The organism is Mesorhizobium sp. BR1-1-2, from assembly GCF_020165435.1.
Taxonomy (GTDB): Bacteria; Pseudomonadota; Alphaproteobacteria; order Rhizobiales; family Rhizobiaceae; genus Mesorhizobium.
Map to the genome: position 1 here is coordinate 1 of NZ_JAIUID010000017.1, position 113,527 is coordinate 113,527.

Consider the following 113,527-nt stretch of genomic DNA (forward strand, 5'->3'; position numbering starts at 1 on the left):
CGCGGACCGTCAAGGTCGACCTCCATGATCTCAAGCGGCTTTCCGGCAGCAACGGCCACGGCGGCGCGGGTTTTCATTTCTCTCTCCCAAAACTTACTTGCCGGGACGATCGCCCGGCCTTGCGATTGAAAATCATGCGGCCTTGGCCGGCCCTGCCGGGAACACGCCCGACATCACGGTAAAGCCTTTGATGCGCTTGACGCGATCGCACCAGCGCCGGATCGCCGGATAGTCCTGGCGCCCAATGCCGCCTTCCTCCGACAGCATGACATAAGGAAAACAGGCAATATCGGCGATGGTCGGATGATCGGCCGAGCAGATCCAGCCGCAGCCCTGCTGCTCGCCGAACCACAGATGCTCGTCGAGGATACGGAACAGCCGGTGCGCGCCGGCGCGCGCGGCATCGATGTCGAAATCGTAGAACAGCGCGTCGTGCAGGCGGGCGGCCGACGCCGTCGAAGTGATGCCGTCGGCGAAGGCCAGCCACTGGCTGATCTCGCCGAGCAAGGCCGGGTTGTCCCGGGGGTACCATGTGCCCGACGGATCGTATTTCGACGCGAGATAGACCAGGATCGCCTGGGCGTCGCGCAGGATCAGCCCGTCATCATCGATGACCGGCAGTTGGCCGAGTGGATTGAGCTTCAGGAACCATTCCGACTTGTGCTCGCGGCCGGGGTAGAAGTCGACCGGCACGGTCTTGTGGTCAATGCCGAGAAAACTCATCAGCAGCCGCAGCTTGTAGCAATTGCCCGACAGCTCGTAGTCGTAAAGCGTGATCATCGGCTGCTCCTAGATGTCCAGCACGAGGCGTGCCGATTTGGCGCGCGAGACACAGGTCATGATCTTGGTTCCGGCCTTGCGCTCGGCATCGTTGAGGTAGACGTCCTGATGGTCAGGCTCGCCTTCGATCACGGTGGCGACGCAGGTGCCGCATGCGCCCTGCTCGCAGGATGAAGCAACGTCGATGCCGTTCTCGCGCATGACCTGCATAATGGACTTGCCGGCCGGCACCTGAAGCGTGACGCAGGACCGCGCCAGCGCCACCTCGAAACTCGAACTGTCGTCGATCTTGTTGGTGTTCTTGAAATATTCGAAATGGATGGCGGTATCCGGCCAGCCCTGCTCGGCGGCGATCTTGCGCGCGGCTTCCAGCATCGGGCCGGGGCCGCAGATGTAGAGGTGCATGCCGTCCCGGTAACCGGCGAGAATCCCCCGAAGCTCGGCGCCGGTCGCGTCCGGCGAACGCCCGAGATGAGGCTTCAGCGCATCGCCGAGATGCTTCAGCCGATCAGCGAAAGCGAGGTGCTCTTCGCCTTGCGCGAAATAGTGAAGCTCGTGCGCCAGCTCCTGGTTCTTCAGCGCCTGCGCCATTGCGAGAAGCGGCGTGATGCCGATGCCGCCGGCGACGAACAGCGTCTTGATCGCATCACGGCGCAGCGGGAAATTGTTGCGCGGCTCGGAAATCGCCAGCACGTCACCCTCGCGCACGGTCTCGTGCATGCATTTCGAACCGCCCTTGGAATCGCGCTCCAGCTTGACGCCGATGACAAAGCTGTCGGTCTCGCCGGGGCCGTTGGTGATCGAATACTGCCTGATCTCGCCATTGGGCATGTGGACGTCGATATGGGCGCCAGGCTGGAAGGTGGGCAGCAGTCCCTTGACCGGGCGAAGCTCGAATGCGGCAACGCCGTCGGCCGCCTGCCATTTCCTCGCCACGCTGACGCGCAGCGCCGCCTTGCGGCCATGCGCGGTCACCGCGGGCATTTCGGAGAGTTCGGCCGACACCCTTTCGTAGACCGGTTCGATCGGCGCCGGCGAAGGTGCATTTGCCGCCTCCCGCTCGGCCTCATCGCGCAGCTTGGAAAGCCGCTCATTGTGGTGGCGCAGGATGGCGATGCGCGCGGCTGCTTCGACCTCCTGATCGAGCACGCCACGGATCACCGAACGGTTTGAATCAACCGGCTGCACGAAGAACACGCCGCGCGTCTCGGCACTACCATCGCGCGAGCGCAGCGCCACGGCAAAATCCCGCGCGGCCTCGATGGTGGTTTCCGCGCCCTCGCCTTCGATCTCTGCGTTGGGCTGAAAGCGATAGGCTTTCAGCCTTTCCACGACCTTGTCGGCCGGCGCGTTGACCGGAATTCCGCGCAAGACGAGCAGCTTGCCTTCGGTCAGCGCGGCAACCGGCACCTCGCCGCGAGGCTCCTCGGACGACCAGACAAGACCGTAGCGTTCGACCGCCGGGAAGGTGCGGTTGGTGATGGTGCGGGCCGGCGCGTCGGCAGGATGCGCGGGAATGTAGGTGCAGCCGGCGGTGCGGTTCGAATAACGCCAGCCGTGATACTGGCACTTCAGCTCGCGCCCGTCATTGATGCCGATCGACAGCCTCACGCCGCGATGCAGGCAGCGGTTTTCCCAGATGTTGACGTAGCCGTCATCGGCACGCCAGACGGCGAATTCCCGGCCGAGCAATTGACCATGAAAAACGTGGCGGTACGGCAAATCATGGGAAGCGGCGATCGGATGCCACTGGCTTCTGGCTTCTTCCAACATCAATCGTCTCCAAGAATCTCGTCAGGCCGCAACCGGAATGACACCGTAGGTCACGCCCTTCTGGCTGAGCCAGCGCCGGTAGGCGATGGCCGACTTGTCGGCCCGGATGGGCGTTTCGGCGCGCGGATCGAGCGGCAGGCGTTTGGGCACCTGGTTTTCCAGGATCGGCTTGTCCTGGCCGAAGATCGTCTGCTGAAAGCGCTTGATCACCTTGTCTTCATTATCCTCGTCGAGCACACAAAGCAGCATGTGAGCGCGCACGTGCTCCTGGTCGACCGGCTGCAGGAAGATGGCGATGACGTCGCGCCGTGCCTCGTCGACCGGGCTCGATTTATAGAGCACGGAGCAATAGGGGTGCGGCACGCGATAGACATAGTCCACGTCGGCGCCGCCACCGGAAGCCGTCGAAGCCATCGGCTGGAAAAAGCGGCAGCGCGTGGCCAGGATCTCGTCACGATCTACCGAGATCTCGACGTCGTATTCCTTGACCTCGGTGTGCGGCTCGACACCCAATATATCGGTATGGACATAGGGGAAGTGACCCATGTCGAGAAAGTTCTCGATGGCGCGCGGTGCCGAGACGTTGACGCCAAACGTGGCCGCGTTGAGCTTGCGGCGGTCCGGCTCTTCATATTCCGGGATCGGAAACAGCTCGGCCGGTGGCGAGCCGAGCGAAGTCCAGACATAGCCGTAGGCGCTTCTTGCCGGCAGCCTGTCGGCGCCTGGAATGCGATCCACCCCTTCTACATCGGGACGTGAGCGCCAGACGACGGGCTCACCATCCATATCGACCGCAAAACTGAGGCGCTCCTCGAGCAGAACGGTGTCCTGGACACCGCCGGGAACGGTCTCGGCGATCGCCCCTACGGGATGCCAGAGATTGAGGATCACGGGATCCGAGCATTTTGTCATCGTTTTATCCTCTGGATGCCCTCAGACGTCATCAGGCTTGTGCCGGTATCGCGCCATAGGTGACGGCCCGATCACGCAACCAGCGTCGGTAGGAAACCGACACGGCATCGGCACGGATCGGGGTCTCGGCACGCGGATCGAGCGGCAGGCGCTTGGGTACCTGGTTCTCCAGGATCGGTTTGTCCTGGGCGAAGATCAATTGCATGAAGCTGCGCACCGTTGCCGCCTCCATGCCTTCCTTAAGATAGCAGAGGTAAGGATGCGCGATGCAGTTTTCCTCGTCCACCGGCTGCACGAACAGGGTAATGACGTCGAGCCGGTCCTTCTGGATCGGGTTGCTCTTGTAGAGAGCCACCGTGTAGGGCCGGATCACCTTGTAGATGTAATCGACGACAAAGCCTTGCTTGGCGGTCGGCGAAGCCACCGGCTGATAGAATTTGCACTCGGTCGCCAGCACTTCGTCCTGCGCTGTGATCTCAACCTTGTAGGGCGCGACCTCGGTATGCGGCTCCTCGCCGAGCCAGCCGGTATGAATGAAGGGAAAATGCCCCATGTCGAGAAAATTCTCGACCGCGCGGAGGCCCGACACCTTGACCGCGATCGAACCGCCGCTGACAAGATGCCGGTCTGCCTCATTGGCCTCGGGGATATAGATGATGTCGCGCGAGGGCTTGTCCAGACAGGTCCAGATGAAGCCATAACGCTGGGCGCTTTTCAGCGTGGCGCCCGTGTCGCCGCGAACGACTTCGATCTTGTTTGAACATTTGTGGACGGAGAGATCGACTCCAAGCAGGCATGTGGCAAACGGCGTATCCTGGCTTAGCGATTCCTGATCCGCGACGATGTGCCAATCGTTCAGAAGCTCGCGGTCAACGCAACGGGTTGCCATCGGCTTCCCTCCCAACTCGGCTAGCCCTTCACCATGAACCTAGCCCGACGTTTCGAGATGACGAAACCACAAGATTGGATACCAATCAACATTTTTTTGTCGTCCAAAATCCCTTTTTGTGTTGACAGATTATGATGATTGAATTCCGATATGGGAAAGCTGAACTTGGGATATGTCGTGTCCTGACGGGGCATGTCGCCATCACGAAAGCCTGCTGATCATGTCGTCGAAATGGCGGAGAACCATGCCTTGAGCAGCCGTTCCCAGACCATCGCGGATACGCTGACCCGCGCCATCATCGACCATCGCCTCGTGCCCGGCTGCAAGCTCGGCGAACGCGAACTCTCCGAAATATTCAACGTGAGCCGCATTGTGGTGCGCCAAGCCCTGATCCGGCTCGCCGATGACGGGCTGGCCCAGATCGAACGCAACCGCGGTGCCTTCGTCGCCAAGCCGAGCATGCAGGAGGCGATGGAGATCTACGACGCGTTGACGCTCGTCGAACAGGGCGTCGCAGCACAGCTCAGCGATCGCCTCGGGCCGGCCGGCTGGGCCGAGCTGCGCCAGCATGTCGAGCGCCAGCGCCAGGCTGTTGCCGCCGGCAACGATGCGCTGGCCGACGTGCTTGGCCAAGAGTTCCACACCGTGTTCGTACGCCTCAGCCGCAACAAGGTCATGCAGGAGATCCACGCGCAGCTGGTGCGCCGCACGACGCTGCTGCGCTCCCTCATTTCAGCCGATTTCGACTATTGCAATCTGCTGGACGACCACTCGCGGGTCGTCGACCTGCTGGAGAAGGGCCGGCTGAAACCGGCCATGGACTTGATCGACACCCACCACCGCGCGGTGGTGCGCGGCTACATCATGGATCGCGCAGTGTTTCCAGAGATGACGCCTGCCGAAGCGCTGGCGCCCTATCTCGACGGCAAGGCCGACGGCGCGACTGTGCCGCTGCGAAGGTTGTCGAATGCGTCCGGCGACGGCGACGCGGCAACGCATCTCCACCTCCATCTCCCCAGAACAGACCGGGCACCGACAAGCCGGGCATCAACAAAAAAGACCAACAGAGGGCTACCATCATGAACAAATTGACGAGACGCGAATTCCTGAAATACAGCAGCGCGGCCGGCGCGGCTCTTGGCGCGGGAGCGCTAAGCACCATCGCACAGGCGCAGGAGGTGCTAAAGATCGGCGCGGTCTACGTCTCGCCGGTCGCCGAGATCGGCTGGACCAAGCAGCACAGCCTCGGCGTCGAGGCCATCAAGGCCGAATTCGGCGACAAGGTCGAGCTCACCGTCATCGACAACATCTTCATGCCGCAGGACGCCGAGCGTGTCTTCCGCGAACTGGCCAGCGCTGGTAACAGGCTTATCTTCGGCACAAGCTTTTCGCATGGAACGCCGATGCAGAAGGTGGCGCCGCGCTTTCCCAAGGTGGCGTTCGAACACTGCTCGGGCATCGTCCACCTCGCCAATCTGGGAACCTTCGAAGCGAAATATTACGAAGGTACCTTCGTCGCCGGCGCGGCGGGCGGCTACATGTCCAAATCGGGCAAGATCGGTTTCATCGGCGGCTTTCCGATCCCCGACATCGTCGGTCCGGCAAATGCGCTGCTGCTTGGCGCGCAGAGCGTCAATCCAAACGCGACCTGCAACACCATCTTCCTGAATTCCTGGTTCGACCCGGGCAAGGAGAAGGAGGCGGCCAAGACGCTGATCTCGCAGGGCTGCGACGTGGTCTGCTCGATGACGGACACTGCGACCGGCGTACAGGTCGCCGGCGAAGGCGGCGCCTGGTCGATCGGCTATGCCAGCGACATGTCGAAATTCGCCTCGGGCAAGCAGCTGACCTCTTTCGTTCTCGATTGGACCAGCGACTATGTCGGCGCAGCCAAGGCCGTGGCCGCCGGGACCTGGAAGCCGGAAGTACGCTGGGACGGATTGGCGGCCGGCGTGGTGAAAATGGCCCCCTACAATGAGGGTATCCCCGCCGATGCGCGCGCCAAGCTCAAGCAACTCGAGGCCGACATCGGCAGCGGCAAGCTTCATCCCTACGCGGGGGAGCTGAAGGATCAGGACGGCAACGTCAAGGTTGCCGCCGGTTCGGTTCTGGCCGATGACGACATTCGCGGCATGAACTGGTTCGTGAAGGGGATGATCGGCAGACTGAGCTGATCGCCGTAAAAGTGCCGGGAGACGCCCAAGTCTATATCTTCGGCGTCTCCTTGCCTGGTTCCCGTCCAACCTCTCTTCACGCCACGGCAGGACCCGCCATGCATCCGCGACTAGAACTGCGCAACATCTGCAAGCGTTACCCCGGCGTCGTCGCAAATGACGATGTGTCGCTCTCGATTCAACCCGGCGAGATCCATGCCGTGCTGGGCGAAAACGGCGCCGGCAAATCCACTCTGATGAAAATCATCTATGGGGCGACGCAAGCCGATTCCGGCGAGATCTTTTGCGATGGCAATCCGATCGCCACGCACACCCCGGCGATGTCGCGCGCGCTCGGCATCGAAATGGTCTACCAGCATTTCGCGCTGTTCGAATCCGTTTCGGTGGTCGAGAACATAGCGCTCTCGGCCAGCAGTGCGTACGACCTGCCCTTGCTCGCAGACAAGATCCGCGATCTGTCACGCCGCTACGGCATGCCCATCGACCCGCATCGCCAGGTGCACGACCTGTCGGTCGGCGAGCGCCAGCGCGTCGAGATCGTGCGCTGCCTGCTACAGTCGCCGAAACTGCTGATCCTCGACGAGCCGACCTCGGTGCTGACGCCCCAGGCGGTGGTGAAGCTGTTCGAGACGCTGCGCCAACTTGCCGCCGAGGGCTGCAGCATCGTCTATATCAGCCACAAGCTCGACGAGGTCCAGGAGCTATGTGATACCGCCACCGTGCTGCGCAACGGCAAGGTCACCGGCACCGCGCGCCCGAAGGAGACGACATCGCTGGAGCTTGCCCGCATGATGGTGGGTTCGAAGCTGCCTGAAATGCATGTCGGCCCGCCGACGCCAAGCGACAGACCGGTGCTCGAGGTCAACAGGCTTACGGTAAAGGCCCGGGATCATTTCGGCGTCGACCTGAAGGACGTTTCCTTCAAGGTGCATGGCGGCGAGATCGTCGGCCTGGCCGGGGTTTCCGGCAATGGCCAGGCCGAGCTGATCGCCTTGCTCAGCGGCGAGCGCACGCATGAGCGCAGCGACGCGATCCGGATTTGCGGAACCGGCGCAGCCCGCCTTCGCCCGCACGAGCGCCGCAAGCTCGGCGTTGCCTTCGTTCCCGAAGAGCGGCTCGGGCGCGGCGCCGTGCCCTCGCACACATTGTGGGAGAATGCGGTGCTGACCGCGCACCGCTTCGGCACGGTGCGCAACGGGCTGGTCGACCGGCGCCGGGCCAAGGCGTTCGCCGCCGGCATAATCGACAGGTTCAAGGTCAAGGCCAACGGGGCGCAGGCGATCGCGCAAAGCCTGTCCGGCGGCAATCTGCAGAAATTCATCGTGGGGCGTGAAATCGCGCTCCAGCCGAAGCTCCTCCTGGTGTCTCAGCCGACCTGGGGGGTCGATGTCGGCGCGAGCGCCTTCATCCGGCAGACCATCGTCGATCTCAGCCGCGCCGGCGCGGCGGTGCTCGTCGTCTCCGAGGAACTCGACGAATTGTTCGAGATCTGCGACCGGCTGCTGGTCATTTGCCAAGGGAAGGTTTCCCCGCCGCTGGAGCGCAAGACGACCGATCGCGAGGAGATCGGACTTCTGATGACGGGCCGCGGCATGGGCAACGGCGCATTGGCGAACGGAGGTGGCAACAATGCGCTTCAGGATTGAACAAAGGCCGGAGCCCTCCTCGCTGATGCGCGTCGCCGCGCCGGCACTGGCGACCCTGTTGACCGTCGTCGTCGGATCGATTTTCTTCGCCTCCCTCGGACATGATCCGCTGGCTACTCTCCATGCCTTCTTCATCGAGCCGCTCTCTTCCCTGAACGGCGTGTCCGAATGGCTGCTCAAGGCCTCGCCGCTGATCCTCATCGCTTGCGGGCTGGCGGTCGGCTTCCGCGCCAATGTCTGGAATATCGGCGCCGAGGGCCAGTTCACCATGGGGGCAATCGCGGCCAGCGGCGTGGGGCTTTTCTGGCCGAACCCCGAAAGCGTGCTGCTGTTGCCGCTGATGTTCATCGCCGGCATGGGCGCAGGCATGGCCTGGGCGGCAATCCCCGCCTTTCTGCGCGCCCGCATGAACACCAACGAGATCCTGGTCACGCTGATGATGACCTATATCGCGACGCTGTTCCTGTCCTATCTCGTGCACGGACCGTGGCGAGATCCGGCCGGCTTCAACTATCCGCAGACCGCACTTCTGCCGACGGCGGCCCTGTTCGAATCTTTTGACCCCGCCTATCGGCTCAACCCGTCGATCTTCATCACGGTCGTCGCCGTGCTCCTGATGTGGCTGTTCACCGACCGCAGCTTCCTCGGCTACAAGATGTCGGTGAGCGGGGCTGCACCGCTTGCCGCCCGCTATGCCGGCTTTCGCGAATCGGCTGCGGTCTGGATCGGACTGCTGGCGGGAGGTGCCGCGGCCGGCATCGCCGGCATGGCGGAAGCCGCCGGGCCGCTCGGGCAGCTCTCGCCTCAGATTTCGCCAGGCTACGGCTTCGCGGCCATCATCGTTGCCTTCGTCGGACGGCTGAACGCCTTCGGCATCGTGCTTGGCGGGCTGTTGATGTCGCTGCTTTTCCTCGGCGGTGAAGGTGTGCAGATGACACTCGGCCTACCTTCGGCCCTGACGCGGATCTTCCAGGGCATCCTGCTGTTCTTCCTGCTCGCCGCCGATTTCTTCATCTTCTATCGCGTTCGGCTGGTGCGACCCGTCCTGCACACGCATGCGCTGGAGACGGCACGATGAGCGGATTTCGGATCGTGCGGGAGATAGCCTGATGGACCTGTTCATCGCCATCTTCACCGGCACCGTCATTGCCGCCACACCGCTGATCTTCGCGGCGCTCGGCGAACTCGTGGTGGAGAAGTCGGGTGTCCTCAATCTCGGCATCGAAGGCATGATGCTGATGGGCGCCGCATTGGCATTCTGGGCCGTCACCGCAGGCTATTCCATGCCTGTCGCGATCCTGGCCGGCGCGTTGGCGGGTGCCGCCGCCTCGCTACTGTTCGGCGTTCTGGCGCTGACCTTCCTGACCAACCAGTATGCAGCCGGCCTGGCGCTGGCGATCTTCGGTTCGGGCGTCTCGGCCTTCCTCGGGCGCGGCTTCGGCAGCGAGCCTATCGAGGCACTGCGCCGCCTCGACATCCCCGTTCTGTCCGATCTGCCACTGATCGGTCCGCTACTGTTCCGCTTCGATCCAATGGTCTATCTGGCCCTGCTGATGTTCGTCGCCATCAGTTGGTTTCTCTACCGGACCAAGGCTGGCCTGGTGCTGCGCACGATCGGCGAGTCGCCGCAGACATCGCATGCGATCGGCTACCCCGTGATCAGGATCCGCTACATGGCCGTGGTGTTCGGCGGGCTGATGGCAGGCCTGGCAGGCGCCTATTTGTCGGTCGCCTACACGCCGCTTTGGGTCGAGAACATGACTGCCGGCAAGGGCTGGATCGCGCTTGCGCTGGTGGTCTTCGCCACCTGGCGGCCGCTGCGCATCCTGCTTGGCGCGTGGCTGTTCGGGGGGATGACGATCCTTCAGCTGCAAGGTCAGGCGCTGGGGCTGGACATGCCGTCCGAACTGTTGTCGGCGCTGCCGTATCTCGCGACCATCATCGTGCTGGTGCTGATCTCACGAAACCACCAGATGCTGGCCCTGCACTTCCCGGCCTCGCTGGCAAAACCCTTCCGCCCGACCAGTTGACCTTCTGCGAAATGCTACTTCTCTTGCTGGAGAACGCTCAAGTCGATTTCGGTAATATGCCAGCGACCCAGATTGGCGGTATAGAGTTTGTCGCCCTTGAAGGCGATGTTGGTGGGGTGCGCCAACGTGGTTGCGGCGGGATCCTCGATCAGCACTTCGAGACCTCTGTTCTTTTGCCAGCGATAAATCCGGCTGGGCTCGTAACATGAGATGAACAAGGAGCCGTCGGGCGCAAAGGCAACTCCGTCCGGAACATTGTGCACGCCTTCGACGACGATCTCACGAGCCCCCGCCGTCCCGTCAGAGAGGACCGGTACATAGCTGACGCGCGGCGCGTCGCTTTCCACCACGTAGAGACCACAACCGTCCGGCGCCATCGCCATGCCATTGGCGAACGACATGGGCTCGCTGCACCAAAGACCGCCCTCGCCCGTCTTGAGGTCGTAGCGAAAGATGCCGGAGCGATTGTCCTGGCCAACGCTGTCCGAAACGAAGAGCCAGCCCCTTGCCTCGTCGACGATCGGATAGTTCGGCACGCGAATGCCGGCCGACGCGAAGCGCTCCATGCGCGCTGTCGCGACGTCCCAGCGGAAAATCGCGGCATGCCTGAGATCGCAGGCAAAGCAGTTTCCCGCGCTGTCGAAAGCAATGCCGAGCAGAAAACCGTCGGTGCCGCCCATGCGCTCGACCGAGCCGCCATCGGCGGCCAGCCGCAGCAGGTCTCCGGTTTCGGTGCCGCACCAGATCGAGCCATCGAGGTGGACGGCGACGCCCTCCGGATGCGCGACGCGCGGGCTGGTGAAGATGCCATCGAAGAAAACGCGCGCGGCCGATATGTCGAGCAATGGTTTTGCCATGGGGTCTCAGCTTTCGACAAATGCTCTCTGCGCGGCGATGCAGCGTTCAACCATGGCGCGGTCGGCTTCAAGAATCTCGGCGATAAGCGCGCCGCGGTCCTTGGCGCTGACGAACTCCAGACGGCGCAGGCCGAGCGGGTCGATGCGGTTTCGCAAGGCGGCGAGCGTGCCGTCGGAAGGCAGCGAGACCTCGCGGCAGTCGGGATCGAACGACACCGCAAATCCGGTGGCGTCACGGATCCGCTGCTGCGTGACGCCAGGCATGGTTTCGACAACGATCAATTCCCTCGAAGTCTGATCGAGCCGGAAGACACAGAGATCAGTGAAGACCAGCGACCTGCCGGTGCGATAGCCCATCGGCGCGCGCTCGGCCGGAGTCAGCAGCCCGCGAGCCGCGCTGACGATTTCGACCTCATTTACCAGCGACTGGATCGAATGGCGGGGGATGTAGAGCAGGTAATCGCGGTGCATGTTGGCAACATCGGCCATGCCGCCTTGCCCCGGCAACCGGATGAGGCCGCCGCTTGGTTTGCGCAGTGCGATCGTGTTGACGCGGCCGCGCCGATCGACCTGTGCCGCGCCGACGATCTCGTGCGTCACCGCGCCGGCCTGGTAGTAGGTCGAGTAGGTGTCGTCGCCGCCGGCATGCGCCACCGCCGTTTCGCAATCAAGGCTCTCGATCAGCGACAGGACCATCGGGCTCGGCGCGATGTCGAGATGGCCGCAACTCATCGTCGCGATGATCATGTCCGGCGCGTGCGTCGCCTTGGCCAGGCGGTATGCGACATTGGCCAGCGGCGAGACCGCACCCGCGCTGGCGAAGCTCTCATTGTCGAATTCGGCAGCGATGCGGACGGCTATGGTCTCGTCGATCGATGCTTTCTTTTCGGCGTGCGCGAGCGCGGGCATGGCGAGCACTGTCTCAGCGCGTACCTTCGCGGCTCTTTGCAACGGCTTCGGCACGCCCTCGGAAGGCGGTCGCAGATTGTCCGCCAAGGGCGTTCCCCGGGCCGCGAACGCCTCCGACAATCGCTGATAATCCGTGACGTAAAACGGCAGGCAGGAGGCCGGATAAGCGCCGCCCGGCGCCAAGGCAATGGCCGAAACCTGATTGCGGGTCAGCACGCTTTGGCGGCCGTCCCGGCGCAGCGTCCCGACCGGAACGATTTCCTCGACGGTGACCAGCACCTGGCGCGCCGCACCCGCCATGGCGAAGTCCAGCGCGCGGGGCCCGATGATCTGCACATTGCCGCTTTCATCCGCGCGCTGGGCATGGACGACGAATGTGTCGAGCCGCAGCGGCGGGACGAATCCGTTTTCGGTACCGGCAATCGGATCAGGTCTGGCGCTCGCTCCCGGCACGCGCGCCAGCATGTCCGATCCCAGCGGAAGCTGGAACGACATCGAGGGCAGGTTCTGCTGCGCCGCCCGCAGCGCCTGGATCATGGCCAGTGCCGTCCAATCGCGAACCGGTATCGCGCCGCTCTCGGCGGCTGCGCGGAATTTTGGCGGCAAGCCGAAAATGTCGAGGCTGGAGAAACAGAGATCGATCTCAGCCACGGCATGCGCTTCGAGCAGCAGTTCGAGGGGCAAGCCGCCGGCCCAGCAGATGTAATGCAGATCCTTGACGTCCGACCGGGCTATCGCACGCAGCAATGCGATCGGCAGCCGGGCGAAATGGTGACCGCCGACGCCGAGCAAGTCGCCATGGCCGACCATCGCTGCCAGTCCCTCGACATCCGTGAAGCGCGGCCGGTTCGGCTTGACCAGGGACATTGCGGCACGGTTCGTCACAGCGCGGATGCCTCGATGCGATAGCGGGTGACGAACGACTTTTCCGGCGAGAATTCGAGCGCGGTCGCAATGCCGGATTGTGCGATCGGATTGTCGGCCAACGCCGTCGCCGGGCCGAGCCCGAACGGCGAGCAGATCGGCTCGATGCCGATGGCGAGATGGCGCTCGCTCCAGGGTGCCGCCTTGCGGCCGCGATTGGAGTACCAGAGCAGAAGGCTTGGGAAATGCTCCTTCTGCCAGGAGAGGTCCACCCGGTACCCCTCCTCGTGGTTGACAAGCGCCGCCGCACCGTCGGTGCCCTCGATCTGCAGCAACTCCTCCGTAGCGGCAGCCAAAGGCAGCCGCGAGGCATCGACCGCTTTGCCGTTGCGCGACGGCACGGCTGTCAGTTCAAAGAACGTCTTGTTCCGGGCAAACAGCGCAGCACCTGGTTCGACATCGTGCGGATAGGTGCGGCCCTCGTCGAAGCCACCGAATTGCAACGTGGCCGCGCCCGTCTCGAACGGCAGCCGGAACACCGGATGCAGGCCGATCGGCAGGCGGCAGGCACGGCGAACGACGATCTTCAACACGATGTCGATGGCGGGCGCCAACGGGTCGGGCCGCACGGTCCGTTCAACATGCTCGACCGGACTTCCCTCGGGATAGGTAAGCGTCAGCGACAATGATCCGCGACTACTGGGACGCCATGTCCACTCATGATTGGAGCTATGGCCATGGATTTCTTCGCCTGATTCCGGCGGACCCATCGCCCGCGCCCAGTCCTCGGGCCATCCATCGGCCGGCACCGAATAGCCGAAGGGCACGCAGGGCCATTCGCCGCGAAGCTTGCGCAGGATGCCTGGCAGTGCTTGCGCCTGCGGTTCGTTCGACCACGGCGCAATGTGCATCGGCGAGATCTGCCGACCGTCCTCCAGAATGAACGTAACCGGCGCCAGCATCGCGCCAAGCCGCTGGACAGTCAGCGCGCCATGCGCCCAGGCCAATCCGCGATAGTCGTCGCCCGCGTTCACGGCCCGCCCTTCTTTGCCTTTGTCGTGCTCCGCTCGGCGAACTCCCTGACGCGCTGCTGGCCGATCTCGCTGCGGTAGAGCTCACCCAATATGTTGCGCTCCATGGCGAGACCCTCGGCCAGATCGCCGGACACGGCATGCGCCGCCAGGACCTTCAGCCCTTCGATCGCGGCAGCGGGCTCGGCGGCGATCATTTCGGCCAGTTCCAGCGCGCGCGGCATCAGCCTGTCGACATCGACAATTTCGTTAACCAGACCCGCATTGACGAATTCGGAAGCCGGCACGATGGCGCCGGTCATCAGCAGGAAATTGGCGCGGTTGCGGCCGAGCTTGGTCACGCTGCGTTGCGTGCCGCCGCCGCCCGGGATCAGCCCGAGCTTGATCTCCGGCAGGCCGAGCTTGGCGAACTGATTGGCGATCACGAGGTCGCAACACAGCACCAGCTCCATGCCACCGCCCAGCGCGAAGCCGTTGACCGCCGCGATCACCGGTTTGCGGTTGTTCTCGATGGCCGCGTACATGCGTGTGCCGGCAGCCTGGAAAATGTCGAACTCCGGTCCGGTCTGTGCGGCATATTCCTTGATGTCGGCGCCGGCCATGAAGCCACGTCCCTCGCCGGTCACCACGATCGCGCCGACGCCTGCATCGCTGGACAGCGCCTCGAAAACCTCGGTGATCTCGCCCTGCATCAGCCGGTTCATGGCGTTGAGCTGATCGGCGCGGCGGAAGGTGACGACGGCGACGCGGCCCGCGGTTTCGACCGAGAGTGTCTGGTAGGCTCGCATGGTCAGGCGGCGTCCACGGTCATGTCGCCGGACGCCTCCAGGGCGGCGATCTCGTCGTTCGAGAGGCCGAACTCCGCCAGGATCTCGCGACCGTGCTGACCGACCAGCGGCGCCGGCCGTTCGATGGTCGCTGGCGTCTCGCTCATCTTGACCGCGGGTGCGACCACGCGCACCTTGCCGCCGCGCGGATGGTCGTAGCTGGTGATCATGCCCATGTGCTTGACCTGCGGGTCCTCCGCGGCGCGGCGAATATCCTTCACCTCGGCGCACCAGATGTCGGCCGCCAGCAACCGCGCCAGAAGATCCTGGGTCGCAAATTTCCTGGTCTCGGCATTCACCTTCTCGAAGACCTCATCGCGCTTGTCGAACAAAGTCTTGAGATCGTCGTAGACGGCAAGCTGCGGCGCCTCCAGCACTCCATAGAGCGTCTTGAACGGGCTCATGGCGATCGACACGTAGCCGCCGTCGCTGGTCTCGTAGATGCCGAACGGCGCCTGCATGCCGGGATGGCCGATGCCGGAATTCGGCCGCACAAAATCCTGACCGAGGTTGAGCACGGCGACATATTCCTGGTTGAGATGCGCCAAGAGGCCGGCCAGCAGGTTGACCTCGATCTTTTGGCCCTTTCCCGTCTTCTCGCGATAATAGAGCGCCGACAGGATGCCGTAGACCATGTTCATGGCGCCGATCTGGTCGGCGAGGCCGGCGCCGGCGGGAACCGGGGCCTGGTCGCCGCGGCCGGTGTTGGCGATCAGCCCTGCGAGCCCCTGGATCAACATGTCCTGGCCGGGGCGCTCGACATAAGGCCCTTCCTCGCCATAGCCCGAGCCCGAGCAATAGATGATGCGCGGATTGACGGCCTTGAAATCCTCATAGCCATAGCCGAGCTTGGCCAGCACGCCTGGGCGGAAATTCTGCACAACCACGTCAGCGCTTTTCGCTATCTCCATGATGATGGCATGCACCTTGCGGCTCTTCAGGTTGAGTGCGATCGAACGCTTGTTGCGGTTCCAGGCGAGGAAGTTCGGGCTCTCCGAACCGCCGACCCATTTGGCGAAAAAGGTCATGCCACGGAACATGTCGCCGGCGCCGGCGCGCTCGATCTTGATAACATCGGCGCCCATGTCGCCGAGCAGCTGGGTAGCGAACGGCCCCTGCAGCAGATGGCTGAAATCGAGGATGCGGACGCCTTCGAGGGCCTTGTTCATGTCATGTCTCGTTTCAAAATTTTCAAAGCAGTTCGGGAACGTAGCGCGGTGCCGCCGTAAGCCCGCCGTCGACGCGCAGGTCGGTGCCGGTGGTGAAACCGGCGGCATCGGAGGCAAGATAGACGGCGGCCTCGGCCACTTCCGAAGGCTCGCCGATACGGCCGAGCGGATGCATCTTGACCCAGGCCTTGGCGAGACTGCCGCCGATCTCCTTGATGAGTTTATCGTTCATCGGCGTGTTGATGGTGCCCGGCGAGATCGAATTGACGCGGATGTTCAGCGGCCCGAATTCGACCGCCATCTGGCGCGTCATCGCCATCACTGCGCCCTTGGCGCCGGCATAGGCGGTCCAGCCATCAAGCCCGATATGGCCCTGGGCGGAGGCCATGTTGATGATCGAGCCCGATTTCTGCGCGATCATGTGCGGCAGCGCGTATTTGCAGCCGCGAAACACGCTCGTTAAGTTGACTGATATCAGCCGGTGCCACTGCTCGTCGGTCATCTCGTGCACCGGCATGCCGCCAATGGCGATGGCGGCATTGTTGACCAGTATGTCGAGGCGTCCCGTCTTTTTGACGGCGCTGTCGATGAGGCCTGAAATGTCGGCCTCCTGCGAGACGTCGCAATGCAGATAGTCGGCGCGGTGGCCGGCAGCGCGAAGCGCGGCCGCGAAATCCTCGCCAGCGCTGTCGGCGATGTCGCCCAGGAAGACATGTGCCCCTTCGCGCGCCATCGCCTGCGCGATCGCGTGGCCGATGCCGTCAGCCGCACCAGTGATGACGGCGATTTTTGCTTCAAGACGAGCCATCTTCAGCCTCCATTCGCACGCCGGCGTTTCGCTTCATCGAGGGCGACCGCGGCAATGATGATCATGCCGGTGATGACCAGCTGCCATTCGGTCGGCAGGCCAAGCCCGCGCAGGCCGTTGGACAGGAATTGCAAGATCAGCACGCCCAGCGCCATGCCGGTCAGGCTGCCGATGCCGCCGGCAAGGCTGACCCCGCCGAGCACGGTGGCGGCAACCACCTGGAATTCGAAATTCAACCCCGCCGTATGCTGCGCCGAGCCGACGCGCGCGGCCAGGATGATGCCGGCGACCGTGGCCAGCAGCGCGCTGATGATGAAGCAGATGAACTTGACCCGCCGCACGTCGTAGCCTGCAAGGCGGGCCACCTCCTGATTGCCGCCGACGGCATAGATCTGCCGTCCGAACGGCCGGTGCTGCATCATGTAGGCGAAGGCGGCGAGCAGGACGATGGCGATGACAGCTGAATAGGGGATGACGTTGAAGAGCCGGCCATCCGACAGGGCAATGAAGCTGTCGAGGCTGGCATCGTCAGGGATCGCGCGCTGACCAGTGTAGAGATAGACGCCGCCGCGCATGATGAACATCGTGCCCAGCGTCACGATCAGCGAGTTGATGCCGGCATAGGCGGTGAGATAGCCGTTCACGACACCGATGATCAGCCCGAACAGCAGCGCGCCGCCGACGCCGAGCAGCAGCGAATTGGTGTCGTTCATGATGATGATCAGCGGCAGCGCAATGGTCGCCAGCAGCGATCCGATCGAAATATCGACCTCGCCGGAAATGAAGACGATGGCGCAGCCAATGCCGGCGGTGAGCGCGAGCGAGGCCTGGCCAAGCACATTGGTCATGTTGCGCACGGAGAAGAAATTCTCGACAGTGACGGAGAAGAAAGCCAGCACCAGCACGAGACATATCAGCAGCGCCAGTTCCTGCCGGGCAAAGAACCGCGCCAGCATGGACGGCTGGGCTTTCGCGGAGACTGTATTTGCAAGGCTCATGGTTTATCCGATCGCCGCATTGAGTATCTTCTCCTGCGTGGCTTCGTCGCGCGGCATGATCGCGGTCAGGCGGCCTTCGCACATCACCGCGACCCGGTCGGCAAGACCGAGCAGCTCCGGCATTTCCGACGTCATCATGACGACAGCCAGACCTTCGCCGGCGAGCCGGTCGATCAGGGCGAATATCTCCGACTTGGCGCCGACATCGATGCCGCGGGTCGGCTCGTCGACGACGATGACCCTGAGGCCGCGCATCAGCCAGCGCGAGATCAGCACCTTCTGCTGGTTTCCGCCCGACAGGTTCTTCACCTCTTGGAACAGGCTGGGCGTCTTGATGCGGAAGCGGTCGACATAATCCTGCACCGCTTTGTGTTCCCTGGCCTTGTCGACGAAACCCATGCGGGCGAAGGCGCCGAGCGAGGCGAGGCTGGCATTCTGGTAGACAGGCAACTCGCCCATCAGCCCTTCGCTCTTACGGTCCTCGGTGAGCAGGCCGATGCCTAGCCTGACGCCGGTGCGCGTATCGTGCGGCGAGAGGCGCTGACCGTCGACGGTGATCGTGCCCGAAGTGATCGGATCGTAACCGACGATCGCCTTGGCGAGTTCGGTGCGGCCGGCGCCCATCAGCCCGAAGAAGCCGAGCACCTCGCCGGCGCGCGCCTCGAACGACACATCGTTGAGCTTCTTCGCCGTGCTGAGCTTGTCCACGGACAGGGCTATCTTGCTAGCTGGCGCGCCGCGCTTGCGGGGAAACAGATTTTCGATGCGCCGGCCGATCATGTCCTGGATCAGCGTGTCGTTGGTGTGTTCGCCGATCGGCTTGGTCGAGATGTGGCGCCCGTCGCGCAGCACCGTCACCGTGTCGGCGATCTCGAACACTTCGTCGAGCTTGTGGCTGACATAGACCACCGCGATGCCGAGGCTGGCCAGCCGGCGGATGACTGTGAACAGCAGCGAAACTTCGTTCGGCGTCAGCGAGGATGTCGGCTCGTCCATCACCACCACGCGGGCCTCATGGGCGAGCGCGCGGGCGATCTCGACCATCTGCTGCTGGCTGACCGGCAGCGAGCCGGTGCGCGCCGCCGGATCGACATTGAAGCCGATGCGGTCGAAGAGCGCGGCTGAATCGGCGCGGATCTTCTTCCAGTCGATGGAGCCCGTCCTGCCGGTCGGATAGCCTTCCAGGAAGATGTTCTCGGCAACGGTGAATTCGGAGATCAGCGCGATCTCCTGGAACACGACCTTGATACCTTGCTTCAAGCTGTCGCGCGGCGACTTGATGTCTACCTCGCGTCCGCGCATGCGGATGGAGCCGGCATCCTTGCCGTAGACGCCGGCCATGATCTTGATCAGCGTCGACTTGCCGGCGCCGTTCTCGCCCATCAGCGCATGGATCTTGCCGGGCTCCAGGGTGAAGTCGACATTGTCGAGCGCCACGACGCCGGGAAAGCGCTTGCCGATGCCGCGCAGTTCCAGCGCCGGTACATCGGTGTCGATGGCCGCGCCTTCGCCGGGATGCAGGAAATCAACGGACATTGGCTCTGTTCCGGATGATGTCGAGATAGGTTGCCAGGATGATGACGATGCCCGGCACCACCATTTGCAAATCCTGGTTCCAGCCGAGGATGATGATGCCGTTGTCGATCACCTTCAGCACCAGAACGCCAAGCAAGGTACCGAACAGCGAACCGCGGCCGCCAAGCAGGCTGGTGCCGCCGAGTATGACGGCGGCAATCACCGTCAGCTCGAAGCCACGGCCGGCGGTCGGCTGGCCGGCGTTCATCAGCGACGACAGGATCATGCCGGCAACACCGACGCACAGGCCGGTAACGACGAAGGCCAACAGCTTGAGTCGTTCCGAGCGAATGCCTGACAGGCGCACCGCCTTTTCATTGGCGCCGACCGCGTAGAGATAGCGGCCGAGCGTGGTGAAGCGCAGCGTCACATAGGCAACCACGAAGATCAGGGCCGCCAGGATGACGGGGACCGGCACGGGGCCGACATAACCGGCGCCGAGATCGGTGAAGCTTGCCAATTGATTGTGGTTCTGCACCGCCTCGCGCGTGAACAGATAGACGCCGCCCTGCAGCATCATCATCGTGCCGATGGTGGCGATCAGCGAATTCACCCTGAGCCTGGTGACGACCAGCCCATTGAACAGGCCGACCCCGCCGGCAAAGGCGAGTGCCGCCAGTATGCCGAGCGTAAGACTATGGGTCGAATTGAGCACCGCCATGCCGATGCAGCCGACGAAGGCGAGCGACGCACCGACCGACAGGTCGACCTCGGCGGTGATGATGAGCATGGTCATGCCCGAGGCGACGATCAGCACCAGCGCGCATTGGCGCAGGATGGCGATGATGTTGGCCTCCGAATAGAATTGCGGCGCCGCGATCGAGATGGCGATGCACAGCACGGCCAGGATTGCGCCCAGCACGAGCTGGCTGCTGCCCAGAAGGTTGCCGCCGATGAAACGCTTCGACGCGGAGGCGTGTGTAAGCTCGCTCATTTCAGTCCATTCCCGGCCGTTTGCCTGGTCCCTCTGGAACCTGTCGTGTCGAACCCGGCATTTGTCTTGGCCACCGAAAGGTCCTGGCCGCCTGCCCTTCCCGCAACACGGGAAGGGCGATGTCGGCCGGCCTTATTTCTTCAGGTCGGCGGAGGTCTTCATGCACTTTGCCGGCGGCTGCAGCGCGTTGACGGCATCCCATTTGATGGTGCGGGTGGTGCCGTCATAGTCATAGAACTTCTTCCAGTCGTCGCCGTTCATCGGCGCGGTCGGGCTGACGATGTGCTCCGGCACTTCCTCATTGTTGAAAAGCTTCACCGCGGCATCAATGGCGGTAAAGCCTTCCTTCTCGGGGAACATCGCGGCTTCGATGCGGTAGGAAGGCTCGTTCTGCATCGCGTTGATGAAGGCAAGTCCCTCGCCGCCCGTGCCGACCGTCAACAGGCCATCCTGCGACTTGCCCGCCGCTTTCCAGGCCTGCAGGCCACCCAACGAAGACGAATCGTTGATGCCGTAGATGATGTTGATATCGGCGTTCTTAGCCAGTGCCGCGGAGGACACTTCGAGAGCGCGGTCCGGATTGCCGCCGCCGTCGAGATCGTGGACCATGACTGCATCGGGGATGATGGTCTTCAGCCCGTCCATGAAGCCGTGCGAGCGCAGCACGGTGGCGGAAAGCAGCGGCAGGCCGACATTCATCACCTTGGCAACCCCGCCAAGCTTTTCCTTGGCGTATTTGCCGGCCTCGACGCCGGAGAAATAGCCGGTGTCGTAGTCGCAGATGGCGACCATGGTCGTCATGCCCTTGACCGGATTGCCTTCCAGCACGACCGGGACATTGGCGGCCTTGGCCTGGCGCAGAAGCGGCACCACGCCCTCTTCATTCACCGGGGTGATGATCAGCACGTCGACGCCCTTGGCGATGAAGTCTTCGGCCGCGGCGACCTGCTTGGCTATGTCGAGGTTGGCATCCTGCACCTCGACCTCGATGCCGAGTTCCTTGCCGTGAGCCTTCATGCCCTTGATGACGTTCTGATACCACTCATGGGTGGCGTAGTTGGTGACGTAGCCTATGCGCTTGGGCATGTTCTCGGCATGCGCGGCGGCGGCGCCGAGCGCCAGCACGGCGGCGGACGCGAACAGGATTGACTTGGACCAGAGCATTTTCTTCTCCCAGATTTATCGCTTTTGTTAGTCGCTGAACGGATAGTCCCGCCGTTCCGGGTCGGCACGTAAGGAGTTGGTGGCTTCGCCCCAGCCGAGTGCCGCCGAGATCTTCTCGGCGGCGGCGCGGGTGCGTTCGAAGACGGTTTCGCTGTCGAACCGCGCCGCCTTCTGCGGCAGCAGCGGCACGGTTAGCGCGGCGATGACCGCACCGGTGTGATCGCGCACAGGCATGGAGATATTGGTGCAGGCAGCAACGGCCAAGGAAGCGCGCATCTCATAACCGAGCCTGGCGACCTCGTTCAGCCGAGCCTCGATTTCGGCCCGCGTGCCCTGGCCCTCGCCGGCGGCCACGATGCGCTCGACGATGCGGTCGCGCTCTGCGCGGTTCGAATGGGCGAGCAGCACGGCACCCGAACTCGTTTCGAGGATGGGGAAATGCGACCCAAGTGCTACCGAGTAGCGCATCGGCAGCGGCGAATCGATCTGCAAAACCACCAGTGCGTTCTGGCCTTCGCGGACCACGAGATGGCAGCTCTGGTCGGCATTAGCGGTCAATTCGCGCATCACCGGCAGAGCGCATTCCACCAGCCGGTTTACCGGCGGATGCATGTGCGCCAGTTCGAACAGCTTCAGCGAGAGCCGGAAGCGGTCCGATTGCGTGCGGAAGATATAGCCCCGCTTCTCCAGCAGAAGCAGGATGCGGTAGATCTCGTGTATTGAGCGGCCGAGGCCGGTCGCGATCTCCGTCTGGGTCAGCGTTTCAGCGCTGGAGGCCATGAACTCCAGAACGTCGAGCGCCTTTTCCACCGCCGGCACGCGATAGCCGTTGCGGCCGCTTTCGCCCTCGTCGAGCGTCTGGGCAACGCTGGCGGCCATCAGGCGACGCTCCGTTCCGGCTGGGCTTGCCTGGTTTCGCGGTAGAGGCTGTTGACGTGGCCTGCGAGTTCGGTCGCCGACATATCACCGGCTATGGCGGCGGCGGCATGCGGCGCGCATTCGCGGAAGAAGGCGATGAAGCCCGGATGGGTCGGACGCAGATAGGACGAGGCGATCGTCCGCAGCGTCGAGCCGAAGAAATCGCCGGCAAGACGATTGACCCCAGCATCCTTCCAGGCCGCCAGAGAACCCGGTTGTCCGCCCGATTTCACATAGTCGCCGCGCTGGTATTCGGGCGAGCACAGGAACAATGCGTAGTCGATCGCAGCCTGCTTGTGCTTCGATTGGGCGCTGACGCCGATGCCGGCACCGCCGAGCAAGGCGCCGGCGGCTTGCGGGGTGGGCACGTCGGCGAAGCGCAGATGGGGCCTGTCGGGTTTCGAGGCGTAATTCACATAACCGAAGGCGAACGGCACGTAGACCACGTCGTCATGCGCGATCATATGGTCGTAGCAGCGGATCGGATTCCACTTCGACGAGTCCGGGTGCGAAAGCGCCGCAAGCTCGCGCAATTGCGCAATCGCCTGCTCGACCATTTCCTTCGCCATGAATTGCTCGCCATCTTCGTCGGGACGGCCGAGCGTCAGAAGCAGGCACATGGCGTCGGTCGGCACAAAGGGCAGGCCGAGCCACTTGCCGTCGCTGCGCGCGCGCCGACCAAACTCCAGCACGTCTTCGTGCGTGCCGGGCACCGGACCGTAGCGCTCCAGCAAATCCGGCCGATAGGAGGCTACCTGGCAGGCGGCATCGATCGGCAGCGCCCACTGGCGGCCGTTCTTCTGGTAGGAGCGCCAGGACGCACCGACTGAATCACGCTCGAAGAAATGGATCTGTTCGGCCGACAGATAAGCGTCGAACGGGACCATCAGTTCATCCTGCGCGATGTCACCGATGAAGGGATGGTCGAACACGACCAGATCGTATGTGCCGAGCACCGGGCCGAGGGCGCCCTCACCGAATTCATAGAGGCTGCGGCGATCCCATTGGATTTCCAGGCCGGGATGCGCGGCGCAATAGGACTCGATGCTGCCGTCCAGCGGACCCCAGCATCGTCTATGATCCCACGCCAGTCCGCGCAGCTTCGTCACGCCACTAAAATCCTCCCGGCGCCAGCAACGGCCGGCTCGCCATCGACACTAGCACTATTTTTCATATGCGCAACTTGTTTTCATTTGCGCAAAAAGCGCATACATCCTCCCGGCTGGCCGGTGCATGCTTCAGGCCAGATCGAAACGCTCCACGGCGCGCATGATGCCGCGCAGTTCAGCCAAACCTTTGAGCCGTCCGATAAGCGAATAGCCGGGGTTGATCTTTTTCTTGCCGATGTCGTCGGCAAGCAGATGCCCATGGTCCGGCCGCATCGGGATTTGCCAGTCGGCCCGGCCTTGCTCGCGACGGCGCTTTTCTTCCTGCATCAGAGCTAGGATAACGTGCGCCATGTCAGTGCCGCCTTCGAGATGCTCGGCTTCATAGAACGAGCCGTCCTCCTCGATGGTGATGTTGCGCAGGTGGACGAAGTGGATGCGGTCAGCGAATTCCTTGACCATGGCGACGATGTCGTTGTCGGCACGCGTGCCATAGGAGCCGGTACAGAAGGTCAGTCCATTGGCGGGACTGTCGACGGCGTTGAGGATAAAACGCGCATCCTGTGCCGTCGAAACCACGCGCGGCAGGCCGTAGAGCGAGAATGGCGGGTCGTCGGGATGGATGCACATGCGCACCCCCTCCTCTTCGGCCGCCGGAACGATTTCGCGCAGGAACCAGGCAAGGTTGTCGCGCAGTTCGTTGGGCCCGATCGAATCGTATTCCGCCAGGGCTTCGCGAAAACTGTCCCTGTTATAGCTGCGTTCGGTCGCCGGCAGGCCGGCGATGAGATTGCGCTCGATCCGGTCGATCTGCTCCGGCGTCAGCGTCTTCAGCCGCTTCTCGGCCTCGGCGATACGCGCCGGCGTGTAGCTAGCGGCACCATTCTTGCGCTGCAGCACGAAAAGATCGTAGGCCGCGAAATCGATAGCATCGAAGCGCAACGCATAGCCGGTTGTCGGCAGGCGATACATCAGGTCGGTGCGGGTCCAGTCCACCACCGGCATGAAATTATAACAGATCGTCTCGATGCCCGCCTTGGCGAGCACCCGGATGCTGTCGCGGTAGTAGCCGGCATAGCGCTCACGCTCGGGCGCGCCGATCTTGAAGGAATTGTGCACCGGAATGCTTTCGACGACCGACCATTTCAGGCCGGCCGCTTCGATGATCCGCTTGCGCTCGAGCACATCGGCCTCGGGCCAGGCGCGGCCGTCATAGATCTGATGCAGTGCTGAAACCACGCCGGTGGCGCCGGCCTGCCTGACATGATCAAGCGTCACCGGATCATCGGGACCATACCAGCGCCAGCACTGTTCCATGAAGCCTCCTCAAGGTTTGGCGGTGACCATATTGTCGGACCACATAGCTGTCAACGGAGCCTTTCCACAGCCTTGCAGTTGATTTCCTGCCGATCGAGCCCTAGTCTGGTCCAACAAATAGCAAGGAGTTCTGCTGTGGAGCAGGCAAGCCACGATTTGATGGAGGCGGCGGACGAAGCCGGGATCAGCAGTTCCGCCGTCGACCATACCGTTCGGCAGATTCTCGACCTCATTCGCAATCGCGCCCTATCCATCGGCGACGTGCTGCCCACCGAACGGGAACTTGGCGAACTGTTCGGCGCCAGCCGCAACACGATACGCGAGGCGCTGCGCACCATCCGCACCTACGGGCTGATCGATCCCAAGCCACGCGTCGGCGCGGTGCTCGCCGATCGCCAGAACGTCGCGATCCAGAATTTTTTCGCCGCGCAGATGGACATATCGAAAACGTCCTTTCACGACATACAAGGATTTCGCCGCATCATCGAAGTGAGCGTCGGCGATCACATCATCCTCAATGCCAGTGCCGCCGAACTTGAAGCCTTGGACGAGGTCAATGGCCTGATCGAGACCAGCAAGGATGTCCAGGAAGCCGCGCAACGCGATTTCGATTTCCATCTGGCGCTGATGAAGCTCGCCGGCAACCGCATGCTGGTGCAGACCTATCAGTTCCTGTCGCCTGTCATCCTGCACATCATGACCGTCGGCAAATCCATCCGGCCGGTGCTGAGCGAAACACGCCACGCGCATGGCGAGATCATCGCGGCGCTGCGCGCGCGCGACCGCATTGCCTATTGCTATCTGATGAGCCGGCATCTCGATTTCGGCTTGCGCTTCGTTCCCGACGACCTCGAAAACGCCCGCATCTCGGCGACAAACCCGGTGCAGCCGGCGATATCTTCCAAGGATCTGCATCATGTCTGACTTTGAGAACAAGGTGGCGCTAATCACCGGCACGACCGGCATCGCGCTCGCCACGGCGCGCCGCCTGGCGCAAGGCGGCGCTGCGATCATCGCCTGCGGCATCGACTGGGCGGCCAATGCCGCCATGCAGGAAAGCCTCGCCAAGGCTGGAGCGAATGCGCTGGTGCAAACGGTGGACGTCTCTGTTTCCGACCAGGTGCGCGACGCGGTCGCGGCGGGCGTCGCGAGGTTCGGCGGCATCGACATCATCGTCAATTCGGCGGCGGTCCACCCCTACGGCACGGCGACCACGACCGACTGGGAAACCTGGAACCGGACGATGACGGTCAATGTCGGGTCGATCTACCTGACCGCGCATTTCGGCATTCCCGAAATGATCCGCCGAGGCGGCGGTGCCATCGTCAATGTCGCCTCGGTGCAGGGGTTCGCCTGCCAGCAGAACGTTGCCGCCTATGCCACGACCAAGGGCGCCATCCACACGCTGACGCGCTCGCTGGCGCTCGACTACGCCGCGGCCGGTATCCGGGTTAATTCGGTCAGCCCGGGCTCGATCCGCACGCCAATCCTCGAGAAGGCGGCGCGTGGCGACAATGGCAGCGACGCCAATGTCGAAGAAGCCTACAGGCGCTTCGGCGCCGCCCATCCACTCGGCCGTATCGGCGAGCCGGAGGAAGTGGCGGAACTCATTGCTTTCCTGTGTTCATCGAAAGCCGGCTTCTGCACCGGCGCTGACTACAAGATCGATGGCGGCCTCACCGCCGGCATCGGCGTCAAGTAGGATGAAGATCGGACTTGGCCTCTATCGTGACTCGCTGACGCGGAAGAACTTCCGCTTTGCCCGGCAGGCCGGCGCGACGCATGTCGTTGCGCATCTGACCAACTATTTTCGCGGCCGCGATCCCTCGCTGTCGGCCGGCACCGAAACGGATGGCTGGGGCGATTGTTCGACGGATCGATTGTGGAGCTACGAGGATTTCACCGGGCTTGTGAAGACCGTACGCGACAATGGCCTGGAGATCGCCGGCATTGAAAACCTGTCGCCGCGCTTCTGGTCCGACGTACTGCTCGGCGGCCCCGACAGGCCGAAGCAGCTCGAAGGCCTCAAGCGCCTGGTGCGTGACGCGGGCCGGGCCGGCATTCCCTGCATCGGCTACAACTTCTCGATCGCGGGCGTGTGGGGCTGGCAGCGCGGGCCATTCGCGCGCGGCGACGCCATGTCCGTGGGGCTCGATTTGTCCAACATCGATCCCGACCTGCCGCTGCCCGACGGCGTGGTCTGGAATATGCGCTACCGGCCGGGCCGGGCCGGCGCCGCGCCCGTCAGGGTCTCGCAAGAAGAACTGTGGGAACGGCTTGGCGTCTTCCTGCGCGAAATCGTACCGGTGGCCGAAGAGGCCGGCGTCGTGATGGCTGCGCATCCGGACGATCCACCCGCCGAGGCGCTGCGCGGCACGGCGCGCCTCGTCAACCGGCCGCAGAAATATGATCGGCTGATGGATATCGTCGACTCGCCCGCCAACGGGCTGGAGCTCTGCCTCGGCTCGCTGCAGGAGATGCCGCAGATCGAGGAGATCTACAGCCATGTGCGCCGTTTCGCGCGGCGTGGCCGCATCGGCTATATCCATTTCCGCAATGTGCGGGGCAAAGTGCCGAAATATCACGAGACCTTCGTCGACGACGGAGACATCGACATGGCCGAGATCGTGCGCATTCTGCGCGACGAGAACTATCAAGGCGTCATGATACCCGACCACACGCCTGAGATGGCCTGCGACGCTCCATGGCACGCCGGCAAGGCCTTCGCATTGGGCTACATGCGCGCACTGGTGCAGAACGCCGACGCGCTAGGTCCGGTACGAAGCCGGGCACCCGACATGGCAGCGGAGTGAGTAGGGGACGCACGACTGACATTTTCGCGCCCGAAGGCGCCGCAAAAGCCCGCTTTCGATCGAGAGCGGGCTTTTGTTAGTCGGCTTCAGCTCCTAGCTCAGGATAGCGACGATCTCATATGAGTTCGGATCGACAATAACAATCCTGCCATCGGCCAGGAGGAAATATTCATAGCTCTCATAGGCAGGAACGATTTCGACGATCCGGTGCGGAAGTCGATGCAGCCGCACCTTCTGCTTCGGCACTTTCACGCCGACCGAAATGTCCACGTCGAGGTTCGAGACCGGTTCCACCTTCGTCTCCCGGATGACGTTGGTGATTTCGGTCTTCTGCTCGACGGATATATTGTTGATTGAAGCGGTTGAACTCTGGTCGGTCGTCGTACCGGCCTTGCCTTGCGCCTGCTGGTCGGTCGTCGCGCCAGCCTTGCCCTGCGCTTGCTGATCAGTAGTCGTACCGGCCTTGCCTTGGGCTTGCTGATCGGTAGTCGCGCCGGTTTTGCCCTGCGCCTGCTCGTCGGTCTTCATACCGGGCTTGCCTTGCGCCTGCTCATCGGTCTTCACACCCGCCTTGCCCTGGGCTTGCTGATCGGTCTTCACGCCCGCCTTGCCTTGCGCCTGCTCATCGGTCTTCGCTCCGGCTTTGCCTTGCGCCTGCTCGTCGGTCTTCATGCCGGCCTTGCCTTGCGCCTGCTGATCGGTCTTCACACCCGCCTTGCCTTGCGCCTGCTCATCGGTCTTCACTCCGGCTTTGCCTTGTGCCTGCTCGTCGGTCTTCATGCCGGCCTTGCCTTGCGTCTGCTGCTCGGTGCTGCCGCCCTTCTGGCAATCGGCCGAGCCGGCTGCGCAAGTGTCTGCCCCACGCGATTGGGTCGCTTCGCCCGACTGCTGCTGGGTCTGCGCGATTGCCGCCCCACATCCGAGGGTAAGCGCTAACATGCTGGTGATCAAAGTGGTTCTCATGGGAGGTCTCCTAGGATGGCAGTCCCTTCGCGGCAAAACTTTGCCACCCCGCGATTGTTCCACCGAAGGCTAATATATTCCGGAGCGGATGGAACTGCCGGCATTTTGCGAAGTTCGGCGCATGGGGCGTACCTGCCGAAATGCCGGTGGCGTCGTCGGCTCGGCGCCTTGCGCAACATCTGATGGAGACAGAAGTGGAAAAATATCTACTGGGAACGGCAGTGGGCATCCTGTTTCTTGCGGGGGCCGGAGTGGCCGCGGCGCAAGATGTGGTTATCCAGCCGGAGCAAGAAACCGTTATCAAGGAATATGTGAAGAAGCAGCCGCTGGCCTCGGTCAAGCTGCCCGGCGTGGAGCTCAATATCGGATCCACCGTGCCCGACACGGTCGAACTTCATGAGGTTCCGGATGTGAAATACCGCTACGTCGTGGTCGACAATCGAACAGTTCTGGTCGACCCGGAAACCCGGAAAATCGTTCAGGTCCTTCAATGACCGCATCTTCCAAAGCGCCCGCCCCGGCATGCGTCGAGGCGGGCGACGTGCGTCAGGATTCTGTTTTCATGCTCTGTTTTTCATGCATGTCTTTGTTCCAAAACCAAGGCGTTTTGGACGACATGTATGGGCATGGCTACGACAGCAGGTCAAATGCGATGTTGCGGTGCTTTTGAATTGCTGAGCTGGCAACAATGTCCGCCAGTTCTTTGTCGGAGAGAGTGCATTCTGGCAGTTCGTAACGGATGGCTGACACCGCCTGCGCCGTGGAAATCGGCCATTCGAGATTTCTGCGGGAATTGATGTAGTGATCGACAGCCCGGATCAGTTCCTTCGAGGTCATATCGATCACAGGCATCGGTTCCTCCTCCTCGTTTTTTCCCCGGTTTTCTCACTGTGTTAACGGATGCCGAAGGCCGCCATCACAATTGTTAAGATGGCGGGCGAAAAGCTGTCGACTCCGAAAAAATAGTGACGGCAGGCGGTGGCCCGGAGTTCGCCTCCGGTTGCATCGGTGGAAATAGAACTGGGAGTGCAGCGGGTTGCGGTGTAGTGTCCCAAGTGACGGCCGCTGCAAAGGGAGAGTGCTTGCACCATGGACGGGGAAGCGGCGAAATCAGCCTTTCTGGGCGGGATTCGCGTTTTGATCGTGGAAGACGAATATTTTCTCGCCGATGACCTGCGTAACGCTCTCGTCACACAAGGGGCGATAGTGCTCGGCCCGGTCGCCACGACCGAGCCCGCAATCGAATTGCTGAACAGCGGTCAATGCGACTTTGCGATTCTCGATATCAACTTGCGCGGCGAGCAGACATTCGAGATTGCCCGAGAATCGTTGGCGAAAGGCGTTCCGATCGCCTTCGCCACCGGCTATGATCAGACGGCCATTCCAGCAGAGCTCGGCGGTATCAGGCGATTTGAAAAGCCCCTCGAATTCGGTAGCATTGTCGAGTTCGTTGCCGCGACGGCACACGATACGCGATGAACGAGAGAAGCGAGCCGGCGGTTGGCCTGAAAGCGAAGACCTTACGGCACCCGCTTATCCGCAAACTGTCCAATTTCACGGTCCTGTCCCTAAAAGAATGCGACGCCATAGAAAGCGCGACGACAAAGATCGCTGAATTCGCCGCCGGCGATGACGTCATCCAAAGGGGTGACAGGACAGGCGGGGTCAACCTGCTGCTCGAAGGATTTGCCTGCCGCTACAAGATTCTCGAGGACGGTCGACGACAGATCCTTGCCTATTTGGTGCCGGGCGACCTTTGCGATCTTCACGTGTTCCTGCTGCGGCGCATGGACCACTCGATCGGTGCTCTCAGCCGCTCCAAGGTTGCGGCGATCCCGCAGAGCGCCATCCTCGGCTTCACCAACAGCTATCCCAATCTTACGCGTGCGCTCTGGTGGACCACGCTGCTCGACGAGGCGATCACCCGCGAATGGGTCGTCAACATCGGCCAGCGGACTGCTTATGAGCGGATGGCTCACCTTTTTTGCGAGCTGTTCCACAGGCTTCACGCAATTGGTGAAACGGCCGGCAAGAGCTATCCCCTACCGGTGACCCAGGCGACCTTGGGCGATACGCTCGGTCTTTCGAACGTGCACATCAACCGCACGCTTCAGGATCTCAGGCGCGACGGCCTCATTTCGTTCAACAACGGCACCGTAACGATCAAGAACCTGGCGAAACTGGAGGCGGCGGCTTTTTTCAGTCCCGATTACCTTCATCTGTTGGACGTCAGGGAGCCTTTTGCATGACCAGGCACGGGCTCATCGAGTGGAGCGCAAAAATGAAGCATCCTAGGGAACCTGGCCGGCTTCTGCCGGTTCGGCGTGACCGGAAGCGGTAGCGAGCGATGGCCAAGCGCGATTTGATCGGCGGTTCGGTAGGTACGATCGATCCGCTGGGGGCGATCCTCGATGACATCGCTGGGGAGTTGGCCGCTGCGACCGTCATCCATATTTCCGCCGACGCGGCGATGTTAATGCTGCTACCGGCTCGATGGTATCATTCCCGCCGGCTGAAAACCGCGCGCGACGGCACGAAAGCCAATCCTGGGCTAGTGAGCGCGAGCCAAAGGCCGATGACGATGCGCTTGGCACCGTGCATCATCGAGGAACGGTTGAAAGACTGACAGGTGGCTGGAAAAAGATCTCGCAAGAAAGACGTCACGGGTAAATTCTCCCGGCCGCACGGCCTGTCGGCCGAAGAACGCGATGCTTCCGCGTCGATGCGGTTCAGCCATGTCGATGAACAGATGGACGAACGTGACGATCATATCGCCCGGCTCGAAGCCGAACTCCAGATCGCCCGCGACGACCTCCAGAAGACGAAGGCATTAGCCGCCGAATTGCAGCACCGCGTTCGCAACACGTTGAGCATCGTCCGTTCGATCGCCCGCCGGTCGGTTGAAAACAGCGACGATGTCGAGGACTATGCTTTTCACCTCGAGGGCCGCATCAATGCGCTTGCACGCACGCACAATGTGCTGATGCGATCGGCCTCGGCCACCGTGCAGCTTGACATGCTCGTCCTTGACGAGCTTGCGTCCCAAGGCGGCCGGACGGAAGATCAGTTCACCATAGATGGCCCGGATATTTCCTTGTCCGGAAAGGCGGCGGAGACCTTGAGCCTGGCGTTCCACGAACTCGCTACCAACTCGATGAAATATGGCGCGCTGTCGGCAGCCGACAAATCAATCAGCGTAAGCTGGAAAGTGGATGGCACGCCCGCCAGACAGGAGTTGAAGATCCGCTGGATCGAGGACCTGCATGGTCCGGCAGCAATACCTGCGCGACGCGGCTTCGGATCCGAGCTGATCGAAAAGGTGGTGCCCTACGAGATCGGCGGAGCTGGCTCGCTGCGCTTCACCGATGCCGAGGTGATCTGCACGATGGATATCCCCCTCTCGAACGAAATTCACCCCAGCAGGAGCCTGGAGGAGCCGCCAGACGATTTCCAGCATTGAACACCGGCACTCCTGCGCCGGAAGGCGGCCGGGGCCAGGAGCGCGGAGTTGGAAGGGCTGACCCAACACCGACCGAGGTGACGCAACGGCCCCGGGTTGCCGAGCTGCCGCCGCATCGGGCTTCAAATTCTCAAAATGATGGAACTTCAGCGACAACAAAGAGTTCGGAGCGCGGCGACGGCGAGCGCGCTGTCGTGATCTCGCGACTCACCTTGAAGCGGGAGGAACCTGGATCAACAGGAGCTGACCATGAAGTCCCATACACTCGAACAACTACACGCAATCGCGGAAGTTGATACGGTGTGCCCGACAATGACGCGGAACCAACGCCTGGAGCGCTGGGCAAGTCTTCTCGAGCGTCATCCTGAACGGCGCCTCGGAGCGCTTCCGGGCACCGAATATATGAGCCCCGACATGCGCGAAAACGCCTACTGCGTGCAATCCCCCATCAGCGTCGCGTTCGAAGATCCGATACTGCGGGCGCAGGGGCTGGAAGGCGACACCTATGGCGAGGCAAAGCGCTTTTTCGAACTGTCCAACTGGCAGTTGCACAACATCGTCTGTGATTGCCATGTCGGTGCGACCATGAAAGCCGGGTGGGTCGCCGTTCGCGTGCGCGCCGCCATGGGCGAAGGTTTCAATATATTCGCCAGGCTCAGGGCGCTGCTCGGACGTTGACCGAGACGCTATCTTGAATGCGTCGACGGAATGAACAGTCGGTCGACGCATTTTTTCTCCTTGGCGGCAATTGACGTCGCTTCAGGAGCTTCGAGGCTCCGACCCGCTGCCGATGGTCGGATCGGGCACTACCGGACCGCGCTCGGCTTCCGATCCTTCCGCCTCTATTTCCTGCACGGCCTGATCCCAATGCTCCTGCTCTCGGCCCTGCGGGCGACCTTCGCGCTCCCAGATCTCGTAGGCTCGTCGCTTTATGAGTTCTTCCTTGTCCATGGAAACTCCTCCTGCGTGCCCCAATCTCCGGCAGACCGCTTTGTTCCCTCCGGGAACAAGGCAATGCCTTGGAGCGATCCGGACCAGCCGCCCCGGAGCCACACGGAACCCTTGGGGGATTAGGTCGTTTCCGAGCATCGGCGCGGTGGTGGATGACTTGGAAATGCCCGCCGCCGAACTCTTGGCGACGAACACGCCAATGATGTGCCTGCGCCACGCATTGCCGCCCTGTGTGGCCTCGGCCAATCAAAGCCGTGCAGCGGGACCCCAAAAGGCGGAAGCGGCGCAAATATGGGCTTGAGATCATGACTATTGTCTTTGCGGATCGTCGCGAGGCCGGACGCGTTCTTGCTGGTAAGCTCGGCCACTTCGCAGCGCGCGATGATGTCACCGTGCTGGCGCTGCCACGCGGCGGCGTGCCTGTCGCCTACGAAGTCGCACAGGCATTGAAGGCACCCCTCGACGTTTTCGTCGTGCGCAAGCTCGGCGTTCCCGGTTACGAAGAGTTGGCCATGGGCGCAATCGCGACCTCTGGTGTACGCGTCCTGAACGACGAGATCGTGGAAGGCCTCGCTGTCCCGGCCCACGTCATCGACGCGGTCACTGCCAGCGAGGAGAGGGAGCTTTTACGCCGTGAGCACCTCTATCGCGGCGAGCGGGTACCGCTCCTTGTCGAGGATCGAATCGCCATTCTCGTGGACGATGGGCTCGCCACTGGGTCGACCATGCGCGCGGCGGTCAGGGCGCTGCGGGAAAAGCGGCCTGCCCGTATCGTTGCGGCCGTTCCGGTCGGCAGTCCCGACACCTGCGAGGCGATGGAGAGCGAGGCCGACGAGGTCGTCTGTGCGACGACGCCGCAGCCGCTCATCGGCGTCGGGCGCTGGTATGAAGACTTCTCCCAAACGAGCGACGACGAGGTCCGCGCTCTTCTCGCCAAGGCGGGGCGACCAACCGCATCGTCCGGACGCGATGCGCCGCAGGATACGGCCAGCCGATTGCACAAGCACGTCGTTCGGCTCTCTGGAGACGCGGGAGACTACGACGAGCTTTTGGCGGCGATCGGCGAGGCGCGCTTTGTGTTGCTCGGTGAAGCTTCGCATGGCACGCACGAATTCTACGAGGAGCGCGCGCGGATCACCCGGCGGCTGATCGAGGAGAAGGGTTTTGCTGCCGTTGCTGTCGAAGCCGACTGGCCCGATACATACCGGGTCAACCGCTATGTTCAAGGAACAGGCGAGGATATCGACGCCGGAGAGGCGCTCGCAGATTTCCGGCGCTTCCCGACCTGGATGTGGCGGAACAGGGTCGTCGTCGATTTTGTCGAATGGCTGCGCCGGCACAATGAAGCGCCCGGCAAGGGCAATCCGAAAGCCGGGTTCTACGGGCTCGACCTCTATGCCCTGCACGGTGCGATGAAGGCGGTGCTGCGCTATCTCGAAAAGGCCGACCCGGCCGCGGCGGAGATCGCGCGTCGCCGCTATGCCTGTTTCGACCATTTCGGCCCTGACCCGCAGGCTTATGGCTTCATAGCCGGCAATGACGTCGACGAATCTTGCCAGGAGGCTGTGGTCGCACAGTTGGTCGAGATGCTGAAGCAGCGCCCGGCGAAAGCCGAGCCGCGCGAAGGCGCCATCGCGGACGAACTCTTCGCGGCGCAGCAAAACGCCCGCCTGGTGAAGAATGCGGAGGCCTATTATCGCGCCATGTTCCTGGCGCCCGAATCGACCTGGAACCTGCGCGACCGGCACATGGCCGAGACGTTCGAAGCCCTCACCGCTCATCTCGGTCGGCTCGGGCGATCGCCAAAGATCGTGGTTTGGGCGCATAACTCCCATCTCGGCGACGCCAGGGCAACGGACAGGAGCCTGCATGGCGAAATCAACCTAGGACAGCTCATTCGCGAAAAGCATCAGCGCGAGGCCTTCCTCGTCGGCTTCACCACGTATCAAGGAACAGTGACGGCGGCATCGAACTGGGACGGCCCGGCGGAGCGCAAGGCTGTCCGGCCTGCCTTGGCGCGCAGCTATGAGGCGCTGCTGCATGCGGTCCTGGCTGATCGCTTCCAGCTCGATCTGCGCGGCGACGGCGAAGCCCTGCCGCGACGGCTCCTGGAGCGCGCGATCGGCGTCATCTACCGGCCTGAGACCGAACGGGCCAGCCACTACTTCCATGCCGACCTTGCCGCGCAATTCGACATGCTGCTGCATTTCGACGAGACGCGGGCGGTCGAGCCGCTGGAGCGCAGCTCCCAATGGGACGCCGGCGAGCTCGCGGAGACCTATCCGTTCGGGGTTTAGGGACCGATCCAATTGAGTTGGAGATCGCCATGGTCTCAGTCCTGAAGACAAACGAGAAGGCCGTGCAGGTCCCCGCCGGCGGCGCAATGCTCGCAGGCAACCTGTCGCTGCCGCGGGAAGCCCGTGGGCTCGTCCTCTTCGCTCATGGCAGCGGCAGCAGCCGGCACAGCCCGCGCAACCGCTATGTGGCCGGACGGTTGAACGAGGCGGAACTCGCCACGTTGCTCGTCGACCTGTTGACGACCGAAGAGGAGCGTATCGACCAGATTACCGCCGAGTTGCGGTTCGACATCCGCTTGCTCGCCGATCGACTGGTTCAGGTTACCGACTGGCTGCACATGTCCGACGAAATGTCGGCGCTACGCGTCGGTTATTTCGGCGCGAGCACAGGGGCTGCCGCGGCCCTGATGGCCGCAGCAGAGCGCCCGGATCGAGCGGCCGCCGTCGTCTCGCGCGGCGGGCGTCCGGATCTTGCGGCACCTGCCCTGCCCCGCGTCCGGGCACCAACGCTGCTCGTGGTCGGTGGCGCAGACACGCAGGTGATCGCGCTCAACCGTTCCGCGTTCGCGGCGCTGCGGTGTGAAAAGGAGCTGGCCATCGTTCCGGCTGCGACGCATCTGTTCGAGGAGCCCGGCGCGCTGGAAGAAGTCGCGGACCTCGCGATCCAATGGTTCCTGCGCCAACTGCCCGCGTGACGCCGGCGCCAACGCCATCGCCTCATCAGAGAGCCAGATCGATTGGGGCGTCGGCGCGTTAAAAAATCATTCCGCGGAGAAGGTTCCATGACAGTCAGGGTTTTGCAATTTCTCGCCATTGTCATTTCGGCCCTCGCTCTCATCCCGGCAGGGGCTCATCTTGCAGCCCTTCCCAACAAGATCTCTCTACCGCAGCAGGAATATTTCACCGTGCAGGGCATCTATTACGGATGGGCGATCCTCGGGTTGCTCTGGCCTTCCGCGCTGATCGTGAACGCATTGCTGGCGATCTCCGTGCGCTCACAGGCTTGGCCGTTTTGGCTCGCGCTGCTTGCGGCGCTCTGTTTCGCGATCATGCTTGCGATCTTCGTTGTCTGGACGCTCCCTGCCAACCAGGCGACGCGGAACTGGACGACAGTTCCTGCAAACTGGGAAGCGCTCAGGCGGCAATGGGAATATTCTCATGCGGCAAACACCGCGATTGTATTCGCAGCGCTCTGTCTCACGACGATGTCGGCGCTCTCGTGGCGTCCGGCCGGTCCGTAGATCTTCGCCGAAGCAAGTCTCTTTTCCTCCGGATCATTTGCGCTCTCGAGACAGGCCAAACAGGCGGCGTCGCGCCGGACGGCGGAGGAGCGCTCAGTCGCAGCCAACAAGGCCTCGGAGACGAAGGGCGCTGCCGGCCGGTCCGCCGCCGCACGCAAAGCGGTCCGCACCAAGGGTGCTGCCGGAAGAAGGAAAGCAGCGCAGAAGGCCGCCAGCACGCGTGCCGGCCGAAACTAGAAGGTCGAAGACCCGCCACGCACTCTCTCCAGCCGGCTGGTGACAGGTAGCTGGACCGCAGCCAGCCTCAAGCGATGCGCACTATGGCGGCTGGCACAATGCGATCGTGTGAGATACGGCTGTCCTGTCTTTGTCTCCATCCGGCGGGAACAACGGCCCGTGTTCAAGGTTATGGAAAAGCTGCACCGGTGGTGGAGCTTTCACGACAACCTTAGGGAGACGAAAACATGGCGACTGCGAAGAAGGCGGCGACGAAAGGGCTGGAAGCCCTGTTCCTCGACGGGCTGAAGGACATCTATTACGCCGAAAAGAAAATACTCAAGGCGCTGCCCAAAATGGCCAAGGGCGCCGAGTCCGAGGAGGTCGCGGCGGCTTTCGAGAAACATCGCGTGGAAACCGAAGGCCAGGTCGACCGCCTCGAACAGGTGTTCGAGCTGATGGACAAGCCGGCCCGCGGCAAGACCTGTCCGGCGATCGACGGCATTCTCGAAGAGGGGTCGGAGATTCTCGACGACTATAAGGGCGACCCAGCATTGGATGCAGGACTGGTCGGAGCGGCACAGGCGGTCGAGCACTATGAAATCGCGCGCTACGGCACGTTGATCGCGTGGGCTGAACAGCTTGGCAAGAGCGATGCGGTCAAGCTCCTCAACGAGACGCTCAAAGAGGAAATGGCAACCGATGAAGCGCTTACAGGCTTGGGCGAAGGCGGGGTCAATGAGCGCGCCCTTGAGAAAGCCGCTTAACCGCGGGGCTGCCCGGCGCTAGGCGCCTGGCAGCCTTCCTGTCCAGAGCGGGATGCGTTCGAGTTGAATTGCGTGTCTCGCTCTGGATTTGGCTGCCGGGTACCCGCCTCGACAAGACACGTTGCTAAATCGTCGAACTTTACAGGAGGATCCGCGCAATGCCGGAAGACCTGTCTCGCGAGAAAGAGCCAACGCGGTACCGGAAAGCTCATCACCTGGGGCGTCGCGACGCGGCCGTGATACGATCGATGCTTCGCCCGAAGGAGTGCGAACCATGCCCCTGACGCTCAGCAGTCCCGCCTTTGCCGAAGGCGGAGAGATCCCCGAAAGCTACACTCGTGGCGGCAAGAACGTATCTCCGCCGCTAAAGTGGTCCGGGGTACCGGACGGCACAAAGAGCCTCGTCCTTGTCGTCCAGGATCCCGATGCGCCGAACGGAACGTTCAGCCATTGGGCGGTGTTCAACATTTCGCCGGAGGTTCAGGAGTTGCCCGAGGCGGAAAGCGGCAGACCGGGTCCACAGGCCCTCAGGCAAGCGCGGAACGATTTCGGCAACGCCTATTACGACGGCCCTGACCCGCCTGTCGGACACGGTATCCATCACTACCACTTCCGGCTGGCCGCGCTCGACACGCCGAACCTTGCCATCCCCGCGAGCACGGGCGTGGAGCGTATCTGGCAGGAGGCGCAGAAACACTTGATCGAGCAGGCAGAGATCGTCGGAACCTACGAACGCGCCCGGTGATTGAAGGCAGACCGGTCCAGGTAGTCGACAAGCGGAACGGTTCTTCTCTCCACCGGTTTGTGAGGGGAAAGGAGACGTCCCATGTTTGAGAGTGTCATGTGGCTGATCGTCGTCGCCGGCGGGCCATTGTTATTGGTCGCATTGCTAGCGTATGTCGTCGTCACTCGCCGTCGCCGTGGCCCCGCAGAACGCAGAGAAAGCGACCGCGCCACCGATCGGCTTTATCGTCAGGACAAGGACTGACCGCGGCTACCATGGCCCGAAGCAAAACTCGACCAGCAGACCGAATACCCTTGCACATGTCACGGAGATTTCGGGCAAGCCACCCGAAGCCAGATAGGACGGCAAGTGCCCCGCTGCCCTGGCGGGTTTGTCCTTCAGGGCCGGTTTATTGCCCTGCCGCCATCGCGTTCAGGGACGTATTCACCCGCGGTGACGTCAAAACCGGTCCAGCCATCTGCCTCATAGGCTCTGCGGCGTTCCATCAGGTCGACGGCGCTTGACTGACCCAGAATGTCCTCGGCTTCCGGAACAAGCTCATCATCCACCTTGGCCGTCACCAGCGTACCGCCGCGACGTACGCCCTCTGCATAGACATTTGCATCGTTTTCGGAAACGCCCGAGTCCGTCAGACCGCCAATTATGCCGCCGGCCGCGCCACCAGCTACTGCGCCGGCAACCGCCCCGGCGGCGGTAGCGGCAAGCCATCCGGCCGCGACCACTGGTCCAACGCCCGGAACGGCCATGACGCCCAACCCTGTCAGCAAACCGCCGGCGCCGCCGACCACGGCTCCTATACCTGCGCCGCTCGCGGCGTCTTCAGCGGCTTCGGAAGGATTTTGCTCGTACCAGCCATCCGAGTTGTTGGCCATGATGCTGATATTGGAACGTGGCACTCCCGTCGCTTCCAGTTCGCCGACCGCGTCGGCTGCGTCATCATAGTTGTCGAACAGTGCAGTTACGGTTTTCATTTTGATATCTCCTGATCGTGCTCACTTGCTGTCGGCGACGACGTTGCCCTGGTAGTCGAGCCCGACGGCGACACTTTGGCCCGACTTGGTCGCCTGGCCGCGCCAGATGCCTTGGTCGTCCTTGGCAAGCTTCGACACATTGGAATAGCCGGCATCCTCGATGCGGCTCTTTGCCTGGGTCTCGGTGAAACTGTTTGCGCCGGGCACGAGGCCGGCGGCATTGGGTGCATTGGTGGTTTTCACCGCGGGTGTGGTCGCCCCCGTGATGGAGTCCTGGGCGGCGGCGATCTTCTCGATCATCTGCTGATGCATCTTCAAGGTACCGACCGTTTGCTGGGCGAAGGTCTTGAGGGCCGCGTTGTCGCCGTCGCGCGCGTAGCTTTCAAACAGCTTCACGGCATCGGCGTGCGCTTTGCGCTGCATGTCCACATAGGCCGGGTCGATTGGCGGCTGTGCGTTCTGGAGCTTGTCCAGGTCACCTTGATGCGGCGCATCGAGCGCCGTCGGCACTTTCAACTTCTGGTCGCCGGCAATGGTTTCCAGCTTGGCGTTGGCCGCGCCGTGGTCCCGGATCATTGTCTGCGCGAAGTTCTTGATGCTTTGGTCCTGGGCCTTGTCCTGGGCGATCTTGCTCGAATCGACTTCGAACTTGCCGCCAACAGCGGCCTTGTCGACGAAATCCTGGGCGCTGTCGGCAGCCAAAGCAGGCATTGCGATAAGCATGGAAGCAGCGGCGAGCGAGGCAAGAAGGTGTCGCGGTTTCATAGGCTTTGTCCTTGTCGATGCGCGATATTACGATGCGTCCTAACAAGCCAAGATGTGCTTTGTTCCGGCGCCGGGCGATGCGCTGCCACCCCGAGCGAAGGCCCCCACAGGCACCCGGACCAACAAAACTTTCAACATCAGCACCCGCGGCGCGGAACAACAGCGAGCCTGCCGGATTTGATTTCGAGGAGAGAGATCATGGCCAAGATTTCAAATTCCACGCCTGCCGCAGCCAGGGGTGAAGTTCAGGCCGGAGCCACGCGGGACAAAACGCCCGGATTCGATCCAGCCATTGCCCCATTCGAGACCGACGCCGAGGCGGCGGACACGCAGAACCCGGTCACTGAGGCAGGTCCGCAACGTTCTTCCCGGCCAAAATTCGAAAACGATGCCAGCTTCGCCAACGCGATGCGGCCGGTGGAGAACGAGCCCGAGTTGCAGCCCCGCAGCAACTGGCCGCTGATGGTGATTGCGGCCGTCGTGCTGATAGCGGCCGCGGTGTTCCTGGCAGCCAGCCTGCTGCGGTAAGGCGCATCACCCTGAGTGCAGACAGCGTCGGACAACCCTTGGCTGAGATCGAGCACTTTTCGCGTGGCCCTCGGCCGGGACATCATCGATCCTGCTTTCCGCGCCGATGAGGTTCGGGTGCGCCCCTCATGCCGGAAAGCTCGGTTGTCGAACATAGCAGCCGCGGCCGTGCGGGATCGGAGATGTCGAGCTTGTCCCAAGGAATACGGTACAAGCCGTCGCGACGGCGCAGCCGGAAGAGGTCCAGCACTGCCGCACCGATGGTCGAGGCCGAGAGACGCTCGAAAGCGGCGTAGATACCGACATGGAATTCGGTAACGATGAAGTCTTCGCCGGCCGGTTCGGCACGTATCTCCTCGATATAGCCGATACTTTTGCCCTGCTGCGAGAGAACGCGTCGGCCGGCCAGATGTTCGAGGTTGACGGTGGACATCATCAAGCTCCCGGAATGCGTCCGACGATATGGTCGCGCAGCCAGTCCTGCCAGGCGAAGATCGAGGTCTCGCGCACATCGATATCGAACTGGATGTCGACGCCTATGTCCTGAACCTTGGTCCAAGCGATCCGGTGCGGCTTGCCATGGCGTTTACCGCACCACGCTGCCGCAAGCCGCGTCATCCAACGCCCGGGCCGCACGCCGAGGCGACGCGCAAGGGTGATGGAGCCGAGCTCGACCGCGACGATCCTCGGCGGCTTGCCCCGCCGCAACTCGGCCACCAGCCCGTCGATCTTGCCGATCTTGACCTGCTCGCGGTCGACGATCTGCTTGTCCAGGATGTCGCGCAGCAAATCCATCACGTGCCTCCGAATATCTGCAGGGGAATGGTCACCACGGCGAGCACGAAACCGAGCGCGATGATAAAGATCACCGCGGCATTCGAGACGATACCGTTGCGGTGCTCGCCGACATAGCGTTTGTCGTTCAGCAGAAAAAGGAAAGGAACGACGGTCAACGGCAGGCTGGCCGCGGTCAGCGCCATGGAAAAAATAGTGAGCTTCAGCGGATCGAGGCCAAGCATGATAGGGATGGCGGCCAGAAACAGTGACACCGTGTAGACGGCGCTGAAGCCGGGATCGTCGCGTGGCTTAAGGTCTTCACCCCAATTCCATCCGAAACCTTGCGCCACCAGATAAGCCTGTTGCAGCCCAACCTCGAGAGCGGCACCGAAGCAGGCAATGGCGAGTGAGGCAACGAACAGGACGAACCCCCAGAAGCCGAATATCGGAATCAACATCAACGGCAATTGATGATAGTCGTCGACCTGATCGATGCCGTGCGTTGCAAGCACGAGCGCGGCCACTATCAACACGCCGATCGAAATGGTGCCGCCGAAGGTCATGCCCAGTCCAGCGATGGCCCGATTGGTTCCGAGATAGCTTCTGTCCCACTGGTCCTCGATCGCCCCCGAGGAATAGAACATGAACAGGTAAGGCGATATCGAAGCGCCGAGAATGCTCACCGCCATGAACCAGTAGTTCGCCGCGTCGTGGGCCGGCAGCGTGGGCACCGCACCGGACGCGACAGCTGTCCAATCGGGCTTCAGCATCACCGCTGCGACCACGAAGCACAGCGTCACAAGGCCGAGTATCGACACGCCTTTCTCGATCAGTCCGAACGTGCCTTTCCACAGCAACAACCATGCCATCAAAGCCACCGGTAAAGCCCACCATTGAAAGCCGATTCCGGTGGCGAGCTCGAGCGCGATGGCAACACCACCGATCTCGGCGGACAGCACCATGAAATTGACCAACAGGGCGGCAAGCAAAGGCCAGAGCGAAACGTTGAAGCCAAATCTTTCCCGGATCCCGTCGGAGATCGTGTGATGGCTCACGGCGGCAAACCGGCCGGCCATCTCGACCAGAAAGATGATGCAGATGGTGCCGAGAACGACCGCCCAGATCAGCTGAAACCCGAAGGCCGCACCTGCCTGGGCCGCCGTCGCCATTGATCCGACTTCCAGGAAGCCGCCAACACTGGTGACGATGCCCAGCGACATTTCCAAGAGCTTCTTCATGGCTTCGGCGCGAAATATCGGGCGTACGCGTCGGCCAGAACCCGCGTGGCCGTCCGAATATCCTCTTGAGCCTCCTGCACCTGCGGGCGGCGATCCGCTTGCAGTCCCGCACGGGCGCGGTCAACCGCGATCGACAAATCCTTGACCGCCGCCGCCAACGCAGCTTGCTCGGCAGGCTCAGCCGTTGTGGTCGATCGGATCTTCGCGTCGATGTCGGCCAGCGTGGTGCCGGCCGATTGCAGCGTGCCAGAAGCGTATGCGGTGGGGGCCGCTCCCGCAGACCAGGCATCAAGCGTCATCGATACGGTCCGCGCCGTGGAGGCGGCAGTTCGGGATTGCTGCTCGATCTGGTCGGACGACGAGCATGCGGTCGACATGGCCATGAGCAACAGCAGGCACGCGCTGTCGCGGCCAAGGCGATAGCCGCTAAGGATTAGAGCCGGCGTTGGATCCGCCACACGAATGACCTCCCCCACCGACGAAACCATGTTCGGCGCAGTTTGATCTAGCGCGCCCAACCGGCCCGTCAACCGAGGCCACCGATTGAGCAACGGAGTGCAAGCCATGTCGGCCCTGACAGGTGCCAAGCGGCCGCGGCAGGAACCGGCTCGAGCGGAACAAAGCCTCGATAGCCGGATTAACGAGGAGGCGGCTGGGCGGTTCGACTTCCGCCCTGATCGTTCGTGCCGCGAGAATGGTCAACTGGCAGGGAAAGGACCCCTCAATGCCCCGTCTCATTGCCTGGATAGCCATCGTGGTGATTGTGCTTGTCGCGGCTTGGATATGGTTCGGGCGCGATACATCGGCCAGCGGGGGCGGCAGCCAACCCGCGCCTCACGCGATAGACCAGAACGGGTAGTTCAGTCTGGATGATCCTGCTCGGCCCCGCTCCGCTTGACTTTGTACTCGTGAATCAGGCCCAGGATCTGAGCCTTGACCGTCTCGCGCGCCTCAGGTTGGACGAAAGGCATCAGCCGTTCGACAAGTTCGCCGACCGTCTGCGGGAGATCCGCGGCGGAATCGGTAAGCTGGCTGCCATGTTCGTAGACATTGTCCGTCAATTTCTTGTCGAGGTCGGATAGAAATCCCATCGTCGCACTCCCCATAGCTGCTGCCCGCTTCCTCATGCTCAATGGCCGGCCCGGCAGAAATGTTCCGCACAGGGCGCTGGCGTTACGGACCGGCCGGATATCCGATGCCGGCGGGAAGGGGGTTGCCGGCGATCGCGTCAACGCAATGTCGTCTGTCCCGGATCCCCCCGCCTGGCTTTGGACGGGATCAGCCTGCCGGCATTGGCCCGCAATCCCCTGACGAATTCCTCCAGATAGGGAAGCAATTCGAAAAGCAGGATCACGGCCATCACGCAGACAATGTAGGTCACCGGCAGTTGCTGCGATTTCCAGACAAGTTCGAAGCGCGCGGTTTCCGTTCCCGCCCCGAACAGAGCAAGGAACTGTTCCCAGTGGAGGGAAATGACGCTGACCACCCCCATCAGCGGGATCATCTCCAGGAAGCTGTGAACGTGCTGCTCGATCGGCGTGACGGTACGGGCGGTGGTGGCGTAGCTGACGTCCCACATCGCCGTCGCCTCGTGGACGAAGAAGGTGATGATCATGATGAGGATGATCAGGGCATTAACGTCAAGAAACATGGCGGCCAGCAAAGGTATTCCGACCTCGGCGAACATCAGAAGGTGGATCAAGGATTCCTTGGCGCCGGTCGTCGATTCGATGTGAGAGGCGCGATGGCAGAGCCAATCGGCAAATCCGGCGGCCAACCATACCGGCAGCAGGAAATACATCAAAATCAGCACGGTGGGGTCTGACAGCATGACATCCTTTCGCGAGTGGCCCCGTGGCTATTGCTGCCCCGGCATTTCGGTGTTTTCCTGGGGATTTTTCCGGACGCCCGCGGCTGGGGAAGTATCCGTCGGCGCGTTACCGCCCTGGTTCTGTTCAGGCGCCCGCTTCAGCGGCGAAGTATTCCAGCCCATATCGGCGTAGAGAAAGCCTATGAGAAAGCCGATAATGATGATGGCGGCTATCACGAGCGAAAGCACTGCATTGCGTCGCACCATTGCCAGGCTCCCTTCCCAAGCCGAACAGCCGATCACGAAAATAGTTCCCAAAACCAGCCGCGATCGCACCTCGGTCGCTTCGGCTTCGACACGCAAGATTCGACGCCAACCCTGCACGGAGCCGCGGGAACAATCGGTGACGGGCGAGGTTCGGTATTGGTTCTTCAAGGACGATCTCGATGAAGCCTGCCGTAACCGACCGTATCGAAACAAAAAAATACAATCATCCCACGGGCGGATGGGGATCCCTGAGGTCATTGGTCCGCAAGGCATACGGCGAAGGCCTGCTGATGTCGGGCATATGGAGCACGCTACTCAAGCAGAACAAGGCCGATGGCTACATGTGCGTTTCCTGTTCATGGGCCAAGCCGGCCGATCCGCGGCCCTTCGAGTTCTGCGAAAATGGCGCCAAGGCGACCATGTGGGATCAGACGAAGCTGCGTTGCGGGCCGGATTTCTTCGCACGACATTCGGTCACCGAACTGCTCGACTGGCCGGATCGTGACCTCGAAAAACAGGGCAGGCTTACGGATCCGCTGCGCTACAATGCCGTCACCGACCGCTACGAACCGGTTTCCTGGGATGACGTATTCCTCGAGATCGGCATGGAGCTTCGGCGGCTCGATCCGAAATCGGTCGTGTTCTACACATCCGGCCGAGCCTCGCTGGAGGCTTCGTTCATGTACCAGCTCTTTGCGCGTATCTATGGCTCATCGAACCTGCCCGATTCTTCCAACATGTGTCACGAATCGACCTCGGTCGGGCTGCCCGAATCGATCGGCTCGCCGGTTGGAACCGTGCAGCTCGAGGACTTCTCCCAGTGCGACATGATGTTCTTCTTCGGCCACAACACCGGGGTGACGGCGCCGCGGCTGTTGCATCCGCTGCAAGAGGCTCGCCAACGCGGGGTGCCCGTGTTCACCTTCAATCCCTTGCCGGAAAGGGGGCTGAAGCGCTTCAAGAATCCGCAAGATCCCCTTGAAATGCTGTCGCCAGGCCCCGGCACGAAGATGTCCAGCGACTTCTTCCAGGTCCGCAGCGGTGGCGATATCGCCGCCATGACCGGCATCGCCAAGGCGGTGCTGGCGCTCGACGACGCGGCACGGGAACACGGCGATCCGCGTGTCCTCGACGTCGATTTCATTGCCGGGCACACGAATGGTTTTGCCGACTTCGAGGCTTACTTGCGGGCAGCCAGGTGGGACGAAGTCGTCAGGCGCTCGGGAATAGCGCAGGCGGATCTCGAACATGTTGCCGAAGTCTACAGCCGCTCCAACGCGGTGATAGGCAATTACGGCATGGGTTTGACACAGCACCGGCACGGTACCGAGAACGTCCAGATGCTATGCAATCTGCTGCTCATGCGCGGCAATATGGGAAAACCCGGCGCAGGCATTTCGCCGCTGCGCGGCCATTCCAATGTCCAGGGCCAGCGCACGGTCGGCATATCCGAAAAGCCCGAGCTCGTTCCGCTCGACGAGTTCGCCCGGTTCTATGATTTCGAGCCGCCACGCGAGAAAGGTCTCGACACCGTCGAGACCTGCGAAGGCGTCATCACCGGCTCTGTGAAAGGCTTCATCGGACTAGGCGGCAATTTCGTTCGGGCCGTTCCCGAAACCGGCCTGATCGAGAAAGCGTGGCGTCGGCTTGGCCTCCATGTCGAGATCGCGACCAAGTTGAACCGCAGTCATCTCCTGCCAGGGGCGGTCACCTATCTGCTGCCCTGCCTGTCGCGGCTGGAAAGAGACCATCAGGCGAGCGGCGACCAGACCGTTTCGATGGAGGACTCCACCGCCTGCATCCACGGCTCCTTCGGTTCGCGCCCGCCGGCCTCACCGCATCTGCTTTCCGAACCGAAGATCGTGGCGGAACTGGCCAAGGCCACCGTATCGGGGATGAGTTCGATCCCGTGGGATAAATGGATCGCCGATTATTCCCTGATCCGTGATGAGATCGAGCGTTGCTACCCGCAGCATTTTCGTGAGTTCAACAAGCGGTTCCTGACCCCGGGAGGCTTTCACCGCGACATCAAGGCCTCGAAACGGATCTGGGAGACGCCGAACAAGAAAGCCAATTTCAAGCTGCCGACAACGCTTGAAACAGACCCGGACATCGATGTTTCGGGCCACAATGTGCTGACGCTGATAACGGTGCGCTCCAACGACCAGTTCAATACGACCGTCTACGGCTACAATGACAGACTGCGCGGCATCCATGGCACGCGCATGGTCCTGTTGATGAACGAGGCCGATATCCAGCGCTTCGGATTGAGCGCCGGGCAGGAAATCGATCTGGAGACCCATGCCGATGACGGCGTGGAGCGGCGGGTTCGAGGCTTGCGCGTCACCCCCTACTCCGTGCCTGAAGGCAACTGCGCCGGTTATTATCCGGAACTCAATCCCTTGGTCCCCTTGTGGCATCGGGCCAAGAAGGCTCACGTTCCAGCCGTCAAGTCGGTTCCGGTGAGAATTGTTGCCAAGGAAACGGAAACGAGAAGCACCGCGCGCCGCTAGGGCGGTCCCCAGTCTGGCGGGTCAGGTGGCGCGCTAGCCGCCAGCCGGCTTGGGGGATGCCGGCTGGGCCGGTTGGGTGCCTTGCTGATCTCCGCCCGTTGTGGTCTGCGGTGTGGGATTCGTGTCCGTTGTGGGGTTTTTGTCGACCGGTTGACTGTTCGTATCCGCTTTGGATTTGTCGGGATCGGGATTGTTGCACCCGGCCAGACAGACCAGTACCAGCATCAACAACACGGCTCTCACAGCGATACTCCTTCGGTGGGAGATGACGAAGCAGCCTGCCAAGCTGCTATCCGGTCGAATCGAACCGAAAGCCCTTGCCTGGCCGCGCTTCTGGCCAACATGCGATCCAGTTCGGCATCTTTGATCGGGCTGCGCATCACCTCACGAATGGCCCTGCAAGCCAGCTCCGTCGACACGAAATCATATCGCCTGCTCCTGGTCAGGACGTATTGCTCGACCAGCATTTTCACGCGCCGGAGCGTGATGTCCTCGGCATATTGCATCTTGTTCCTCTCGTCCTGCTGACGCCGAACTGCCGGACCGGGCAGTTGTTCCCGTTTGGAATTCGAAAACGCCTGTCCCGGGTGGCAGCAACAAGACAATCTCCGCGCCTATGGGGTTGCGGCCCGGTTGGCCAATTTGCCATCCAAAGCGCGTGGATGCTCGGCGCCGGTCGCGTCATCGCCATCGACAAGGTGCCGGAGCGGCTGGCCCTGGGCGTGAACACGGCAAAGCCGAGACGCTCGACTTCAGCAATTCCGATATCTACGACACTGATGGCGATGACCGACGGGCGCAGCCCGGATCGCTGCATCCACTGCGTCGGCACTGAATCCGGCGCCAGCGCCGACGCCATGCTCGACAAGGTGAACCCAGCGCTATCTCGAACCACTACTGGCCAAGGTCCAGAATGGCGAGATCGACCCATCCTTCGTCATCACCCACAGAGCCGAGCTCGAAGCCGGGCCGGACCTCTACAAGACCTTCCGCGACAAGCAGGATCGCGGTTCCAGAGGCAAGAGCTATCTCATTCCCGGCATCGGTTGGACGGCCGCCCGATCGGCATTTGGCAGTTCGGAACCTTCTGCTGTGTCGGCGATTGACCCGCTGAGTTCGACTCAGAAGAAGGGCGCCACCATGGCTAACGAGAATTCTCGCTCGAAACCCGTTATTCGGTCTCCGAACACCGATGGTTTGCCACACCCGAGGCGAGACGCCGATGATACGGACGCAGGGGCGAAATCGCCGACGCCGAAGACTGCCGGAGGATCTCGCCCTTCAGCTCCTCCCCTGGACAATCCCGCAGCCAATCGAAATTCCGGTCGCCCCCGTCAGGCCAGCACGACTCCGCGACCGACGGACAAGCCCTTGGACTGATCCTGCGGCGCCATTGGAGTAACCGTCAACGCGAAACGTCGGGCAGCGACCCCAGATCGGCCAGCGCAGCCAGGATGGTTGCTTCAGTCGCCGGCTTGGGCACGAATTTGCAGTCGCGAAAGGATGCCGGTAAGTCGCGCGCGCCAAATCCCGTCATGAGGGCGAAGGGAACACCCTGCGCCTGCAATATCTCCGCGAGGGGCAGGCTCGTTTCACCGTTCAACTGGATGTCCAGCAACGCCATGTCGATCTTGTCCGAGCCGACGAGACGAAGCGCCGCGGCGACCGAAGGCGCGGGACCGACCACCTGGTAACCGGCGCTACGCAGGACTAACGCGGTGTCTTCCGCGATCAGCCATTCGTCCTCGACGACCAGGACGCGCGGTCCGTCGTTCACGACTCCTCCTTCCCGTTAACGGGAAATGCGATCTGAACGTTGAGGCCTTCCTTGCGAAAAGCGGTTTCAACATGGCCGCCAAGCCTGTAGCCGATCTCTCCCTGCAGCAGCGTGAGGCCGAAGCCGCTGCCGACGGGTTCCTTGACAGGGGGACCATCCTTCTCGCGCCAGGCAAACGTGAACATGTCGTCAGCGATCGACCACATCACCACCACCTTGCCACGAGGTTTGGAAAGAGCGCCATATTTGGCCGCGTTGGTGGCCAGTTCGTGGACGGCCATGCTGAGGGAAAGACCCTGTTGCGGTCCAAGTTCTATCTCCTGGCCGTTCAGTTCGAACCGTTCAATGCCAAACGGTTCGAGTTCCTGGTGAAGCAGTTCGCTGACCGAAGCTTCCTTCCAGCTTTTCCGGCTCAACAATCCATACGCCCGCGACATCGCATGCAAGCGTCCGATCAAGGCCTCCGCGAATTCATCCTTCGACACGGATTTCTCCCGCGTGCGGCTCGCAATGCTGACGATCACCGCCAGCATGTTCTTGACCCGGTGGTTGAGCTCAGAGATGAGAACCTGCTGATGCTCTTCCGCCTGAGCCAGGATGGTGACGTCGACCAGTGTCACGACTACACCCTGAACCCGGTTGCTCTTGTCCCGATAGGGATTGATATGGACCATGTGAAACCGCCCGGCGCTGTCGCGCGCGAGGTGGTGGTTCAGGGTCTCGCCGGTCTCGAACACCTCGGCGATATGCTGCTTCAACTCGGGATAGTCGAGCTGGCTCGACAGGTCCGTCAGCGGCCGGCCGACGTCGGAGGGACGCAGACTGAAGAAGGACGAAGCCGCAGGCGTGAAGGTCCGCACCACCAGATTGCGATCGAGGAAAATGGTCGCGATTTCGGTGCTTTCGAACAGGTTGCGCAGATCGCTGTTGGCGTGATCGAGTTCCTCGATCTTGTTCGTCAACTCGGCATTGATGGTGTTCAGTTCCTCATTGAGCGACTGCATTTCCTCCTTCGAGGCCTCAAGTTCTTCATTGGTCGATTGCGCTTCCTCGTTGACGGAGACGAGTTCCTCATTGGAGGACTTCACCTCTTCCAGTGCGGTCTCATATTCCTCGATCGTCGATTGCAGGCGCTCCCTCGTATCGCGCAGTTCCCGCTCGAGATCGGCGGTGCTGTCGGTGTCATGGCTGCCGCCTTCGTCTGTGCGGATCTGCGTAGGTCCCGACGGTTCGAACAGGACGAGATAGAGCGGCTCGCCATTGTCGCGTTCCGCCAGCGGCTCGATGGTGAGCTTGATCGGCTGGATCCGCTCATCATCCTCCTCGACCGTGAGATTTTCCCGCACGACGGTCCGGCGCGTCGACGTCGCCTCCCGCAGTGCGGCGCGCAGGTCGAGCCGCAGCCCGCGGCGTGCCATTGTCAACAATTGCCGGCTGGGAATGCCTTGCGGCGCCTCGAGATATTTTCCGGTGCGAGCTGAGTAGTAGACGACGTCGCCTTCGGCGTTGACCAGCACATGCGGGGGGGCGAAGCGCTCCAGCACCTGCGCCTCGACCGCCTGGCGCAGCGGATAACCGGCGGCTCCCTTCCTCAAGCCGGTGCTCTCGGACGGGAATGCGCCCGAACGGCTATCGCCGATCAGGGCGGGCAGCCTGACATGCGGCGAGGCATGCTCCCGCGCCTGGAAGATACGATGTTTCTTGTCGACGGTGGCAAACAGATTGTCGTTCTGTCCGACGCTCTCCGAGGTGCCGAGAAAAAGGTAACCGCCGGGCTTCAGGGCGTAATGGAAAATAGGGATGACCCGGTTCTGAATGGCAGGGCCGAAATAGATCAGCAGGTTACGGCACGACACCAGGTCCATGCGTGAGAAAGGCGGGTCGCGAACTACGCTGTGCGGCGAAAAGATGCACAGCTCCCGTATTTCGTTGCTGATGACATAGGTGTCGCCGTCGCCATTGAAAAACCGCTGGCGGCGTTCGGGGGAAAGCCCTTGCAGCAAGGCTTCGGGATAGCGCCCTGCCCGCGCCACCGCCAGCGCCGGTTCGTCGATGTCGGTCGCGAATATCTGGATTCGCGGAACGACCGGGAGCTTATCCGCATGTTCGCGCAGCAGGATACCGATGGAGAACACCTCTTCGCCTGTGGCGCAGCCGGGAATCCACACCCTGACGATGTCGTTGGCGGTCTTGCCTTCGAAGAGTTGCGGTACGATCTTTCGCTCGAGCAGTTCGAAAGCCTCGGGATCGCGAAAGAAGTTGGTGACGTTGATCAGCAGGTCGCGAAAAAGGTTCATCACCTCGCGAGGGTCCTTTTGCAGCCATTCGACGTATGCGCCAATGGATTGCATTTGTGCGATCTGCATGCGCCGCTTGATGCGTCGCAGGAACGTCTTGGTCTTGTAGCCCGAGAAATCATGGCCTGAGTGGCTGCGCAGGATGCCGTAGATCTGGGACAGAACCTTTTCCATACCTGCCGTTCGGACGCCATCTTCCTCCGCCAACCCATTTAACGCGTCGAAGCCGCGGGCGAAGGCTTCCAGCTTCGTGCCGATCTCCTCGGCGGGCGCGGCTATATCGATAAGTCCGCTGGTGATGGCGCTCTGCGGCATATCGGGGTTGCGCGGGCCGTAGCCGTCGGAGATCTGCGCGACGGTGAGCCCCCCACGCTCCTTGATCGCCTTGGCGCCCAAGGTTCCATCGGAATCTCCGCCGGACAGGATGACGCCGACGGCATGTTCGCCCTGGTCTTCGGCTAATGCGCTGAAGAAGATGTCTATGGGTTTGCGTTCCTGGCTGAACCCGTTGGGCCGGCGCAGGCGCAGCATTCCCTTGTCGATGGTCAGGGTCACGTTCTGCGGCATGACATAGACGTGGTTCGCTTGAACGATCATGCCATCCGCCGCGACTTCGACCGGCATTTCGGTGTAGCGGCCGACGACCTCATGCAACAGGCTCTCTCGCTTAGGGCTGAGATGAGTGATGACGACGAACGCCATGCCGGGCTGATCGGCCATACCCTTGAACAGCCCTTCCATCGCCGGAATTCCGCCGGCGGACGCGCCGACGCCAACGATGGGAAATCTTTTCGACTGGGCTGTCACTGGAAGTTCCCCTTTCGGCACCTGTGTGCGAAATCACTTATGAAGCAGGCTGGACAGCAGGTAAGCATAGGCGCGGCGGAGATACGGAACAAGTCGCGACGGATGGCGTTGAATTTGCAGTTCACGTGTTCAATGACCAAACGTCCATCTGAAACAAAGCTCCCGACGCACATGGAGTCAGCGGCGTGGAATTGCTCGACGATTTCGGCCGGGCTCGTGCCGAAACGCCAGCAGGCTCGGCGAAGGAGACTGTTCCACCAGGTACTGGTCGAGAAAGGATGACGAGGTGCGCGATCTGCAAGGGGTGCATCTTCTGATCGTCGAAGACGAATGGATGGTAGCCGGAGATCTCGCCCGTTATTTCAGCAATATGGGTGCGATCATTCTGGGACCGGCAGCGACGGTCGAACAAGCATCATTGCACACTGAATCGGCCGAGGCTGCCATCCTCGACGTCAATCTCAACGGGCGACGGGTCTTTCCGATCGCGGACGAATTGATGCGCCGCGGCGTGCCGTTCGTGTTTTTCAGCGGCGACAGCGATATCGCCATTCCCCAACATCTGCGGCATGCCAGCAACCTGCGAAAATCCTCGGGCAACGGGGCTGTATTCAATGCTCTTTTCCCGCCGCAAAACCCGGCTGCGGCGAGTGGCTTTGTGCCAAGTCCGCCGGACGACGTGTTTTCGCTCCTGCCCAAACTCAGGCTTGCGGCACGTCTGTTGCTGGGGGATGTGGAAGCCTCCGACCGGCTTGTCGAAAGGACGCTCGAGCGGGCGATCCGTGACATCGACCAAAGGCGGATCGGCCAGTCCACCGAAGACTGGCTTAACGCCATCATACGCGATTTGGCAAAGTCCAGCGGCGCAAGGCTTCTGAACTGAGCCGAACCAGGTTTCCGATTGATCGCCGGCCGGGCCTCGGTCAGCCCTTTGGGTCACGCTCGACGAACTTGTTGAAACGGCTGGTCTGCCCGCCGCCGGTGTTGGCCTGGTAAAGAAAAGCCAGACGGTTCTCATCGAATATCCGAAAGAACTCATCCCATTCGACTGGTTCGAATGCCTCCTCGGGCTCGCCGAAATCGATCCGCAGGATGCCGCCCTCGCCCTTGGTTCGCACCACTGCCGGCCGGCCGTTCCGCTCCTCGGCCCATTTGCGAATCTCCTCGTGATTGGTGGTCGTCTGCGATTGCGACATCGAAATCTCCTTTGGACCTGCTCTCTCGCCGCGCACGCACCGCGGCAACTGTTGAGCGTCCTAACAGCACACGGCAGGCAATGTTCCAGCACCCGTCGCGTGGTGCGATGCGCCTGCTGTCGAATGAAACCGCCAGGAGAACTTTGTTGATGCGCAGGGAACAAAGCTTTTGCCGAGAAGTTGGGGACGCCGAGGTCACCAGTCCGAGGAGTTGTCGTGAAACGTATACTGGTCACAGGGGGCTGTGGTTTCATTGGTCGCCACGTCGCACAAGAATTCGCCGATCACGGTTATTCGGTTTGCATCCTAGATGCATTGCTGGATCAGGTGCATGCAGGCGAAGCGGTCAACCTTCCCGCGGGAGCCGAACTGATCAAGGGCGATGTGCGCGATCGCGAGGCCGTCACCAAGGCACTGGACGGCATCGACGGGGTGGTTCACCTGGCCGCGGAAGTCGGCGTCGGCCAATCCATGTACGAGATCGCCCGCTATGTCGGCGCCAACGATCTCGGCACCGCCACGCTGCTGGAGGCGTTGATCAAGCACCCGGTCGAGCGGATCGTCGTCGCCTCCTCGATGAGCGTCTACGGCGAAGGCCTTTACGCCACGCCCGACGGCCGGCGCATCGGCAACGCCCGGCGCAAGGCCAACGATCTCAAAGGCGGACAGTGGAATCCCATGTCTGCGGACGGTGAACCTCTCTCGCCGTTGCCGACCGACGAAGAAAAGCCGGTCGATCTCGCCTCCATCTATGCATTGACGAAATATGCCCAGGAACGCGCCGTGCTGATCTTCGGCGAGGCCTATGGTGTCGACGCTGTGGCACTGCGCCTGTTCAACGTCTTCGGCGCCGGACAGGCGCTTTCAAACCCTTATACCGGCGTGCTGGCCAACTTCGCCTCGCGTCTCGCCAACGGCAAGCGGCCGATGATCTTCGAGGATGGCCAGCAGAAGCGCGACTTCGTTCATGTGCGTGACGTCGCCCGCGCCTTTCGCCTGGCGCTGGAGCAACGCCAGGCGAAAGGTCACGTCATCAACATCGGAAGCGGCCGGGCCTATGCGATCCGCGATGTCGCGCGCCTTTTGGCCGAGGCTATGGGAACGCCGGACCGCTCGCCCGAGCTGCTCGGCAAAGCGCGTTCCGGCGACATTCGCAACTGCTTCGCCGACATTTCCAAGGCGCGTGAACTGCTCGGCTTCGAGCCGGGGCGGCAATTGGAGAATTCGCTCGGCGACTTCGTTTCCTGGGTGCGCAACACGATTGCCATCGATCGCGGCGCCGACATGAAACGCGAGCTCGAAGAACGCGGGCTGGTGTCATGAAGCCGGGTAGACGCAACCGTCGCGAAGCACCTGTCGCCATCGTCGGCGGCAGCGGCTTCATCGGGTCCAATCTCGCCGACAGCCTGTTGTCGGACGGCGAGCCGGTGCTGGTGATCGACAATCTCAGTCGCGCCGGTGTCGAACAGAACCTTGAATGGTTGTCGCACAAGCATGGAAGCCGCCTCACCGTGGAAACCGTCGATGTGCGAGAGGCCAACGCCTTGGCTTCAGCCCTGAGGGGGTCGAAAGCGATATTCCATCTGGCCGCGCAGACCGCCGTCACCACCAGCCTGGTTCGGCCGGGCGAGGATTTCGACATCAACCTTCGGGGAACTTTCAACGTCCTGGAGGCGGCGCGACAAAGCGGCGAGCGCGTCCCGGTGATCTTCGCCAGCACCAACAAGGTCTACGGCAGCCTCCCCGACATCGCGGTTCGCCAGGAAGGCGAGCGGTGCGTGCCTTGCGACCCTGCAATCCGTGCTGAGGGCATCGGCGAGGGCCGCAGCCTGGACTTTTGCACGCCCTATGGCTGCTCCAAAGGCGCGGCGGACCAGTACGTGCTCGATTACGCCAAGTCCTATGGCTTGCCGACTGCGGTCCTGCGGATGAGCTGTATCTATGGCCCGCGCCAGTTTGGAACGGAGGACCAGGGCTGGGTTGCGCATTTCCTGATCTGCGCGCTTTCGGGGCGGCCGATAACCATTTACGGCAACGGCAGGCAGGTGCGCGACATCCTGCACGTCTCCGATGCGGTTGCGGCCTACAGGGCCGTGCTCGACCGGATCGAGACGATCGCGGGCCAGGCGTTCAATCTCGGCGGCGGACCGGAAAATGCGCTCAGCCTGCGCATGCTGTTGGATGAGATCGGCAGCCTGACGGATCGAGCACTGTCGGTCCGCTATGAGGCCGAGCGGACGGGCGACCAGCCCTTCTTCGTCGCCGATACCAGGAAGATGAAAACCACGCTTGGCTGGAGGGCGCGTGTTTCATGGCGCGAAGGCGTCCGCGACCTCGCCGATTGGTTGCACCGTCACCGGCTCGAACCCCAAGCCGAAGCCGTGAGGTACGTCGCATGAAAATCGCATTGGTCAACCCGTTCTGGGCCTATGACGACAGCATCTATTTCGGCTGCCGCCAACCGCATCTGCCCCTGGAGTTCGGCTACTCGAAAGCCTTGCTCGAACGGGCCGGACATGAGGTGCTGATGTTGGACGGACAGCTTCAGAAGCTTGACAATTCCAGCCTTTCCGAACGGGTTGCCGAGTTCGCCCCGGCAATGACGGTCGTCAGCACCGCGCCGACCTATCTGTTCTGGCGTTGCGCGCCGCCGGAGCTGCGCGTGCCGGCCGACTTTCTCAACCGCCTTGCCGGGCGAGGCGGGCGCACCGTAGCGGTCGGGCCGCATGGCTCGGCGACACCGGCGCCAACTCTGCGCAAGCTCGGCGTTGACATCGTCGTGCGCGGCGAATGCGAGGAGGTTGTCGCCGACCTTGCACGGTGCGACGATTGGAGCGTGGTGCCGTCCACGGCCCACATCAGCGGAGCAAGGCTGGTCTCTAACGGCGGCGTCCACGCCAGTTCGTTCGTCGACCATCCGCCGCTCGAATGGCCATCGGACTGGATAGCCGCGCACGCGCACCATCATCACAGGTTCGACGACCAGCAGGTGGGGTTCGGCGCGGAGGTCGAGGCGTCGCGCGGCTGCCCTTACAATTGCAGCTTCTGCGCCAAGATGGATTTCCGCGATGCCTATCGCCGCCGAAATCACGAGGCGGTCGTGACGGAAATAGACCGGCTGATCGCCCAAGGTGTCGGCTACATCTACTTCATCGACGAGATTTTCCTGCCGCAGAAAGCCTTGCTGGAGGCACTGATCGATCGCGAGGTGAAGTTCGGCGTACAGACCCGCATCGACCTGTGGAAGCCCGAGCTGCTGGAATTGCTCGGCGCGGCAGGCTGCGTGTCCATCGAAGCGGGCCTCGAAAGCCTGACGGTAGAGGGCCGGGCCATGCTGGCCAAGCGCTGCCGGCTGGGCACGGAGGAACTCGCCGCGCTGCTCGTCGACGCGAGACGCCATGTTCCCTTCGTCCAGGCCAACCTGATCGGCGTAGTCGAAGACGACCCTGCCCTGGTCGACCACTGGCGAAACCACCTGATAGACAACGGCGTATGGGCCAATGAGCCGGTACCGCTCTATCCCTATCCGAGTTCGCCCAGCTATCGCGAGCTTTGGGGCGAGCCCGACGACATCGCCTGGGAGCGCGCGCATGAGCACTATCTCGCATCGTTCCAAAAGTTCAGCGACATCCAGGAGAAGCGCCCGCGTCCGCTGGCGGAGCTGGAGGCGACATGTTGCGGACACTGACCCCGCGTTCGCGGCGCATCTTGATGACGGTCGATGCCGTGGGCGGCGTGTGGCGGTACACGCTTGATCTGGCCCGGGAATTCGTCGATGGCGGAGGCAGCGTTTTGCTCGCCGGTCTTGGTCCGGAGCCGTCCAGGCAACAGGTCGAAGAAGCGCAGTCTTTCGCGACGCTGACCTGGCTGACCACGCCACCGGATTGGATGATCCGCAATGCCAGCGACCTCGATGCGTTGCCGGGGGAGTTGCATGGGCCCATTCGTGACCACGCCATCGACCTTGTTCATCTCAATGCGCCGACGCAGGCAGTGGGGCTCGATGCGCCCTGCCCCGTCGTGGTGGTCTCCCACTCCTGCGTGGTCACATGGTTCCATGCCGTCAAGGGACAGGCGGTGGACAGCGCATGGGACTGGCAGAAGCAGCGCAACAGGCGCGGCTTCGACCGGGCCGACGCCGTCATCGCGCCGAGCCACAGCCACGCCGGCATGCTCGAAACCTGCTATGGGCCGATCGCGCGTCTCAACGTCGTCGCCAACGGCGCCCGCCCCATAGCGAAACCCGAAAAGCGTCAACCGCTCGTCTTCGCCGCCGCCCGCTGGTGGGATGAAGCCAAGAATGCCACGGTGATCGACCAGGCCGCGTCGATGACGCAATGGCCCGTCTTTGCAGCCGGTTCCACGCAAGGTCCGAACGGCCAGCGCGCCGGCTTTAGCCATGCCGTCGCTCTCGGAGCGCTACCGCATGATGAGATGCGCGCCCTGATGGCGCGCGCCGGCATCTTCGTGTCGTCATCGCTTTACGAGCCGTTCGGCCTGGCGGCGCTCGAAGCGGCCACGTCGGCGACGCCGCTCGTTCTATCCGACATAGCCACCCACCGTGAGTTATGGGACGGGGCCGCGTTATTCTACGCCCCGCGCGACCCGGATGATCTCGCCGCCTGCATAAACCGTCTCTCCGCCGATGCGCAGCACAGGCGGGAGCTCGGCCGGGCAGCCCTGCGCCGGAGCCGCAGGTTTTCGTTGGCGAGGCAGGCAGCGGCCATGCGCGACGTCTACGACAAAGCGGCCTTAGCGATGGCGGAGCGCTGATCATGCGCTTTCTGTTCTATACCCATTCGGTCGTTTCCGACTGGAACCATGGCAACGCACATTTCCTGCGCGGCATCATGCGGGAGCTGGTCGCGCGCCAGCATCAGGCGATCGCGCTGGAGCCGGCGGACGGCTGGAGCCGCTCGAATCTGCTGGCCGAGAAGGGCTCCTTCGCCATAGAGCGCTTCAGGAACGATTTCCCCGAGCTGATGCCGGTGACTTACGATGCCGGCTTTGACCACGAGGCCTGGATCGCCGATGCGGACGTGGTGGTCGTCCATGAATGGACTGATCCGGATCTCATCGCGCGCATTGGCCGCGCCAGGGCGAGCGGCGGCAACTTCATCCTCCTGTTTCACGACACCCACCACCGCGCCGTGTCGGCGACCGAGGCGATCTCGGCGCTCCAGCTGGAGCATTACGACGGCGTCCTCGCCTTTGGCGAAGCCCTGCGCGAGAGCTACCTGCGCGCCGGGTGGGGCAAACGCGTCTTCACCTGGCACGAGGCGGCTGACGACCGCCTGTTCAGACCGCACCCGGAGATTCGCCCTGCGTCAGACCTGATCTGGATTGGAAACTGGGGCGACGACGAGCGTACCGCAGAACTCAAGGAATTTCTGATCGAGCCGGTGCACGAACTCCGCCTCGAGGCCACCGTCCATGGCGTGCGCTACCCCAGGCAGGCGCTCGCCGATCTCGCAGCCGCCGGCCTGCGCCATGAAGGTTGGATCGCCAATGCCGACGTGCCGAAGGCGTTCGCAGCGCATCGTGTCACGGTGCATGTTCCGCGCCGCCCCTATCGGGAAGGCCTGCCCGGCATTCCGACCATCCGCGTGTTCGAGGCACTCGCCTGCGGCATTCCGCTGATTTCGGCGCCGTGGTCCGACACCGAGCAACTGTTCAGACCAGGCGTCGATTTCCTGTTTGCGGACAATGGCTCCCAGATGCGGCGACACCTCCGGGCTGTACTCGGCGACGCGGACTTCGCTGCCTCCTTGGCGGCGTCTGGTCTCGAGACCATCCGCCTGCGGCACACATGTCGGCACCGCGTGGACGAGTTGTTCGGCGTGCTCGCCGAATGCGGACCTCAACACATCACCAATCCGACCGCCGCAAAGGAAGCTGCTGAATGAAGATCGCTTTTTATGGATCGAGCCTGTTGTCGTCCTACTGGAACGGCGCCGCGACTTATTACCGTGGGTTGCTCAAGGCGCTTTCCCAACTCGGCTACGAAATCACCTTCTATGAACCTGACGTCTATGACCGCCGGAGCAACCGCGACATCGAGGCGCCGGACTGGTGCGCTGTCGTCGTGTACGAGGCGACCCGGCACGCGCTGATGCAGGTGGCGGCGTGCGCCGCCGAGGCGGATATCGTGGTCAAGGCGAGCGGCGTCGGTTTCGAGGATGAGGCGCTGCTGCGCGCCGTGCTCGATCACGCGCGTCCTGACGCGCTCGTCGTGTTCTGGGACGTGGATGCTCCAGCGACGCTCGGCCAATTGCGCGACGAACCGGACCATCCGCTGCATGCCGCGCTGCGGCAAATCGATCTTGTGTTGACCTATGGCGGCGGCGACCCCGTGGTCTGGGCCTATCGTGCCATGGGAGCGAAGGAATGCGTGCCGATCTACAATGGGCTCGATCCTGAAACGCATCATCCAGTCGCCAGTCAGGCGCGTTTTGCTTGCGATCTCGCATTCCTCGGAAACCGGCTGCCGGACCGTGAGGCGCGCGTCGAGGCGTTTTTCCTCGATCCGGCCAGCCGCTTGCAGGAGCAGCGTTTCCTGCTTGGCGGATCGGGCTGGGGTGACAAGCCGCTTCCCGCCAATGTCAGTTGGCTCGGCCATGTCGGCACCAGCGACCACAATGCCTTCAATGTCACGCCCAAGGCGGTGTTGAACATCAGCCGCGACAGCATGGCCGCAAACGGCTTTTCGCCCGCCACCCGCGTTTTCGAGGCGGCGGGCGCCGGTGCCTGCCTCATCACGGATGCGTGGCTGGGGGTCGAACTGTTCCTGAAACCCGGCGAGGAGATCCTGATCGCGCGCGACGGCGGCGATGTCGCCGAAATCATGCGCACCTTGACCCCCAACCGGGCAAAGGCGATCGGCGCGTCCGCACTGCGCCGCGTCCGCGGTGAACATACCTACGCCATGAGAGCGGCCGTCACCGACGCGGTCCTGAGGCGGCACTTCGAACGCGGGACCGAGGAGGCGGCGTGATGACCAAGCGGCTCAATATCGTCTTTCTCGGCCTGTCCCTCTCCTCGTCCTGGGGCAACGGCCACGCCACGACCTTTAGAGGATTGCTGAAAGGCCTGCACGAACTCGGCCATCGCGTGACATTCCTTGAGCGTAACGTGCCGTGGTACGCCAATCATCGCGATTTGCGCGATCCCGATTTCTGCGCCCTGCGCTATTACGAAACCACCCGAGAGTTGCAACAGGACTGCGCACGATGCCTGCAACAGGCCGATGTCGTGGTCGTTGGGTCCTTCGTTCCGGAGGGGCGCGCGGTCATCGACATTGTCGCGGCGCTCTGCAAGGGGGCGCTCTGCTTTTATGACATCGACACGCCGGTCACCCTGGCAAAACTTTCGACGGATGAATGCGACTATCTTTGTCGGCGCCAGATTCCGTATTTCGATGTCTATTTCTCCTTCGCCGGAGGGCCGACGCTTGGCCGACTGGCGGAGGATTTCGGCGCGCGCCGCGCCGAGCCACTCTACTGTGCGGTCGACCCGGAACGGCATCATCGAACCGCCGACCCGGTCGGCTGGGATCTCGGTTATATCGGCACTTACAGCACGGACCGGCAGGCAGCGCTGAACGCGCTGTTGCTCGAGCCCGCACGGCGCATGCCGGACCGCCGTTTTGTCGTCGCCGGCTCGCAATATCCGCCTGACATTGTCTGGCCCGAAAATGTCGAACGCATCGAACATTTGCCGCCGGCCGATCATGCCGCTTTCTATAGCCGCCAGCGCTACACGCTCAACGTCACGCGCAGATCGATGATCGCCGCCGGATGGTCGCCCAGCGTGAGGCTTTTCGAAGCGGCCGCTTGCGGTACGCCGATTATCAGCGATCGCTGGCCAGGTCTCGACAGCTTCTTTCCTGCTTCGGCGATCCACACGGCCGACAAGGGGGATGACATCGTCGATATCCTGCTCAGGGAATCCGAGCGCGCCCGGCTCGCCATGGCCGACCGGGCGCGCGAACTCGTCCTGGGAGCACATACCGGCGCGGCCAGGGCCCGCGAATTCGTGTCGCTGCTGACAGGACCGAGAGCAGCGATGATCGATCTCGATATCGGAACCGCAGCATGACTGAAAGACAGGAGAAAACAGCGATGCGGCAAACAAGAAAAGCGCGAAGGGCGAAGACAGTGCTTGTCGCCGGCGGCGCGGGTTTCCTCGGCTCGCATCTTTGCGAAACGTTGTTCCGCAACGGCTGGCGTGTGATCTGCGTCGACAATTTCCTTACCGGCCGCATGGACAACATCGTCTCGATCATGGACCAGCCGCGCTTCCGGCTGATCGAGCAGGATATCTGCCGACCACTGAACCTCGGTGAGCCGGTCGATCGCATTTTCAACCTGGCATGCGCTGCTTCGCCGCCGCGCTACCAGGCCGATCCGATACACACAACGCGCACCTGCGTAATCGGAACGCTCAACCTGCTCGAACTCGCCGCCCGCAACAATGCGCGATTCCTGCAGGCGTCGACGAGTGAAGTTTACGGCGACCCGGAAGAACATCCGCAACGGGAAGACTATGTCGGCCATGTGAATTTCACTGGCCCGCGCGCCTGCTACGATGAAGGCAAGCGCACCGCCGAAACGCTTTGCTTCGATTATCTGAGAGCGGCAAAAGCCGATATTCGCGTGGCCCGCATCTTCAATACCTACGGTCCCAGGATGGATCCTGCCGACGGCCGCATCGTCTCGAACCTGATCATGCAGGCGCTTGAGAAGCGTTCGATGACGATATTCGGCGATGGGTTGCAGACCAGGTCCTTCTGCTACGTCTCCGACCTGATCGACGGTATGATGCGCCTGATGCACCTCGATCCCAATCCCGGAAAACCGGTCAATCTGGGCAATCCTGGAGAATTCACCATCATGCGGTTGGCATCCATGGTGAGGGACATGACCGGAACCAAGTCGGATCTGAAATTCCTGCCCCTGCCGCAAGACGATCCGCGCCGCAGGCAGCCCGACATCTCGCGTGCAAAGGCGCTGCTCGGCTGGACGCCGAAAGTGCCGCTCAGGCAAGGGCTGATGCAGACGATCGGATACTTCTCCAATCTCGAAACCAGCGGGATCGACGGCCGGATGACAGCTATTGCGACAAACGCAAGATCGGGCAGATTGCAAAACCTTCCGGCCTGAAGCCAGGCCGCCGCGCAGCCACGTGCTCCCGGCATGACCGCTCAAGCACGGTCATGCCTCCTGCCGCACTTTTGCGGATTGCCCGGAACATCCTGGCAAGCTCGGGGTTTGACGATGAGACCCCGCTATGGAGTACGGACCTGTGCAACCCAAACGATCCGCAAAGGATATCGAGCAGATTGCGGAAAGAGAGACGGCTGCCTTTCTGCGACGGGCCTCCATCACCTATCTCGAGTGCTGCGTCAGTCTGATGATGACGCATCTGCAGCGCGAGGAAGTGGCCACCATTCTCGAACGCGAAGCGGACATGCTGCGGAGACTGGACTGATCGTCACGGCCCGGACCTCTCCAGGAAGCGTAGCAGCCCATTCTTGTACCGCGTTGCCGCAGCTACCAGCCTTGGCTTCTCCGGGCCATGCTCGGATCGGGCAGCAACGTTCCAGAGTCCCAGTTGAAACGCCAGGTAGCAAGGTTCGAGATAGTCAATGAGGCCGGTATCGATATTGAGCCGCTCCCCGGCTTCCATGCGGTGGACCAACGTCGCTAGCTCGCTGTCGGAAAATCCATACTCGACGCGAGCGCCCGCAATGTCCCATTCTATGGGCTGGCAGCCGATCAAATCATGTCCCCGGCAGTGATCGACGGCATCCGTCTTGATCAACGTCCCGTCGGCACAAACGAGAAACTCCCACGGGTGAAGCCTTCCGTCGATCTCGACCCGTGGCAGCGCTCGCGCAGGGCCTTGCTTCGAGAACCAGTTCCGCAGCTCCGCCGCGCGCCGCTCTCCAAGGGCTTCGGCGCCATTGTGGACGGCCATATCAACGAGTTCCGGCAATGGAGCACCGGGCTCCGGAGTTCCCAGATTGGCCGCACGCCAGGCGAGATAGCGTGCGAGCCCCGCGACAAGCCTGTCTTTCGACAGGCTTGCCTGATCCATGGTCTTGCCGTCGACCCACCGTTCAACCAGAAAGCCGTGGCAAAGCCCGGCAACTTGCGGTGCGAAACCGGCTTCGTGCAGCATCTTGGCGGCTCGCATCTTGCGCTGCCCTGCTTCACCGAGGCCGGCGAATTTGACGAGCCACCGATCGCGGCCCGCAGACGCCAGGAACTTTCGCCGCTCGAAGCCGGGTTGGCTAGGCGGCCAGAGCCTCTCCTCGGTGTAGTGGAGATTTCGCCACTCTCCAGCGTATATTTCGATCAAGGCCAGTTGCGGGCTGCCAGCCGCCTCCGCCACCCAATCGCGCAGCGTCGGGATTTGCGCGCCGCTCGGGAAGGTGCGTTCGAAGGCCATCGCCACATGTTTGCGGCAACCCGACCATGTCTCACGAACCTCCTCAGAGGCTTCGGCGCCCGGGCCGCCGGAATGGCTGGGGAACAGGTGGATGCGGTCCCTATCGATGCCCAGCCGCCGCAACCACGCGACGACGGCGTGCATCGAACTGCCCGACAGGCCGGGGCCCTCGTCGACAACAGCGAAGCAAGCCGACGGCTTGTCCCTCCAGTCGCCGATCAGTTCCGGATCGGCGTTGACATGCCTGCGGAAAGGATGGCCGATCGGGCGCACGCTGATGGGTGCCGGCGCGTCGATCGCCGCGGCGACCAGGGCGGCAAGCCCAAGGCCGATGCTGCGGATGCCGATGACGCATGTGTTCGCCTCGAGGCCTGATGCCCGCGCCGCGCCGAGATAGCTTTCCGGATAAAGCGCATAATGGGCGTACCCCTCGGCCGTGCCGGTAAGAACCTTGCCCCGGCAGTCGAGCGCCGCCAGCATTTGCCTCAGCACGGGATCGACGGCGCCGCTGACCGCGAAGCCGCTTTGCCAGGACCTCGCCACTTCCGCCGCAAGGCCAACCAGCAGCTTGGCGCCTTGCCGTTGCCGCGGCGAAGGGGTGTCCCCGCGGCAGGCCTCGAACTCGATGTCGGCCAGCGCCTGGACCAGTTCCGAGACCTTGACGAACAGCCCTACCAAGGCAGCGTGGCGTTGGATGCCGCAGGGCCTGCAATCGAGGCTTCCGGCCATTTCGATTGCAGCCTCGCGAAGCTGCCGCGCGTCTTCCGTTCGTTTGTGGTCGCCGTAGACGATCATCGATCGATTCCAAGCTTGCCGTGCGCCAACGCGGCATACGCGGCTTCGATCCATCCTGCCGCGCGCAATTTTTCCACATGCCAAGGAACATTCCGGCAAGCTGGCGGTTCGGCCCCAGGAACTTACCTTGGACAGCACAGGACGGCAGTTTCGTGGGATCGAAGAAAGTTCGTGTCGGTATCGTCGGCGTAGGCAATTGCGCATCCTCCCTGGTGCAAGGCCTTTCCTATTACCGGGACGCAAAAGGCAACGAGCCGATCCCCGGGCTGATGCATGCCGATCTCGGCGGCTACCACGTCGAGGATATCGAGGTCGTCTGTGCGTTCGACGTCGCCAAGGGCAAGGTCGGGCGCGACGTGGCCGAAGCGATCTACAGCGCCCCGAACAACACGTTCCGTTTTGCCGATGCGGTTGCAACCGGGGTTCGCGTCGAGCGTGGCCCCACGTTGGACGGCATCGGCAAATATCTGCGCACGGAAATCGAGGAAGCGCCGGAGCCGGTTGCCAATGTCAGCGAAATCCTGCGGGACAGCGGCGCCGATGTGCTGGTCTCGTACCTGCCGGTGGGGTCGGAGGAAGCGACGCGCTTCTATGCCGAATGTGCCCTCGAGGCCAGCTGTGCCTTCGTCAACTGCATACCGGTTTTCATCGCATCACGGCCCGAATGGCGCTTGCGTTTCGAGGAACGCGGGCTGCCGCTGGTCGGCGACGACATCAAGAGCCAGGTCGGCGCGACCATCGTGCACCGGTTGCTGGCCAATCTCTTCCGCGAGCGCGGCGTCCGCATCGACCGGACCTATCAGTTGAACTTCGGCGGCAACACCGATTTCCTCAACATGCTGGAACGCGAGCGGCTGGAATCGAAGAAGATCTCGAAGACGCAATCCGTGACCAGCCAGTTCGATGTTCCCTTGGCGCCTGGCAACATTCATGTCGGCCCCAGTGACCATGTGCCATGGCTCACCGATCGCAAATGGGCCTATATCCGAGTTGAAGGCACGACCTTCGGCGGAGTGCCGCTCAACGCCGAACTCAAGCTGGAAGTCTGGGATTCGCCCAACTCGGCCGGCGTGGTCATCGACGCCGTGCGCTGCGCCAAGCTGGCGCTTGACCGCGGCATCGCCGGCGCACTGACCGGTCCGTGCAGCTATTTCATGAAGTCTCCGCCTGAGCAATTCACCGATGCCGAAGCTCGGCAGCGCACGCTCGCGTTCATCACCGGCAGGGACGAGCCCATGCTCGATGCCGCGGAATGACGACGACCTTCTTCCTGATCCGGCACGCGGCACACGACAATGTCGGCTCCTATCTGGCCGGGCGGATGGGCGGAGTTCGCCTTGGCGAATCCGGCAGGGCCCAGGCGGCGCATCTTGGCCGCCGCATGGGCCGCGAGCCGATTGCCGCTATCTGGTGCAGCCCACGTGAGCGCACGCAGGAAACCGCCAAGCCGATCGCGACTGCCTGTAATGTCGGCGAAATCGCGATCTGCGCCGAACTCGACGAGATCGACTTCGGCATCTGGTCGGGAAAGACGTTCGAGGAGCTGAACGGCGATGCGGGCTGGCAGGCGTGGAACAGTCGGCGGCAGGAAGCAAGCACCCCAAGCGGCGAAACCATGCTGGGCGTTCAACAGCGTATCGTCTCGCTCATGGACAAGGCTCGAGAGCGGCATCAGAACCAATGCATCGCGCTGATCAGCCATGCCGACGTGATCAAGGCAGCCATCTGCAATGTGCTCGGCCTGCCTGTCGGCAACAGCTTTCGCTTCGATATCGACCCCGCCTCCATCACGACGATCGTGTCTGGAGACTGGGGAGCAAAGCTCATCCGCCTGAACGAACTTGCCTGACGAGGACATGCCGGATGCAGATGGTCATTTTCGGTCTCACCGTCACGTCCTCATGGGGAAACGGCCACGCCACCTTGTGGCGCGGGCTGATCCGAGCGCTGGCCCGGCACGGCTGGTCCATCACCTTTTTCGAGCGCGACACCCCTTACTATGCCGGTACGAGGGACCTCGATCAGTTGGACGGCGGCAACATCGTGCTCTACCCGGACTGGGAGGATATCCGAAGGGTCGCGGAGCAGACGATCAAGCAATCGGACGTCGTCATCATTACCTCCTACTGCCCCGACGCCGTGGACGCTTCGCGCCTGGCGCAGCAGGCATGCCGCGGGCTGCGCGTTTTTTACGACTTGGACACTCCGGTCACGCTGGCTCGCGTCGATCAAGGTGAACGCCCACCCTATTTCGGGCCCGAGGGACTTGCCGATTTCGATCTCGTCCTGAGTTACACGGGCGGTTCGGCGATCGACGCGCTCAAGACGGTCCTCGGTGCGCGCCACGTGGTGCCGCTCTATGGCCATGTCGATCCCGACCAGCACCGGCCGGCAGTACCAAGGGCCGAATTTGCCGGCGATCTGTCCTATCTCGGCACCTATGCGGCGGATCGCCAGGCCGGCGTCGAAAAACTGTTGGTGCGTCCGGCCGCGCGCTTGCCTGACCACCGCTTCATCATCGGCGGTGCGCAATATCCGCAGGAATTCCCGTGGAGCGACAACATCTTCTTCGTCAGGCATCTTCCGCCGGCCGACCATCCGGCCTTCTTTTCATCGTCCCGCCTGACGCTGAATGTGACGCGCGAGGCGATGGCACAGAAGGGTTGGTGCCCCTCGGGCCGGCTGTTCGAAGCGGCGGCATGCGGCGTACCGATCATCACCGACACCTGGCCGGGCCTCAGCAGCTTCTTCGAACCCGGCAGCGAGATCCTGCTGGCGCACGACACGGACGACGTGGTCGCAGCGCTCAAACTGCCCGCGCACGAGCTCGATACAATCCGAAGCCGTGCGCGTGAACGGGTACTGGATGAACACACATCCGCACGGCGCGCGGCGGAGCTGGATCGCATCCTGAACGAAGCCTTGCAAAGGTCGGCCGGCGAACCGATGAAGGAAGCAGTCTGATGTTGGGCATCGTGCCCGCTGCCGGACGCGGCAGCCGCATTCAACCGCTCGGCTTCTCGAAGGAACTGCTGCCGGTCGGGAGCCGGATCGATGGACAGACGGAGCGCCCCTGCGCCGTGAGCGAATATCTGGTGCGGCGGATGGTGCGCGCCGGCGTCGACAAGATCTGTTTCATCATCGGATCGGGCAAATCCGATATCCTCGAATATTATGCCGCGGGCTACGGCGCGGCGACCGCTCTGTTCGTGGTACAGCCCACCCCTGTCGGCCTTTGCGACGCGATCTTCCGGGCGGCACCCCTCGTCGCACCGGACGAGACGGTATTGATCGGCCTTCCCGACACGATCTGGTTTCCCGAGGACGGCTTCTGCCGTCTGCCGGACGACCAGCTGTCATTCCTGCTCTTCCCGGTGGAGCGGCCGGAATTCTTCGATGCCGTGGTTCTCGAAGAGGGAGGCCGGGTGCGGGAAATCCAGGTCAAGCGAGAGGACGCCGCCACGAACTGGATATGGGGCGCCTTCAAGATGCCGGGCCATGTCCTGCACCGGCTAGCGGCACTCTGGCGCGAGCGGGATTGCCATGACGAATATATCGGCACGTTGATCAACGCCCATCTGGCAGCGGGCGGTCAAGCCTATGGTGTCAAGGCAGGGGCCGCCTATGTCGACGTCGGTACCTTCAACGGCTATCGCGCGGCCCTTCGGCTGCTCGACGAAGATGCTGCGTCCAAACAGCACCTGCCCACCATGATCGCGTCCAAGGCACATTCGCATGTGCCTGCCGTTCCGGGCGAAGGAGCCTAGCCATGCTGCATTCCCATGCTGAAATCCGACGCCGTATCGATGCCCTCGGCCCATGGTTCCACAACATGGAACTGGCCGGCGTCGAAACCGCTCCCGACCACTTTCTCGGCAATTACCCGCTGGTCAAGTGGCGCAAGTTCGCCGACGCCATCCCCGCCGACCTGGCCGGCAAGTCCGTGCTCGATATCGGCTGCAATGCCGGTTTCTACTCCATCGAAATGAAACGGCGCGGCGCCGGTCGTGTCCTCGGCATCGATTTCGACGAGGCCTACCTGGCGCAGGCGCGCTTTGCCGCCGAGATCGCGGACTGCGACATCGAGTTCCAGAAGCTTTCAGTCTACGACGTCGGTGCCCTGCGCGAGACGTTCGACATCGTGCTTTTCATGGGTGTGCTCTACCACCTGCGCCATCCCCTGCTCGCGCTCGACCTGATCCGCGAGCATGTCGCGGGTGAGTTGATGATTTTTCAGTCGATGCAGCGCGGCAGCAAGGATCTGCCCGCGCTGGAGCAGGACTATCACTTCTGGACGCACGACCTGTTCGACGAGCCGGATTTTCCGAAACTTCATTTCATCGAACATCGCTACGCCGACGATCCGACCAATTGGTGGATCCCCAACCGCGCCTGCACCGAAGCGATGCTGCGCAGCGCCGGTTTCGAGATCTTTCTTCATCCCGAGCAGGAGGTCTATTTCTGCCGTCCCGCCGGCGATCCGGCCGGCGGCGGCGCCGTCTACCCATCGAAAGGACAGCTCCATGATTGAAGCCGCGATGATCTGGAACGAGCCCAACAACAAATCGCACTGGGACCCCGAGCTCGACCCCGATTGGAGCCGCTTCGCCGCCATGGCAATGTTGTCGGCAGATGCGATCGCGTCCGAGAACCCGGCCTTGACCAAGGTACTCGGCGGCATCTCGCCGATCGACCCCGGTTTCATAACGCGCATGAAGGAATTCGGATTGCTGGACCATGTCGACGCCGTCGCGGTGCATGGCTTCCCGCTCGACTGGAACCTGTGGCAGATCCAGGAATGGCCGCAGAAGATCGGTGAGATCGCGGCCGTCACCGATCTCCCGATCTGGGTCAGCGAGGTCGGCGTATCGACCTTCGGCGCTGACGAGATCCAGGTCTGGGGCCTCAGGCGCACCGCTGAATTGCTGCTCGGCAACGCTCCGCGCATCCAGTGGTACAGCCTTTATGATCTCCCGCGCGAATGGGAAGCAACGACGCGCCATCGCGAAGCGGAAGGCTCCTCCTATTATCGTCATTTCCACATGGGGCTGCTGCGCCAGGACGGCACGCCAAAACCGGCACTGGAGGAATTCCTGCGCCATACGCCCGGGATGGGGCTTGTGCAGTGGTTTCATTTCGAGGATCCGCGGCTGGATGACGCCGTCGCCTGGATGAAGCGGCTGGGGGTCACCAATATGCGGACCGGACTTTCCTGGGCCGACAGCTTCAGGCCGAATGCATTGGACTGGTTCGACCGGCAGATGGAAGCGCTCGCCGATTTCGACGTGACCGTCACCTTCTGTTTCACGCCGGAGCATCGCGGGATGATGCCTCACCATACCAGCCCGCCGCTGGTACCGGAGGAATTCGCCGAATTCTGTGCAGCCATGATCCGCCGCTACGCGCCCGCCGTGGCTTCCGCGTCGACGCGGCGGGCGTCGGCAGCGTGAGGCTCCCATGCGTCAACAGTCGGCAACCCTGGGCGAATTCGCGGCTCTGTTGACGGGCAGTGATACGGCACACGGCTCCGCCATCATGGTCGTCGTCGCGCATCCGGACGACGAGACGATCGGCATCGGTGGACATCTTGCCGGACTGCGGTCATGCCGCATCGTCCATGTCACGGACGGAGCACCACGCGATCTTGCCGACGCGCAAGCGCATGGTTTCGAGACCTGGCAGGAGTATGCCGATGCCCGCCGTGCGGAACTGACGGAAGCCTTGGCCGCGGCCGGGCTGTCGCCAGCGGGCCTTACCACCCTTGGCTATCCCGACAAGGAGGCTGCGGCGAATCTGGTGGCGCTCGCGCAGGAACTCGCCTGCCTTGTTTGCGAACCCGGCATCCGCTTCGTCTGCACACATCCTTTCGAGGGAGGCCATCCCGACCACGACGCGACCGCTTTCGCCGTTCACGCGGCCTGCCATCTGCTGCGCCGTGACCGCCGGCCTGTGCCCACCATCATCGAAATGGCCTTCTATTCGGCAGGCCCGGACGGCCCTGTATTTCAGGATTTCGCCAGCGGCACCGGCGATGATTGCATAGAGGTCTGCCTGACCGAAGCCGCCTTCCAGCAAAAGCAGCGCATGCTGGCCAGCCACCTGACGCAGCAGCGAACGCTGGCGCCGTTCTCGACCCGGACCGAGCGTTTCCGGCTGGCGCCGACCTATGATTTCCTGAAGCTGCCCAACGACGGCAGGCTCTACTACGAATCGCTGCCGCTGGGCTTCGAGCCCGGCACCTGGCTGCATGCAAGCGCCCGTGCTCACGAGGCGCTCCGGCTCGACCAGCCATGAGGCTCACAGTGCTCAATGTTGCCTATCCTCTCGCGCAGGTGGGACCGAACGCCGTTGGCGGCGCCGAGCAGGTGCTGTCAATGCTCGATCAGGCGCTGACCCGCGCCGGCCATCGGTCCATCGTCATTGGCTGCCAGGGCTCCAGTGCGAGCGGCATTCTGGTGGAAACGCCCGTCGAAGCCGGCGTGCTCGACCAGGCGGCAAAGAACCGGGCGCAGCAGTCGCATCGCGCCGCGATCGCCGCCGCCCGCGCCCAATGGGCAATCGACGTGGTTCACCTGCATGGCATCGACTTCGACGCCTACCTGCCTGCCGACGGCCCGACCCTGGTGACCCTTCACCTGCCGCTCGACTGGTACCCGGCCGGGGTGCTGCGCCCGGGGCGCGACGACCTCTGGCTTCACGCGGTGTCGTCGGCCCAGCAGCGAACCGCGCCGCCGGACGCAAGCTTGATTGCCCCGATCGCGAACGGCGTCGACATCGACGCGCTCACCCAACCGCGGACCAGGCGCGACTTCGCCCTCGTGCTCAGCCGCATCTGCCCGGAAAAGGGCATCCACCTGGCATTGGATGCCGCCAAGCGGGCTGATGCGCTGCTGGTCATCGGCGGGCGGGTCTATTCGTACAAGACGCATATCCAGTATTTTCGCGAGGAAGTCGAACCTCGCCTGGACGGCCGGCGCCGCTTCCTCGGTCCGCTCGGTTTTAGCGCCAAGCGGCGCCTGCTCAATGCAGCACGCTGCCTGGTCGTTCCGAGCCTTGCCGCCGAGACCAGCTCTCTGGTCGCGATGGAAGCACTCGCCTGCGGTACGCCGGTGATCGCCTTTCCAAATGGTGCGCTTCCGGATGTGGTCGAGCACGGCAAGACCGGCTTTGTCGTCAACAATGTCGACGAGATGGCGCAAGCAATTGCCGCGGCGTCCAGCCTCGATGCCGAGACATGCCGGAGCGAGGCGCGCCGGCGGTTTTCGCTCGAGCGCATGATCTCGTCCTACATGAGCGCCTATCTGGCGCTGGCCCGGCTCGGCGCCGATCGCAGGCGCCTCGCCGCGGCGCAGTGAACGAGCCGATGCTACGCAGCGAGATCATCGGCGATCCAGAGCGATTGCATGCGCTGGCGCCGCACTGGTGGAAGCTGTGGGAGCAAAGTTCGTCGGCGACACCCTTTCAATCTCCCGCCTGGCTGGTGCCGTGGTGGCGCACATTCGCTCCCGGGGAACTGGCGACGGTCGCCATCTGGAGCGGCGACGATCTGGTGGGCCTGGCGCCGCTCTACCTCGAACATGGGACGGCAGGTTCGAAACTGCTTCCGATCGGCATTTCGCTCAGCGACTATCTGGATGTGCTGTGTGTTCCCGGCAGGGAGGCCAAGGTCGGCGCTGCCCTTGCCGAGAAGATACTTTCGATCGAGTGGTCGCAGTGGATTCTGCCGGATCTGCCGCAGGGCAGTGCCGGCCTAGCGATCGAACATCCCGAATTGAAGGCCGATGGACCTGTCGGCCACGCCGTTTGTCCCGTGCTCACCACCGACGGCGACGAAACGCTGGCGGGCTGCGTCCCCGCCCGGCGCAGACGCCAGTTGCGCCGGGCGCGGCGCGCCGCATTTAGACGCGGCCGGGTCGAGTTGTCGCCGGCAAGGGATGATCCTCAGCTGTTCCTCGATCACCTGATAGGCCTGCACGGCGCGCGCTGGGCTGGAAACGGAGGCGGCGTGCTGGCCGACCCGGCGGTGGAGCGATTCCACAGGCGCTCACTTCCCCTGCTCGACGCCCGCGATCTGATCCGGTGCTGGTTGCTCGCCATCGACGGCAAGCCAATCGGCGCCTATTACGGATTTCACCATCGCGGCCGTGCCTATGCCTATCTTGGCGGCTTCCATCCCGCCTACGCCGAGGAAAGCCCAGGCGCGATCCTGGTCGGCCACGCTATCGCCGAATCGATCCGCGAAGGTGCGCGCGAATTCGACTTCCTGCGCGGCCAGGAGCCTTACAAATATGGCTGGGGCGCCGGCGACAGGTGGACGATGCGAAGGATTTGGACGCGGAAATGACACGATGGGTTCGATAGGACCGACATCCGTGCGCCGCCGGCTAGCGGTCAGGCTGGCGGTCGAGGACTGCATGGCGGACGCTGTCAGTGCCGAGGCCGTGATCGCCAGGCTGGCGCTGCATCTCCACGCAGGCATCGGGGCAGCCGAATTGGCGGAGATCGTGGCGGAGATCGATCAGGCCGATTCCCGAGACAGGGAAAGGCTGCGGCAGATAGCCGGGCTGCTTCGCCGCGGATCGGAGGTCTTTGCCACGTTGCAGAAAACGGGTTCTGCCGTTCGTCACGAACGCGACGACGACGAGACGGATGCCGACGTCGTCACGCGGCTGGCCTCGGGCTTCGACGCCGCGGCAGCGATTTCCCGGGTGGCGAGTGTCCAGTTGGCTTCTCTCGGCGATGAGGAAAGGCTAGCCGCCACGACCGACGAAATAGTCGCATGGCTGGAAGCGCATGGCTTTACCGGAGCTGGACGAAAGATTCTGGACATCGGTTGCGGCATCGGGCGTTTCGAGCGCGCCCTGTCGGCATCCTCTGGCCGGGTCGTCGGCATAGACATATCGTCGAGGATGATCTCCATCGCCCGTGAGCAATGCGCAGGACTTGGCAATGTAGAGTTGCGGCGGACCTCGGGCCTCGATCTGGCGGAGTTCGGCGACGCGAGTTTCGACTGCGTTCTGGCGGTCGACAGTTTCCCCTATCTGGTACTGGCCGGCGTGGCAGAGCGGCATTTCGGCGAAATCGCGCGCGTCCTCAAAAGACCGGGCAGGCTGGCCTTGCTGAATTACTCATATCGCGAATCACTGTTTTTGGACCGCGCCGATATCCATCGCCTGGCGCAACGTCACGGATTGCGGATCGTCATCGATGGCGAAAAGCCGTTTCGGCTGTGGGACGGCGACGCCTTCCTGCTTGCCGGCGTGACGGAACATTACCAGCCGATGCCAGTTCGGGCCTCGAACACAGAGACGCTGAAGAGCGCCGCCAATTCAATGGAGGACAGCATGGCATCCGGCAGCAAGAAACATGTCGGCAGCGGCAGCCACGGCAAAGGTGCCGGCTCTGGAGCAATGACCGAACTGGCCAAGGACAAGATCGAAGAAAACGCGGTTTTGTCGAACAGGGACAAGAAGCAGCACAGCGAGGAACGCGGCCTGGATGGCAATCAGATCAAGTCCGATCAATATCAGGATCACGCCGCAAATCGATTGCCGAAGGACTGAAAGGCGCCGCGCTGCATCCGCGACTCTCGGCAATCGAGAATAGAAGAAAAAAACTGTGCAAGGGCTACCTGGCAACGGTCTCTGCGCCGGCCATCTGCTTGTAATGCCCGGCGCTTGTCATCACAGTAGGATGAAGGACTGCCATCCATCCAGAGAATACGATGTCCCGTTCGAGCGATGATACCATGGACCCGCGCGCAGGCATGGCGATGGATCAGGAGATTGCCTCTCTGCTGATCGCCATCGAACAGGAAAAGGTTCCCGATCGCCTGACCAGACTGGCGATCGAACTGCAAAACGCGCTCGTCGCGAAACGCCGGCGCGACGTAAAGAACTGACTATCTGCGGCTGTCGGCATCGACATCGAACTGTCCGTTCGACAGATGATTTCGTCTTTCCACCAGCGTCTGCAGCGAACTCTCCCCCAGGAACTCAAGGACGGCGGCGCGGGCACGATTGAGCCGGCTTTTGACCGTCCCCACCGCACAGCCACATATCTCGGCCGTTTCCTCATAGCTGACACCAAGAACGCCGATCAGCATCAGCACCTCGCGTTGGTGTTCAGGGAGCCTCTGGATGGCGCCGTGAACTTCCTTGCTCTGAACTGTCCATTCCTGGGTGGCTTCCGAAATCGGCCTTGAGGACGCGCAGTCGAGCAGGCCAGGCGCTTCCCTGGCAGCGACCTTGATGCGAGTGTAGTAGGTGTTGCGCATGATGGTGAAGAGCCACGACTTCATGCGCGTGCCGGGTTCGAACTTGTCGATGTTGGCGAGCCCCTTCGTCAGCGTCTCCTGCACCAGATCGTCGGCATCGTCGGGGATGCGGCAGAAGGTGCGCGCGAAAGCCCGCAGCGCGGGTATCAGGTCAACGATGGAAACTTCATGGGTTTCCTGGTCGGCCAAAACATAGCCTTCGCCTGACAATGGTCCAGCTCCCAGAAAGAAGTATGAATGCAGACCCCAGCTAAATGCATGGACGTTTGTATCGTTCCGGGCGTTGAAGACAACTCTCCAGAAAATTCTGCACCGCCGGGATACCGGTCGAACGATCCTGCTGCGCCTGCGCCCCCCTGGCGCGCGTGCACCAGCGTGTCCGCGCTGGCTTCGGGTAGAGGCGGCGCGCCGTTTGTGCGGGAACAAAGCCATGCGCCAGCAGTTCGGCGCCTTGAGCCAAGTCAGCCCGCGGGCGTCAATCGAGGAAAAATTCATGGCCAAATCCGCACACCGTTCAGCTCCCAAATCTGCGAGCGTGCACGATCAGAATGCCGCGCGAGGAAATGGCGGCGAATTGCACCAGATCGCGGGAGCCGAAACGCCTGCTCTTACGACCTCCCTGGGAACTCCTGTCTCCGACGACCAGAACACATTGCGGATCGGCGAGCGCGGACCGTCTTTGATCGAGGACTCCCACTTTCGCGACAAGATCTTCCACTTCGATCACGAACGCATCCCGGAAAGGGTGGTGCATGCCCGCGGTTACGGCGCTCACGGCTATTTCGAGACCTATGAATCGCTGGCCAAATACACGCGTGCAGACATTTTCCAGCGCGCCGGCGAAAAGACGCCAGCCTTCGTGCGGTTCTCGACCGTTGCCGGCAACAAGGGCTCGTTCGATCTTGCCCGAGACGTACGCGGCTTTGCCGTCAAGCTCTACACCAAGGAAGGCAATTGGGACCTCGTCGGCAACAACATTCCCGTCTTCTTCATCCAGGACGCCATCAAATTTCCGGACCTCGTCCATGCCGCCAAGCAGGAGCCCGACCGGGCTTTCCCGCAGGCCCAGACCGCACATGACAATTTCTGGGATTTCATCAGCCTGATGCCGGAATCGATGCACATGATCATGTGGATCATGTCGGATCGAGCGATACCGCGTTCCTTCCGTTTCATGCAAGGCTTTGGCGTACATACGTTCCGCCTCGTCAATGCCGACGATGAATCCACATTCGTCAAGTTCATCTGGAAGCCGAAACTCGGCATGCAGTCGGTGATCTGGAACGAAGCGGTCAAGATCAATGGTGCCGATCCCGACTTCCACCGCCGCGACCTGTGGGAAGCGATCCAATCAGGAAACTTCCCGGAATGGGAGCTGACGGTGCAATTGTTCGACCAGGATTTTGCCGACAGCTTCGACTTCGACATCTTGGACGCCACGAAGATCATCCCTGAAGAGATCATCGAGCCAATCCCGGTGGGGCGGCTGGTGCTCGACCGCATGCCGGACAATTTCTTCGCCGAGACCGAGCAGGTCGCATTCATGACCCAGAACGTGCCGCCCGGGATCGACTTCTCCAACGACCCGCTTCTGCAGGGCCGCAACTTCTCCTATCTCGACACCCAGTTGAAGCGGCTGGGCAGCCCGAACTTCACCCATATCCCGATCAACGCTCCGAAGTGCCCCTTCGCGCATTTTCAGCAGGACGGGCACATGGCCATGCACAATCCGGTCGGCCGCGCCAACTATGAGCCGAATTCGTGGGGATCGGGGCCCCGCGAGGATCCGCAACGCGGCTTCCGCTCTTTCGCCGACGCAGAAGAAGGTCAGAAGGTGCGTCTGCGGGCGGAGAGCTTCGCCGACCACTACAGCCAGGCGCGGCAATTCTTCAACAGCCAGACACCGCCGGAGCAGCGCCATATCGCCATGGCGCTGACGTTCGAATTGAGCAAGGTGCAGGCACCGGCGATCCGCGAACGCATGGTGGCGCATCTGCTGAACATAGACGAAACGCTGGCGACACAAGTCGCCGACAGGCTAGGTATTCGAAACATGCCCGACCCCGCCGAGGCCGCCGTCCCGCCGCGTGACGACCTGCCGCCGTCTCCGGCTCTCAGCATCATCGAGAACGGCCCCGACAGTTTCAAAGGCCGCAAGGTCGGCGTGTTGCTGAGCGACGGGGTCGACACTGCCCTTTTCGAACAACTCCGCTCGGCCATCGAAACGGAAGGCGCGGTCATGGAGGTGATCGCACCCAAGGTGGGCGGCGTCGAGGCCGCCGACGGCACCCACATCGAAGCCAGGCACATGGTCGACGGGGGTCCATCGGTCCTGTTCGACGCGGTGGTACTGCTCCTGTCCGAGCCGGGCGCCGAGTTGCTGGTGAAGGAGGCAGCCGCGAAGGACTTCGTGTCGGATGCCTTCGCACATTGCAAGTTCATCGGCTTCACACCGGGAGCCGAGCCGCTGCTGGCCAAGGCAGGCGTCGCTGCCGATGCCGATGAGGGATTGATGCGGCTGGACTCGGCAGCCTCCGCCAAGGCATTCGTGCAGGCTTGCCGCAAGCTGCGGCTGTGGGCCCGGGAAGCGGCCGTCAAGCTGTGACGATCAGCGCCCGCATGGATTCCCCTGTCCGTGAGCGGCGGTCCGGGTTCCAGCCGGAGGCAGGCTATGGGCGGTCTTGCTCCTTGGCCTTTTCCCGCTGCTTTCTCAACACCTCGTCGGTTCCGACCAGCTTCTTGGCTCCGCCCGGAATGGCGGTGGACACCACCGCGGGCGGGTCGCTTGCCGGAAAGGAATCTTCCAGACCCGCCTGCAGCTGATCCTCCAGCGTTTGCGACTCTTCAGAGCGGCCGGACGTTCTGCGATCGCCTATCTTTTCCAGTGGTTGTTTCTTCTTTGGCGACTCGTTCGCGTCCCTAATCCAGCCATAAAGCTGTTCGATCGCGAATTCCTTGATCGCCTCGAAATCAGCCCGATCGTCCTTGGTCGCCTCGATCTGATCGACCATGGCTTTCTCGAACCGAGCAAGGCTATCATCCCCGCAGGCCCGGGAGAGACGCAACAGCGCCTCATGCAGCATCATCGGGGCGAAACGAGCCGAAGCCTCGAGTCTCAGTTGCTCTAAATGCTCTTGAGTGGCGGCTTGGAACTTTGACATGGACAGCCCTTTCTCTCACACGGACTTCAACGAGAGTTGACCGTGGATGTTCCACTGCGCCCGAACGTCCTTCCGGGGCCTGCGAACTAAATGAACCAGGTCGCCACCAGTCCCGCCGACGCCGCAAAGACCGCTATGGTCGTCACGCCACCCAGAATGTTGGTGGCCCGGCTGTTGACCTTGTCGCCCATGATCTTGCGATTGTTGGTCATGATGAGCATGAGAAGCAGCAGAGGTGGCGTTGAAAAACCCTGCACGATCCCGGACCAGACCAAGGCTTTCATCGGGTTGAAGCCAAGGAAATTGAGACCCACCGCCACCAGGGTGACCACTCCCGTCGCGATGTAGAATTTGGGGGCGTGCCGGGGCCTGGCGTTCAGGCCATTCTTCCACCCCATGGCCTGGGCGAAATCGAAAGCGGCGCCGGCCGTCATGACCGGCACCGCCAGGAAGCCGACGCCGATCACCCCGGCCGCAAAGAGAATTCCGGCCGCGTCGCCGGCAAGCGGCCGCAGCGCTTCGGCCGCCTGCGCCGCCGTTTCGATCTGGGTCTGCCCTGCCTCGTACAGCGTCGATCCGGTCGAAAGGATGATGAAATACATGATCAGATTGGAAAAAATCATGCCGATCAGTATATCGCGCCGGGACCGGCGGAGTTCACCTTCGGTGGCTCCCTTGCGCTCTTCGAGGCTCGTCCTGCCCTTGGCGATCTCCTCCTCCACCTCCTGGTTGGACTGCCAGGTGTAGAGATATGCGGAGAGCGTCGTGCCGATGATGGCGACGATGATGGACAGATATTCGCGGCTGAACTCGATTTTCGGCAGCAAGGTGCCGCGCAGCACAGAGATCACGTCCGGCTTGGCGAGCACGGCGGAGACCACATAGGCAAGCAAGGCCAGCGTCAACCATCGGAATATGTTGCGGATCAGCTTGTAGGATCCGAACACCTGCAAGGCAAAAATGACCATCGCAACGACAATGACGACCAAGTTTGAAGGCAGCGGAACGAACAGCACGACAGCCGCCGACATCGCGCCAAGATCGGCGGCTGCCTCGATCGTGTTGCCGATCAGCACGCCCACCAGCACAGACCACAGCAGCCAACGCGGATAGAAATCGGAAATGACCTTGAAAAGACCGCGGCCCGAGACTTGGCCAAGTTTGGACGAGAGATAGACGACGATGTACATCATCGGGAGAGTGACGGGAGCCGTCCACAAAAGGTCGGGCCCGAACCGGGCTCCGGCACTCGCATAGGTGCCAATGGCCGAGCAGTCGTCGTCGGCCGCCCCGGTGATCAGTCCGAGCCCGAGCGCCCGGGTGATGCCGCCGTTTTTCCGCTGCCTCTCGCTTTGGTCGGCATTGTCAGATGATCCACTCATTGGAGATGCGTGTCCAACGAGGCCACACAGGAGAAAATCATGTCGATTGTTCCGACCGGATGCCGTTGCTGAGATTGAGGCTCGAACCCCCGGTCAGGCTTTTTGTTCCTGTGGAAGCCTGATGGAACGCAGCGGTCGCATTGGCCCTTGATGCCGCTGGAGCATATCGGCTTTGATCGACATGGATATGGACGGGCCGACGAGGAGAACGCAGCTCGATCATGCACCTCGCTGCATACCGGCCTGCTCGTTGCTGATGGTCCCGGCAAGGCTCTGGTATCCGGAAAATGGCGTCGGCTCGCGCTTGTGGGGTCTCAGCCCGCTGGAGGACCAACAACTTGCCCGGTGATGTGGGTTCCCACCGCCCCGATCCATGGCGGGGCCGCGCTGCTCGTGGCGGCTCTCTGGATCGGCCCAAGCGTAAGGCGGCGAGCCCGGCACGGGGCGATCTACAGGTGCTGTCAGGCCGAGCCTCGTCCCGGCAATTGCGTCTGTTCGCTGACCTGTTTCCGCAGTTCCTCCCGCGCGCGTTCCACCTGGCCCTCGCCGGCGGATTGCGAGGCACTGCGCCCCGACCGATCCAGCCTGTCCAACTCGTGCTCGACCGTTTGGCGAGACCCCTCCGCCGGATCCTCTTCCGGATGGCTGTCGTCCGCAGCCTGCTCCTGCCGCGTCTCTTCCCTGCCTCGGCGGTCGTTGCGCGTCGCGTTCTGGCTGCGATCGTCCTTGCCTGCGACGCTTTGATTTCCGCCGGCCGTTCTGTCTGTGTTGCTCATGGCTAGTTCCTAAGCTTTCACGGCGCGGACCCGTCCGATGCGTCCCGTGCCTTTGCCTGGAGAAACGGACATATCCGCCATTTGGTTGCGCTCCCGGCGCGCAAGCATCGGGCCGGCGCCAATCGCGTGGCGGACAAAGCCGGCCATCGTTGCCAAGCATCCTTTTACAGCGATCCGCGTTATCGCCTTCATCGATGGTGAATTTTACATGGCAAGATGCACGGGCCGGTTCATCCGCCTCCGCCAAGGACGGCGATCATCGATCGCGCCCGCCCTTGCACGTGCAGCTCGAACCGCGCACCGCAACCGTTTTCCAGACATCCCGAAATGGGTCGGCCCCGCGTCTACACTAGGGTGGACACCGGTCCTGAGCGGGTGCAGCGACTGGCAATCCGCGCTCCACGCACACGGTGCGAATGCCCGTGCGATTCTCGATCTGATCTGGTCCTTTGGCGCGGTGGCGACGATCACCTGGCTGCTCGTCATGCTCGCCCTGGTAATGGCGCTCTTCCATCGGCGCCGGGCGCAAGCAGCACCCCCGCCGCTGGTCATCGACAGCCATCAGGAGCACAGGTTTGGCCGCGCGGTCGGAAGCGCCGTCGCGGCGACCTCGCTGGTTCTCGCTGCACTGACGATAACGAGCTTCTTCGCCGGCAAATCCATTGCCTCGCTGGGCGGAAAGGAGACACTCACCATCCGCATCACAGGGCATCAATGGTGGTGGGAGATACGCTATCCCAACGATGATCGGTCGCGCATGATTGTCACGGCGAACGAAATCCACGTTCCCGTCGGCGAACCGGTCAAGGTCGAGCTCGATTCGATCGATGTCATTCACAGTTTCTGGGTGCCAAGCCTCGCCGGCAAAAGGGACCTCATTCCGGGCCGCCCGAGCGAGATCACCCTCATTGCCGACAGGCCCGGTGTCTATCGCGGCCAGTGCGCCGAGTTCTGCGGCTACCAGCATGCCCACATGGCCATCACCGTCATCGCGGAAAGCCGCGAAGCGTTCGAGGCATGGCGATCCAGACAAGACGCCGCCGCCATCGCGCCTGCCAGCGAGGAGGAACGCCGCGGCCAGCAGGCTTTTCTTTCTACCGGTTGCGCTCTCTGCCACACGATAAGGGGCACGCCGGCCAAGGGGACGGTCGGGCCCGACCTTACCCACCTCGCAAACCGGCATGCATTGGCCGCCGACACGCTGGCCATGGCGCCCGGCTCACTTGCCGCGTGGATCGCCGATCCGCAATCCATAAAACCCGGCGCGAAGATGCCGCGCATTGCTCTCAGCGCCGACGATCTTCATGCGGTCGTCGTCTATCTTGGAAGCCTTGAATGAGTGGCGTTGCCGGGAAGACGGCCGGGCAAAGACAGGAAGCGGCCCTGAAAGGCATCCGCGACACCGGCCTCGACGAGGCAAGACTGCACGACTATCTGGCGCATGCCTGGCGGACGCAGAACGGTCTCTATGGCTGGCTCGTCACGGTCGACCACAAGCTGATCGGACGGCGCTATATGGTGACGGCCTTCCTGTTCCTCGCCCTTGCAGGCCTGTCGGCACTTGCCATGCGGTTCCAGCTTGCCACGCCGGAGGCACGCCATATCGGCCCCGATCTCTACAACCAGCTCTTCACCATGCATGGCACGACGATGATGTTCCTGTTCGCCGTACCTGTCATGGAAGCGTTCGCCATCTACCTGGTGCCGCTGATGATCGGCACCCGAAACGTCGCCTTCCCACGGCTCAATGCCTTCAGCTACTGGGTCTATCTTTCAGGCGGGTTGATGATCTGGATCGCCTTCGCTTTCGACACCGGCGCGGATGCCGGCTGGTTTTCCTACGTGCCACTCGCCGGACCTGAATATGGGATCGGCAAGCGCCCCGATTTCTGGGCGCAGATGGTGACCTACACCGAAGTATCCGCGCTCGCGGTCGCCGTCGAGATTATCGCGACCGTGTTCAAGCAGCGCGCTTCGGGCATGTCACTCGATCGCATCCCGCTCTATGTCTGGTCGGTCCTCGTCACGGCTTTCGTCATATTGTTCGCCATGCCCGCCGTGATGGTGTCGAGCACGATGCTGATCCTCGACCGGCTGGTCGGCACCAGGTTCTTCGACCCGGCGGCTGGGGGCGACGCACTGCTCTGGCAACACCTGTTCTGGTTCTTCGGCCACCCGGAGGTCTATATCATCTTCATTCCCGCGACCGGCTTCGTCTCGGCTATCCTGCCGACCTTCGTGCGCCGCCCCGTCTTCGGCTATCTCGGGATCGTGCTGTCGCTGGTTGCGATCGGCTTTCTTTCCTTTGGACTGTGGGTGCACCACATGTTCGCCACCGGCCTGCCGCAGCTCGGCGAGAGCTTTTTCACCGCCTCCTCGATGATGATCGCCATTCCGAGCGGCATCCAGATCTTCTGCTGGATCGCGACGATCTGGGGCGGCCGGCCGATCTTTGCAACGCCACTGCTTTTCGTGCTCGGCTTCATCTTCACCTTCGTGATCGGCGGGCTGACCGGGGTCATGGTCGCCTCGGTGCCGCTCGACCTGCAGGTGCACGACACCTATTTCGTGGTCGCGCATTTCCACTATGTGCTGGTCGGAGGCGCCGTCTTCCCCCTGCTCGGCGCTGTCTACTACTGGTTTCCCAAGATCACCGGCCGCATGCTGTCCGAGAGGCTCGGCCACTGGAATTTCTGGCTTGTCTTCATCGGCTTCAATCTCACCTTCTTCCCGATGCACATGCTTGGCCTGCAAGGCATGCCGCGGCGCGTCTACACCTATCCGCCGGCGAGCGGCTGGGGCGGCACGAACCTGTTCATCAGCATCTCGTCGCTGGTGGTGTTCGCCGGCTTCGCGCTTTTCGTCCTGAACGTGCTGCTCAGCCTTCGCAACGGCCGCATCGCGGGAGACAATCCCTGGGGGGCGAGCACACTGGAATGGGCAACGACGTCGCCGCCGCCTTCCTACGATTTTTCGCGCCTGCCAGTGGTGACCCATCGCGAGCCGCTCTGGGCCGAAGCCGACATACTCCCGGTCGTCGAGGGCCTGCGCGTCGACGCGCGCGAAGTGCTTGCCGGCACAGTCGCCGATGCGGTGCCGCAACTGCGCGTGCCATCGGCCGACAATTCGATCTGGCCGCTGCTCTCGGCCATTGCCGTGGGCGGCGCGTTTCTGGGCTCGATATACACGCCATGGGCGGTGGTCTGGGGCGCGATACCGGTCTCGATCGGCTTCATCTGCTGGTTCTGGCCGAAAGGCGAGCCGGAGGACGAAGAATGAGACACCGGCCAACCGTCGACGTCAGCCACCTGCCCACCTATGATTTTGGAGCGGCGAGCCCGATCTGGTGGGGAACGGTGGCCTTCATCGCCCTTGAAGCGACCGGTTTTGCCCTGGCGATCGGCACCTATTTCTACCTGGCTGTGCAGGCGCGGCATTGGCCGATCGGGGCGCCGGCACCCGATCTCCTGCCGGGCACGGCAATATTGGTCATTCTGCTTGCCAGCGCCGTTCCCAACCGTCTGATCGATCTTTGGGCGCGGCGGCAGGACCTTGTGAAGGTGCGCATCGGCATCGTCGTCATGTCGATCGCCGGAATTCTTCCCCTGATCGTGCGCATCTGGGAATTTCCCGCGCTCCGGATCTCCTGGGACCAGAACGCCTACGGGTCGATCGTCTGGTTCCTGCTCGGCCTGCACACGACACACCTCCTCACCGATGTCGGGGACACGATCGTGCTCGCCGTTCTCATGTTCACCAAGAAAGGCAACACCGGACGTCACTTCAGCGACGTGTCGGACAATGCCTTCTACTGGGACTTCGTGGCCGTCTCATGGGTCGTGCTCTATCTCGTAATCTACTGGGTCCCGAGGATGTAACATGCAGGCGATCCGCACGGGCGTTTCCTGGGCAGGCCTGGTCACCGGACCAACAGCATGGGCGGTATCGCTGCAGCTCGATTATTCAATCGCATACTGGCAATGCAGCGTCGGGTTTCGGCCCACCGCCCTGTTCTCGCTGACAGGCGCCGCCATCGCGGCGCTGGGCGCCCTGGCCTCGTGGCGCGCTGTTCGTGATCCAAGGCACGGCACGAGCCCGCCCCTGAAGGCGCGCACGCGCGCGTTTCTGGCCAGGACTTCGGTAGGCATCGGGGCCCTGTTCACGCTCGTCATGCTGGCGCAAATGGCGGCCGGATTGATCTTCAGCGGGTGCGAACTGTGACTGTGCAGCGGAGCCGACGAGCGGTCATCCGCCAGGGGCAGCGTTCGCGTCGGCCTGCCGCAGGGATTCCGTTCCTCGCCGTCCTCCTACGCGTAGTCGCGGCCGTCATGGCGTCGCTGGCGCCTGGCACGCCGCTGCGGGCGAACGAGATCCAGAAAGGCGAATATCTTGCCCGAGCCGCCGATTGCGTCGGCTGCCACACGTCCAATCCGAGCCGGCCTTTCGCCGGAGGCTATCGGGTACCGACGCCGTTCGGCGATGTCTATTCCACCAACATCACACCGGACCCCGACACAGGCATCGGGCGCTATTCCGCCGACGAATTCGTGCGAGCCGTGCAGAAAGGCGTCAGACGCGACGGGGCCGATCTCTATCCCGCCATGCCATACGACAGCTTCGCCGGGATGAACCGCGAGGACGTGCTCGCGATCCGAGCGTACCTGCTCACGAAGGCGCCGATTTCTCAGCCGCGGCCGCCAAACATCCTGCCTTTTCCATTTAACCAGCGCTGGACGCTCTGGTTGTGGAAACTTGCCAACCTCCACGCTGGTGGCTTCGGGCCAAATCCAAGCCGAACCGCCGCGTGGAACAGGGGCGCCTACCTGGTGGAGGTGCTTGGGCACTGCGGCGCCTGCCACACGCCGAGGAATACGACCTTCGGCATGGATGAAGACCGCAAGCTTGCCGGCGGCAGCGCCGGCATCTGGCAGGCGTTCAACATCAGCAGCGACAAGATCGCGGGCATAGGCGGCTGGAGCGATGAGGAGCTGTCTCGGTTTCTCAAGACCGGCGCCGTGCCTGGAAAGGCGTATGCGGGCGGTCCGATGGCGGAAACGGTCATGAACAGTCTGCAATATCTTTCGGACGACGATATTCGTGCCATCGTCGCCTATCTCAGGACCGTGCCCGCCCGATCGGGAGACGAGAAGCGGCCGCGCTTCGCGTGGACCAATCCGCCCGCAGCCGCCCGCGATGCCGGGACGAAGACCAGCGTGCAGGGTAGCGGGGTCGCGGTGGGCGACGATCTCTACCGGTCGCTCTGCTCGGGATGCCACGGCCTGAATGGAGGCGGATCGGCGGATGGCACCTATCCATCACTGACCAACAACAGCACTCTCGGCGTAACCTCGCCCGAGAATGTCGTCATGACCATCCTTGAAGGCGTCAAGGCAGGCGGCGTCGCGGGCCGCAAATCGATGGCGGCCTTTGACGGCTGGCTGGACGACGGCCAGGTGGCGGCCCTTGCAAACTATGTGACCGCGCGCTTCGGGGACCCGGAAGTCAGTGTCACGGCAGCCGATGTGCGCCAGATGCGGGCAGGCTCGACGACGGAGCAGACAGTCATGGTTCTGGCGGCCCAGGCGCTGGTGGCCGGCAGCGCCGTGCTCGTGCTTAGCCTGGCGCTTTTGCTCGCCAGACGCCTTCGCCTGCACCGGCGGCACCTCACATTCATGCATAGAGACGGGCGATGAGACGGCGTGCCGAAGCGTGGCCTACAACGATGAACTGCCTCAGCTTGATATCTCGACCGAGCCCTTCTGAGAGGAACTCCCGGCAGCGCCGCGAGGGGCGCGAAAGACGTCCGCCAGCCAATCGATGAACACCCTGATCCGCGAAGACAGATGGCGGCTCTGGGGATAGAGCACGGATACGGGTATCGCCGGGGGTGGAAAGGTTTCCAGTATTGGAACCAACTGTCCGGCGGCGATCTGATGTTCTACGCGATAGCGCGGGACCTGTATCAATCCGAGCCCGGCAACGCCGGAGGCCGTGTAGATTTCGGCGCCCCGGACGACAATATCGTAGGGTAGTGGAACCTCTCTTGCCGCGCCGTCCTTATAGAATTCCAGCGGGTATGGCTGCCCTGTCGCGGAGGCGGTATAGGCAACCATTCGATGGCCGCCGAGATCATCCGGTGTCGAAGGGACGCCGTGACGTTCGAGATAGGCTGGGCTCGCCAGGGTGAGTTGCTCGAAGGCGGTTATGCGGCGACCGATCAGAGACGAGTCGGACAGTTCGCCGGCTCGCACGACGCAATCGACGCCTTCAGTGATGAGGTCGACCATCCGGTCGCCTTCGCTGAGGCTGAGCGAGATGCCGGGATAGCGCGTGATGAACTCGGGCAAGACGGGCATGACGAAAAACCGCGCGATGGTCCCCTGCATATCCACACGAAGCGGACCCTTGGGTTCGGCATTCCTGAAGACACTCTCCACCTCATCCAGGTCCGCAAGGAGCCGTATGCAGCGTTCGTGGTAGAGCGCGCCATCGAGCGTCGGCCTCACAGTTCGGGTTGTCCGTTCGAGGAGCCGAACACCGAGATCCGCTTCCAGGCGCTGGATCGCATGGGTGGCGGTGGGACGCGGAACCTGCAGGTCCCGCGCGGCCTGAGCAAAGCTCCCGCGCTCGACGATCCTGACGAAGAGCCGCATGATGTCGATGCGATCCATGGCGATCTCGTAGTCGATTGTTATGGACTTTGAAATGGTGATGTTGAAATCGGCTTTCTAGTGCTGGTTTTAAAAACAGCTATCTTCACACCATTCAAGTCATCAGATCGACAGGAGTGAAGATCATGCCCTTCGTTAATTTCAAGGTCCCCGAGGCGGCCCTGAACCGGGCCCAGAAAGAAGAGATCGTCCATCGGGCCACGGCGATGCTCGTGGAATATTTCTCCGAGGCCGCTCGGCCGCACACCATGGTCCTGATCGAGGAAGTCAAGGACGGCGGCTACGCCCGCGCCGACGAGGTCTTCGTGGTCCCCGAGGACTATCGAGCGAAGGATTGATGTCGGCAGCAACACGGCAAAGGAACAACGACAATGACTAGCCCAACGAACAGGGTTGCGATCGTCACGGGAGCGTCTCGCGGCATTGGAGCGGCCATCGCCCGCCGGCTGGCGAGCGACGGCCTCACGGTCGTCGTCAACTATGCAGGCAGTGCCAACGCGGCCGCCAAGCTGGTGGATGAGATCGAAAAAGCCGGTGGTCGAGCCACCTCCTTCCAGGCCGATGTCAGCGACCCGCAAGCTGTGAGACGGATGTTCGATTCCGCCGAAGCGGCCCATGGCGGCGTCGACGTGCTGGTGAACAATGCCGGCATCATGAAGCTCGCGCCGGTCGCCCAATTTGATGATGCGACCTTCGATCAGACCATCGCGATCAACCTCAAGGGCACGTTCAACGGCCTTCGCGAGGCGGCGAGGCGCCTGCGCGACGGCGGCCGCATCGTTAACTTCTCGACCAGCGTCGTCGGACTCTACCAGCCGACCTATGGCGTTTACGCGGCCACCAAGGCCGCGGTCGAAGCGCTCACCCACATCCTGGCGAAGGAGTTGGGATCCCGCGCCATCACGGTCAACGCGGTTGCGCCGGGACCGGTGGCCACCGAGCTTTTTCTCGAAGGCAAGGATCAGGCTACGCTCGACCGCATCAAACAGATGAACCCGCTCGGCCGTCTGGGCGAGGTCGACGACATCGCACGCGTCGTCTCCCTGCTGATCGGACCGGACAGCGGCTGGATCAACGGCCAGATCGTCCGAGCGAATGGCGGGGTCATCTGAGGAGCAGGATCAAGGCCGCGCCGGCGCGCCTTTGTCGCGAAAAACCCGGCAGATGTGCCCCGCTGATGCTTTTCGCGAAGGCCGGCTGAGAAACGATGCGGCTCGAGCAGAAGTGGTTAGAGTGTGTCGGCCAAGGAAACGGGACGAACAAAGCGCTCGAAATCCTTGTCGAGCGGCCAGAGCGGGCGCGGCGCGTGGATATAGGGACGCCGATCTGCCCGCGGCGTTGCCAGCGCGCCCGCATCGCAGACGATGACCTTGCCCGCTATCGGCTCAAATGCCGCCCGGAAATGCTGCATCGACTTCAGGACCAACACGCGGCGGGCCGTCGGTTCTATCCCGAAAGCCCGCAATTGCTGAAGGTCGACCATCTGCTGCGCTTCTGAAACGACCAGGACTTCGATCCCGTCGACATCGATTACGGCGGTGGGCCCGAAACTATGGGCGAGCCCGCCCTGAATCGGTCCGTCGCCGACATAGGTGCCGTCCGAAAGCCTGGTCAGCACACCCGTCACCGTCAGCGGGCCGCCGCCGAAATTGGCGTCGCCCTTGCCGCCGATCGTCACCGTCACGGTTTCGCCTTGCCGGTGACGGTGCAGTTCATTTGCCGCTTGAGGATCGATCATCGGCGCGAGTACCGCACCCCTCACTCCCGCATCAAGCAGGCCCTTCAACAGCGCGGTCGAGTCGCCGTAGGAACCGGCGCCGGGATTGTCGGCATAATCGGCAATGACCAGTGGCTTGTCGCCGCGCCAGGCATGCGCCTCGGCAGCAGCCTGGTCGACCTCGATGAAAACATTGCGTTTCTTGGTCCGACCCTGCCAGATCTTGTCGGCAAGTTCCTCTGTCACACGCATGGCGGCTGCCTTGGCGCCGGGATCACGGCTGTCATAGGTTGCGAGCACGGTGGGACCGACGCAGGACACGTCTGCCCCCGTGAAGGCTGCGTTGACGGAAACCGCGAGCAAGCCCTCGGCCTCGGCCTCGCGGGCGCGGTCATAAAGGGCCAGAGTCTCGGGAATGTCGGTGCGGCCGGAATTCGCTTCGTCCAGCATCGGCACATGCGCCCTGACGGTCCGGGGCGCGATTTCACCTCTCATTGCGCGATCCAGGATACGGGCGGCATGCGCACCGATTTCGCGCATATCCACATGCGGATAGGTCTTGTAGGAGACAAGGATCTGCGCGTCCCGAACCATGTCTTCCGACACCATCGCATGAAGATCGAGCGTTACCGCAACAGGAATGTCCGCTCCGAGTTCGTCCCGCAGAAGGCCCAGCAGATACCCTTCCCCGTCGGGGCAAAACTCGGGCACCATCGAGCCATGAAGTCCAAGCAGCACTCCGTCGAGGCGGCTCTTGTTCGAACGCGCCGCCTCCAGGATAATATCGGCGATGTGGTCATAGGCGGCTTTCGTCACCCGTCCCCCAGGCACGGCATGTGCCGAAATCGCGTGGATCACATTCCAGCCTGCCGGTTCCGCCACATCCATGAACCCGGCAAGTTCGGTATTGGCGTTGCGCCGGGCGCGGATCGCGTCATCGCCAAGGAGAAGCGTGTCCACCTGAAACTGCGGCAAGTCGGTACGGAAGCGCGAGAACGTATTGCTCTCATGCATGAATTCGCCGGTAAGGACGGTGAAGGTCATGGGCAATTCCTATTGCGCGAGGCGCACGCGATGACCGCGGCCGATCTCGACAAGCTCGCTTGGCTCGGGTTCTTCGTCGGGATCCGGACGGCGCGAAATGTCGGGCGAAAAGCGGGCGGCGCCTGGAACGAAGGCAGCATCCGGCAAGGCACGTGCCCCGGTCAGGATCGCGTCGGGATCGGGGACCGAACCGATCAGGCGACGCGTGTAGGGATGCGTCGGGCGGCTGAAAATCGAATGCCAGTCACCCTCCTCCACCACGCGGCCGAAATACATGACGGCAACCCGATCGCTGACATGCTCGACCACGCTCAGATCGTGGGAGATCATGATGTAACTCAAACCCAGCGTTTCCTGCAGGTCCATCAGTAGGTTGATGATCTGCGCCTGGATGGACACGTCCAACGCCGACACCGGCTCGTCCAGCACCAGGATCTTCGGGTCAAGCATCAACGCCCGCGCGATGCCGATCCGCTGTCGCTGCCCACCCGAGAATTCATGCGGATAACGGTCGGCGTGATCGGGGGTCAGGCCAACGCGGGTCAGCATCTCGGCGACGCGGTGGCTGGCCTCGCTTCCCTTGGCGATTCCATGCAGAGAAAGCTGCGAGGACAGCATGCGGCCGATGGTCTGGCGCGGATTCAGCGACGCATACGGGTCCTGAAACACCATCTGGGCGATGCGCGCGCGCTCCTTGCGGGCGGGGGCGCCAGGGCCTGTCAACGGCTTGCCCTGGAACAGGATCTTTCCCGAAGTCGGCTCCTGCAGGCCCATCACGGTCAGCGCGGTGGTGGATTTTCCGCAGCCGGATTCACCGACGATGGACAGGCACTCTCCCTCGTTCAGCGTCAGGTTCACGCCCTGAACGGCACGAAGCGTCCGTTTTGACCCCAACAATGAGCGACGCTGCAGCGGGAAATGGACAGTGAGGTCGCGGATTTCCAGAAGAGGCTGGTTCATGCGATCGCCTCCAGGCCAAAGCCGCGCGGCGTGGTCAGCGTCGGTGCGTCGCGTCCACGCTCCTCGCCCGTCACGATCTGGTCAAGTTCGGTCAGGCGAGCGCGTCCCACCAGCGTTCGCGACCCCAGGCGCGGACGCGCCGCGAGCAGGCCGCGGGTATAGGGATGCAGCGGATTTTCGAACAGAGCCTTGGTGTCCTGTTCCTCGACAAGCCGCCCCCGGTCCATGACCCCGACGCGTCGGCACATATTGGCGATCACGCCCAAATCGTGACTGACCAGCAGCACGGCCGTTCCTTCAGCCGTGCAAAGCTCAGCAAGCAATTCCAGGACGCCTGCCTGGACCGTCACATCAAGCGCGGTGGTCGGCTCGTCCGCAATCAGCAGGTCGGGACGGCAGGCCAGTGCAATGGCAACCATGACGCGCTGACGCATCCCTCCCGACAGTTGATGGGGATAGGAGAGGGCGCGTTCCTCGGGCGCCGGCACCCGAACGCTTTCCAGCGCCTCGACGGCTTTCCTGCGCGCATCCGACCAGCCGAAGCCCCTGTGAACGACGAACATTTCCGCGATCTGACGGCCAATTGCCATCAGCGGATTGAGCGCCGTCATGGGCTCTTGAAACACCATCGCCATACGGTCGCCGCGCAGACGGCGCCTGGCGCGGCCGCCAAGCTTCAACACGTCCTGGCTCCGGAAGAAGATCGAGCCGCCGGTCACCTCCAGCGGGCGCTTAAGCAGCCCCATCACCGAAAGGCCGGTGATGCTTTTGCCCGAGCCGGATTCGCCGACAAGTCCGTAAGTTTCCCCGGGCAGGATATCGAAAGACACGCCGTGAAGGATTTCGTTCCGCTTGCCGACGCCGATGCGCAGGTCGCGGACGGACAGAACAGGGTCGGGAAGGATGCCGCTCATGCCTGCCTGATCCTCATATGTGGATCCAGCATGTCGCGCAGCCCGTCACCGAGCAGGTTGAAGCCAAGGACCGTGGCGAAGATTGCGAGGCCGGGGAACAGCGAGGCCCAGGGGGCGGTGCGGATCAGTTCGCGCGCATCGGTCAGCATGTTGCCCCAGCTCGGCTGCGGCGGCCGGATGCCGACGCCGAGGAAAGACAGTGCAGCTTCCGCCAGAACCGCGCCGCCGATGCCAAGTGTCGCGATGACCAGCACCGGACCGACGATATTCGGCAGTATCTGCGTGCGCATGATATTAGCGTCGCTGAAGCCGGCCGCCCTGGCAGCCTGCACGAAGCCCTGATTCTTGAGCGACAAGGTGGAACTGCGGGCGATGCGGCACGTCCAGGACCAGTTGGTCAGGCCCAAAGCGATCAGTAGGCTTGGCAAGCCGGGTCCCAACACCGCCATGATGGCGAGCGCGAATACCAGGGACGGGATCGCCAGCATGACGTTGGTCAGCCCGTTCACCAGATCGTCCCACCAGCCTCCGAAATAACCCGCCGATACCCCAAGCGCCATACCGATGCACGAGTTGATCAACTGCGAAACGAGGCCGACGGTCAGCGATACCCTGGCGCCGTAGAGGATACGGGAAAAGACGTCGCGACCCTGCCCGTCCGTGCCCAAAAGATGGTCCCAGCTCGGCGGCATTTCAGAATTCATCAAGTCGGCGTCGAATATCGGGTTGTACGGGGCAATCCAGCCGGCGCTGACAGCTGCGGCGACCACGAGCAACGCCAGCGCCAGCCCAAGGGCGAAATTGAAACGCAACCGCATGGATCAGGCCACCTTGATGCGCGGGTCGATCATGGCATAGGCGATATCGACCAGCATGTTGATGACAAGGAACCACAACACGATCACGATGACCGTGCCCTGAACCACGGGAATGTCGCGTGCCGACACGCTGTCTACCAGAAGCGACCCGATCCCTGGCCAGGAAAACAGTTTCTCGATCACGATCGCCTGCCCCATGAGCGAACCGATCTGAAGGCCAAGCGTGGTCAGGATCAACACCAGCACGTTGCGGGTAACGTGACTGCGCACCAGACGCGGTTCGGTCAACCCTTTGGCTCGCGCCGTGCGCACGAAATCCGCGTTCATCACGTCCAGAACGCCCGCGCGCGTGGTTCGCGCCAAGAGCGCCATCGGCGATACGCCGAGAGCGATGGCAGGCAATATGATGTAGCGGATGCCGCCGGGCTGGTAACCGAAGCTCGGCAGCAGGCCGAGCTGCAGCGCAAAGACGTACATTAGCAGCAAGCCTAGCCAGAATTCGGGAACCGACAGGCCGGAAACCGCCAGCATCATCGTGCCGGTGTCCAACACGCTGCCGGGCTTCAGCGCGGCCAGAAATCCCAGAGGAATACCGACTGCTGCGGCAAAGCCCATGGCCGCTAGCGCCAGTTTGATCGAAGGCCAGAGCCGCGGCTCGATCACGTTCCACACCGGTTCGCGGGTGCGGTAGGAAATTCCAAGGTCGAAATGCGCCAGCCCCCACAGATAATCCCACAGGCGGACCGGCAGAGGCTTGTCCAGCCCGAACTGCTCGTTCAGATGCGCCATCACATCGGCATTCGTGGCGTTGCGCCCCTCCGACATCAGGCTCGATATGAAGCTGCCGGGGACGACGCTGAATATCACGAAAATGATCAGCACGACCGCCAGCAGGGTCGGGATCATCTGCAGCGTGCGACGAAAGATGAAGCGCGACATCCGCGAATCCTGCCTTTCAACAACTGGGCGCCATGCGGCGGGCGGGAAGTGACCGCCGTGCGGCGGGCGGGGCCGTACAAACCGGTCCCGCCCGCCAACCATGCCATCGCGCTACTTGCGTGATGCGGGTGCGCTGTCGTCGATCCAGATGTCCTCGTAATCCTGGATCGCCAGTTCCGCGCCGTTCGGCTTCAGCCCGTGAACCCATGGCTGATAGGCCATGACGGCCTTGTTGTAGTTGAAGAACCAGACCGGAGCCTCGTCCTGCAGCAGGTTGTTGGCTTGCCTCAGAAGATCGTTCTGCTTGGCCGGATCGGTTTCGTTGCCTGCCTGCTCGATCAGCTTGTCGAAATCGGCGTTGTTGAACTTGACGTAGTTGCAGGCAGTTTGCGACGTCTTCGAATAGAAGCAGTTCAGATATTTCAGCGGATCCGGACCCGACGAGTTCGACCAGATAAAGGCATCAAAATTGTCGGACAGGATCTTGTCGGACAGGACCGAGCTTTCCACCGGGTCGGTCGTCACCGTGACGCCCACCTTGGCCAGCATCGGGATGATCGCCTCGACGATCGGCAGGCCCCAGCTTTCGTTCGAGGTCGCGGTGACCGAGAACTTCAGGCCGGTCTCGAACCCTGCCTCCTTCAGCAGTTCCTTGGCCTTTTCCGGATCATAGGCATAGGGCTTGGCGTCCTTGTCGAAGGCCGGCGATGAAATCGGCAGCCAGGAGACCGCGGGATAAGCCTTGTTCTTCAAGAGCTTCTCGACAATCAGGTCCTTGTTGATCGCATAATTGATCGCCTGCCGGACGCGCTTGTCCTTGAATGCCTCGACCTTCGGATTGAAGCCTATATTGCGGGTGTAGACTTCGGCCACCTCAAGGATGTGATCCTTCAGCGCCGGATCCTGGCTGTAGGCCTCATACTGCACAGGACCGAGAACGTTGGTGTCGATCTCCGCGTTGCGGAAGGCGACGTCGCGAGCCGAAGCTTCGCCCATCAGCATGATGTCGAGCTTGTCGAGGTGCGGCTTGCCCTTCTCATAGTAGCCGTCGAACTTCTCCAGTTCGACCTTCGAGCCCGCGACGTAATTGGCGAGCTTGAACGGGCCAAGGCCGTTCGGCTTGGAGGCGAGCTGATCCTCCGGATAGTCCTTGGAGTAGATCGGCGCATAGTTCGACATCAGGTTCCAGCCCGGATCGGCCAGGTTGATGAAGGTGATTTCGATGGTTCTGTCGTCGATCTTCTTCAACCCGGAAATATGATCGGCCTTGCCTGCCTGAAATTCGGCGACGCCGGCGATCTGCAGCATCTGCTCGGCGCCCGGCAGCGCCTTCTTGGGATCGGCCAGACGGTTGTAGGACCAGATCACGTCATCGGCGTCGAGCTTGTCGCCATTGTGAAAGGTCGCTTCCCGGAGCTTGTAGGTATAGGTCTTGCCATCCGCCGACTTCTCTACCGTTTCGGCGAGGTCGAGCTCAGGCTTGCCGCTTTCCGGGTTCCATTTGTAGAGGGAGCGGTTGATCGCTTTGGCCACGATCTCGTCTTGCGTATGCGGTGTCGCCGTGATGTCCAGCGATGTGATGGAGTTGCCATAGGGTGCGGTAAACACCAATTTCCCCCCATCCTTCGGTGTGGCGTCCTGCGCCAGCGCGGCGGTCGCCGTTCCAAGCGCAAGCGCCGCGATCAAGCCAAGTCTGTTCAACATCCCTCAATTCCTCCCTGTGGTTCGTTGTTGATTTCCTGTCAGAGGCGGGCCCAACCGGCATCCCGCCTCAACTTCCTTCATAGACGATGCGCCCGTCCAGAATTGTCATCTCACAGCGCGTTTCACGCAGGATTTTCTCCGGTGCGGCCGTCAGGAGGTCATTGGAGAACACGGCGATGTCCGCGAACATTCCAGGCTCCAGCCGGCCTTTCACCGTTTCCGCGCCCTGGGAGTAAGCACCATGTTCGGTATAGGCGCGCAACGCCTGTTCGGGCGTCAGTATCTCGGAAGCGTCCATTACCGTGCCCTTGTGCGTCTTGCGCGTCAGCATGGCGTAGAGGTCGGGGAAGGGATTGGGCGAACAAACCGGCGAGTCGCTGCCGGTGGACGGCTTCATGCCCAGACGATCCCAGGTTCCGATCGGATAGGAGCGCAAGCCGCGCTCCGGCCCGAGAACCGAGACATAGGCGTCGCCGAAATCGTAGATGAAAGCCTGCTGAGGCGCGGGCAGGATGCCCGCCTTGAGCATCCGCTGGTTGATGGCATCGTCGACATAGCCGCAATGCTCGATCCGGTGCCGGTGCTTGTGATCCGGGTTGGCGGCGCGCACACGTTCATAGGCGCGCACGAGCTGGTCGATGGCGGCGTCGCCAATGCCATGACAAACCATGGTGTAGCCCATTGTCGTATAGCGGTCGACCAGTTCAAACAAGCGGGTGTCCGGCAGCATCCGGACACCGAAATTGTCGGGCTGGCCAATATATGGCTGGCGCATCCAGGCCGTGCGTCCGCCGGCCGAACCGTCCGTGAACACCTTCACGCCGCCGATGCGGAACATGTCGCTGCCGCCGCCGGTGACGAGGCCCTCGGCATGACAGGGCTCGACGATGGACGAACCGGGATCGCCCAGGAGCGTCGCCCAGACCCGGACCGGCAGCCGGCCGCCGCGCTCGGCCTGCCGATACGCTTCGATCTCGGTCATTCCGTCGATCTGGCCGACAGCCGCGTCCATGCAGGAGGTTATGCCGAATTGTAGCAAGTGCCGCCCGCCCGCCTCGATGGCGTCGATGATCTCGGGAAGCGAGGGCGTGGGCTGGACATCGTAGACGAGGTTCTGGGCGTTCTCCGCCAGCAATCCGGTCAATTGTCCGGCTTCGCGGCCGATGAGGCCGCCATCCGGATCGGGCGTGTCGATGTCGATTCCAGCCAGCGCCAGCGCCCGCGAATTCGCGACAGTGACATGGCCGCAGGCGCGCGTGACGGAAACGGGGTGATCGGGCAGGGCTGCATCCAGCTCCTTCGCGGTGGGCATCAAACCGTCGGGATAGCGGGTCTGGTCAAACCCGCGCGCAGTCACCCATGCGCCTTTCGGCATTTCGGCGGCACGTGCCTGCAAGGCCGCCATGAGCGCGCCGCGGGTCGGCGCGGCATCGGGCGTCGCATCGACCTTGCCACGCAGGAGCCCCGTCGAGATCAGATGCAGGTGCGCATCGTTCAGACCAGGCATTGCGAAGCGCCCGGCCAGATCCACGACCCTCGTGCCCTTTCCGATCAGGGGCTTGATATCGGCGTTGGAGCCACTGGCCACGACCTGGTTGCCCAAGACCGCAATCGCCTCCGCGATCGGATTTCCGTAACCGGTCCAAATCTTGCCGCCATGCAAAACGAGATCGGCTTGGTTCTGCGAATTCATGCTGCTTTTTCTTCTCCCCCGGCGTTCACGGACGTCGCCGACATAGATTGACTTTGAGTGGCATTCCGTTTCGCACGCGGTCAGATTCTCCTCCCGCGCTCGACTTCACGTTCCCCCTGCCACTGGCTCCAATTGCCAGCTTTTTCATTTTGCAGACGTTGGGGCGTCAGCGATCACAAGGCCAATTCGGTTTTCGCAATCAAGCATGCAAAATTTGCATAACACAGCAATTATAATGAAATATGTTCCCCATTGCGGTTCGACCAATGCTCGAACGCAGTGGAGGAGAGGCCGCGTGGAAATCAAATGGCTCGAAGATTTCGTGACGCTTGCAGAAACATCGAGCTTTTCGCGGGCAGCCGAAATCCGCAATGTCACCCAATCGGCCTTCAGTCGGCGCATCAAGCAACTTGAGACGTGGCTCGGAGCACCGCTCATCAGTCGTGCCACCATGCCGGCCGAACTGACATCGGCCGGACGCAATTTTCTTCCGATGGCGCAGGACGCCATCAGGATGTTCTATTCGGTGCGCGAGTCTCTGCGCCCGCCCGCGGAACAGGGGCTTGTACGCTTTGCGGCCCTTCACACATTGACCATCACGTTCTTTCCGGTTTGGCTGCGGGAGGTGCAGCGGAACACTCGCACCTTCGGCACGTCCTTCATGGCTGACAGAGGCGGCATCGAGGCGAACCTGGCCGCACTGACCGATGGCGAAACCGACTTCTTCCTGACCTATGCGCACCGCGAGGTGCCGTTTCACCTGGATCGCGACAAGTTTTCTCATCTGGCTATCGGATCGGATCGGCTCATCCCGGTCGCGGCGCCGGAACTGCGCTTCGACAAGTCGACCGTGCCCGCGGCGGGCATTCTGGACAGTCCGGAAACGGCAAAGCTCGCTCTGCCTTATCTCGGCTACGGTTACAGCTCTTTCTTTGGCGTTGCCCTCGGAAAACTCTTCTCGAAGCACTCGCCATTCCGGCGTCAGACCGTGCATGAAAGCACAATCAGCGCCGGGCTCAAGGAACTTGCCCTGACCGGCGCGGGCATCTGCTGGCTGCCGGAAAGCCTCGTCGAGAACGACATCTCCAATGGCGCCCTTGTCATCTGTTCGAATGACAGCAGATGGACGCTCGATCTCGAAATACGATTGTACCGCAGCTCGGAGAAGACGCGAAGCACCATGGTGGAGGCTCTTTGGCAATCATCGAAGGCGCTGGCGCAAACGTTGAAGCCCCCCGCGCCAGCCGCGGGCACAGCGACCTTCAGCTCTTCATGAAGCGGAAGGCGCGCAGCACCTCGAAATAGTCGTTCGATGCAAAGGCGACGGCACGTGGTCCGTGCCGGCGCACCCCGGGATACCAGGAGGCGCGATAGGCATCGACGGGGTTGCTGAATTCGATGACGATCTCGACCCTTTCCGGCATTGGCGGCAAAGCTTGCCGGGCCCCGTCGCGCAACGCCTGTTCGACGCCCTCGCATATTGCGCCGCGCGCTGCCGCAGGGGCCAGGGAGATGGTGGCCGAGCCGACGCCTTTGAGGGTTTCGACAGTGGCTATCCCCGGGACGAGGGCTCTGGCGTCCGCGCAAATGCCTTCGTCGCCGGAAAGAAATACCGAGCGCACGCCATAGCGCGCGGCGCACAACGCATTCAATGTGAATTCGGACGCTGTTTCGCCATTCAGGATCAGCCGCGATATGCGCAATGTCGATGTGTGTGCGAGCGGGTTGTCCTCGACGCCGGCCTTGGAATGGTAGCCGGTGTAGAGCGCGGCATCGAAGCTTTCATCAATCCCGAACATCATTGCGTCCGGATGTCCCGACCAGCCCCTCACGATGCGCGCAAAAGGCGGCATGCGTTCGAGATTGAGGTTGCGCCCGCTGTCATGCGCATCCTTGATCATGATTTCAGTTGCGCCAGCGGCTCGCGCTCCTTCGCAGGCGGCCAGGACCTCCCCGGTCATCAGTTCGCGGAATTCCCTATGGTCGGCATGCGTTCTTTCCGCCTCGTCCCAGGATTGAATGCCCGCGGTGCCTTCGATATCGGCCGAAATGAAAATCTTCATGCTCAAAGGGGCTCCTTCAGCCAGTCGGTCAACGCCGGAATCCTGCGTCCATTTCGTCCAACCACGCTTTGCGCGGCGCACAGGGCGTTCAGAACGGCCTCGACCGTGGCTTCCACAACCGCTTCGAAAACGAGGTCTATGTATCTGTCATCGACACGCGAAATCGAACTGAACGGTGAAGACGGGACGTGCGGCAGAGGATCGGCGGTCGTGAAGGCGATGGCGATATCGCCACTGCCGTGTCCCCAATACGAACCGAGGCGGGCAATGCCGGCGCCGGCCCGGCTGGCGGCACGGTTCAATTGCCGGTCGTCAAGAGGAATATCGGTGCCGAGAATGATAATGATCGACCCGCTTTCAGGTTCGCCGAGCGCTTTGGGATCGGCTCTGCGGCCATCCGGGAGGACAAGATCCCCTGCCCTGCCGAAGTTGGACAACACCAGAGCGCCGAGCGTGAAGGCACGAGAGCCGATCTCGACCGACCTGGATGCGCTGCCGATACCCGCCTTGAAGCCAAACGACGTCATTCCGGTGCCGGCGCCGATGCTGCCCTGTTCGACCGGACCGGCGCTCGCGGCATCCAGCGCCGCTTCGGCGTCATGCCGGGTGACCGCCATTGCCTGAATATCATTGATGCCGCCGTCATTGCATTCGCAAACGACGGGGTTGACCGTGCTGGTCTTGCGCCCGATCTCCGGGTTGGCGGCAATGGCACGCTTGATCAGCGCCTCTGTACATGGCGCGACCGAAAACGTGTTGGTCAGAAGGATCGGCGTTTCGATCGTGCACAGTTCGGCCAACTGCATAAGCCCGACAGACTTGCCGAAACCGTTGATAATATCGACCGCCGCCCTGACCTTGGATCTGAACAGGTCGCCGCCATGGGGCAAGACGGCGGTAACGCCTGTCGCAAGTCCGTCGGCGATGATCGTCTTATGGCCGACCAGGACACCCGGCACGTCCGTGATCGCATTGTTCGGGCCGGGCGGCAGCCGCCCCATGCCAAGGCCTAAACGCCGTGCCGCACCCATGCTCACATCCCGCTCATCAAGCAAGGGCCGTTCGTCCGGCCGCATGCCCGTTCATCTCTGCAAAAGCTGTCTGGACGTAAATTTCCTGCAGGCGGCGTGTCAATGGACCAGGTTGGCCGTTTCCGATCCTGTGGCCGGCAATACGGATGACGGGGGTGACCAGGCTCGAGGCAGAGGTAAGGAACGCTTCCGCCGCCGAAAACGCCTCCTCTGGCGAGAATGCACGCTCTTCAAACAAAATGCCCTGGTCTTCACATAGACGCGCCACTGCTCGCCGCGTACAGCCGGGCAGGATAGCTTGAGAATTGGCGCGAGTGATGACACGGCCGTCGTGCGTAACGATGAAAGCCGTCGCCGACGCGCCCTCGGTCACCTGTCCACCCTCGACAAACCAGACATCATCGAAGCCTTTCTCGCTTGCAGCATGCTTTGCCAAAACCTGCCCCAGCAGCATGACGGTCTTTATGTCGCGCCGTGCCCAGCGCGGATCAGGCGCCAGGTCGACGGCGACGCCTTCGGTCTGAGCCTTGGTTCCCACGAGTTTGCGGGCGTTTGTGAAGGCGACCATGGTCGGCTCAAGATCATCGGGAAACAGGAAATTGCGGTTGGCTTCGCCTCGCGAAATCTGGAGATAGACCGTTCCTTCATCCAATCCGTTGAGCGAGATCAATTCCAATTGAATGGCTTCTATCTCAGGCAGCGTCACGGGCATGGGAATACATATCTCGGCAAGCGACCGCTGGAGACGATTGAGATGGAAATCATTGTCTATCAGCCTGCCGCCGATCACGGCGGTCACCTCGTAGACCGCGTCTGCAAAGAGGAATCCCCGATCGAAGAGACCGATGCGCGCCTCGTCTTCGGGCATGTAACGCCGATTGCAATAGACTTGCGCCACTTTGGCCATCCTCGATCCCAGCATCAACTGACTGCTTCGATAAATGCCAAGGCAGGTCGGCAAAGGCCAATTCAAAAAATGCAATTCGGTATGCCGATACCGTCAAAGCGCAACTGGCACTCCCTGCGACGGCCGCCACGAGAGAGCGCAGGTCGCTGACTGGTTTCCTTTAATCCCGCGGAGCCGGATGGAAGCTTGGACGACGAATCGTTGACCTCCCGATATTGACAGGTCGCGGCCATCGATTTAAGTTCGCGTTAGTGGTTACTAACGCGAACTACTGGACAGCGCTTGGAGATCCGACAAGGCGCACGATCTTCGAACTGTTGGTCGAACAGCCCTGTTCGGTCAGCGGCCTTGCTCGTGCCCTGCCTGTAACCCGGCCGGCCGTCTCTCAGCACTTGAAGATACTCAAGGCTGCCGGGCTTGTGGCCGACACGCGCTCGGGCAAGGAACGCATATACCGTATCGATCAGGATGGGCTGGCAGGCCTGCGCGCGGAAATCGACCAGTTCTGGAGCAAGACCCTGGCGGGCTACAAATTAGCCGTCGAGCATCCAAAAAGGACCAAGCATGAGTAAGGATCCTGCACTCGCGCCCGTAAGGCATTTCGTCGTCGTCGAGGCATCCATTGCGCGTGCCTTCAAGGTTTTCACCGAGGATTTCGGGAGGTTCAAACCTCGAGAGCACAATCTTCTTGCCGTTCCAATCGCAGAAACAATCTTCGAACCCCGGGTCGGAGGGCACGTTTACGACCGAGGCGTGGATGGCAGCGAGTGCCGCTGGGCTCGCGTGTTGGCCTACGATCCGCCCACCCGGCTGGTTCTGAGCTGGGACATCAGCCCTCGGTGGCAGATCGAGACCGACCCGAACAAGACGAGCGAATGGGAGATCCGGTTCACGGCCGAGACCGAGAACAGAACCCGGGTTGAGATCGAGCACCGGCATCTTGAGCGCCATGGCGAAGGCTGGGAGGGCGTCATGGGTGCAGTTGATAGCGATCAGGGCTGGCCGCTCTACCTGCAACGGTTCCGCGACCTGTTCAACCATCGGGCAGCCTGACAACCGCGTTGCGGTGGTGGGGTATGACTCGCAAGCACCTTATCGCCCACTGCGTTCCAGGAGCAGAGACAACATGGAAGTCTATTGGTTAAGCATCCTCGGCGTGCTTACGCTTTGTTTGCTGTCGGTGGTGTTGGCAGTCTATTCCGGTTCGTCCAAGGGATTTGCAGGGGTACTTTCCGGACCGGTAGTCCCGGCGGACGACCACAACCCGCTCTACAGGATCGACCGCGTTCACATGAACTCGGTTGAGGCTCTGGCACCCTTTGTCGTGCCCGCGGTGCTGGCGATGATGGTTGGTGTTGGGCCGACCACTTTGGCGACGCTTGTGTGGCTGCACCTGGCGATACGCCTGGTTCATCTGGGAATCTACCTACGTGGCGGAAACGCCGCAAAGGGAGGCAGTGTCAGGACGGTTCTGTACGTTTCGGGAGCACTGGTTACGCTTGCTCTTATTCTTGTGACTGGATGGGCAGCACTCCATTGACGCGTCATCGGCACTTATCGGAGGCTATATCCGTTTTATAATCCGCGTCCGGCTCCCGGGCAAGCGCGTCCAATTATTGGGAACCATTGCGCGGTTTTCAAAAAAGTGCCCTCGCCGCTCCAGCCAAGGCATTTTCTGTTGCATCCGATCGGCATTCTCCCACCCCCATCGGCCCCGCTGTTGTGTGTTATTTTTGCTACATGTCACTGCTCATGACTGGGAAAACCCATTTAGAGTCATCTAAATTAATATTCGCTCACGTATTTTCTGAATATATCGGGTAATTCGGCAATGGTGGGCCTGGGGTTGGCCCGCTTAAGCGCCTTGAGAAGGCGTTGGGGAAACGGGTGGGCTAAATGAACAGAACTGGCATGTCGGCCATAGGCAAGCGCCTTGGTCTTTTGATGGCGGCTACGATGCTGACTTGCGGCGGGGCGAACGCCCTCACGCTCAAAGAGGCCGTGGCGGTAGCGGTCGAATCCAATCCAGAGATCGGCCAGGCGATAGAAAATCGCGAAGCGATCGAGTTTGAATTGCGTCAGGCAAAGGGCCTCTATTTGCCCAGCGTCGACCTGCAGGCGTCGGCTGGCGCTCGCCGTCTCGACAATTCGTCACGGCGCGCACTCTCGATAGAGGACGACGCGCTTTATCCGGCGGAAACCGACCTGACCGTTTCGCAGACGCTCTATGACAGCGGCGCAAGGCGCGCAGAATTGAACCGCCAGGCCTCCCGCGTCGATGGCGCGTCGTTTCGGGTGCTGGAACGGTCGGAATTCATCGGCCTCTCTGTTGTCCAGGACTACCTCGAATACATGCTCCAGGCTTCGATTGTTGCCGAGGCAAAGAAGAACCTGGGCTTCCATCAAGCAATCCTCCACGACATCCAGGAAGGCATTGCCGGCGGTGGGCTGAACGAAGCCGACCGGCAACAGGCCGAGGAGCGGCTGTTCGCGGCCAAGGCCCGCATGCAGGAAGCGTCGGAGGAACTGGAGGCCGCGCGGATACGGTTTTTCAAGACTGTCGGCAAGCCGCTGACCAATGCAGCGAGGCCGGCCGACGTATCCGGCACGCTGCCAAGGTCGCTGGACGATGCGCTGGGCCTTGCGCGCGAGAGCAACCCGCGCGTCCACATGGCCAACAGCGATATCGCCGCGGCGGCCTCGCTGGTGGACGCGGCGCGGGCGAAATACGGTCCTTCGATCATTGCCGAAGGCTCTGCCCGGGCGGGCTACGACATTGACGGCGACAATGGAGACGCATCCGATCTGCAGGCACGTCTGGTGTTGCGCTGGAATCTCTATCGGGGCGGCATCGACAAGGCCAATGAGCAGGAGCAGATCCGCCGCACCAGCGAGCAGCGGCTCGCGATGCACCAGGTTCTCCGAGAGATCGAGGAAGCCGTTCGCACGTCATGGGATCGTCGCTTCCGGCAGGCCGATCTGGCCAAGACCCTGAAGCTACAAGCGGCCTCCAACGAAAAGCTGGTCGCGTCCTATCGCGAACAGTTCAAGGTCGGTCAGCGTTCGTTGCTCGACGTGCTCGATGCGCAGAACACGCGGTTCAACACCGCGACTCTGGCCGACACCGCGTCCTACGCATCCCTTTTCGCGCAATATCGGCTTCTGGCGGCGACCGGGCAGTTGCTGAAAACGATGGACATCCACCCGCCAAAACAGGCTACGGCATACGCGCGGACCGAGTTCGCCGCGCCGGAAACGGCCGACACCGAAACCTATGCGCGCACGCCTTCGGAACAGAAGAACGACGTGCCGTTCGATATTCTGGCGCCGGTCAGGAAAAAATAGGCGAGCCTAAGGATCGATCGAGAGTCCCCGCGGGCGGATCGTGAACCAGCAACCCAACATCCTGTCACCGAAAGAGGCTTTCAAGGCCTGCTTTTCGGCCGTAGCCGCGTATCTCGGCCGCCCCAGCGCCGAAACCGTGCTCTTTGCCGGCGTGCCGCTGGCCGAAACGCGCATCGATATCGACGCGATCCGGCATCTTGCCGAGCGCGTCGGCCTTGAAATCACAGAGTTCAGCCATCGCGACTTTGTTCGGGGGCGCATCGACCTCCCCGCGATCGTCTTTCGCGTCAGCCAGCTGCCGGTCGCGCTGCTGGCTGATGGTGAAGCCGGCGAATATTTCACCGCTCCCCAGGAGGACGGGCGCACCACGATCAGCCGGTCGGAACTGGCCAACAGCTATATCAGCGGCGGTGCGTCCTTCTCGATCACCTACGCCAACGCAACGGAGGCGATGAGCGTCGGCTCGGCGCCGAAGATCGAGCGACGACATTGGCTGACGGGAACGATGGGGCCGTTCTGGCGCACCTATTCGAAGGTTATCCTGTCGGCGGTGTTCATCAATCTGCTCGCCATCGCCTCGCCGATCTTCACTATGAACGTGTACGACAGGATCCTGCCGAACAAGGCGATATCGACGCTCTGGGTGCTGGCCATCGGCATCAGCGCGGTCATCCTGTTCGACCTGCTGCTGAAGACCTCCAGGGCATCGCTCATCGACTATGCCGGGCGCAAGGCGGATCTGCGCATTTCATATATGCTGTTCGAGAAGGTGCTGAACTCGTCTCTGGCGGCACGGCCGGGCTCGACGGGCGAATACGCAAATCGCGTGACCCAATATGAATTCGTGCGCGAATTCTTCACGTCCAACACTATCAGCGTGTTCATCGACACGGCTTTCGTGTTTGTTTTTCTCCTCGTCATCTATGCGATAGGCGGCTGGCTGGTCATGATACCCGCGCTGGCCTTCGTCGCGTCGGTGATCGTCGGACTGGTCACGCAGCGGCGCATCGGCAAGCGTGTGGCGGCGTCCATGAACGAGGCCTCGCAACGGCAGGCCCTGCTGGTCGAATCCATCTCCACGCTGGAAACGATCAAGTCGCTGCGCGCCGAGGCCTACCTGTTGCGAAAATGGGGAGAGCATTCCAAAAACGCCTCCAACACCTCCGAGAAGATCAAGCAGCTTTCGGCCGCCGCCGGCAATATAACGCAGGCCATCCAGCAGATGGTCACGGTCGCGCTGGTAGTGGCCGGCGCCTACGCCTTCTCCGAAGGACATGTCTCCACCGGAGCCATCATCGGCACCGTCATGCTGGCCAGCCGAGCTGTCGCCCCGCTCGGTCAGATCGCCATCACTCTGTCCAGACTGCGCCAGGCCATGCTCTCTTTGCGGATGGTGAATTCGATCATGGCCCAGCCGGAGGATCGCCCGGACACCGTGGGCTTCGTCAACCGGCCCATCCGCAACGGCGCCATGGTGTTCAGGAACGTCGGCTTTACCTATCCCGGCTCCGAGAACGAGGTCCTGACCGGCCTGAATTTCTCCGTGAAGCCGGGCGAGCGGATCGGCATCATCGGCCGCATAGGATCAGGAAAGACGACGATGGGCCGATTGATCGGCAGACTTTTCTTGCCGAGTTCCGGCGAACTGCTGCTGGATGGCATCGACATCCGCCAATACCACCCCTCCGAGGTCCGCGCCGCGGTCGGCATCGTCGCGCAGGCGAACGATCTGTTTTCAGGCACCATCAAGGAAAATCTTTTGATGGCCTGTCCAGAGGCGACCGATGAGCAGATCGTCGAAGCAGCCAAGGCCGCCGGCGTCGACGATTTCGTCTCTCGCCACCCGCGTGGCTATGACATGAATGTCGGCGAACGCGGCACCAATCTCTCGGGCGGCCAGAGACAGACGATGGCGATCGCCCGGCTGTTGCTGACGAAACCGAAAGTCGTCTTCCTGGACGAGCCGTCCGGCTCGATGGATCTGGCTTCCGAGCGGCAACTGATCAAGCAGCTCAAAGTGGCTTTCGATCGAAATACGACGCTGATCGTCTCGACGCACCGCTTCAGCATGCTCGAACTTGCCGACCGGCTTATCGTTATCGAGCAAGGCAGGATCGTTGCCGATGGGCCAAAGGACCAAGTGATACAGGCGCTGCAGAAAAAAAGCACCTGAAGAACGAAAACTATCAAAGTATTCAATGCGTTGGGGCCGTGGGAAATGCTTGCAAGGGAAGACCGGCCGCCGCTCTTTGCGTCGGCGTCCATATTCATCATAGGTGCACTCTTCGTGTCTTCCGTTGCTTGGGCGTCCTTTGCCGAGGTGGATGAAATCGCACGCGGCGACGGTAAGGTCATACCTGCTTCCAAAACGCAGATCATCCAGGCCAGCGAGCCGGGTGTCGTCCAGGAAATTGCAGTCAAGATCGGGCAGGTCGTGAAGAAGAACGACCTCATCATCCGCCTGGACAATACGTTCAACACCTCCAGCCTTGGCGAGCAACAGGCCAAGGCACGGGCATTGCAGACCCGCATTGCACGGCTGAAGTTCGAGCAGAGCGGCAATCTGCAAGGGGAATTTCCGTGTCCGGCCGAAATCCAGAAGGTCGCCCCGGAAATCTGCGACAACGAGCAGAAGCTGCTCGTCGCCCGCCGCGACAACTTCGAAGTCAAGCTGTCGGTTCTCAAGTCGCGCCTCGATCAGCGCGAGAAGGAATTGGACGAGGCGACCGCCAATTCCGATCGCCTCACGAAGAATCTGGTCGTCAGCGACCAGGAGGCAAAGCTGGTCGAAGCGATGGTCAAGAAAGGCCTGATGGCGCGAACCGAGCAACTCCGGGTCGAACGCGAGCAGACAGAGCTCAACGGGCAGCTGACGCTTGCAGGAGAAACCACCAAGAAAGCCAAATCGGCCATCACCGAGGCCCAGCTTCAGGTCGATGAGCTCGGTCTGCAGCTGCAACAGGAAGCGCTGAGCGACCTGACGCAGGCGCTGGCTGACCTCTCGGTGGTCGATGAAACCATACGCGGCGCGACCGACAAGGTGGCCCGCACCGACATCCGTTCTCCAGTCGACGGTATCGTCAACACGCTTGATATCAATACGGTTGGCGCCTTCGTGCAGCCCGGCGCGGTCGTCGCCGGCATCGTTCCGACTTCGGAGACCTTGCTGGTCGAAGCGCGGGTTTCGCCCCGCGACGTTGCCTTCATCCGGCCGGACCAGGAGGCGCTGATCAAGGTCACCGCCTATGATTTCTCGATCTTCGGCGGCATCGAAGGCAAGGTCTCGAACATCACCGCCGACAGTCTCGTCGACCAGAAGACAGGGGAGCCCTATTATCAGGTGCGCGTCGCGACCGACAGGTCGACGCTGACGCGGGACGGCAAGACCTATTCGATCATCCCGGGCATGATCTGCTCCGTCGACATCAAGACCGGCCGCAAGACGATCCTGACCTACCTGCTGAAGCCCATCAACAAGGCACGAGAGGAGGCGATGAGTGAACGATAGCGCCACGCCTCCCGCTGTCCTCGAGCGGTTGCTCGTGCCGATGGCCACGGAAGACCTCGGTATGGAGTTCCGGGTTGTCGCGCGCCGCGGCATCCGCCGCGGCATCCGCCTGGAGCGGACGTTCTGGACGTCACTCAAGCAGATGGCGGAAAGCCGCAAATGCACGATCGGCATGCTTGTCGATGAGATCGCCGAGAGCCAGTCTCCCGCTGGCAACCTGACATCGGCGATCAGAGTTGCCTGCATTCGGGACTTGACGGAGGAAAACCTGACGTTGAAGAGGCTTGCATCAATCAGGACGATCACCGCGATATTGGTCGCCTGCCCCTCGCCCGCCTTCGCCCTTTCATCGTCGAAAAAGATCCTGACCTTCAACGCTCCGTTCCAACAATTGGTAAAGCGCCAATTGCCGACGGCGCCGAGCGATGACGGCCGTCAGGATCTGAGGCTGGCGCTCGATCTCAACGTCGCGGACATCTTCGCGCGGCTGGATGCCAATGGCGAGATTCCGGTCGCCAGCGGGTTCGTCATCGGCGCCGGCGAACGCCGCTATCGAGGCCAATTGAACGCCGTGCGGGCACCGCTGGTCGGGCAGGACCTGCTGATGGCATTCGTCAGCGGCTAGAAGCAATTCCAGGTGCGAAACGCTTTTCCGTCAGGAATTGTGCAAAACAAAGAGATAGAGCGGTTCGGCGTTCCATAAAAAACGGCGAACCGCCGTTGCTCACCGACGGGCAAGCGCTCCAGAAGCCGTGTCGGACTGCAATCCCTCGCCGGGCGCGACGCCTGCGAAACCGCCCTTAATCTCCGCGACCTGCGCGTTGCCCGATCTCGAACCATGGATCCAGGCTCGGTCCGTGCTGAAGGAATAAAGCGGCACATAGTCGGGGAGATCGCTGTCGCGCAGCACGGTGTTGTTGAGGCTGTCGAGAATGAACACGCCACTTGCCGTGCTTACCGACAGGACCGCATGGAAGAATCCCCGCCTGCGATCTTGGAGAACAACCAACGCCATGCTTTGCGCGGGGATGCCGGCCCTCAGCAGCGCCGTCATCTTCAGTATGACGAAATCCTCGCAGTCGCCGGCGCGCTTATCAAGCACCTCGGCGGGCTTTGCCCAGTAATCGAGCTTGCCATAGATGACACCGTCCTTCCTGTAGGCGATCAGGTGATTGATGCCGCTGTTGACGAACGACAGTTTCTCGCTGAATCCTTTGCCCTGTGCCGACGAGATCAGCCTGGCAAATGTCGCGCTCTTCTGTTCGCAAGCACTGCCCGCCGAGCAGCCGACAATTGCCTGGTAGACCGGCGCCCACCGAGCGGCGACGGGAAAGTTGTGCATGGACAATGCGACCGAGCCGAACACGCCGGGAATGATTGCCGCCGTTTTGATGGGATCGATTCCGACATCGGCAGGCCCCGGCGCAACGCCGGCTTGGGCATCATCGATCGTGTAACTCATGGAAACCACGCCGGGCTGGTATCCTGCCGCCGGTCGCCAAGGATGGGATCTTTCCAGGGAAACGCCGCCCAGGCTGAACGGCATCCGCACGTCCTCAACAAGCCCGCCGACCGAAACGGTGTCCTCTAAATGGACGCTCGCGAGCGATGGCTGCGGCAGGCCCGCAAGGCTGATCGTCAGCAAGAGTAGCTTGAGGCCGGCTGTTCCCGGCTTGGTTTTTTCTTTTTTCATAACGCCCACCTTTTGACTGTGGACGGTACCAATCTTGTCTCAAATTATTGGCAACGAAGGTAGATAATGGCGACAAAACTTACTTGTCCCATTTTTCGTAAAATTTTATTAGAATTTATACTTCTATTTACCATGCGACAGGAGGCGAGCCCTCATCCGCACCGACGGATATTCGACTTATATAACAGAATATATGCTCCCAGTTTACCACGCGTAAAAAATGCCTTTGTACGCATATAATAGTATATAAAGCAGATTGAGGAACTGTTGCAAAGTAATGGTTGCCGCTGTCTCTTTCCGGGAAATGCCGGAGGGGTACAAGCAATGACCATCAATAACGAATTGGACGCCGTTTCGGGTTCGTGGGACGAGCATTCCATGGCCAGTGACCGTCACGACCAGACCTCGCCGGCAGAGTTCCAGGTCGCCCAAGCGGCTTCGACGCAACAGGCCGCGCCGGCAGCGGCCGAACCAGTGCCGGTCGATGTAGGCAGCGGTGCGCCGGCGGAAGCACCAGCGGAGGCTAAGGCTCCGGCGGCAGCAGCGCCGCACGAATACGTCGCCGACGCCAGCAACGTCGTGAAGCTTCCGGCGAACGTCTCGATCGACAACATCAAGGTCGACGGCCACAATCTCGTGCTCGAACAGGCCGATGGCTCGGTCATCGTGATCAAGGACGGCGCGCTCAACGTGCCGACCTTCGTCCTTGGCGATGTCGAGGTGCCGCGCGTCGCCTTGATCGCCGCGCTCGAGGCAAGCCATGTGGATGTTGCCTTCGGCGCCGACGGTTCGATGTCTGCTGGCCCTGGAGGTTCGACCTCGAGCGCCGGCGGAAATTTTGAAATTCCTCCCGGCGGCATCGGCGATGGATTTGATCTTTCGGCGCTCTTGCCGCCGACCGATCTGCAGTTCGGGCAGGCCGAGAGGCGGGAGCTGTTCCTTCCCAATGCGAACCCGGAATTTGGCGATCTCACCGTCCGCGTGTCGGAAGAAGGGCTTTCCGGCGCAAACCCGGACAGCGATCCCGGCTCACCCTTCGACGAATCGAATCTCTCGGTCATCAACGGCAGCTTCGGCGCTACGGATCCCAATGGCGATCCGCTGACCTACGGCCTCGGCGTGCCCGCCACGACGCTCACCTCGCACGGCACCCACGTCGTCTGGGAACTGGTCGATTCGACGCATCTCGTCGGCAGGGTCGGATCGGACGTCGTGATCAGTGTCACCATCACGGATGCGAGCGCGGGAACCTTCCAGATCGCTCTGCTCGGTCCCCTCGACCACCCGCTGGCCGGCTTCGAGGATGACCTCTCCATCGTCGTCCCGGTTACCGTGCAGGATCCGTTCGGCGGCTCGGCAACGGCCAACATGACCGTGGTCGTCGAGGACGACAGCCCTGCCCTGACTGTGGGCAACACGGCAGCCAGTTCCGCGGTGCTCGATGAAACCAACGCCGGTTCGCCGGCTGGCTTTCCGATCGCCGTGACGAGCACCAACCCGATTATTTCCATTGCATCCAATTTCGGTGCCGACGGCGCCGCCGCCGGCGGCGGCATCGCCTATGCGTTGGGCCTGACCGGCAATGCCGCATCGCTCGATTCGGGGCTGAAGACGGCCGTTGGCGATTTTGCGATCACGCTGCTGCAGACCAATGCGACGACGGTCACCGGCACCTATCAGAACGGCGGCACCCACATCGCCTTTACCATCGTCATCAACGGCAACGGCACGCTTACGGTCACCCAATACGCTCCGCTGGAGCACACCGTCGATGGATCGACCGCTGCCGCCCATGACGACGTGCTGACCCTCTCGGGCAAGATCACAGCCTCGGTGACGGTCACCGACTTCGATGGCGACAGCGCATTCGGCGGCGCCCAGATCGGCGGCGCGATCCAGTTCCACGACGATGGGCCTTCGGTGACGGTGGTCGCCGACGCCGGCGCCGTGGTCTCACTCGACGAGACGCAGGCCTTGAGCATGGCGGCTGCGATCGACACCGGAACCATCGTCAAGGGCGAGGATCCCGACGTCGACGGTACCGGGGCGATCACCTCCGGCACCAGCAGCGGCGCCCTGGTCGACGTGACGGCGCTGTTCGGCGGCGACGGCCCGGCGGCGAGTAGCGCCACGGTCTATCAGCTGAGCGTAACCAACGCCGTTTCCGGCCTGACCGTCACCGACGGCTCGACGATCACCTTGCAGACGCTTGCGAGCGGAGTCGTTGTCGGAGTCGTGCAGGGCGGCGCGTTCAAGGGCGAGGCGGCGTTCGCGCTATCGATCGATCCGGCCACCGGCAAGGTGACCGTCGAGCAATATTTGTCGCTCCACCATTCCGACACCGGCAATCCCGACGACACGGTTGCACTCACCGCCGGCTCGCTGGCCGTCAAGGTCACGGTCACGGATAGCGATGGCGACACCGCCAGTGCCAGCGCCGACGTCTCGGGCCAGATCAGTTTCGACGATGACGGCCCGAAGGTGACGGCTGTCGCCGCCACCGGCGTTACGGTTTTGCTTGACGAGACGGCGACCACGAGCGATGCGGCCTTGATCGCCACGCCCGGCATCACCAAGGGCGAGGATCCCGATGTCGGCGGCACCGGTGCGATCGCGCACGGCACCAGCGACAGCGCCTTCGTCAACATCACGGCGCTGTTCGGCGCCGACGGTCCGGCCGTTTCGGGCAGCACCGTCTATGCGTTGAGCGTGACCAATGCGGTTTCCGGCCTTGCCGTCACCGACGGCTCCGCGATCCAACTGCAGCTGCTGGGCAACGGCGTCGTCGTCGGCGTCGTCCAGGGCGGCACGTTCAAGGGCGAGGCCGCGTTCGCGCTATCGATCGATCCGGCCACCGGCAAGGTGACCGTCGAGCAATATCTGTCGCTCCATCATTCCGACGCCGGCAATTCGGACGACACGGTGGTGCTGGGCTCGCATTCGGTCGCGGTGAGCGTGACCGTCACCGATGGCGACGGCGACACCGCCAGCGCCAGCGCCGACGTCTCGGGCCAGATCAGCTTCGACGACGATGGGCCGAGCCTGACCATCTCGCAGCCGAACGGTGCCTTGAACGGCCTGTTCCTGGACGGCTTCGTTCCCAATGGCGACGCCTGGGGCGCGGGCAGCGGCACCACGACCGGTCCCGCCGGCGCCTGGACCGTCACGGCTTCGCCCTACGAAGGCGCCAGCAGCATCGAATTGCAGAAGGTCGGTGACGGCTATCGCGGCGCCGACAGCCCGACCAACAGCGTTATGGTCGACCTCGAGGCCAGCCCCGGCAACGTCCAGATCTCGCAGACGCTGCATGGCCTCAGCGCCGGCGAATACCGCATCTCGTTCGAGATCGGCGCCGCCAACGACACCAGCCTCCCACACAGCGCCAGGCTCGAAGTGATCTGGAACGGGACCAGCGTCGGAACCTACGACCCGACCTCCGGCCTCATGCAGACCATCGCCATCGACGTCACGGCGACGGCCGGCGACAACTCACTGACCTTCCGTGAGATCGGCGAAGCGGGCGACAACACCGGCACCTTCCTTGCCAACGTCAAGGTCGGCGACATCATCGTCATCGACGAGACCGCAGGCGTCGATGCCGATTCCGACGACACCACCGATCCGGCCGTGGCGGCCCTGTTTGCCGGCGTCAATGCCGGAGCCGATCCCGACATGCCGCTGCACCAATATGCGCAAGGCAGCGGCGGCGTCGTGAACGCCACGGCGCTGTTCGGCGCCGATGGCCCGGCAACGAGCAATTCGCTTGTCTATGCGCTTACCCTTGCCAGCAATGCGGGCGTGGATTCCGGCCTGAAGACCACGGACGGGCATGCCATCTCGCTGTTCACCGACGGCAGCGGCCGCGTGATCGGCGTCTATGATGCCGACAACAACGGCATCACCGCCACCGACAAGGTCGCCATCGCGCTGCATATCGATGCCGCCACCGGCCAGGTCGCGGTGGCGCAATACGTCTCGCTCCAGCATCCCGACATCCACAGCAACGACGAGGGCATCGCGCTCGACGCCGGCTCGGTCTCGGTCACCGTGACGGTTACCGATGGCGACGGCGACCACGTCACACAGAGCGCCGACATCTCCCAGACCGTCGTCTTCGAGGATGACGGGCCGAAGGTCCTGAGCGACCATGCCGCGCCGGTGACGATCGACGAGGACGACATATTCAGCCCCTGGTCGCAGGGGACCTCGCCCTATGACGGGTCCGGCGACGGTTCGGGCACGGAGGCTCCGCTGGGTGCGGCGATCGCATCCGGCTCGCTGAACGGGCTTGTCGACTTCGGCGCCGACGGCCCGGCCGCCGGCGGCGGCTTCGGCTTCACCGGCACGGCGGCCGCAGACCTGACGGCGATCGGGCTATCGTCGAAGGGCGCCGAGCTGAGCTGGATGGTCCAGGGCAACACGCTGGTCGGCTTTGTCGACAGCAACCATAACGGCGCTTATAACCTGCTTGGCGATCGCACCGTGATGACGGTGACGCTGAACGCCTCGAGCGGCGCCTTCGTGGTGCGCCAGTTCGACCAGCTCGACCATGTCGCGCCGCCGGCCGGAACATCGGACCAGAACACCGCACTGCAAAC

110 protein-coding genes and 2 pseudogenes are annotated in these 113,527 nt (G+C 62.4%); 62 read left to right on the forward strand and 50 right to left on the reverse strand.

The features are described 5' to 3' along the window. Positions 1-132: 132 nt before the first annotated feature. The 4 genes from LB551_RS25815 to LB551_RS25830 are packed head-to-tail and all read right to left on the reverse strand — an operon-like array spanning position 133 to position 4,354. Positions 133-780: a glutathione S-transferase family protein gene (locus LB551_RS25815; protein ID WP_224660968.1), complete on the reverse strand. Its 648-nt coding sequence runs from the start codon at positions 778-780 to the stop codon at positions 133-135. Between the two features lie 9 nt (positions 781-789). Next, positions 790-2,553 (reverse strand): Rieske 2Fe-2S domain-containing protein, encoded by a 1,764-nt coding sequence (locus LB551_RS25820; RefSeq protein ID WP_224660969.1) that lies wholly within the window; start codon positions 2,551-2,553, stop codon positions 790-792. Positions 2,554-2,574: 21 nt separating this feature from the next. Beyond that, positions 2,575-3,465 carry an aromatic ring-hydroxylating oxygenase subunit alpha gene (locus tag LB551_RS25825; protein WP_224625546.1) on the reverse strand — a complete coding sequence of 297 codons (891 nt, stop codon included), beginning with the start codon at positions 3,463-3,465 and terminating at the stop codon, positions 2,575-2,577. 31 nt (positions 3,466-3,496) lie between these two features. Further along, positions 3,497-4,354, reverse strand: a complete 858-nt coding sequence (locus LB551_RS25830) for an aromatic ring-hydroxylating oxygenase subunit alpha (protein ID WP_224660970.1) — start codon at positions 4,352-4,354, stop codon at positions 3,497-3,499. A 249-nt stretch (positions 4,355-4,603) separates the two neighbouring features. Between LB551_RS25830 and LB551_RS25835 the strand changes: the two genes are divergently transcribed. From LB551_RS25835 to LB551_RS25855, 5 genes are all read left to right on the forward strand, one after another. After that, the gene (locus LB551_RS25835; protein WP_140553367.1) at positions 4,604-5,437 is read left to right on the forward strand and encodes a GntR family transcriptional regulator; all 834 of its coding nucleotides are present in this window, start codon (positions 4,604-4,606) and stop codon (positions 5,435-5,437) included. Further along, the gene (locus tag LB551_RS25840) at positions 5,434-6,528 is read left to right on the forward strand and encodes a BMP family ABC transporter substrate-binding protein (RefSeq protein WP_140553368.1); all 1,095 of its coding nucleotides are present in this window, start codon (positions 5,434-5,436) and stop codon (positions 6,526-6,528) included. The genes LB551_RS25835 and LB551_RS25840 overlap by 4 nt, the downstream gene beginning before the upstream one ends. Positions 6,529-6,626: 98 nt before the next feature. Then, a complete protein-coding gene (locus LB551_RS25845; RefSeq protein WP_224660971.1) occupies positions 6,627-8,174 on the forward strand; it encodes an ABC transporter ATP-binding protein in 1,548 nt (515 codons plus the stop codon). Beyond that, entirely contained in the window at positions 8,158-9,252 is a 1,095-nt protein-coding gene (locus LB551_RS25850; protein WP_224660972.1) for an ABC transporter permease, read from the forward strand. The genes LB551_RS25845 and LB551_RS25850 overlap by 17 nt, the downstream gene beginning before the upstream one ends. Before the next feature lie 31 nt (positions 9,253-9,283). Continuing rightward, positions 9,284-10,204, forward strand: a complete 921-nt coding sequence (locus LB551_RS25855; protein WP_224660973.1) for an ABC transporter permease — start codon at positions 9,284-9,286, stop codon at positions 10,202-10,204. 14 nt (positions 10,205-10,218) lie between these two features. Here the strand turns inward: LB551_RS25855 and LB551_RS25860 are convergent, their stop codons facing one another. The 13 genes from LB551_RS25860 to uxuA all read right to left on the reverse strand — a co-directional run bounded on the left by LB551_RS25860 (position 10,219) and on the right by uxuA (position 24,681). Next, entirely contained in the window at positions 10,219-11,061 is an 843-nt protein-coding gene (locus LB551_RS25860; RefSeq protein WP_224660974.1) for an SMP-30/gluconolactonase/LRE family protein, read from the reverse strand. A 6-nt stretch (positions 11,062-11,067) separates the two neighbouring features. Further along, positions 11,068-12,837: a CoA-transferase gene (locus tag LB551_RS25865; protein ID WP_224660975.1), complete on the reverse strand. Its 1,770-nt coding sequence runs from the start codon at positions 12,835-12,837 to the stop codon at positions 11,068-11,070. Between the two features lie 14 nt (positions 12,838-12,851). Then, positions 12,852-13,868: a hypothetical protein gene (locus tag LB551_RS25870; RefSeq protein WP_224660976.1), complete on the reverse strand. Its 1,017-nt coding sequence runs from the start codon at positions 13,866-13,868 to the stop codon at positions 12,852-12,854. Further along, positions 13,865-14,653, reverse strand: a complete 789-nt coding sequence (locus LB551_RS25875) for an enoyl-CoA hydratase/isomerase family protein (RefSeq protein ID WP_224660977.1) — start codon at positions 14,651-14,653, stop codon at positions 13,865-13,867. Before LB551_RS25875 ends, LB551_RS25870 begins: the two co-directional genes overlap by 4 nt. A 2-nt stretch (positions 14,654-14,655) precedes the next feature. Then, a complete protein-coding gene (locus tag LB551_RS25880) occupies positions 14,656-15,861 on the reverse strand; it encodes a CaiB/BaiF CoA transferase family protein (RefSeq protein ID WP_224660978.1) in 1,206 nt (401 codons plus the stop codon). A gap of 22 nt (positions 15,862-15,883) precedes the next feature. Beyond that, the gene (locus LB551_RS25885) at positions 15,884-16,669 is read right to left on the reverse strand and encodes an SDR family NAD(P)-dependent oxidoreductase (protein ID WP_224660979.1); all 786 of its coding nucleotides are present in this window, start codon (positions 16,667-16,669) and stop codon (positions 15,884-15,886) included. A 2-nt stretch (positions 16,670-16,671) separates the two neighbouring features. Continuing rightward, complete coding sequence (locus LB551_RS25890) at positions 16,672-17,667, reverse strand: ABC transporter permease (protein WP_224660980.1); 996 nt, start codon at positions 17,665-17,667, stop codon at positions 16,672-16,674. Positions 17,668-17,670: 3 nt separating this feature from the next. Beyond that, complete coding sequence (locus tag LB551_RS25895; RefSeq protein ID WP_224660981.1) at positions 17,671-19,203, reverse strand: sugar ABC transporter ATP-binding protein; 1,533 nt, start codon at positions 19,201-19,203, stop codon at positions 17,671-17,673. Further along, complete coding sequence (locus tag LB551_RS25900; protein ID WP_224660982.1) at positions 19,193-20,176, reverse strand: ABC transporter permease; 984 nt, start codon at positions 20,174-20,176, stop codon at positions 19,193-19,195. Before LB551_RS25900 ends, LB551_RS25895 begins: the two co-directional genes overlap by 11 nt. A 132-nt stretch (positions 20,177-20,308) precedes the next feature. Beyond that, entirely contained in the window at positions 20,309-21,340 is a 1,032-nt protein-coding gene (locus LB551_RS25905) for a sugar ABC transporter substrate-binding protein (protein ID WP_027027652.1), read from the reverse strand. Positions 21,341-21,367: 27 nt separating this feature from the next. Then, entirely contained in the window at positions 21,368-22,219 is an 852-nt protein-coding gene (locus tag LB551_RS25910; RefSeq protein WP_140553389.1) for an IclR family transcriptional regulator, read from the reverse strand. After that, complete coding sequence (locus LB551_RS25915; RefSeq protein ID WP_224660983.1) at positions 22,219-23,367, reverse strand: ABC transporter substrate-binding protein; 1,149 nt, start codon at positions 23,365-23,367, stop codon at positions 22,219-22,221. Before LB551_RS25915 ends, LB551_RS25910 begins: the two co-directional genes overlap by 1 nt. Before the next feature lie 129 nt (positions 23,368-23,496). Further along, positions 23,497-24,681: a mannonate dehydratase gene (gene uxuA / locus LB551_RS25920; RefSeq protein ID WP_224660984.1), complete on the reverse strand. Its 1,185-nt coding sequence runs from the start codon at positions 24,679-24,681 to the stop codon at positions 23,497-23,499. 135 nt (positions 24,682-24,816) lie between these two features. Between uxuA and LB551_RS25925 the strand changes: the two genes are divergently transcribed. Genes LB551_RS25925 through LB551_RS25935 form a run of 3 tightly spaced genes read left to right on the forward strand, consistent with a single transcriptional unit; the run spans position 24,817 to position 27,494 of the window. Then, positions 24,817-25,605, forward strand: a complete 789-nt coding sequence (locus LB551_RS25925; protein WP_224660985.1) for a FadR/GntR family transcriptional regulator — start codon at positions 24,817-24,819, stop codon at positions 25,603-25,605. Next, entirely contained in the window at positions 25,598-26,383 is a 786-nt protein-coding gene (locus LB551_RS25930) for an SDR family NAD(P)-dependent oxidoreductase (protein ID WP_224660986.1), read from the forward strand. The genes LB551_RS25925 and LB551_RS25930 overlap by 8 nt, the downstream gene beginning before the upstream one ends. A 1-nt stretch (position 26,384) precedes the next feature. Next, on the forward strand, positions 26,385-27,494 hold the full coding sequence (locus LB551_RS25935; protein WP_224660987.1) for a mannonate dehydratase: 1,110 nt from the start codon (positions 26,385-26,387) through the stop codon (positions 27,492-27,494). A 93-nt stretch (positions 27,495-27,587) separates the two neighbouring features. Here LB551_RS25935 and LB551_RS25940 read toward each other — a convergent pair whose 3' ends face one another. After that, positions 27,588-28,457 carry a DUF1236 domain-containing protein gene (locus LB551_RS25940; protein WP_224661033.1) on the reverse strand — a complete coding sequence of 290 codons (870 nt, stop codon included), beginning with the start codon at positions 28,455-28,457 and terminating at the stop codon, positions 27,588-27,590. Positions 28,458-28,639: 182 nt separating this feature from the next. Between LB551_RS25940 and LB551_RS25945 the strand changes: the two genes are divergently transcribed. Next, positions 28,640-28,951 (forward strand): DUF1236 domain-containing protein, encoded by a 312-nt coding sequence (locus tag LB551_RS25945; RefSeq protein ID WP_181172634.1) that lies wholly within the window; start codon positions 28,640-28,642, stop codon positions 28,949-28,951. A 136-nt stretch (positions 28,952-29,087) separates the two neighbouring features. Here LB551_RS25945 and LB551_RS25950 read toward each other — a convergent pair whose 3' ends face one another. Next, a complete protein-coding gene (locus LB551_RS25950; protein WP_140553400.1) occupies positions 29,088-29,309 on the reverse strand; it encodes a hypothetical protein in 222 nt (73 codons plus the stop codon). Between the two features lie 237 nt (positions 29,310-29,546). Here LB551_RS25950 and LB551_RS25955 point away from each other — a divergent pair, with 237 nt between their 5' ends. The 5 genes from LB551_RS25955 to LB551_RS25975 all read left to right on the forward strand — a co-directional run bounded on the left by LB551_RS25955 (position 29,547) and on the right by LB551_RS25975 (position 32,595). After that, positions 29,547-29,936, forward strand: a complete 390-nt coding sequence (locus LB551_RS25955) for a response regulator (RefSeq protein ID WP_224660988.1) — start codon at positions 29,547-29,549, stop codon at positions 29,934-29,936. Continuing rightward, complete coding sequence (locus tag LB551_RS25960) at positions 29,933-30,706, forward strand: Crp/Fnr family transcriptional regulator (RefSeq protein WP_224660989.1); 774 nt, start codon at positions 29,933-29,935, stop codon at positions 30,704-30,706. Before LB551_RS25955 ends, LB551_RS25960 begins: the two co-directional genes overlap by 4 nt. Positions 30,707-30,804: 98 nt before the next feature. Then, positions 30,805-31,083 carry a hypothetical protein gene (locus LB551_RS25965; RefSeq protein WP_224660990.1) on the forward strand — a complete coding sequence of 93 codons (279 nt, stop codon included), beginning with the start codon at positions 30,805-30,807 and terminating at the stop codon, positions 31,081-31,083. A 3-nt stretch (positions 31,084-31,086) separates the two neighbouring features. Next, entirely contained in the window at positions 31,087-31,917 is an 831-nt protein-coding gene (locus LB551_RS25970) for a sensor histidine kinase (protein WP_224660991.1), read from the forward strand. Between the two features lie 249 nt (positions 31,918-32,166). Next, positions 32,167-32,595, forward strand: a complete 429-nt coding sequence (locus LB551_RS25975) for a hypothetical protein (protein WP_140515225.1) — start codon at positions 32,167-32,169, stop codon at positions 32,593-32,595. Between the two features lie 81 nt (positions 32,596-32,676). On the opposite strand, the gene LB551_RS25980 is transcribed toward LB551_RS25975, so the two are convergent. Further along, entirely contained in the window at positions 32,677-32,868 is a 192-nt protein-coding gene (locus tag LB551_RS25980) for a DUF2934 domain-containing protein (protein WP_140553408.1), read from the reverse strand. A 305-nt stretch (positions 32,869-33,173) separates the two neighbouring features. Between LB551_RS25980 and LB551_RS25985 the strand changes: the two genes are divergently transcribed. The 6 genes from LB551_RS25985 (at position 33,174) to LB551_RS26010 (ending at position 38,377) form a co-directional block, all read left to right on the forward strand. Then, complete coding sequence (locus LB551_RS25985; protein WP_224660992.1) at positions 33,174-35,165, forward strand: erythromycin esterase family protein; 1,992 nt, start codon at positions 33,174-33,176, stop codon at positions 35,163-35,165. A 29-nt stretch (positions 35,166-35,194) separates the two neighbouring features. Next, positions 35,195-35,860: a dienelactone hydrolase family protein gene (locus LB551_RS25990; protein WP_224660993.1), complete on the forward strand. Its 666-nt coding sequence runs from the start codon at positions 35,195-35,197 to the stop codon at positions 35,858-35,860. A gap of 102 nt (positions 35,861-35,962) precedes the next feature. Next, entirely contained in the window at positions 35,963-36,406 is a 444-nt protein-coding gene (locus LB551_RS25995; protein WP_224660994.1) for a DUF1772 domain-containing protein, read from the forward strand. Positions 36,407-36,870: 464 nt separating this feature from the next. Beyond that, a complete protein-coding gene (locus LB551_RS26000; RefSeq protein ID WP_140553414.1) occupies positions 36,871-37,389 on the forward strand; it encodes a ferritin-like domain-containing protein in 519 nt (172 codons plus the stop codon). 274 nt (positions 37,390-37,663) lie between these two features. Continuing rightward, positions 37,664-38,134 (forward strand): YbhB/YbcL family Raf kinase inhibitor-like protein, encoded by a 471-nt coding sequence (locus tag LB551_RS26005; RefSeq protein ID WP_224660995.1) that lies wholly within the window; start codon positions 37,664-37,666, stop codon positions 38,132-38,134. Between the two features lie 81 nt (positions 38,135-38,215). Next, positions 38,216-38,377, forward strand: a complete 162-nt coding sequence (locus LB551_RS26010; protein ID WP_140553417.1) for a hypothetical protein — start codon at positions 38,216-38,218, stop codon at positions 38,375-38,377. Positions 38,378-38,511: 134 nt separating this feature from the next. On the opposite strand, the gene LB551_RS26015 is transcribed toward LB551_RS26010, so the two are convergent. Together LB551_RS26015 and LB551_RS26020 are read right to left on the reverse strand one after the other, a co-directional pair. Then, positions 38,512-39,105 carry a hypothetical protein gene (locus LB551_RS26015; RefSeq protein WP_224660996.1) on the reverse strand — a complete coding sequence of 198 codons (594 nt, stop codon included), beginning with the start codon at positions 39,103-39,105 and terminating at the stop codon, positions 38,512-38,514. Positions 39,106-39,126: 21 nt separating this feature from the next. Beyond that, positions 39,127-39,870 carry a DUF4142 domain-containing protein gene (locus LB551_RS26020; RefSeq protein WP_224660997.1) on the reverse strand — a complete coding sequence of 248 codons (744 nt, stop codon included), beginning with the start codon at positions 39,868-39,870 and terminating at the stop codon, positions 39,127-39,129. Between the two features lie 198 nt (positions 39,871-40,068). Between LB551_RS26020 and LB551_RS26025 the strand changes: the two genes are divergently transcribed. Continuing rightward, positions 40,069-40,398, forward strand: a complete 330-nt coding sequence (locus LB551_RS26025) for a hypothetical protein (protein ID WP_224660998.1) — start codon at positions 40,069-40,071, stop codon at positions 40,396-40,398. A gap of 82 nt (positions 40,399-40,480) precedes the next feature. Here LB551_RS26025 and LB551_RS26030 read toward each other — a convergent pair whose 3' ends face one another. The 7 genes from LB551_RS26030 to LB551_RS26060 form a co-directional block, all read right to left on the reverse strand. Continuing rightward, positions 40,481-40,831, reverse strand: a complete 351-nt coding sequence (locus tag LB551_RS26030) for a hypothetical protein (RefSeq protein ID WP_224660999.1) — start codon at positions 40,829-40,831, stop codon at positions 40,481-40,483. Positions 40,832-40,833: 2 nt separating this feature from the next. Next, positions 40,834-41,193, reverse strand: a complete 360-nt coding sequence (locus LB551_RS26035) for a hypothetical protein (protein WP_224661000.1) — start codon at positions 41,191-41,193, stop codon at positions 40,834-40,836. Further along, positions 41,193-42,413, reverse strand: coding sequence for an Nramp family divalent metal transporter (locus LB551_RS26040; protein ID WP_224661001.1), 1,221 nt, complete (start codon positions 42,411-42,413; stop codon positions 41,193-41,195). The genes LB551_RS26035 and LB551_RS26040 overlap by 1 nt, the downstream gene beginning before the upstream one ends. Then, positions 42,410-42,871 (reverse strand): hypothetical protein, encoded by a 462-nt coding sequence (locus LB551_RS26045; RefSeq protein WP_224661002.1) that lies wholly within the window; start codon positions 42,869-42,871, stop codon positions 42,410-42,412. The genes LB551_RS26040 and LB551_RS26045 overlap by 4 nt, the downstream gene beginning before the upstream one ends. Positions 42,872-43,273: 402 nt before the next feature. After that, positions 43,274-43,504, reverse strand: a complete 231-nt coding sequence (locus LB551_RS26050) for a hypothetical protein (RefSeq protein WP_224661003.1) — start codon at positions 43,502-43,504, stop codon at positions 43,274-43,276. Between the two features lie 137 nt (positions 43,505-43,641). Next, positions 43,642-44,244, reverse strand: a complete 603-nt coding sequence (locus LB551_RS26055; RefSeq protein ID WP_224661004.1) for a diguanylate cyclase — start codon at positions 44,242-44,244, stop codon at positions 43,642-43,644. A 27-nt stretch (positions 44,245-44,271) separates the two neighbouring features. After that, positions 44,272-44,586, reverse strand: a complete 315-nt coding sequence (locus tag LB551_RS26060) for a hypothetical protein (protein WP_224661005.1) — start codon at positions 44,584-44,586, stop codon at positions 44,272-44,274. An 83-nt stretch (positions 44,587-44,669) separates the two neighbouring features. Here LB551_RS26060 and LB551_RS26065 point away from each other — a divergent pair, with 83 nt between their 5' ends. Further along, positions 44,670-47,003, forward strand: a complete 2,334-nt coding sequence (locus LB551_RS26065) for an FdhF/YdeP family oxidoreductase (RefSeq protein WP_224661006.1) — start codon at positions 44,670-44,672, stop codon at positions 47,001-47,003. A 239-nt stretch (positions 47,004-47,242) separates the two neighbouring features. Here the strand turns inward: LB551_RS26065 and LB551_RS26070 are convergent, their stop codons facing one another. After that, complete coding sequence (locus LB551_RS26070; protein WP_224661007.1) at positions 47,243-47,509, reverse strand: hypothetical protein; 267 nt, start codon at positions 47,507-47,509, stop codon at positions 47,243-47,245. A gap of 108 nt (positions 47,510-47,617) precedes the next feature. Between LB551_RS26070 and LB551_RS26075 the strand changes: the two are divergent. Then, positions 47,618-48,008, forward strand: a pseudogene (locus tag LB551_RS26075) (zinc-binding dehydrogenase); the annotation flags it as partial. A gap of 400 nt (positions 48,009-48,408) precedes the next feature. On the opposite strand, the gene LB551_RS26080 reads toward LB551_RS26075, so the two are convergent. After that, positions 48,409-48,780 carry a response regulator gene (locus LB551_RS26080; RefSeq protein ID WP_140553438.1) on the reverse strand — a complete coding sequence of 124 codons (372 nt, stop codon included), beginning with the start codon at positions 48,778-48,780 and terminating at the stop codon, positions 48,409-48,411. Next, on the reverse strand, positions 48,777-51,884 hold the full coding sequence (locus tag LB551_RS26085; protein WP_224661008.1) for a CheR family methyltransferase: 3,108 nt from the start codon (positions 51,882-51,884) through the stop codon (positions 48,777-48,779). Before LB551_RS26085 ends, LB551_RS26080 begins: the two co-directional genes overlap by 4 nt. Before the next feature lie 286 nt (positions 51,885-52,170). Here LB551_RS26085 and LB551_RS26090 point away from each other — a divergent pair, with 286 nt between their 5' ends. Further along, positions 52,171-52,767 (forward strand): response regulator, encoded by a 597-nt coding sequence (locus tag LB551_RS26090; protein WP_224661009.1) that lies wholly within the window; start codon positions 52,171-52,173, stop codon positions 52,765-52,767. Positions 52,768-52,807: 40 nt separating this feature from the next. Here LB551_RS26090 and LB551_RS26095 read toward each other — a convergent pair whose 3' ends face one another. Continuing rightward, the gene (locus LB551_RS26095) at positions 52,808-53,080 is read right to left on the reverse strand and encodes a hypothetical protein (protein WP_224625679.1); all 273 of its coding nucleotides are present in this window, start codon (positions 53,078-53,080) and stop codon (positions 52,808-52,810) included. Between the two features lie 216 nt (positions 53,081-53,296). On the opposite strand from LB551_RS26095, the gene LB551_RS26100 reads away from it, so the two are divergent. The 9 genes from LB551_RS26100 to LB551_RS26140 all read left to right on the forward strand — a co-directional run bounded on the left by LB551_RS26100 (position 53,297) and on the right by LB551_RS26140 (position 62,569). Then, positions 53,297-54,403, forward strand: coding sequence for an NAD-dependent epimerase/dehydratase family protein (locus tag LB551_RS26100; protein ID WP_224625692.1), 1,107 nt, complete (start codon positions 53,297-53,299; stop codon positions 54,401-54,403). Next, positions 54,400-55,479 (forward strand): NAD-dependent epimerase/dehydratase family protein, encoded by a 1,080-nt coding sequence (locus LB551_RS26105; RefSeq protein ID WP_224625694.1) that lies wholly within the window; start codon positions 54,400-54,402, stop codon positions 55,477-55,479. The genes LB551_RS26100 and LB551_RS26105 overlap by 4 nt, the downstream gene beginning before the upstream one ends. Further along, positions 55,476-56,768: a TIGR04295 family B12-binding domain-containing radical SAM protein gene (locus LB551_RS26110; protein ID WP_224625696.1), complete on the forward strand. Its 1,293-nt coding sequence runs from the start codon at positions 55,476-55,478 to the stop codon at positions 56,766-56,768. The genes LB551_RS26105 and LB551_RS26110 overlap by 4 nt, the downstream gene beginning before the upstream one ends. Before the next feature lie 23 nt (positions 56,769-56,791). Continuing rightward, the gene (locus LB551_RS26115; protein ID WP_224625699.1) at positions 56,792-57,853 is read left to right on the forward strand and encodes a glycosyltransferase family 4 protein; all 1,062 of its coding nucleotides are present in this window, start codon (positions 56,792-56,794) and stop codon (positions 57,851-57,853) included. 2 nt (positions 57,854-57,855) lie between these two features. Then, on the forward strand, positions 57,856-58,986 hold the full coding sequence (locus tag LB551_RS26120; RefSeq protein ID WP_224625701.1) for a glycosyltransferase: 1,131 nt from the start codon (positions 57,856-57,858) through the stop codon (positions 58,984-58,986). Then, positions 58,983-60,074, forward strand: a complete 1,092-nt coding sequence (locus tag LB551_RS26125; RefSeq protein WP_224661010.1) for a glycosyltransferase — start codon at positions 58,983-58,985, stop codon at positions 60,072-60,074. The genes LB551_RS26120 and LB551_RS26125 overlap by 4 nt, the downstream gene beginning before the upstream one ends. Next, positions 60,074-61,177, forward strand: a complete 1,104-nt coding sequence (locus LB551_RS26130) for a glycosyltransferase (RefSeq protein ID WP_224661011.1) — start codon at positions 60,074-60,076, stop codon at positions 61,175-61,177. Before LB551_RS26125 ends, LB551_RS26130 begins: the two co-directional genes overlap by 1 nt. Positions 61,178-61,200: 23 nt before the next feature. Beyond that, complete coding sequence (locus LB551_RS26135; RefSeq protein ID WP_224661012.1) at positions 61,201-62,241, forward strand: UDP-glucuronic acid decarboxylase family protein; 1,041 nt, start codon at positions 61,201-61,203, stop codon at positions 62,239-62,241. Between the two features lie 142 nt (positions 62,242-62,383). Beyond that, complete coding sequence (locus LB551_RS26140) at positions 62,384-62,569, forward strand: hypothetical protein (RefSeq protein ID WP_140497402.1); 186 nt, start codon at positions 62,384-62,386, stop codon at positions 62,567-62,569. A gap of 3 nt (positions 62,570-62,572) precedes the next feature. On the opposite strand, the gene LB551_RS26145 is transcribed toward LB551_RS26140, so the two are convergent. Continuing rightward, entirely contained in the window at positions 62,573-64,327 is a 1,755-nt protein-coding gene (locus LB551_RS26145; protein WP_224661013.1) for a hypothetical protein, read from the reverse strand. A gap of 152 nt (positions 64,328-64,479) precedes the next feature. Between LB551_RS26145 and LB551_RS26150 the strand changes: the two genes are divergently transcribed. The 12 genes and pseudogenes from LB551_RS26150 (at position 64,480) to LB551_RS26205 (ending at position 74,228) form a co-directional block, all read left to right on the forward strand. Further along, the gene (locus tag LB551_RS26150) at positions 64,480-65,583 is read left to right on the forward strand and encodes an inositol-3-phosphate synthase (RefSeq protein ID WP_224661014.1); all 1,104 of its coding nucleotides are present in this window, start codon (positions 64,480-64,482) and stop codon (positions 65,581-65,583) included. Continuing rightward, a complete protein-coding gene (locus tag LB551_RS26155; RefSeq protein ID WP_224661015.1) occupies positions 65,580-66,176 on the forward strand; it encodes a histidine phosphatase family protein in 597 nt (198 codons plus the stop codon). Before LB551_RS26150 ends, LB551_RS26155 begins: the two co-directional genes overlap by 4 nt. Before the next feature lie 14 nt (positions 66,177-66,190). Then, a complete protein-coding gene (locus tag LB551_RS26160) occupies positions 66,191-67,291 on the forward strand; it encodes a glycosyltransferase (protein ID WP_224661016.1) in 1,101 nt (366 codons plus the stop codon). Continuing rightward, positions 67,291-68,094 (forward strand): sugar phosphate nucleotidyltransferase, encoded by an 804-nt coding sequence (locus tag LB551_RS26165; protein ID WP_224625729.1) that lies wholly within the window; start codon positions 67,291-67,293, stop codon positions 68,092-68,094. Before LB551_RS26160 ends, LB551_RS26165 begins: the two co-directional genes overlap by 1 nt. A gap of 2 nt (positions 68,095-68,096) precedes the next feature. Further along, a complete protein-coding gene (locus LB551_RS26170; RefSeq protein WP_224557446.1) occupies positions 68,097-68,858 on the forward strand; it encodes a TIGR04290 family methyltransferase in 762 nt (253 codons plus the stop codon). After that, on the forward strand, positions 68,851-69,777 hold the full coding sequence (locus LB551_RS26175) for a beta-xylosidase (protein ID WP_224661017.1): 927 nt from the start codon (positions 68,851-68,853) through the stop codon (positions 69,775-69,777). The genes LB551_RS26170 and LB551_RS26175 overlap by 8 nt, the downstream gene beginning before the upstream one ends. A gap of 7 nt (positions 69,778-69,784) precedes the next feature. Beyond that, positions 69,785-70,621, forward strand: a complete 837-nt coding sequence (locus tag LB551_RS26180; protein WP_224661018.1) for a PIG-L deacetylase family protein — start codon at positions 69,785-69,787, stop codon at positions 70,619-70,621. Then, positions 70,618-71,682 carry a glycosyltransferase gene (locus LB551_RS26185; protein ID WP_224661019.1) on the forward strand — a complete coding sequence of 355 codons (1,065 nt, stop codon included), beginning with the start codon at positions 70,618-70,620 and terminating at the stop codon, positions 71,680-71,682. Before LB551_RS26180 ends, LB551_RS26185 begins: the two co-directional genes overlap by 4 nt. Positions 71,683-71,690: 8 nt before the next feature. Beyond that, complete coding sequence (locus tag LB551_RS26190) at positions 71,691-72,671, forward strand: GNAT family N-acetyltransferase (protein ID WP_224661020.1); 981 nt, start codon at positions 71,691-71,693, stop codon at positions 72,669-72,671. Positions 72,672-72,741: 70 nt separating this feature from the next. Further along, positions 72,742-73,470 (forward strand): annotated as a pseudogene (locus tag LB551_RS26195) (class I SAM-dependent methyltransferase); the annotation flags it as partial. A 201-nt stretch (positions 73,471-73,671) separates the two neighbouring features. Further along, positions 73,672-73,890 (forward strand): hypothetical protein, encoded by a 219-nt coding sequence (locus LB551_RS26200; RefSeq protein WP_140553530.1) that lies wholly within the window; start codon positions 73,672-73,674, stop codon positions 73,888-73,890. Between the two features lie 161 nt (positions 73,891-74,051). Then, positions 74,052-74,228, forward strand: coding sequence for a hypothetical protein (locus LB551_RS26205; protein ID WP_140553474.1), 177 nt, complete (start codon positions 74,052-74,054; stop codon positions 74,226-74,228). Here the strand turns inward: LB551_RS26205 and LB551_RS26210 are convergent, their stop codons facing one another. Next, complete coding sequence (locus LB551_RS26210) at positions 74,229-74,792, reverse strand: sigma-70 family RNA polymerase sigma factor (RefSeq protein ID WP_224661034.1); 564 nt, start codon at positions 74,790-74,792, stop codon at positions 74,229-74,231. It lies immediately after the preceding gene. 304 nt (positions 74,793-75,096) lie between these two features. Between LB551_RS26210 and LB551_RS26215 the strand changes: the two genes are divergently transcribed. Further along, complete coding sequence (locus LB551_RS26215; RefSeq protein WP_224661021.1) at positions 75,097-77,208, forward strand: catalase; 2,112 nt, start codon at positions 75,097-75,099, stop codon at positions 77,206-77,208. A 64-nt stretch (positions 77,209-77,272) separates the two neighbouring features. Here LB551_RS26215 and LB551_RS26220 read toward each other — a convergent pair whose 3' ends face one another. The 3 genes from LB551_RS26220 to LB551_RS26235 form a co-directional block, all read right to left on the reverse strand. After that, entirely contained in the window at positions 77,273-77,764 is a 492-nt protein-coding gene (locus LB551_RS26220) for a hypothetical protein (RefSeq protein ID WP_224661022.1), read from the reverse strand. Positions 77,765-77,850: 86 nt separating this feature from the next. Continuing rightward, entirely contained in the window at positions 77,851-79,146 is a 1,296-nt protein-coding gene (locus LB551_RS26225) for an Nramp family divalent metal transporter (RefSeq protein ID WP_224661023.1), read from the reverse strand. Positions 79,147-79,607: 461 nt separating this feature from the next. Beyond that, positions 79,608-79,922 carry a hypothetical protein gene (locus tag LB551_RS26235; RefSeq protein WP_224625910.1) on the reverse strand — a complete coding sequence of 105 codons (315 nt, stop codon included), beginning with the start codon at positions 79,920-79,922 and terminating at the stop codon, positions 79,608-79,610. A gap of 37 nt (positions 79,923-79,959) precedes the next feature. On the opposite strand from LB551_RS26235, the gene coxB reads away from it, so the two are divergent. The 5 genes from coxB (at position 79,960) to LB551_RS26260 (ending at position 85,615) form a co-directional block, all read left to right on the forward strand. Further along, positions 79,960-81,261 (forward strand): cytochrome c oxidase subunit II, encoded by a 1,302-nt coding sequence (coxB, locus tag LB551_RS26240; RefSeq protein ID WP_318012765.1) that lies wholly within the window; start codon positions 79,960-79,962, stop codon positions 81,259-81,261. Continuing rightward, complete coding sequence (gene ctaD, locus LB551_RS26245) at positions 81,258-83,201, forward strand: cytochrome c oxidase subunit I (protein WP_224625764.1); 1,944 nt, start codon at positions 81,258-81,260, stop codon at positions 83,199-83,201. The genes coxB and ctaD overlap by 4 nt, the downstream gene beginning before the upstream one ends. Continuing rightward, positions 83,198-83,800, forward strand: a complete 603-nt coding sequence (locus LB551_RS26250) for a heme-copper oxidase subunit III (RefSeq protein ID WP_224625766.1) — start codon at positions 83,198-83,200, stop codon at positions 83,798-83,800. The genes ctaD and LB551_RS26250 overlap by 4 nt, the downstream gene beginning before the upstream one ends. Position 83,801: 1 nt before the next feature. Next, on the forward strand, positions 83,802-84,143 hold the full coding sequence (locus LB551_RS26255; RefSeq protein ID WP_224625768.1) for a hypothetical protein: 342 nt from the start codon (positions 83,802-83,804) through the stop codon (positions 84,141-84,143). A gap of 107 nt (positions 84,144-84,250) precedes the next feature. Then, positions 84,251-85,615, forward strand: a complete 1,365-nt coding sequence (locus tag LB551_RS26260) for a c-type cytochrome (RefSeq protein WP_224625771.1) — start codon at positions 84,251-84,253, stop codon at positions 85,613-85,615. Positions 85,616-85,654: 39 nt separating this feature from the next. On the opposite strand, the gene LB551_RS26265 is transcribed toward LB551_RS26260, so the two are convergent. Next, positions 85,655-86,593, reverse strand: coding sequence for a LysR family transcriptional regulator (locus LB551_RS26265; protein ID WP_224625772.1), 939 nt, complete (start codon positions 86,591-86,593; stop codon positions 85,655-85,657). A 125-nt stretch (positions 86,594-86,718) separates the two neighbouring features. On the opposite strand from LB551_RS26265, the gene LB551_RS26270 reads away from it, so the two are divergent. Then, on the forward strand, positions 86,719-86,931 hold the full coding sequence (locus tag LB551_RS26270; protein ID WP_224625774.1) for a tautomerase family protein: 213 nt from the start codon (positions 86,719-86,721) through the stop codon (positions 86,929-86,931). 33 nt (positions 86,932-86,964) lie between these two features. Beyond that, positions 86,965-87,705, forward strand: coding sequence for an SDR family oxidoreductase (locus LB551_RS26275; RefSeq protein ID WP_224625776.1), 741 nt, complete (start codon positions 86,965-86,967; stop codon positions 87,703-87,705). 116 nt (positions 87,706-87,821) lie between these two features. On the opposite strand, the gene LB551_RS26280 is transcribed toward LB551_RS26275, so the two are convergent. The 7 genes from LB551_RS26280 to LB551_RS26310 form a co-directional block, all read right to left on the reverse strand. Continuing rightward, on the reverse strand, positions 87,822-89,354 hold the full coding sequence (locus tag LB551_RS26280; protein ID WP_224625777.1) for a M81 family metallopeptidase: 1,533 nt from the start codon (positions 89,352-89,354) through the stop codon (positions 87,822-87,824). Between the two features lie 9 nt (positions 89,355-89,363). Further along, positions 89,364-90,314 carry an ABC transporter ATP-binding protein gene (locus LB551_RS26285; protein WP_224625789.1) on the reverse strand — a complete coding sequence of 317 codons (951 nt, stop codon included), beginning with the start codon at positions 90,312-90,314 and terminating at the stop codon, positions 89,364-89,366. Continuing rightward, a complete protein-coding gene (locus LB551_RS26290) occupies positions 90,311-91,219 on the reverse strand; it encodes an ABC transporter ATP-binding protein (protein ID WP_411910493.1) in 909 nt (302 codons plus the stop codon). Before LB551_RS26290 ends, LB551_RS26285 begins: the two co-directional genes overlap by 4 nt. A 5-nt stretch (positions 91,220-91,224) precedes the next feature. Beyond that, entirely contained in the window at positions 91,225-92,046 is an 822-nt protein-coding gene (locus LB551_RS26295; RefSeq protein ID WP_140497347.1) for an ABC transporter permease, read from the reverse strand. Between the two features lie 3 nt (positions 92,047-92,049). Further along, complete coding sequence (locus LB551_RS26300) at positions 92,050-92,985, reverse strand: ABC transporter permease (protein WP_140497345.1); 936 nt, start codon at positions 92,983-92,985, stop codon at positions 92,050-92,052. Positions 92,986-93,096: 111 nt separating this feature from the next. Further along, on the reverse strand, positions 93,097-94,689 hold the full coding sequence (locus tag LB551_RS26305) for an ABC transporter substrate-binding protein (protein ID WP_140515182.1): 1,593 nt from the start codon (positions 94,687-94,689) through the stop codon (positions 93,097-93,099). Positions 94,690-94,756: 67 nt separating this feature from the next. Further along, positions 94,757-96,382: an amidohydrolase gene (locus LB551_RS26310; RefSeq protein ID WP_224661024.1), complete on the reverse strand. Its 1,626-nt coding sequence runs from the start codon at positions 96,380-96,382 to the stop codon at positions 94,757-94,759. A gap of 295 nt (positions 96,383-96,677) precedes the next feature. Between LB551_RS26310 and LB551_RS26315 the strand changes: the two genes are divergently transcribed. Beyond that, complete coding sequence (locus LB551_RS26315; protein ID WP_318012766.1) at positions 96,678-97,658, forward strand: LysR family transcriptional regulator; 981 nt, start codon at positions 96,678-96,680, stop codon at positions 97,656-97,658. Here the strand turns inward: LB551_RS26315 and LB551_RS26320 are convergent. The 3 genes from LB551_RS26320 to LB551_RS26330 are packed head-to-tail and all read right to left on the reverse strand — an operon-like array spanning position 97,645 to position 100,383. After that, positions 97,645-98,445: a M55 family metallopeptidase gene (locus tag LB551_RS26320; RefSeq protein WP_224661026.1), complete on the reverse strand. Its 801-nt coding sequence runs from the start codon at positions 98,443-98,445 to the stop codon at positions 97,645-97,647. The two genes, LB551_RS26315 and LB551_RS26320, sit on opposite strands and share 14 nt — an antisense overlap. Positions 98,446-98,447: 2 nt before the next feature. Continuing rightward, positions 98,448-99,476 (reverse strand): P1 family peptidase, encoded by a 1,029-nt coding sequence (locus tag LB551_RS26325; protein WP_224661027.1) that lies wholly within the window; start codon positions 99,474-99,476, stop codon positions 98,448-98,450. 16 nt (positions 99,477-99,492) lie between these two features. Beyond that, entirely contained in the window at positions 99,493-100,383 is an 891-nt protein-coding gene (locus LB551_RS26330; protein WP_224625834.1) for a D-amino-acid transaminase, read from the reverse strand. Positions 100,384-100,634: 251 nt separating this feature from the next. On the opposite strand from LB551_RS26330, the gene LB551_RS26335 reads away from it, so the two are divergent. From LB551_RS26335 to LB551_RS26365, 7 genes are all read left to right on the forward strand, one after another. Further along, on the forward strand, positions 100,635-100,955 hold the full coding sequence (locus tag LB551_RS26335; protein WP_140553511.1) for an ArsR/SmtB family transcription factor: 321 nt from the start codon (positions 100,635-100,637) through the stop codon (positions 100,953-100,955). After that, on the forward strand, positions 100,948-101,436 hold the full coding sequence (locus tag LB551_RS26340; RefSeq protein WP_224661028.1) for an SRPBCC family protein: 489 nt from the start codon (positions 100,948-100,950) through the stop codon (positions 101,434-101,436). The genes LB551_RS26335 and LB551_RS26340 overlap by 8 nt, the downstream gene beginning before the upstream one ends. A 73-nt stretch (positions 101,437-101,509) precedes the next feature. Beyond that, complete coding sequence (locus LB551_RS26345; RefSeq protein WP_140553514.1) at positions 101,510-101,923, forward strand: MAPEG family protein; 414 nt, start codon at positions 101,510-101,512, stop codon at positions 101,921-101,923. Positions 101,924-102,279: 356 nt separating this feature from the next. Further along, complete coding sequence (locus LB551_RS26350; protein WP_140553515.1) at positions 102,280-103,728, forward strand: TolC family protein; 1,449 nt, start codon at positions 102,280-102,282, stop codon at positions 103,726-103,728. A gap of 40 nt (positions 103,729-103,768) precedes the next feature. Next, the gene (locus tag LB551_RS26355; RefSeq protein ID WP_224661029.1) at positions 103,769-105,901 is read left to right on the forward strand and encodes a type I secretion system permease/ATPase; all 2,133 of its coding nucleotides are present in this window, start codon (positions 103,769-103,771) and stop codon (positions 105,899-105,901) included. A 45-nt stretch (positions 105,902-105,946) separates the two neighbouring features. After that, positions 105,947-107,236 carry an HlyD family type I secretion periplasmic adaptor subunit gene (locus LB551_RS26360; RefSeq protein ID WP_224661030.1) on the forward strand — a complete coding sequence of 430 codons (1,290 nt, stop codon included), beginning with the start codon at positions 105,947-105,949 and terminating at the stop codon, positions 107,234-107,236. Further along, positions 107,226-107,861, forward strand: a complete 636-nt coding sequence (locus tag LB551_RS26365; protein ID WP_140553520.1) for a ribbon-helix-helix domain-containing protein — start codon at positions 107,226-107,228, stop codon at positions 107,859-107,861. The genes LB551_RS26360 and LB551_RS26365 overlap by 11 nt, the downstream gene beginning before the upstream one ends. A gap of 99 nt (positions 107,862-107,960) precedes the next feature. Here LB551_RS26365 and LB551_RS26370 read toward each other — a convergent pair whose 3' ends face one another. Then, on the reverse strand, positions 107,961-108,929 hold the full coding sequence (locus tag LB551_RS26370; RefSeq protein ID WP_224661031.1) for a transglutaminase-like cysteine peptidase: 969 nt from the start codon (positions 108,927-108,929) through the stop codon (positions 107,961-107,963). 324 nt (positions 108,930-109,253) lie between these two features. Here LB551_RS26370 and LB551_RS26375 point away from each other — a divergent pair. Continuing rightward, positions 109,254-113,527: DUF5801 repeats-in-toxin domain-containing protein (locus LB551_RS26375; protein ID WP_224661032.1), on the forward strand; the 4,274-nt coding region annotated here is incomplete at its 3' end.

What these genes read in the sequence shown, in the direction of transcription:
- LB551_RS25945 (WP_181172634.1), top strand. Translation starts at nt 28,640, where the DNA reads ATGGAGACAGAAGTGGAAAAATATCTACTGGGAACGGCAGTGGGCATC.
- LB551_RS26025 (WP_224660998.1), top strand. Translation starts at nt 40,069, where the DNA reads ATGGCCAAGATTTCAAATTCCACGCCTGCCGCAGCCAGGGGTGAAGTT.
- LB551_RS26155 (WP_224661015.1), top strand. Translation starts at nt 65,580, where the DNA reads ATGACGACGACCTTCTTCCTGATCCGGCACGCGGCACACGACAATGTC.
- LB551_RS25940 (WP_224661033.1), bottom strand. Translation starts at nt 28,457, where the DNA reads ATGAGAACCACTTTGATCACCAGCATGTTAGCGCTTACCCTCGGATGT.
- LB551_RS26295 (WP_140497347.1), bottom strand. Translation starts at nt 92,046, where the DNA reads ATGCGGTTGCGTTTCAATTTCGCCCTTGGGCTGGCGCTGGCGTTGCTC.
- LB551_RS25855 (WP_224660973.1), top strand. Translation starts at nt 9,284, where the DNA reads ATGGACCTGTTCATCGCCATCTTCACCGGCACCGTCATTGCCGCCACA.
- LB551_RS25910 (WP_140553389.1), bottom strand. Translation starts at nt 22,219, where the DNA reads ATGGCCGCCAGCGTTGCCCAGACGCTCGACGAGGGCGAAAGCGGCCGC.
- LB551_RS25960 (WP_224660989.1), top strand. Translation starts at nt 29,933, where the DNA reads ATGAACGAGAGAAGCGAGCCGGCGGTTGGCCTGAAAGCGAAGACCTTA.
- LB551_RS26020 (WP_224660997.1), bottom strand. Translation starts at nt 39,870, where the DNA reads ATGAAACCGCGACACCTTCTTGCCTCGCTCGCCGCTGCTTCCATGCTT.
- LB551_RS26165 (WP_224625729.1), top strand. Translation starts at nt 67,291, where the DNA reads ATGTTGGGCATCGTGCCCGCTGCCGGACGCGGCAGCCGCATTCAACCG.
- LB551_RS26205 (WP_140553474.1), top strand. Translation starts at nt 74,052, where the DNA reads ATGTCCCGTTCGAGCGATGATACCATGGACCCGCGCGCAGGCATGGCG.
- LB551_RS25955 (WP_224660988.1), top strand. Translation starts at nt 29,547, where the DNA reads ATGGACGGGGAAGCGGCGAAATCAGCCTTTCTGGGCGGGATTCGCGTT.
- LB551_RS26330 (WP_224625834.1), bottom strand. Translation starts at nt 100,383, where the DNA reads ATGGCCAAAGTGGCGCAAGTCTATTGCAATCGGCGTTACATGCCCGAA.
- LB551_RS25850 (WP_224660972.1), top strand. Translation starts at nt 8,158, where the DNA reads ATGCGCTTCAGGATTGAACAAAGGCCGGAGCCCTCCTCGCTGATGCGC.
- LB551_RS26065 (WP_224661006.1), top strand. Translation starts at nt 44,670, where the DNA reads ATGAAGCCTGCCGTAACCGACCGTATCGAAACAAAAAAATACAATCAT.
- LB551_RS26345 (WP_140553514.1), top strand. Translation starts at nt 101,510, where the DNA reads ATGGAAGTCTATTGGTTAAGCATCCTCGGCGTGCTTACGCTTTGTTTG.
- LB551_RS25815 (WP_224660968.1), bottom strand. Translation starts at nt 780, where the DNA reads ATGATCACGCTTTACGACTACGAGCTGTCGGGCAATTGCTACAAGCTG.
- LB551_RS26370 (WP_224661031.1), bottom strand. Translation starts at nt 108,929, where the DNA reads ATGAAAAAAGAAAAAACCAAGCCGGGAACAGCCGGCCTCAAGCTACTC.
- uxuA (WP_224660984.1), bottom strand. Translation starts at nt 24,681, where the DNA reads ATGGAACAGTGCTGGCGCTGGTATGGTCCCGATGATCCGGTGACGCTT.
- ctaD (WP_224625764.1), top strand. Translation starts at nt 81,258, where the DNA reads ATGAGTGGCGTTGCCGGGAAGACGGCCGGGCAAAGACAGGAAGCGGCC.
- LB551_RS26180 (WP_224661018.1), top strand. Translation starts at nt 69,785, where the DNA reads ATGCGTCAACAGTCGGCAACCCTGGGCGAATTCGCGGCTCTGTTGACG.
- LB551_RS25865 (WP_224660975.1), bottom strand. Translation starts at nt 12,837, where the DNA reads ATGTCCCTGGTCAAGCCGAACCGGCCGCGCTTCACGGATGTCGAGGGA.
- LB551_RS26305 (WP_140515182.1), bottom strand. Translation starts at nt 94,689, where the DNA reads ATGTTGAACAGACTTGGCTTGATCGCGGCGCTTGCGCTTGGAACGGCG.
- LB551_RS26185 (WP_224661019.1), top strand. Translation starts at nt 70,618, where the DNA reads ATGAGGCTCACAGTGCTCAATGTTGCCTATCCTCTCGCGCAGGTGGGA.
- LB551_RS25930 (WP_224660986.1), top strand. Translation starts at nt 25,598, where the DNA reads ATGTCTGACTTTGAGAACAAGGTGGCGCTAATCACCGGCACGACCGGC.
- LB551_RS25975 (WP_140515225.1), top strand. Translation starts at nt 32,167, where the DNA reads ATGAAGTCCCATACACTCGAACAACTACACGCAATCGCGGAAGTTGAT.
- LB551_RS26285 (WP_224625789.1), bottom strand. Translation starts at nt 90,314, where the DNA reads ATGAACCAGCCTCTTCTGGAAATCCGCGACCTCACTGTCCATTTCCCG.
- LB551_RS26175 (WP_224661017.1), top strand. Translation starts at nt 68,851, where the DNA reads ATGATTGAAGCCGCGATGATCTGGAACGAGCCCAACAACAAATCGCAC.
- LB551_RS26215 (WP_224661021.1), top strand. Translation starts at nt 75,097, where the DNA reads ATGGCCAAATCCGCACACCGTTCAGCTCCCAAATCTGCGAGCGTGCAC.
- LB551_RS26190 (WP_224661020.1), top strand. Translation starts at nt 71,691, where the DNA reads ATGCTACGCAGCGAGATCATCGGCGATCCAGAGCGATTGCATGCGCTG.
- LB551_RS26160 (WP_224661016.1), top strand. Translation starts at nt 66,191, where the DNA reads ATGCAGATGGTCATTTTCGGTCTCACCGTCACGTCCTCATGGGGAAAC.
- LB551_RS26145 (WP_224661013.1), bottom strand. Translation starts at nt 64,327, where the DNA reads ATGATCGTCTACGGCGACCACAAACGAACGGAAGACGCGCGGCAGCTT.
- LB551_RS26250 (WP_224625766.1), top strand. Translation starts at nt 83,198, where the DNA reads ATGAGACACCGGCCAACCGTCGACGTCAGCCACCTGCCCACCTATGAT.
- LB551_RS25885 (WP_224660979.1), bottom strand. Translation starts at nt 16,669, where the DNA reads ATGGCTCGTCTTGAAGCAAAAATCGCCGTCATCACTGGTGCGGCTGAC.
- LB551_RS26030 (WP_224660999.1), bottom strand. Translation starts at nt 40,831, where the DNA reads ATGTCCACCGTCAACCTCGAACATCTGGCCGGCCGACGCGTTCTCTCG.
- LB551_RS25895 (WP_224660981.1), bottom strand. Translation starts at nt 19,203, where the DNA reads ATGTCCGTTGATTTCCTGCATCCCGGCGAAGGCGCGGCCATCGACACC.
- LB551_RS25900 (WP_224660982.1), bottom strand. Translation starts at nt 20,176, where the DNA reads ATGAGCGAGCTTACACACGCCTCCGCGTCGAAGCGTTTCATCGGCGGC.
- LB551_RS26260 (WP_224625771.1), top strand. Translation starts at nt 84,251, where the DNA reads ATGGCGTCGCTGGCGCCTGGCACGCCGCTGCGGGCGAACGAGATCCAG.
- LB551_RS26135 (WP_224661012.1), top strand. Translation starts at nt 61,201, where the DNA reads ATGCGGCAAACAAGAAAAGCGCGAAGGGCGAAGACAGTGCTTGTCGCC.
- LB551_RS26340 (WP_224661028.1), top strand. Translation starts at nt 100,948, where the DNA reads ATGAGTAAGGATCCTGCACTCGCGCCCGTAAGGCATTTCGTCGTCGTC.
- LB551_RS26225 (WP_224661023.1), bottom strand. Translation starts at nt 79,146, where the DNA reads ATGAGTGGATCATCTGACAATGCCGACCAAAGCGAGAGGCAGCGGAAA.
- LB551_RS26115 (WP_224625699.1), top strand. Translation starts at nt 56,792, where the DNA reads ATGACGGTCGATGCCGTGGGCGGCGTGTGGCGGTACACGCTTGATCTG.
- LB551_RS26105 (WP_224625694.1), top strand. Translation starts at nt 54,400, where the DNA reads ATGAAGCCGGGTAGACGCAACCGTCGCGAAGCACCTGTCGCCATCGTC.
- LB551_RS26040 (WP_224661001.1), bottom strand. Translation starts at nt 42,413, where the DNA reads ATGAAGAAGCTCTTGGAAATGTCGCTGGGCATCGTCACCAGTGTTGGC.
- LB551_RS26220 (WP_224661022.1), bottom strand. Translation starts at nt 77,764, where the DNA reads ATGTCAAAGTTCCAAGCCGCCACTCAAGAGCATTTAGAGCAACTGAGA.
- LB551_RS25990 (WP_224660993.1), top strand. Translation starts at nt 35,195, where the DNA reads ATGGTCTCAGTCCTGAAGACAAACGAGAAGGCCGTGCAGGTCCCCGCC.
- LB551_RS26265 (WP_224625772.1), bottom strand. Translation starts at nt 86,593, where the DNA reads ATGGATCGCATCGACATCATGCGGCTCTTCGTCAGGATCGTCGAGCGC.
- LB551_RS26300 (WP_140497345.1), bottom strand. Translation starts at nt 92,985, where the DNA reads ATGTCGCGCTTCATCTTTCGTCGCACGCTGCAGATGATCCCGACCCTG.
- LB551_RS26130 (WP_224661011.1), top strand. Translation starts at nt 60,074, where the DNA reads ATGACCAAGCGGCTCAATATCGTCTTTCTCGGCCTGTCCCTCTCCTCG.
- LB551_RS25935 (WP_224660987.1), top strand. Translation starts at nt 26,385, where the DNA reads ATGAAGATCGGACTTGGCCTCTATCGTGACTCGCTGACGCGGAAGAAC.
- LB551_RS26055 (WP_224661004.1), bottom strand. Translation starts at nt 44,244, where the DNA reads ATGCTGTCAGACCCCACCGTGCTGATTTTGATGTATTTCCTGCTGCCG.
- LB551_RS25875 (WP_224660977.1), bottom strand. Translation starts at nt 14,653, where the DNA reads ATGCGAGCCTACCAGACACTCTCGGTCGAAACCGCGGGCCGCGTCGCC.
- LB551_RS26310 (WP_224661024.1), bottom strand. Translation starts at nt 96,382, where the DNA reads ATGAATTCGCAGAACCAAGCCGATCTCGTTTTGCATGGCGGCAAGATT.
- LB551_RS25860 (WP_224660974.1), bottom strand. Translation starts at nt 11,061, where the DNA reads ATGGCAAAACCATTGCTCGACATATCGGCCGCGCGCGTTTTCTTCGAT.
- LB551_RS26000 (WP_140553414.1), top strand. Translation starts at nt 36,871, where the DNA reads ATGGCGACTGCGAAGAAGGCGGCGACGAAAGGGCTGGAAGCCCTGTTC.
- LB551_RS25840 (WP_140553368.1), top strand. Translation starts at nt 5,434, where the DNA reads ATGAACAAATTGACGAGACGCGAATTCCTGAAATACAGCAGCGCGGCC.
- LB551_RS25965 (WP_224660990.1), top strand. Translation starts at nt 30,805, where the DNA reads ATGGCCAAGCGCGATTTGATCGGCGGTTCGGTAGGTACGATCGATCCG.
- LB551_RS26255 (WP_224625768.1), top strand. Translation starts at nt 83,802, where the DNA reads ATGCAGGCGATCCGCACGGGCGTTTCCTGGGCAGGCCTGGTCACCGGA.
- LB551_RS26235 (WP_224625910.1), bottom strand. Translation starts at nt 79,922, where the DNA reads ATGAGCAACACAGACAGAACGGCCGGCGGAAATCAAAGCGTCGCAGGC.
- LB551_RS26275 (WP_224625776.1), top strand. Translation starts at nt 86,965, where the DNA reads ATGACTAGCCCAACGAACAGGGTTGCGATCGTCACGGGAGCGTCTCGC.
- LB551_RS26005 (WP_224660995.1), top strand. Translation starts at nt 37,664, where the DNA reads ATGCCCCTGACGCTCAGCAGTCCCGCCTTTGCCGAAGGCGGAGAGATC.
- LB551_RS26320 (WP_224661026.1), bottom strand. Translation starts at nt 98,445, where the DNA reads ATGAAGATTTTCATTTCGGCCGATATCGAAGGCACCGCGGGCATTCAA.
- LB551_RS26035 (WP_224661000.1), bottom strand. Translation starts at nt 41,193, where the DNA reads ATGGATTTGCTGCGCGACATCCTGGACAAGCAGATCGTCGACCGCGAG.
- LB551_RS26120 (WP_224625701.1), top strand. Translation starts at nt 57,856, where the DNA reads ATGCGCTTTCTGTTCTATACCCATTCGGTCGTTTCCGACTGGAACCAT.
- LB551_RS26325 (WP_224661027.1), bottom strand. Translation starts at nt 99,476, where the DNA reads ATGGGTGCGGCACGGCGTTTAGGCCTTGGCATGGGGCGGCTGCCGCCC.
- LB551_RS26095 (WP_224625679.1), bottom strand. Translation starts at nt 53,080, where the DNA reads ATGTCGCAATCGCAGACGACCACCAATCACGAGGAGATTCGCAAATGG.
- LB551_RS26360 (WP_224661030.1), top strand. Translation starts at nt 105,947, where the DNA reads ATGCTTGCAAGGGAAGACCGGCCGCCGCTCTTTGCGTCGGCGTCCATA.
- LB551_RS25980 (WP_140553408.1), bottom strand. Translation starts at nt 32,868, where the DNA reads ATGGACAAGGAAGAACTCATAAAGCGACGAGCCTACGAGATCTGGGAG.
- coxB (WP_318012765.1), top strand. Translation starts at nt 79,960, where the DNA reads ATGCGTCCCGTGCCTTTGCCTGGAGAAACGGACATATCCGCCATTTGG.
- LB551_RS26280 (WP_224625777.1), bottom strand. Translation starts at nt 89,354, where the DNA reads ATGACCTTCACCGTCCTTACCGGCGAATTCATGCATGAGAGCAATACG.
- LB551_RS25890 (WP_224660980.1), bottom strand. Translation starts at nt 17,667, where the DNA reads ATGAGCCTTGCAAATACAGTCTCCGCGAAAGCCCAGCCGTCCATGCTG.
- LB551_RS26010 (WP_140553417.1), top strand. Translation starts at nt 38,216, where the DNA reads ATGTTTGAGAGTGTCATGTGGCTGATCGTCGTCGCCGGCGGGCCATTG.
- LB551_RS25905 (WP_027027652.1), bottom strand. Translation starts at nt 21,340, where the DNA reads ATGCTCTGGTCCAAGTCAATCCTGTTCGCGTCCGCCGCCGTGCTGGCG.
- LB551_RS26110 (WP_224625696.1), top strand. Translation starts at nt 55,476, where the DNA reads ATGAAAATCGCATTGGTCAACCCGTTCTGGGCCTATGACGACAGCATC.
- LB551_RS25830 (WP_224660970.1), bottom strand. Translation starts at nt 4,354, where the DNA reads ATGGCAACCCGTTGCGTTGACCGCGAGCTTCTGAACGATTGGCACATC.
- LB551_RS26125 (WP_224661010.1), top strand. Translation starts at nt 58,983, where the DNA reads ATGAAGATCGCTTTTTATGGATCGAGCCTGTTGTCGTCCTACTGGAAC.
- LB551_RS25985 (WP_224660992.1), top strand. Translation starts at nt 33,174, where the DNA reads ATGACTATTGTCTTTGCGGATCGTCGCGAGGCCGGACGCGTTCTTGCT.
- LB551_RS26015 (WP_224660996.1), bottom strand. Translation starts at nt 39,105, where the DNA reads ATGAAAACCGTAACTGCACTGTTCGACAACTATGATGACGCAGCCGAC.
- LB551_RS25820 (WP_224660969.1), bottom strand. Translation starts at nt 2,553, where the DNA reads ATGTTGGAAGAAGCCAGAAGCCAGTGGCATCCGATCGCCGCTTCCCAT.
- LB551_RS26350 (WP_140553515.1), top strand. Translation starts at nt 102,280, where the DNA reads ATGAACAGAACTGGCATGTCGGCCATAGGCAAGCGCCTTGGTCTTTTG.
- LB551_RS26200 (WP_140553530.1), top strand. Translation starts at nt 73,672, where the DNA reads ATGGCATCCGGCAGCAAGAAACATGTCGGCAGCGGCAGCCACGGCAAA.
- LB551_RS26070 (WP_224661007.1), bottom strand. Translation starts at nt 47,509, where the DNA reads ATGCAATATGCCGAGGACATCACGCTCCGGCGCGTGAAAATGCTGGTC.
- LB551_RS25825 (WP_224625546.1), bottom strand. Translation starts at nt 3,465, where the DNA reads ATGACAAAATGCTCGGATCCCGTGATCCTCAATCTCTGGCATCCCGTA.
- LB551_RS26270 (WP_224625774.1), top strand. Translation starts at nt 86,719, where the DNA reads ATGCCCTTCGTTAATTTCAAGGTCCCCGAGGCGGCCCTGAACCGGGCC.
- LB551_RS25845 (WP_224660971.1), top strand. Translation starts at nt 6,627, where the DNA reads ATGCATCCGCGACTAGAACTGCGCAACATCTGCAAGCGTTACCCCGGC.
- LB551_RS26170 (WP_224557446.1), top strand. Translation starts at nt 68,097, where the DNA reads ATGCTGCATTCCCATGCTGAAATCCGACGCCGTATCGATGCCCTCGGC.
- LB551_RS25880 (WP_224660978.1), bottom strand. Translation starts at nt 15,861, where the DNA reads ATGAACAAGGCCCTCGAAGGCGTCCGCATCCTCGATTTCAGCCATCTG.
- LB551_RS26050 (WP_224661003.1), bottom strand. Translation starts at nt 43,504, where the DNA reads ATGGGATTTCTATCCGACCTCGACAAGAAATTGACGGACAATGTCTAC.
- LB551_RS25950 (WP_140553400.1), bottom strand. Translation starts at nt 29,309, where the DNA reads ATGCCTGTGATCGATATGACCTCGAAGGAACTGATCCGGGCTGTCGAT.